103 protein-coding genes and 1 riboswitch (2 of these 104 cut by a window edge) are annotated in these 112,220 nt (G+C 71.6%); of the genes, 45 read left to right on the top strand and 58 right to left on the bottom strand.

The window, feature by feature from the left end; all coding sequences use genetic code 11:
* Positions 1–1,041 carry the final stretch of a MupA/Atu3671 family FMN-dependent luciferase-like monooxygenase gene (locus NOO62_RS12235; RefSeq protein ID WP_268770917.1) on the top strand. Its footprint begins 6,387 nt before the window's first position, so only the last 1,041 of its 7,428 coding nucleotides appear in the window; the start codon falls outside the window, past its left edge; its stop codon occupies positions 1,039–1,041.
* 203 nt (positions 1,042–1,244) lie between these two features.
* On the top strand, positions 1,245–1,742 hold the full coding sequence (locus NOO62_RS12230) for a hypothetical protein (RefSeq protein ID WP_268770916.1): 498 nt from the start codon (positions 1,245–1,247) through the stop codon (positions 1,740–1,742).
* A 77-nt stretch (positions 1,743–1,819) separates the two neighbouring features.
* Here NOO62_RS12230 and NOO62_RS12225 read toward each other — a convergent pair whose 3' ends face one another.
* The 4 genes from NOO62_RS12225 to NOO62_RS12210 are packed head-to-tail and all read right to left on the bottom strand — an operon-like array spanning position 1,820 to position 4,191.
* Positions 1,820–2,362, bottom strand: coding sequence for an MOSC domain-containing protein (locus NOO62_RS12225; RefSeq protein WP_268770915.1), 543 nt, complete (start codon positions 2,360–2,362; stop codon positions 1,820–1,822).
* 19 nt (positions 2,363–2,381) lie between these two features.
* Entirely contained in the window at positions 2,382–3,188 is an 807-nt protein-coding gene (locus NOO62_RS12220; RefSeq protein WP_268770914.1) for a class I SAM-dependent methyltransferase, read from the bottom strand.
* The gene (locus tag NOO62_RS12215; RefSeq protein WP_268770913.1) at positions 3,178–3,627 is read right to left on the bottom strand and encodes a MazG-like family protein; all 450 of its coding nucleotides are present in this window, start codon (positions 3,625–3,627) and stop codon (positions 3,178–3,180) included. The genes NOO62_RS12220 and NOO62_RS12215 overlap by 11 nt, the downstream gene beginning before the upstream one ends.
* 21 nt (positions 3,628–3,648) lie before the next feature.
* Positions 3,649–4,191, bottom strand: coding sequence for a DoxX family protein (locus tag NOO62_RS12210; protein ID WP_268770912.1), 543 nt, complete (start codon positions 4,189–4,191; stop codon positions 3,649–3,651).
* 159 nt (positions 4,192–4,350) lie between these two features.
* On the opposite strand from NOO62_RS12210, the gene NOO62_RS12205 reads away from it, so the two are divergent.
* A complete protein-coding gene (locus tag NOO62_RS12205; RefSeq protein WP_268770911.1) occupies positions 4,351–4,674 on the top strand; it encodes a nuclear transport factor 2 family protein in 324 nt (107 codons plus the stop codon).
* Positions 4,675–4,795: 121 nt separating this feature from the next.
* Here NOO62_RS12205 and NOO62_RS12200 read toward each other — a convergent pair whose 3' ends face one another.
* Positions 4,796–5,266, bottom strand: a complete 471-nt coding sequence (locus tag NOO62_RS12200) for a lamin tail domain-containing protein (protein ID WP_268770910.1) — start codon at positions 5,264–5,266, stop codon at positions 4,796–4,798.
* Positions 5,267–5,413: 147 nt separating this feature from the next.
* Positions 5,414–6,235: an SDR family oxidoreductase gene (locus tag NOO62_RS12195; RefSeq protein ID WP_268770909.1), complete on the bottom strand. Its 822-nt coding sequence runs from the start codon at positions 6,233–6,235 to the stop codon at positions 5,414–5,416.
* Between the two features lie 133 nt (positions 6,236–6,368).
* On the opposite strand from NOO62_RS12195, the gene NOO62_RS12190 reads away from it, so the two are divergent.
* The 4 genes from NOO62_RS12190 to NOO62_RS12175 all read left to right on the top strand — a co-directional run bounded on the left by NOO62_RS12190 (position 6,369) and on the right by NOO62_RS12175 (position 11,817).
* Positions 6,369–8,003 (top strand): alkaline phosphatase D family protein, encoded by a 1,635-nt coding sequence (locus NOO62_RS12190; protein ID WP_268770908.1) that lies wholly within the window; start codon positions 6,369–6,371, stop codon positions 8,001–8,003.
* Positions 8,004–8,097: 94 nt separating this feature from the next.
* Positions 8,098–9,396: a multidrug effflux MFS transporter gene (locus NOO62_RS12185; RefSeq protein WP_268770907.1), complete on the top strand. Its 1,299-nt coding sequence runs from the start codon at positions 8,098–8,100 to the stop codon at positions 9,394–9,396.
* Complete coding sequence (locus tag NOO62_RS12180; protein WP_414930808.1) at positions 9,327–10,526, top strand: serine hydrolase domain-containing protein; 1,200 nt, start codon at positions 9,327–9,329, stop codon at positions 10,524–10,526. Before NOO62_RS12185 ends, NOO62_RS12180 begins: the two co-directional genes overlap by 70 nt.
* A 274-nt stretch (positions 10,527–10,800) precedes the next feature.
* Complete coding sequence (locus tag NOO62_RS12175) at positions 10,801–11,817, top strand: small ribosomal subunit Rsm22 family protein (RefSeq protein WP_268770906.1); 1,017 nt, start codon at positions 10,801–10,803, stop codon at positions 11,815–11,817.
* 1 nt (position 11,818) lies between these two features.
* Here the strand turns inward: NOO62_RS12175 and NOO62_RS12170 are convergent, their stop codons facing one another.
* The gene (locus NOO62_RS12170) at positions 11,819–12,304 is read right to left on the bottom strand and encodes a hypothetical protein (RefSeq protein ID WP_268770905.1); all 486 of its coding nucleotides are present in this window, start codon (positions 12,302–12,304) and stop codon (positions 11,819–11,821) included.
* Between the two features lie 181 nt (positions 12,305–12,485).
* Here NOO62_RS12170 and NOO62_RS12165 point away from each other — a divergent pair, with 181 nt between their 5' ends.
* Complete coding sequence (locus tag NOO62_RS12165; RefSeq protein ID WP_268770904.1) at positions 12,486–14,498, top strand: glycoside hydrolase; 2,013 nt, start codon at positions 12,486–12,488, stop codon at positions 14,496–14,498.
* On the opposite strand, the gene ddaH is transcribed toward NOO62_RS12165, so the two are convergent.
* Positions 14,495–15,328 carry a dimethylargininase gene (gene ddaH, locus NOO62_RS12160; protein ID WP_414930807.1) on the bottom strand — a complete coding sequence of 278 codons (834 nt, stop codon included), beginning with the start codon at positions 15,326–15,328 and terminating at the stop codon, positions 14,495–14,497. The two genes, NOO62_RS12165 and ddaH, sit on opposite strands and share 4 nt — an antisense overlap.
* Positions 15,329–15,569: 241 nt before the next feature.
* On the opposite strand from ddaH, the gene NOO62_RS12155 reads away from it, so the two are divergent.
* Positions 15,570–16,214, top strand: a complete 645-nt coding sequence (locus tag NOO62_RS12155; protein WP_268770903.1) for a TetR/AcrR family transcriptional regulator — start codon at positions 15,570–15,572, stop codon at positions 16,212–16,214.
* A gap of 6 nt (positions 16,215–16,220) precedes the next feature.
* On the opposite strand, the gene NOO62_RS12150 is transcribed toward NOO62_RS12155, so the two are convergent.
* Entirely contained in the window at positions 16,221–17,084 is an 864-nt protein-coding gene (locus tag NOO62_RS12150; protein ID WP_268770902.1) for a glycerophosphodiester phosphodiesterase, read from the bottom strand.
* Between the two features lie 170 nt (positions 17,085–17,254).
* On the opposite strand from NOO62_RS12150, the gene NOO62_RS12145 reads away from it, so the two are divergent.
* Complete coding sequence (locus NOO62_RS12145) at positions 17,255–17,992, top strand: bifunctional DNA primase/polymerase (RefSeq protein WP_268770901.1); 738 nt, start codon at positions 17,255–17,257, stop codon at positions 17,990–17,992.
* Between the two features lie 58 nt (positions 17,993–18,050).
* On the opposite strand, the gene NOO62_RS12140 is transcribed toward NOO62_RS12145, so the two are convergent.
* The 8 genes from NOO62_RS12140 to NOO62_RS12105 form a co-directional block, all read right to left on the bottom strand.
* Positions 18,051–19,049, bottom strand: a complete 999-nt coding sequence (locus tag NOO62_RS12140) for a hypothetical protein (protein ID WP_268770900.1) — start codon at positions 19,047–19,049, stop codon at positions 18,051–18,053.
* A 70-nt stretch (positions 19,050–19,119) separates the two neighbouring features.
* Positions 19,120–19,458: a hypothetical protein gene (locus NOO62_RS12135; protein WP_268770899.1), complete on the bottom strand. Its 339-nt coding sequence runs from the start codon at positions 19,456–19,458 to the stop codon at positions 19,120–19,122.
* A gap of 77 nt (positions 19,459–19,535) precedes the next feature.
* Positions 19,536–20,396: an iron uptake transporter permease EfeU gene (efeU, locus tag NOO62_RS12130; protein ID WP_268770898.1), complete on the bottom strand. Its 861-nt coding sequence runs from the start codon at positions 20,394–20,396 to the stop codon at positions 19,536–19,538.
* 4 nt (positions 20,397–20,400) lie between these two features.
* Positions 20,401–21,639, bottom strand: a complete 1,239-nt coding sequence (gene efeB / locus NOO62_RS12125) for an iron uptake transporter deferrochelatase/peroxidase subunit (RefSeq protein WP_268770897.1) — start codon at positions 21,637–21,639, stop codon at positions 20,401–20,403.
* A 15-nt stretch (positions 21,640–21,654) separates the two neighbouring features.
* Positions 21,655–22,827 carry an iron uptake system protein EfeO gene (gene efeO / locus NOO62_RS12120; protein ID WP_268775586.1) on the bottom strand — a complete coding sequence of 391 codons (1,173 nt, stop codon included), beginning with the start codon at positions 22,825–22,827 and terminating at the stop codon, positions 21,655–21,657.
* A 195-nt stretch (positions 22,828–23,022) separates the two neighbouring features.
* A complete protein-coding gene (locus NOO62_RS12115; RefSeq protein ID WP_268770896.1) occupies positions 23,023–23,892 on the bottom strand; it encodes a heme ABC transporter ATP-binding protein in 870 nt (289 codons plus the stop codon).
* Positions 23,889–24,986, bottom strand: a complete 1,098-nt coding sequence (locus NOO62_RS12110; protein ID WP_268770895.1) for a FecCD family ABC transporter permease — start codon at positions 24,984–24,986, stop codon at positions 23,889–23,891. Before NOO62_RS12110 ends, NOO62_RS12115 begins: the two co-directional genes overlap by 4 nt.
* Positions 24,983–26,011, bottom strand: a complete 1,029-nt coding sequence (locus NOO62_RS12105; RefSeq protein WP_414930806.1) for a heme/hemin ABC transporter substrate-binding protein — start codon at positions 26,009–26,011, stop codon at positions 24,983–24,985. Before NOO62_RS12105 ends, NOO62_RS12110 begins: the two co-directional genes overlap by 4 nt.
* Positions 26,012–26,161: 150 nt before the next feature.
* Here NOO62_RS12105 and NOO62_RS12100 point away from each other — a divergent pair, with 150 nt between their 5' ends.
* Together NOO62_RS12100 and NOO62_RS12095 are read left to right on the top strand one after the other, a co-directional pair.
* The gene (locus tag NOO62_RS12100) at positions 26,162–27,628 is read left to right on the top strand and encodes an HtaA domain-containing protein (RefSeq protein WP_268770893.1); all 1,467 of its coding nucleotides are present in this window, start codon (positions 26,162–26,164) and stop codon (positions 27,626–27,628) included.
* Positions 27,629–27,683: 55 nt separating this feature from the next.
* The gene (locus NOO62_RS12095) at positions 27,684–29,216 is read left to right on the top strand and encodes an HtaA domain-containing protein (protein WP_268770892.1); all 1,533 of its coding nucleotides are present in this window, start codon (positions 27,684–27,686) and stop codon (positions 29,214–29,216) included.
* Positions 29,217–29,274: 58 nt separating this feature from the next.
* Here the strand turns inward: NOO62_RS12095 and NOO62_RS12090 are convergent, their stop codons facing one another.
* Both NOO62_RS12090 and map read right to left on the bottom strand, forming a co-directional pair.
* Positions 29,275–29,952, bottom strand: coding sequence for a heme oxygenase (biliverdin-producing) (locus NOO62_RS12090; protein WP_268770891.1), 678 nt, complete (start codon positions 29,950–29,952; stop codon positions 29,275–29,277).
* Positions 29,953–30,136: 184 nt separating this feature from the next.
* Entirely contained in the window at positions 30,137–30,994 is an 858-nt protein-coding gene (gene map, locus NOO62_RS12085) for a type I methionyl aminopeptidase (RefSeq protein ID WP_268770890.1), read from the bottom strand.
* Positions 30,995–31,073: 79 nt separating this feature from the next.
* On the opposite strand from map, the gene NOO62_RS12080 reads away from it, so the two are divergent.
* Positions 31,074–31,301 carry a hypothetical protein gene (locus NOO62_RS12080; protein ID WP_268770889.1) on the top strand — a complete coding sequence of 76 codons (228 nt, stop codon included), beginning with the start codon at positions 31,074–31,076 and terminating at the stop codon, positions 31,299–31,301.
* 137 nt (positions 31,302–31,438) lie between these two features.
* Here NOO62_RS12080 and NOO62_RS12075 read toward each other — a convergent pair whose 3' ends face one another.
* Both NOO62_RS12075 and NOO62_RS12070 read right to left on the bottom strand, forming a co-directional pair.
* Positions 31,439–32,740: an MFS transporter gene (locus tag NOO62_RS12075; protein WP_268770888.1), complete on the bottom strand. Its 1,302-nt coding sequence runs from the start codon at positions 32,738–32,740 to the stop codon at positions 31,439–31,441.
* Positions 32,741–32,808: 68 nt separating this feature from the next.
* A complete protein-coding gene (locus NOO62_RS12070; protein ID WP_268770887.1) occupies positions 32,809–33,411 on the bottom strand; it encodes a hypothetical protein in 603 nt (200 codons plus the stop codon).
* Between the two features lie 79 nt (positions 33,412–33,490).
* Here NOO62_RS12070 and NOO62_RS12065 point away from each other — a divergent pair, with 79 nt between their 5' ends.
* The 3 genes from NOO62_RS12065 (at position 33,491) to NOO62_RS12055 (ending at position 35,586) form a co-directional block, all read left to right on the top strand.
* A complete protein-coding gene (locus NOO62_RS12065; protein ID WP_268770886.1) occupies positions 33,491–34,567 on the top strand; it encodes a sialidase family protein in 1,077 nt (358 codons plus the stop codon).
* A gap of 24 nt (positions 34,568–34,591) precedes the next feature.
* Entirely contained in the window at positions 34,592–35,296 is a 705-nt protein-coding gene (npdG, locus tag NOO62_RS12060; protein WP_268770885.1) for an NADPH-dependent F420 reductase, read from the top strand.
* A gap of 101 nt (positions 35,297–35,397) precedes the next feature.
* Complete coding sequence (locus NOO62_RS12055) at positions 35,398–35,586, top strand: hypothetical protein (protein WP_268770884.1); 189 nt, start codon at positions 35,398–35,400, stop codon at positions 35,584–35,586.
* A gap of 19 nt (positions 35,587–35,605) precedes the next feature.
* Here NOO62_RS12055 and NOO62_RS12050 read toward each other — a convergent pair whose 3' ends face one another.
* Positions 35,606–36,400 carry a site-2 protease family protein gene (locus NOO62_RS12050; protein ID WP_268770883.1) on the bottom strand — a complete coding sequence of 265 codons (795 nt, stop codon included), beginning with the start codon at positions 36,398–36,400 and terminating at the stop codon, positions 35,606–35,608.
* A gap of 97 nt (positions 36,401–36,497) precedes the next feature.
* On the opposite strand from NOO62_RS12050, the gene NOO62_RS12045 reads away from it, so the two are divergent.
* The gene (locus NOO62_RS12045; RefSeq protein WP_268770882.1) at positions 36,498–36,983 is read left to right on the top strand and encodes a DUF6578 domain-containing protein; all 486 of its coding nucleotides are present in this window, start codon (positions 36,498–36,500) and stop codon (positions 36,981–36,983) included.
* 163 nt (positions 36,984–37,146) lie between these two features.
* Positions 37,147–40,461, top strand: a complete 3,315-nt coding sequence (locus NOO62_RS12040) for an AfsR/SARP family transcriptional regulator (RefSeq protein WP_268770881.1) — start codon at positions 37,147–37,149, stop codon at positions 40,459–40,461.
* Positions 40,462–40,487: 26 nt separating this feature from the next.
* Here the strand turns inward: NOO62_RS12040 and NOO62_RS12035 are convergent, their stop codons facing one another.
* The 3 genes from NOO62_RS12035 to panB form a co-directional block, all read right to left on the bottom strand.
* Positions 40,488–41,318: an ABC transporter permease gene (locus NOO62_RS12035; protein ID WP_268770880.1), complete on the bottom strand. Its 831-nt coding sequence runs from the start codon at positions 41,316–41,318 to the stop codon at positions 40,488–40,490.
* The gene (locus NOO62_RS12030; protein WP_268770878.1) at positions 41,315–42,337 is read right to left on the bottom strand and encodes an ATP-binding cassette domain-containing protein; all 1,023 of its coding nucleotides are present in this window, start codon (positions 42,335–42,337) and stop codon (positions 41,315–41,317) included. Before NOO62_RS12030 ends, NOO62_RS12035 begins: the two co-directional genes overlap by 4 nt.
* 145 nt (positions 42,338–42,482) lie before the next feature.
* On the bottom strand, positions 42,483–43,364 hold the full coding sequence (panB, locus tag NOO62_RS12025; RefSeq protein ID WP_268770877.1) for a 3-methyl-2-oxobutanoate hydroxymethyltransferase: 882 nt from the start codon (positions 43,362–43,364) through the stop codon (positions 42,483–42,485).
* 376 nt (positions 43,365–43,740) lie between these two features.
* Here panB and NOO62_RS12020 point away from each other — a divergent pair, with 376 nt between their 5' ends.
* The 4 genes from NOO62_RS12020 to NOO62_RS12005 all read left to right on the top strand — a co-directional run bounded on the left by NOO62_RS12020 (position 43,741) and on the right by NOO62_RS12005 (position 48,640).
* Positions 43,741–45,339, top strand: a complete 1,599-nt coding sequence (locus tag NOO62_RS12020) for an MFS transporter (RefSeq protein WP_268770876.1) — start codon at positions 43,741–43,743, stop codon at positions 45,337–45,339.
* A 123-nt stretch (positions 45,340–45,462) separates the two neighbouring features.
* Complete coding sequence (locus tag NOO62_RS12015) at positions 45,463–46,077, top strand: TetR/AcrR family transcriptional regulator (RefSeq protein WP_268775584.1); 615 nt, start codon at positions 45,463–45,465, stop codon at positions 46,075–46,077.
* Between the two features lie 185 nt (positions 46,078–46,262).
* Complete coding sequence (locus NOO62_RS12010) at positions 46,263–47,291, top strand: endonuclease/exonuclease/phosphatase family protein (protein ID WP_268770875.1); 1,029 nt, start codon at positions 46,263–46,265, stop codon at positions 47,289–47,291.
* 131 nt (positions 47,292–47,422) lie between these two features.
* Positions 47,423–48,640: an MFS transporter gene (locus tag NOO62_RS12005; RefSeq protein WP_268770874.1), complete on the top strand. Its 1,218-nt coding sequence runs from the start codon at positions 47,423–47,425 to the stop codon at positions 48,638–48,640.
* 62 nt (positions 48,641–48,702) lie between these two features.
* Here NOO62_RS12005 and NOO62_RS12000 read toward each other — a convergent pair whose 3' ends face one another.
* Positions 48,703–50,463, bottom strand: coding sequence for an NAD+ synthase (locus tag NOO62_RS12000; protein ID WP_268770873.1), 1,761 nt, complete (start codon positions 50,461–50,463; stop codon positions 48,703–48,705).
* 56 nt (positions 50,464–50,519) lie between these two features.
* The gene (locus NOO62_RS11995; protein WP_268770872.1) at positions 50,520–51,320 is read right to left on the bottom strand and encodes a DUF4190 domain-containing protein; all 801 of its coding nucleotides are present in this window, start codon (positions 51,318–51,320) and stop codon (positions 50,520–50,522) included.
* A 244-nt stretch (positions 51,321–51,564) separates the two neighbouring features.
* Between NOO62_RS11995 and NOO62_RS11990 the strand changes: the two genes are divergently transcribed.
* The 3 genes from NOO62_RS11990 to NOO62_RS11980 all read left to right on the top strand — a co-directional run bounded on the left by NOO62_RS11990 (position 51,565) and on the right by NOO62_RS11980 (position 54,667).
* A complete protein-coding gene (locus NOO62_RS11990; protein WP_268770871.1) occupies positions 51,565–53,031 on the top strand; it encodes an APC family permease in 1,467 nt (488 codons plus the stop codon).
* Between the two features lie 145 nt (positions 53,032–53,176).
* Positions 53,177–53,821, top strand: a complete 645-nt coding sequence (locus tag NOO62_RS11985) for a DUF998 domain-containing protein (RefSeq protein WP_268775583.1) — start codon at positions 53,177–53,179, stop codon at positions 53,819–53,821.
* 9 nt (positions 53,822–53,830) lie between these two features.
* Complete coding sequence (locus tag NOO62_RS11980) at positions 53,831–54,667, top strand: alpha/beta fold hydrolase (protein ID WP_268775582.1); 837 nt, start codon at positions 53,831–53,833, stop codon at positions 54,665–54,667.
* Here the strand turns inward: NOO62_RS11980 and NOO62_RS11975 are convergent.
* The 4 genes from NOO62_RS11975 to NOO62_RS11960 are packed head-to-tail and all read right to left on the bottom strand — an operon-like array spanning position 54,624 to position 59,193.
* On the bottom strand, positions 54,624–55,691 hold the full coding sequence (locus tag NOO62_RS11975) for a LacI family DNA-binding transcriptional regulator (RefSeq protein ID WP_268770870.1): 1,068 nt from the start codon (positions 55,689–55,691) through the stop codon (positions 54,624–54,626). The two genes, NOO62_RS11980 and NOO62_RS11975, sit on opposite strands and share 44 nt — an antisense overlap.
* Before the next feature lie 55 nt (positions 55,692–55,746).
* Positions 55,747–57,399, bottom strand: coding sequence for an extracellular solute-binding protein (locus NOO62_RS11970; protein ID WP_321170568.1), 1,653 nt, complete (start codon positions 57,397–57,399; stop codon positions 55,747–55,749).
* A 34-nt stretch (positions 57,400–57,433) separates the two neighbouring features.
* On the bottom strand, positions 57,434–58,297 hold the full coding sequence (locus NOO62_RS11965; RefSeq protein ID WP_268775580.1) for a carbohydrate ABC transporter permease: 864 nt from the start codon (positions 58,295–58,297) through the stop codon (positions 57,434–57,436).
* Between the two features lie 41 nt (positions 58,298–58,338).
* Positions 58,339–59,193 (bottom strand): ABC transporter permease, encoded by an 855-nt coding sequence (locus tag NOO62_RS11960; protein WP_268775579.1) that lies wholly within the window; start codon positions 59,191–59,193, stop codon positions 58,339–58,341.
* 371 nt (positions 59,194–59,564) lie between these two features.
* On the opposite strand from NOO62_RS11960, the gene NOO62_RS11955 reads away from it, so the two are divergent.
* A complete protein-coding gene (locus tag NOO62_RS11955) occupies positions 59,565–60,536 on the top strand; it encodes a hydroxyacid dehydrogenase (protein ID WP_268775578.1) in 972 nt (323 codons plus the stop codon).
* A gap of 550 nt (positions 60,537–61,086) precedes the next feature.
* Here NOO62_RS11955 and NOO62_RS11950 read toward each other — a convergent pair.
* Positions 61,087–61,701: a DUF305 domain-containing protein gene (locus tag NOO62_RS11950; protein ID WP_268770869.1), complete on the bottom strand. Its 615-nt coding sequence runs from the start codon at positions 61,699–61,701 to the stop codon at positions 61,087–61,089.
* A gap of 40 nt (positions 61,702–61,741) precedes the next feature.
* Positions 61,742–62,407, bottom strand: a complete 666-nt coding sequence (locus NOO62_RS11945) for a DUF3105 domain-containing protein (RefSeq protein WP_268770868.1) — start codon at positions 62,405–62,407, stop codon at positions 61,742–61,744.
* 211 nt (positions 62,408–62,618) lie between these two features.
* Between NOO62_RS11945 and NOO62_RS11940 the strand changes: the two genes are divergently transcribed.
* Complete coding sequence (locus tag NOO62_RS11940) at positions 62,619–63,065, top strand: RrF2 family transcriptional regulator (RefSeq protein WP_268770867.1); 447 nt, start codon at positions 62,619–62,621, stop codon at positions 63,063–63,065.
* Positions 63,066–63,085: 20 nt separating this feature from the next.
* On the opposite strand, the gene NOO62_RS11935 is transcribed toward NOO62_RS11940, so the two are convergent.
* Positions 63,086–64,354, bottom strand: a complete 1,269-nt coding sequence (locus NOO62_RS11935) for a globin domain-containing protein (RefSeq protein WP_268770866.1) — start codon at positions 64,352–64,354, stop codon at positions 63,086–63,088.
* 348 nt (positions 64,355–64,702) lie between these two features.
* On the opposite strand from NOO62_RS11935, the gene NOO62_RS11930 reads away from it, so the two are divergent.
* Positions 64,703–66,064 (top strand): glutamine synthetase family protein, encoded by a 1,362-nt coding sequence (locus NOO62_RS11930; RefSeq protein WP_055564891.1) that lies wholly within the window; start codon positions 64,703–64,705, stop codon positions 66,062–66,064.
* Between the two features lie 2,154 nt (positions 66,065–68,218).
* Here the strand turns inward: NOO62_RS11930 and NOO62_RS11925 are convergent.
* A complete protein-coding gene (locus NOO62_RS11925) occupies positions 68,219–69,316 on the bottom strand; it encodes a DUF1152 domain-containing protein (protein ID WP_268770865.1) in 1,098 nt (365 codons plus the stop codon).
* An 82-nt stretch (positions 69,317–69,398) separates the two neighbouring features.
* Between NOO62_RS11925 and NOO62_RS11920 the strand changes: the two genes are divergently transcribed.
* Both NOO62_RS11920 and NOO62_RS11915 read left to right on the top strand, forming a co-directional pair.
* Positions 69,399–70,139 carry a GntR family transcriptional regulator gene (locus tag NOO62_RS11920; RefSeq protein ID WP_268770864.1) on the top strand — a complete coding sequence of 247 codons (741 nt, stop codon included), beginning with the start codon at positions 69,399–69,401 and terminating at the stop codon, positions 70,137–70,139.
* Between the two features lie 97 nt (positions 70,140–70,236).
* Positions 70,237–70,671, top strand: a complete 435-nt coding sequence (locus NOO62_RS11915; RefSeq protein ID WP_268770863.1) for an ATP-binding protein — start codon at positions 70,237–70,239, stop codon at positions 70,669–70,671.
* Positions 70,672–70,702: 31 nt separating this feature from the next.
* On the opposite strand, the gene NOO62_RS11910 is transcribed toward NOO62_RS11915, so the two are convergent.
* Entirely contained in the window at positions 70,703–70,840 is a 138-nt protein-coding gene (locus NOO62_RS11910; RefSeq protein ID WP_268770862.1) for a hypothetical protein, read from the bottom strand.
* A 229-nt stretch (positions 70,841–71,069) separates the two neighbouring features.
* Between NOO62_RS11910 and NOO62_RS11905 the strand changes: the two genes are divergently transcribed.
* Positions 71,070–71,918, top strand: a complete 849-nt coding sequence (locus NOO62_RS11905) for a helix-turn-helix domain-containing protein (RefSeq protein WP_268770861.1) — start codon at positions 71,070–71,072, stop codon at positions 71,916–71,918.
* A gap of 73 nt (positions 71,919–71,991) precedes the next feature.
* Here NOO62_RS11905 and NOO62_RS11900 read toward each other — a convergent pair whose 3' ends face one another.
* Positions 71,992–72,426, bottom strand: coding sequence for a VOC family protein (locus NOO62_RS11900; protein WP_268770860.1), 435 nt, complete (start codon positions 72,424–72,426; stop codon positions 71,992–71,994).
* 128 nt (positions 72,427–72,554) lie between these two features.
* Here NOO62_RS11900 and NOO62_RS11895 point away from each other — a divergent pair, with 128 nt between their 5' ends.
* Together NOO62_RS11895 and NOO62_RS11890 are read left to right on the top strand one after the other, a co-directional pair.
* Complete coding sequence (locus NOO62_RS11895) at positions 72,555–75,548, top strand: bifunctional [glutamine synthetase] adenylyltransferase/[glutamine synthetase]-adenylyl-L-tyrosine phosphorylase (RefSeq protein ID WP_268770859.1); 2,994 nt, start codon at positions 72,555–72,557, stop codon at positions 75,546–75,548.
* 134 nt (positions 75,549–75,682) lie between these two features.
* Positions 75,683–76,885 (top strand): DUF4157 domain-containing protein, encoded by a 1,203-nt coding sequence (locus NOO62_RS11890; RefSeq protein WP_268770858.1) that lies wholly within the window; start codon positions 75,683–75,685, stop codon positions 76,883–76,885.
* Here the strand turns inward: NOO62_RS11890 and NOO62_RS11885 are convergent.
* The 3 genes from NOO62_RS11885 to NOO62_RS11875 all read right to left on the bottom strand — a co-directional run bounded on the left by NOO62_RS11885 (position 76,878) and on the right by NOO62_RS11875 (position 80,548).
* Positions 76,878–77,741, bottom strand: coding sequence for a phosphatase PAP2 family protein (locus tag NOO62_RS11885; protein ID WP_268770857.1), 864 nt, complete (start codon positions 77,739–77,741; stop codon positions 76,878–76,880). The two genes, NOO62_RS11890 and NOO62_RS11885, sit on opposite strands and share 8 nt — an antisense overlap.
* 106 nt (positions 77,742–77,847) lie before the next feature.
* Positions 77,848–78,873, bottom strand: coding sequence for a LacI family DNA-binding transcriptional regulator (locus NOO62_RS11880; protein ID WP_268770856.1), 1,026 nt, complete (start codon positions 78,871–78,873; stop codon positions 77,848–77,850).
* A 25-nt stretch (positions 78,874–78,898) separates the two neighbouring features.
* Complete coding sequence (locus NOO62_RS11875; protein ID WP_268775577.1) at positions 78,899–80,548, bottom strand: glycoside hydrolase family 13 protein; 1,650 nt, start codon at positions 80,546–80,548, stop codon at positions 78,899–78,901.
* Positions 80,549–80,808: 260 nt separating this feature from the next.
* On the opposite strand from NOO62_RS11875, the gene NOO62_RS11870 reads away from it, so the two are divergent.
* Positions 80,809–82,434 carry a SpoIIE family protein phosphatase gene (locus NOO62_RS11870; protein ID WP_414930805.1) on the top strand — a complete coding sequence of 542 codons (1,626 nt, stop codon included), beginning with the start codon at positions 80,809–80,811 and terminating at the stop codon, positions 82,432–82,434.
* Positions 82,435–82,442: 8 nt separating this feature from the next.
* Here NOO62_RS11870 and NOO62_RS11865 read toward each other — a convergent pair whose 3' ends face one another.
* The 7 genes from NOO62_RS11865 to NOO62_RS11835 form a co-directional block, all read right to left on the bottom strand.
* Positions 82,443–82,958 (bottom strand): GNAT family N-acetyltransferase, encoded by a 516-nt coding sequence (locus NOO62_RS11865; protein ID WP_268770855.1) that lies wholly within the window; start codon positions 82,956–82,958, stop codon positions 82,443–82,445.
* Positions 82,955–83,644, bottom strand: a complete 690-nt coding sequence (locus NOO62_RS11860) for a TetR/AcrR family transcriptional regulator (protein ID WP_268770854.1) — start codon at positions 83,642–83,644, stop codon at positions 82,955–82,957. Before NOO62_RS11860 ends, NOO62_RS11865 begins: the two co-directional genes overlap by 4 nt.
* Before the next feature lie 67 nt (positions 83,645–83,711).
* Complete coding sequence (locus tag NOO62_RS11855; RefSeq protein ID WP_268770853.1) at positions 83,712–84,782, bottom strand: PDR/VanB family oxidoreductase; 1,071 nt, start codon at positions 84,780–84,782, stop codon at positions 83,712–83,714.
* A 1-nt stretch (position 84,783) separates the two neighbouring features.
* Entirely contained in the window at positions 84,784–85,698 is a 915-nt protein-coding gene (locus NOO62_RS11850; RefSeq protein ID WP_268770852.1) for a metal-dependent hydrolase, read from the bottom strand.
* Between the two features lie 58 nt (positions 85,699–85,756).
* Positions 85,757–87,706: a hypothetical protein gene (locus tag NOO62_RS11845; protein ID WP_268770851.1), complete on the bottom strand. Its 1,950-nt coding sequence runs from the start codon at positions 87,704–87,706 to the stop codon at positions 85,757–85,759.
* A gap of 35 nt (positions 87,707–87,741) precedes the next feature.
* Positions 87,742–88,245 (bottom strand): tetratricopeptide repeat protein, encoded by a 504-nt coding sequence (locus NOO62_RS11840; protein WP_268770850.1) that lies wholly within the window; start codon positions 88,243–88,245, stop codon positions 87,742–87,744.
* A 60-nt stretch (positions 88,246–88,305) separates the two neighbouring features.
* Positions 88,306–91,437: an alpha-N-acetylglucosaminidase gene (locus tag NOO62_RS11835; RefSeq protein ID WP_268770849.1), complete on the bottom strand. Its 3,132-nt coding sequence runs from the start codon at positions 91,435–91,437 to the stop codon at positions 88,306–88,308.
* Positions 91,438–91,590: 153 nt separating this feature from the next.
* Here NOO62_RS11835 and NOO62_RS11830 point away from each other — a divergent pair, with 153 nt between their 5' ends.
* On the top strand, positions 91,591–91,992 hold the full coding sequence (locus tag NOO62_RS11830) for a hypothetical protein (protein WP_268770848.1): 402 nt from the start codon (positions 91,591–91,593) through the stop codon (positions 91,990–91,992).
* A gap of 180 nt (positions 91,993–92,172) precedes the next feature.
* On the opposite strand, the gene NOO62_RS11825 is transcribed toward NOO62_RS11830, so the two are convergent.
* The 3 genes from NOO62_RS11825 to NOO62_RS11815 are packed head-to-tail and all read right to left on the bottom strand — an operon-like array spanning position 92,173 to position 95,518.
* Positions 92,173–93,570, bottom strand: coding sequence for a DUF1996 domain-containing protein (locus NOO62_RS11825; protein ID WP_268770847.1), 1,398 nt, complete (start codon positions 93,568–93,570; stop codon positions 92,173–92,175).
* A 32-nt stretch (positions 93,571–93,602) separates the two neighbouring features.
* Positions 93,603–94,256, bottom strand: coding sequence for a LuxR C-terminal-related transcriptional regulator (locus NOO62_RS11820; RefSeq protein ID WP_268770846.1), 654 nt, complete (start codon positions 94,254–94,256; stop codon positions 93,603–93,605).
* Positions 94,241–95,518 carry a sensor histidine kinase gene (locus NOO62_RS11815; protein WP_268770845.1) on the bottom strand — a complete coding sequence of 426 codons (1,278 nt, stop codon included), beginning with the start codon at positions 95,516–95,518 and terminating at the stop codon, positions 94,241–94,243. The genes NOO62_RS11820 and NOO62_RS11815 overlap by 16 nt, the downstream gene beginning before the upstream one ends.
* 231 nt (positions 95,519–95,749) lie before the next feature.
* Between NOO62_RS11815 and NOO62_RS11810 the strand changes: the two genes are divergently transcribed.
* Positions 95,750–97,963: an MMPL family transporter gene (locus NOO62_RS11810; RefSeq protein ID WP_268770844.1), complete on the top strand. Its 2,214-nt coding sequence runs from the start codon at positions 95,750–95,752 to the stop codon at positions 97,961–97,963.
* Positions 97,964–98,044: 81 nt separating this feature from the next.
* Here the strand turns inward: NOO62_RS11810 and NOO62_RS11805 are convergent, their stop codons facing one another.
* The 5 genes from NOO62_RS11805 to NOO62_RS11785 all read right to left on the bottom strand — a co-directional run bounded on the left by NOO62_RS11805 (position 98,045) and on the right by NOO62_RS11785 (position 102,110).
* Complete coding sequence (locus NOO62_RS11805) at positions 98,045–99,031, bottom strand: NAD-dependent epimerase/dehydratase family protein (protein WP_268770843.1); 987 nt, start codon at positions 99,029–99,031, stop codon at positions 98,045–98,047.
* Between the two features lie 73 nt (positions 99,032–99,104).
* A complete protein-coding gene (locus tag NOO62_RS11800; RefSeq protein ID WP_268770842.1) occupies positions 99,105–99,698 on the bottom strand; it encodes a winged helix-turn-helix domain-containing protein in 594 nt (197 codons plus the stop codon).
* Between the two features lie 279 nt (positions 99,699–99,977).
* Positions 99,978–101,006 (bottom strand): glutamine synthetase, encoded by a 1,029-nt coding sequence (gene glnII / locus NOO62_RS11795; RefSeq protein WP_268770841.1) that lies wholly within the window; start codon positions 101,004–101,006, stop codon positions 99,978–99,980.
* Positions 101,007–101,166: 160 nt separating this feature from the next.
* Positions 101,167–101,637, bottom strand: a complete 471-nt coding sequence (locus NOO62_RS11790) for a hypothetical protein (RefSeq protein WP_268770840.1) — start codon at positions 101,635–101,637, stop codon at positions 101,167–101,169.
* Positions 101,638–101,741: 104 nt separating this feature from the next.
* Complete coding sequence (locus tag NOO62_RS11785; protein WP_268770838.1) at positions 101,742–102,110, bottom strand: arsenate reductase family protein; 369 nt, start codon at positions 102,108–102,110, stop codon at positions 101,742–101,744.
* A gap of 166 nt (positions 102,111–102,276) precedes the next feature.
* Between NOO62_RS11785 and NOO62_RS11780 the strand changes: the two genes are divergently transcribed.
* Both NOO62_RS11780 and NOO62_RS11775 read left to right on the top strand, forming a co-directional pair.
* Positions 102,277–102,585, top strand: coding sequence for a hypothetical protein (locus NOO62_RS11780; protein ID WP_268770837.1), 309 nt, complete (start codon positions 102,277–102,279; stop codon positions 102,583–102,585).
* A gap of 97 nt (positions 102,586–102,682) precedes the next feature.
* On the top strand, positions 102,683–103,684 hold the full coding sequence (locus NOO62_RS11775; RefSeq protein ID WP_268770836.1) for an alpha/beta fold hydrolase: 1,002 nt from the start codon (positions 102,683–102,685) through the stop codon (positions 103,682–103,684).
* A gap of 26 nt (positions 103,685–103,710) precedes the next feature.
* Here NOO62_RS11775 and NOO62_RS11770 read toward each other — a convergent pair whose 3' ends face one another.
* Entirely contained in the window at positions 103,711–104,466 is a 756-nt protein-coding gene (locus NOO62_RS11770) for an alpha/beta hydrolase (RefSeq protein ID WP_268770835.1), read from the bottom strand.
* 47 nt (positions 104,467–104,513) lie between these two features.
* On the opposite strand from NOO62_RS11770, the gene NOO62_RS11765 reads away from it, so the two are divergent.
* Positions 104,514–105,491 (top strand): asparaginase, encoded by a 978-nt coding sequence (locus NOO62_RS11765; protein ID WP_268770834.1) that lies wholly within the window; start codon positions 104,514–104,516, stop codon positions 105,489–105,491.
* Positions 105,492–105,528: 37 nt separating this feature from the next.
* On the opposite strand, the gene NOO62_RS11760 is transcribed toward NOO62_RS11765, so the two are convergent.
* Complete coding sequence (locus tag NOO62_RS11760) at positions 105,529–106,659, bottom strand: HAD family hydrolase (RefSeq protein WP_268770833.1); 1,131 nt, start codon at positions 106,657–106,659, stop codon at positions 105,529–105,531.
* Positions 106,660–106,824: 165 nt separating this feature from the next.
* On the opposite strand from NOO62_RS11760, the gene NOO62_RS11755 reads away from it, so the two are divergent.
* From NOO62_RS11755 to NOO62_RS11730, 6 genes are all read left to right on the top strand, one after another.
* Complete coding sequence (locus NOO62_RS11755; protein WP_268770832.1) at positions 106,825–107,685, top strand: helix-turn-helix domain-containing protein; 861 nt, start codon at positions 106,825–106,827, stop codon at positions 107,683–107,685.
* 4 nt (positions 107,686–107,689) lie between these two features.
* Entirely contained in the window at positions 107,690–108,148 is a 459-nt protein-coding gene (locus NOO62_RS11750) for a VOC family protein (RefSeq protein WP_268770830.1), read from the top strand.
* Positions 108,149–108,176: 28 nt separating this feature from the next.
* A riboswitch (cobalamin riboswitch) is annotated at positions 108,177–108,363 on the top strand.
* A 65-nt stretch (positions 108,364–108,428) separates the two neighbouring features.
* Positions 108,429–109,490, top strand: coding sequence for an ABC transporter substrate-binding protein (locus NOO62_RS11745; protein ID WP_268770829.1), 1,062 nt, complete (start codon positions 108,429–108,431; stop codon positions 109,488–109,490).
* Positions 109,487–110,512: a FecCD family ABC transporter permease gene (locus NOO62_RS11740; RefSeq protein ID WP_321170567.1), complete on the top strand. Its 1,026-nt coding sequence runs from the start codon at positions 109,487–109,489 to the stop codon at positions 110,510–110,512. The genes NOO62_RS11745 and NOO62_RS11740 overlap by 4 nt, the downstream gene beginning before the upstream one ends.
* Positions 110,509–111,321: an ABC transporter ATP-binding protein gene (locus tag NOO62_RS11735; RefSeq protein WP_268770828.1), complete on the top strand. Its 813-nt coding sequence runs from the start codon at positions 110,509–110,511 to the stop codon at positions 111,319–111,321. Before NOO62_RS11740 ends, NOO62_RS11735 begins: the two co-directional genes overlap by 4 nt.
* 76 nt (positions 111,322–111,397) lie before the next feature.
* Positions 111,398–112,165, top strand: coding sequence for a metallophosphoesterase (locus NOO62_RS11730; RefSeq protein WP_268770827.1), 768 nt, complete (start codon positions 111,398–111,400; stop codon positions 112,163–112,165).
* Between the two features lie 16 nt (positions 112,166–112,181).
* Here the strand turns inward: NOO62_RS11730 and NOO62_RS11725 are convergent, their stop codons facing one another.
* Positions 112,182–112,220: the 3' portion of a hypothetical protein gene (locus tag NOO62_RS11725; protein WP_268770826.1), read on the bottom strand. Its footprint extends 1,038 nt past the window's final position; the window shows 39 of its 1,077 coding nt (coding positions 1,039–1,077); its start codon lies off the right edge, out of view; it ends in the stop codon at positions 112,182–112,184.

Below are 112,220 nucleotides of genomic sequence, written 5' to 3'. Positions count from 1 at the left end.
GACGCCGCGGCCGAGGAGGCGGATCGGCTCGCGGGGGAGACGGCGGCCGTCCCGTACGACATCGAGGCCGAACTCGCCCCCGTACTGCGCCTGATGCGCGTGGACCACGACCGCTGGGTGCTGCTCTTCGTCCTGCACCACGCGGCCTGCGACGGCTGGTCGGTCAGTCTGCTGCTGCGCGAACTGGCGGCGCTGTACGGGACCGAGGCCACCGGGGCTCCGCACGGCCTGCCGGCCGCCGACACCCTCCCGCAGCAGGGCGAGTACGCGCGCTGGCAGCGCGAGCACAGCCGTACGCAGGACAAGGACCGCCTCGTCGCCCACTGGGCGCGGGAGCTGGCGGGTGCCCGCTTCGGGATGCCGCTGCCGCTTGACCGGCCCCGCCCCGCGGAGCTGAGCGGCGCGGGTGACGTGGTCCTGTTCACGGTGGGCGAGGGCGCCCGCGCCGACGTGGAGGAGCTGGCCCGACGGCACCGTACGACGCCCTTCGTGGTGACGGCGGCCGCGTTCGCGCGGCTGGTCGCGGAGGTGGGGGAGCAGGGGCCCGACGTCGTGCTCGGCATCTCCCACGCCAACCGCGAGCGGCGCGAGTTCGAGGCGCTGGCCGCTTGCACGGTGTCGTCCTTCACGCTGCGGATACGGGGTGACGCGGCCGCGTCGTTCGGGGCGTTGGTGGACCAGGTGGCGCGCACCTCCGTCGGCGCCATCGACCACGCCGCGCCGCTCCGCGCGGTGGCGGCGGACGTGAGCGCGGTGCTGGGCACGGAGGTGCCGGACCGGCTGCCGCTCGGCTTCCAGTACCAGAGCTCACTGGAGACGGAGGTCGAGCTGCCGGGCCTGGTCACGGCGGTGGAGGACCTCGCGGTCCCGGGCGCGCGCTCCGAGTTCAACTTCGGGCTGATCCCGACGGGCGACGTGCTCTCCGGGTACCTGGAGTACTCGACCGACCTGTGGGACCGCTCCACGGTCGAGGCCTGGACCGAGGCGTACGGCCGACTCCTGGCGAGGGAGGTGGGGGAGGCGCTCCGGGGCGAAGGGTGAGCTCGGGGGCCGCGGCCGGAATTGGTCGTGACATGGCAAGGATCTTGAGGCCTTGCCTTGTCACTCCAAGGTCCCTGTGCCTCAATGGGCGGCGAGCCGGGCTGCTGACTACCCGTCAGAAGTGCCGTCACAGGCAGGCCCGGCGCCGCGCGGGCGTATCCCCCCTCGCTCCCCCCACCCCACCCCACAAAGGCAGGCCCCCCATGCGGAACAGCAGACTCGGCACAGGTCGCGGCATAGGACTGGGCACAGGAATCGGTACGGCTCTCGGTGCAGGCGCGCTCGCCGTCGGCGCACTCGCGATGGCGCCCGCGGCAGGCGCCGTGGAACCGCAGAGCGCCACGCTCTCGTTCGACTGCGGAACGTACGGCTCGGGTACGGCGACACTCACCGCCAGTCAGGACGGCACCAGCGCGACCATCGCGCTGTCGACCTCGGCGATCACCGCGCCGATCGACATCGGGGCGGGCGCCGTGAACTCGACGCTCACGCTGGCGAAGAACGGCACGGGGACGACCGACTTCACCGGCAACTCCAACCCGGCCATCCCGGCCGGTGGCGCCGTCTCCACGGGACCGCTCACCGGGACCGTCGCCGCGGGCGACAGCCTGGAGGGCAAGTCCTTGAAGATCGTCGTCTTCGGCCTCACGGTGACGTGCAACGCGACGTCGGCGCAGTCACCGGGACCGTTCGTCTTCTGACCCGCTCCTGACCCGCTTCTGACCCACTTGCGACCCGCTTCTGAACCTACGGCCCGCCCGCCCCGGCGAGGGCGCCGTCAGACGGTCTTCAAGGGGTGGTGCGGGCCCTCCGGCAGGACGATGTCGATCGCGTCGCCGGGCCGGACCTCGCCGCCCCGGCGCACGACGCTCATCACGCCCGCCTTGTGGAAGACGGCCCCCGACGCGTCACGGCCGACGACCCTCTTCATCAGACCGGCCTGGAAGCCGTCGATCTGGCGACACGGGTTGCGCAGGCCGGTGATCTCCAGGACCGCCTCGTCGCCGAGGTGCAGGAGGGCGCCGGTGGGGAGGCCGAGCAGGTCGATGCCGCGCGTGGTGACGTTCTCGCCGAGCTCGCCCGGCGCCACGGTGAAGCCGTCCTCCGCCAGCTCGTCGAAGAGCTCCTCGTGCATGAGGTGGACCTGGCGGAGGTTCGGCTGGTCGGGGTTCTGCGCGACACGGAAACGGTGCTTCACCTTCGTACCCGCGTGTACGTCGCCCTCGACGCCGAGGCCCGTGAGCAGCGTGACGCTCTCACGGTTCGGCTTGGTGAAGGAGTACGTTCCGTTGCTGCTGACCGCAGTGACCGTGGCGCCCATGCGACGACCCTAACCCGCGTCAGCCCACGGGTGCCAAGGTCAGATAGGTGATGCCGAGCACGCCGCGGTAGCCGCGCAGCCAGGACGCACGCTGGGCGTCCACGCGCGCGCGGGTCCCGGCGGCCTCCGGGTGGTCGGGGTGCGCGGCCAGCCACTCCTCGACATCGGAACGGTAGCCCGACTCGAACTCCTCCCACTCGTCCACGCCCGCGGTCTCCACCCACAGCGGGCGGAACCCGGCCTCGACCGCCGCGTCCACGAGGTCGCCCAGGTACAGGTGATCACCGGCGTCGGCGTCCGGCCACATCCCGGCCAGCTCCCGCGCGGTGGGTTCGCGCTCCCAGAAGCCCTCGCCGAGTACGACACGACCGCCCGGGTTGACCAGGCCGCGCAGCGCGCGGAGCGCCTCGGCGGCGGCCCGGGCGGGCGCGGCCGAGCTGAGGGCCTGGCTCGCGCCGAGACACAGGACGACGTCGGCGGGGCCGCGAGCGGTGTCCTTCGCCGTCTCCTCGACGAACCGGACCCGCCCGTCGAGCCCGCGCTCCTTCGCGGCGGCGCGGCCGCGGTCCAGGTCCTCGCCCTTGATGTCGACGCCGATGCCGGTGGCCCCGGGGGCGGCTTCGAGGATGCGGAGCAGCAACTCGCCCCATCCGCAGCCCAGATCGAGCACGGTACGGGGCCCGGACGCCGTCAGGCGCTCGACGATGCGCTGCGCGCGGGTCTCGGAGAGGGGGCCGTGGAAGGTGAGGCGGGTGAGGCGCGGCGGCTGATCGCCGTCGTTGGAGTTCTCGCTGTCCTCGCTGGTCTCAGCGGTCTCAGTGGTCATGGACCGGCACGCTAGCCTGCCGTTCCCCGGGCGGAACAGCGGTTTTGGCGCCGCCCGTTGCCGTGGAACGCTCGTCGACGCGGCGCAGGTGGTCGGCGAGGACGGCCGCCGCGTCCGGGGTGAGCGTGCGCAGGGCGACCATGGCGGTGACGATGACGTCGCAGAGCTCGGCCCGCACGTCGTCCCAGCTGTGCGTGGTGCCTTTGCGCGGGTTCTGCCCCGTGGCGCCGATGACCGCCTGCGCGACTTCGCCGACCTCTTCCGACAGCTTCAACATGCGGAGCAGCAGCGCTGCTTGGGGCGCCTGCTGATTATGCGCGTCGAGCCAGGTGCAGAGCCGCTCGACGATACCCCAGGGATCGTCGGGGCTGACGGGGCTGACGGGGCTGACGGGGCTTACGGGGCTGTCGGCTGAGGTGCGTGTCCGCTCGTCGTCCATGCCCCGCAGGCTACGGCCCGGTCAGGTGGCGTCGTCGCCCTCCGCCGCCGCGCGGACGTTCTTGTTCCTGGCGCCGATCGTCGCGAGCACCCCGACCGCCGTACCCGCGAGTGCGGCGGGCACCATCCAGGCGCGGTTGAGGGAGTGGCCGAGCGCGTGGTCGGCGGAGTAGCGGCCGGGGCCTGTGACGGCGAGGGCCGCGGAGACCATGCCGAGGAAGGCGGGGTACTCGTAGCCGCCGCCCTGGCTGAAGAAGCCGTTCGGCGCGTGCACGGCGGCCGCGCCGGCCATCGCGCCCGCCGCCGCCGAGCCCGCCGCGGGCGTCGCGAGGCCGAGGGCGAGGAGTGCGCCGCCGCCCGCCTCGCAGACGCCCGCCACGATGGCGTTCAGGCGGCCCGGCGCGTACCCGATGGACTCCATGAAGGCGCCGGTGCCCGCGAGTCCGCCTCCGCCGAACCAGCCGAACAGTTTCTGGGCGCCGTGCGCGGCGAGCACCCCGCCGGTGCCCGCGCGGAGCAGCAGCAGCCCGAGGTCTCGGCGGTCCAGGCACGTGCAGGTGGTCATGGGAACTCCTGGTTCGGCCCCTGGGCGGGGTGGCGGTCGCGTCCGCCTCCACCGTCCACCGGACCGGCTCCGTGCACCCGGCCCCAGGGGCCGTACGGGTGACGCCCGTCCGGCGGGGCACCGGTGGCGACGGGCGCGGCCCGGTGTGACCGTGAACCCATGAGCATCCAGGTGAACCGGCTCGCCGACCCCACGGTCCGCGCCTTCGTGACCGCGGTGAACTCCCACGACAAGGCAGCCTTCGACGCCCTGCTGGCGTCCGGCGCGACCATGGCGGACGACGGCACCGACCGTGACGTCGCCGACTGGGCGGACCGCGAGATCTTCTCGTGCAACGGCCACATGGACGTCGATTCGGAGTCGGACGGGGGCCGCGTGCTGACGGCCTCGTACCGCAATGACACGTGGGGCGAGATGCGGACGAAGTGGTACTTCACCGTCGACGACGGAAAGATCACCCGCTTCGAAACGGGCCAGGCCTGACGGACCGGCTCCGGCTGCATCCGTCGCAGGGCGACCGTTCCGCGGCGCGAGTCGCTCCCGCGGCCCCAACCGCGGGCCCCTCGCCGCGGAGCGGTCGCCCTCCCCCTCCCCCTGATGGTGGTCAGTGGCAGCTGATGGAGCCCGAGCCGGTCCGCGCCCACGAGCAGGAGTCGAGCTGCGAGCCGCTCGGCTTGATCAGGCGGGCCTTGTCGCCGGTGTTGTTCCAGACGTAGTTGGTACGACCCCAGTAGCGCACGCCGGACGCGTTGGAGCCCTTGCCGGTGCGGACCTTGACAGTCTTGCCGGCGCCGATCTTGTAGCTGCCGAAGGTGTACGTGTAGCCGGTGTTGTCCTTCAGCTTGTAGCCCTTGAGCTGGACCGCCGAGCGGCCGCTGTTGTGGATGTTCACCCACTCCGCGTTCAGCGAGGAGTTCGAACGGCTGTCCCGGCCCGGGCTGTCGTACTGGATGGTGCCGAGGTGCAGCCCGCCCTGGTGACGAGCCGTCGCCGCCGAGGCGGGAGACGCGGCGAGCAGCGACACCGACAGGGCGGCAGCGGCGAGGACGGCGGGGGCCGTGGTGCGTATGCGCAAGGAGTGCTCCAAGTGTGAAGTTCTCGTGGAGAGGAACTGAGCATAAGGGGAGCACTGACCTGGATTGATGCGGTACTTCCTATTCCACTTGTGGAGATCTCACGCCGACCCCCGGCCGTGCCGTCGCCTCAGTCCCGCCCCACGGCCTCAGCCCCGCCCCACGTACGGCATGTTCGTCGCGAGCACCGTCGCGAACTGGATGTTCGCCTCCAGTGGCAGTTCCGCCATGTGCCGTACCGTGCGGGCCACGTCCGTCACGTCCATCACCGGCTCGCTCGCCAACTCGCCGTTCGCCTGGAGGATTCCGGACTGCATGCGTTCGGTCATGTCGGTCGCGGCGTTGCCGATGTCGATCTGGCCGACCGCGATCCGGTACGGCCTGCCGTCCAGGGAGAGGGACTTCGTCAGGCCGGTCAGGGCGTGCTTCGTCGCCGTGTAGGCGACCGAGTTCGGACGGGGGGCGTGGGCCGAGATGGAGCCGTTGTTGATGATGCGACCGCCCTGCGGGGTCTGCTCCTTCATCTGGCGGAACGCCGCCTGCGCGCACAGGAACGCGCCGTTGAGGTTGGTGTCGACGACGTGGCGCCACGCGTCGTAGGGGAGCTCCTCGACCGGGACGCCGCCGGGGCCGAACGTGCCCGCGTTGTTGAAGAGGAGGTCCAGGCGGCCGAAGTCGGTGGCGACGCGGGAGAAGAGGGCCGCCACGTCCTCGGGGCGCGACACGTCCGTGCGGACGCAGACGACCGCGTCGTCCCGCGCGCCCGACTCGGCCGCCGCGAGCGCGGCCGTCTCCTCCAGCGTCTCCGTGCGGCGGCCCGCGAGCGCCACGGTCCAGCCCGCGGCGAGCAGTTCGAGGGCGACGGAGCGGCCGATTCCGGACCCGGCTCCGGTCACCACCGCGACCTTGGAAGAGGCTGCGGAAGGGGTGGTCCCCGACCCGTTCGATGGGGCAGTTCGCTCAGCGTTCATGGCCCCGCAGCGTACGGGAGGGGCGTCCACGCGGACATCATCCGCCCGCCATATGGGTGTTGTGTACGCGACAGTCGCGCGTCGTCCCCCACCACTTCCATGCCCCTGACACCAATCGTCAGGGGAGGGCCACATGACCAACGCAGGCCAGCAGCACGCACCCGATATCCGGGCCGCCGCCCAGCACCTGGGCCGCCGTCGTTTCCTCACCGTCACGGGCGCCGCCGCCGCGCTCGCCTTCGCGACCAACCTGCCCACCGCGGGTGTCGCGGGCGCCGCCGAGCTCGACGCCCGCCGCATCGCGGAGAACCCCTTCACCCTCGGTGTCGCATCGGGCGACCCGCAGCCCACCTCGGTCCTGCTCTGGACCCGCCTCGCCCCCGCCCCCTACGAGCCCGGCGGCGGCCTCCCGCGCCAGCGCGTCACCGTCCAGTGGGAGGTCGCCCACGACGCCCGCTTCCGGCGCGTCGCCAGACGGGGCACCGTCACCGCGCACCCCGAGTTCAGCCACACCGTGCACGTGGAGGCGGACCACCTGCACGCGGGCCGCACCTACTACTTCCGCTTCAGGACCGGCAGCTGGATCAGCGAGACGGGCCGCACCCGCACCGCGCCCCTCCTGGTCTCCCGCCCCGGCAGCCTCACCCTCGCCGCCGTCTCCTGCCAGGCGTACCACGACGGGTACTTCACCGCGTACAAGCACCTCGCCAAGGACGATGTCGACGTCGTCTTCCACCTCGGCGACTACCTCTACGAGTACGCGGTCAACGCGGTCGGCGGCGCCCGCGACTACACCGACCGCACGCTGCCCGCGCACTTCAACAAGGAGACGAAGACCCTGGAGGACTACCGCCTGCGGTATGCCCTCTACAAGCACGACCCCGACCTGCGCGCCGCACACGCCGCGCACCCCTTCGTCGTCACCTGGGACGACCACGAGGCCGAGAACAACTACGCCGACGACATCTCCGAGAACGACGACCCGCCCGCCGAGTTCCTGCTCCGCCGCGCCGCCGCCTACCGCGCCTACTGGGAGAACCAGCCGCTGCGCCGCTCGCAGCTGCCGAGCGGGCCCGACGCGCAGCTCTACCGGCGCCTCACCTGGGGCAGGCTCGCCCAGTTCGACATCCTGGACACCCGCCAGTACCGCTCCGACCAGGCCTACGGCGACAAGGCCCACGTCCCGGGGTCCGAGTCGGACGACCCGGCGCGCAGCATCACCGGCGCCACCCAGGAGCGCTGGCTCATCGACGGCTGGCGCCGCTCGAACGCCCTGTGGAACGTCGTACCGCAGCAGGTCACCTTCTCCGAGCGCAGGCTCGACCTCAACGCGCGGGCGAAGCTCTCCATGGACGCCTGGGACGGCTACCGCGCCTCCCGCAAGCGGGTCCTCGCGGGCGCCGAGGCCGCGGGCATCGACAACCTCATGGTCCTCACCGGCGACGTACACGTCGGCTACGCCTTCGACATCAAGGAGGACTTCGACGACCCGTCCTCGAAGAACGTCGGCACGGAAATCGTCACCACGTCCATCGCGAGCGGCAAGGACGGCGCGGACAAGCCGGCCAACTGGGAGACGCTCACGAAGGCCAACCCGCACATGAAGTTCTACAACGGCCGCCGCGGCTACGTGACCGTCACACTCGACCGCGACTCCGCGCTCGCCGACTTCAAGACGGTCCCGATGATCAGCAAGCCGGGCGCCCCCATCAGCACGGCGGCGTCCTTCGTCACGGAGGCGGGAAAGCCGGGCCTGTACCCGGCGTAGCACCCCGGCACAGCGGAAACCGGTCCGTACCACCCACCCACAGCTGCGACGATAGAAGCCGCAGAGGCGAAACGCAGCGACTGGGAGGGGCGCGATGCCTGAGCTCGGGCAGGCCACCGAAGACCATCCGATAACGAAGGCGGCGGAGCCATCGGGCCCCGCCGCCCTCCGCCGTACCGGAGCCCTGGTCACCCTCGTGCTCGGCGGCCTCACCGCCGTCCCCGCGCTCTCCATGGACATGTACCTGCCGGCGCTGCCCGAGGTCACCGACGCCCTGAGCTCCCCGGCCGCGACCGTCCAGCTCACCCTGACCGCCTGCCTCATGGGCATGGCACTCGGCCAGCTCGTCGTCGGCCCCATGAGCGACAAGTGGGGCCGCCGCCGCCCGCTCCTCATCGGCCTGCTCGTCTACGTCATAGCCACCGCGACCTGCGCCTTCGCACCCACCGCCGAACTCCTCATCGGCTTCCGCCTGCTCCAGGGCCTCGCGGGCTCCGCCGGCATCGTCATCGCCCGCGCGATCGTCCGCGACCTGTACGACGGCGTGGCGATGGCCCGCTTCTTCTCCACCCTCATGCTGATCTCCGGCGTCGCCCCCGTCGCCGCGCCCCTCATCGGCGGCCAGGTCCTCCGCTTCACCGACTGGCGCGGCATCTTCGTCGTCCTCACGGTCGTCGGCACCGCCCTGACCCTGCTGGTCTGGCGCCGCCTCCCCGAGACCCTCGCCCCCGAGAAGCGGCACAGCGGCGGCACCGTCGAGGCGCTGCGCACCATGAAGTCGCTCCTCGCCGACCGCGTCTTCGCCGGGTACATGATCGCGGGCGGCTTCGCGTTCGCCGCGCTCTTCGCGTACATCTCCGCCTCGCCCTTCGTCATCCAGGAGATCTACGGCGCCTCCCCGCAGACCTTCAGCCTCCTCTTCGGCGTCAACTCCGTCGGACTGATCGCCGCGGGCCAGATCAACGGCAAGCTCCTCGTCGGCCGCACCAGCCTCAACAAGGTCCTCGCCGTCGGCCTCGCCATGGTCACGGTCGCCGCGGTGGCGCTGCTGCTCATGACCACCGGCGTCTTCGGCGACGTCGGCCTGGTCCCCGTCGCCGCCGGGCTCTTCGTCCTCATGTCGTCGATGGGCCTCACCCTGCCCAACACCCAGTCCCTCGCCCTCATCCGCACCCCGCACGCCGCGGGCTCCGCGTCCGCGCTGCTCGGCACCTCCTCCTTCCTCGTCGGCGCCGTCGCCTCACCGCTCGTCGGCATCGCGGGCGAGGACACGGCCGTCCCGATGGCCGTCGTCCAACTGGCCTGCGCACTGGCAGCCATCGCATGCTTCGTAGGACTGTGCCGCCCCTGGCAGCACGGACCCACGACGCACGCGACGGAGGCGGACCACTGAGCGCACCCAGACTCCTGCGCCCCGGCACCCCGGACCGCGCGGGCCTCGACCCCGACGAGATCGGCCGCCTCGTCGCCGAGGTGGCCGACCTGACGCGCGGGCCGCGGCCCTGGTGCGCGGGCGCCGTCGTCCTCGTCGGCCGCGGGCCCGTCATCGCGGCGGAGGAGGCGGCGGGGTGGGCGGTGCGGTACGCCTCGTACGACCCGGCGACCGACCGCGGCGTCGAGCTGCCCCCCGAGTGGCGGGTGCCGATGCGCACCACCACCCCCTTCGATCTGGCCTCGCTCACCAAGCTCTTCACGACGGTCGCCGCCGTGCAGCAGCTGGAGCGCGGCACGCTCGGCATCGACGCGCTCGTCGGGGCGTACGTTCCCGAGTTCACGGCCGCGGCTCAGCACCGCATCACGGTGCGCCAGCTGCTCACCCACACCTCCGGGCTGCGGCCCGAGCTGCCGCTGTACGACTGCCCGGACGCCGCGGCACGCCTCGCCGCCCTGCGCGCCGAGGCCCCCGCCACCGAACCCGGCGACTACGTCTACTCCGACCTGAACATGCTGCTGCTCCAGCACATCCTGGAGCGCCTCACCCGCCGCCCCCTCGACGACCTCATCCGCGAGGGCATCACCCGCCCGCTCGGCATGACCGCCACCGGGTTCGGGCCGCGCCCCGACGCGGCCGCGACCGAGGACCAGCGCAGGCCCTGGGCCAAGGCCGACCGTGGGATGCTGCGCGGCACCGTCCACGACGAGAACGCGTGGGCGCTCGGAGGCGTCGCAGGGCACGCCGGGCTCTTCTCGACCGCGCGCGACCTGGCGGTGCTCTGCCGCACGCTGCTGTGCGGCGGGTCGTACGGCAGGGCGCGCATCCTCGGCCCCGACTTCGTCGAGCTGATGCTCGCGGGGTCCGGCCTCGGCTTCGGCATCGACCAGCCGTGGTTCATGGGCGAGCTCGCGGGGCGCGGCGCGGCGGGCCACACGGGGTTCACCGGCACGTCGCTGGTCCTCGACCCGTCGACGGACACGTTCCTGGTCCTCCTCGCCAACACGGTCCATCCGCGCCGCCGCCCCGCGGACAACGCGCCCCGGGCCGCGGCGGCCACGCGGCTCGCGCGGGCGGCGCGGGGGCGGTAGCGCTGCGCTTGCTCGGAGGCGGTGCCGCGGGCTCGTCTGCCCGGCTGGGCAGCGTCGGCGGCTGCGGGCCGTAGGTGGCTGGTCGCGCAGTTCCCCGCGCCCCCAAACAGCCCCTGCGGGGCTGTGCGCAGTTCCCCGCGCCCCCAGGCAGCCCCTGCCGGCGGTGCCGGGGGTGTTTTAGGGGCGCGGGGAACTGCGCGAGCGGCCACGACGGGCCCGCACCCGCTGAACGGCCCGAGCCGGGCAGACGCACCGTGCCCCGTAGAATCACCGGGTGAACGCCCCCACCCCCCAGGCCACGGCCGCCTCTCCCGCCGAGACCCTGCGCGCCGCCCTCGCCGGGCTTCTGGACGGTCTTCCGCCGCGGCAGGCGGCTCAGGCCGTCGAGCGGCTGATCGCGAACTATCGGGGGCGGACCCCGACCGACGCGCCGATCCTGCGGGACCGGGCGGATGTCGTCGCGTATGCCGCGTACCGGATGCCCGCGACGTTCGAGGCCGTCCGGGCCGCGCTCGGCGCGCTCGCGGACGCGGCGCCGGAGGGGTGGGCGCCGAAGAGTCACGTGGATGTGGGCGGTGGGACCGGCGCGGCGACGTGGGCCGTCGCGGCGGCCTGGGCGGGGGAGCGGCCCGTGACGGTCCTGGACTGGGCTGAGCCCGCGCTCGCGTTGGGGCGGGAACTGGCCGGCGGCGCGCCTCAGCTGCGCGGCGTCCAGTGGCGGCGCTCTCGTATCGGAGCGGCGCTCGCCATCGAGAGCACTGATCTCGTCACCGTGTCGTATGTGCTGGGAGAGCTCACGGAGGCCGACCGGCGGTCCGTCGTCGACGCTGCCGCCGACGCCGCCGAGCAGGCCGTCGTCGTCATCGAGCCCGGCACCCCCGACGGCTACCTGCGCGTCATCGAGGCACGCGACCGGCTCATCGCCGCGGGCTACCGGATCGCCGCGCCCTGCCCGCACAGCGCGGCCTGCCCCATCGAGCCCGGCACGGACTGGTGCCACTTCTCCGCCCGGGTCAGCAGGTCGTCCCTGCACCGCAAGGTCAAGGGCGGCTCCCTGGCGTACGAGGACGAGAAGTTCAGCTATGTCGCCGCGGTCCGCTTCGACCCCGACCCCGCGCCCTCGCGCGTCGTGCGCCGCCCGCAGATCCGCAAGGGCCAGGTCCTCCTCGACCTGTGCGAGGCCGAGGAGGCGCTGCGCAGGGAGACCGTGACCAAGCGCCACGGCCCCCTCTACCGCGCGGCGCGCGACGCGGACTGGGGCGACGCCTGGCCGCCCCCGTCCGCGGAGTGAACTACCTCGGGCCCCAGGTCCCCTGGTTCACCGAGCAGTTCCAGCCGGACCCGCGCAGGGTGAACTTCACACCGAACGAACGGGTGTTGAGCAGCCGGGTCTGCACCTTGAAGCCGAGCTTCTGCTTGCCCTTGAAGGTCGTGTCGTGGACGGAGACCGTCTTCGTCGTGCGACGGGTGATCTTGCCGCCCGTCGGCGTCGCCTTCTTGAAGCGGACGTTCTTCGTGTTGGTCACCGTGAAGGTGACCTTCTTGATGCTCTTCGTGGTCTTGCTCTTGATGCCGAAGTACAGGCCACCGTTGGTCACGTTCCCGTACCGGTCGTACGAGAAGCGCTTCGGGTAGACGATGTCGATCGGGCAGCCGTTGACGACGCGCGGCGATGCCTTGACGGTCGACTTGGGCGCCGCGGAAGCGGACCCGGCCAGGCCGAGCTGAGCGGCGGTGAGCGCCCCCGCGGTGGCCAGAACAGCGGCGGACGTGCGCATGCGGTTCACTGCGCTGATACCTCTTCTTCCCCCTGGGCCCTGGTGGGCCCAACTTTTTGGTTGTGGTGTTGCGTTCGTATTGTTAGCACGAAGTCGGCCAGATGGCTGAACCACCCCTGTCCGTGGCCGACCCGCCGCTGTTCTTAAAACGTTCTTAGAGGCGGCGACTATCCACTACTCCATGCCGAACAAGAGCAGTTCTCCCGGCCACGCCCGCAGGCGGTCGGAGACCCGTTTCCTCGCCCTGTCCATCACCCTGGCGGTCGCCGCCGCCGGAGCCACCACCTACGCCTTCACCGCCGGGGCGGAGGAGCCGCACGGCCGCGACGTCGAACTCTCCCTCGACGGCGGCACCGCCGTCGTCGACACCGCCACGCTCGCCGTCCGCGCCCGCACCCGCGCGGGACACGACCTCACCCTCTCCGACGCCGCGGCCACCGACCTCGGCAAGCCGGGCCCCGTGACCCGCACCGGCACGGGCCGGGCCCGCTGGAGCTACCCCGAGCGCGGCATCGACGTCACCGCGCGCACCGACCACGGCCGCCTCTCCATCAGCATGAAGGCGCACCGCGACACCAGGCTCAGCTGGCCCGTCACCGGCACCGACGCCACCGCGTCGTCCCTGCAACTGCCCCGCGGTGAAGGCCTGGACATACCCGTCAAGGACGCCTTCTGGACGGCGGGAGGAGGCCAACTCGGCAGCAGCTCAGTCGACATGAGCGAAGGCCTGACCCTGCCCCTGTGGGGCTACTCCCTCGGCAAGCGCACCGGCGTCAGCTATCTCACCCCCACCGACATCGGCACGCATCTCGCCTTCACCACCGACAAGGGGCGGCTGCGCACCACCGCCGAGCACACCTTCGACCGCGGCGAGGGCACCAGCGACTACACCGTCACGCTCGCCCTGACCGACGGCAACGCGGTCGCGCCCGCCGCCGACTACCGCTCCTACCTCGCCGAGCGCGGCCGCCTCGGCAGCCTGAAGCGGAAGATCGCGAAGAACCCGGCCACGGAGAAGCTCCTCGGCGCCTTCCACGCCTACACCTGGGGCACCGCCCGCAAGGCGGAGGGCGTGCGGCAGCTCCGCAAGCTCGGCGTCGACCGGATGTGGCTCGGCTACGACGCGGGCCCCGGCCCCATGGACAAGGCCGCGGTGAGCGCCGCCAAGAAGGCCGGGTACCTCGTCGGCCCCTACGACTCCTTCGCCAACGGCCAGGACCCGAAGAGCGCCGACAGCCCGACCTCCGCCTGGCCCGGCACCGTCTACCCCGACTACTGCGTGCGCGACGCGAAGGGCAAGCCCGAGACCGGGTTCGGCGGCCGCGGCTGCTACCTCAGCTCCCAGGCCTTCGAGCGGTCCGAACCGCGCGAGCACCACCTCGCGGACCGCACCCGCTCCATGGTCGCCAACGGCTCCGACAGCTACTTCCTCGACGTGGACGCCACCGGCGAACTCTTCCGTGACCACGCCGAGGGCCACCGCATGACCAAGGCGAAGGACCGCACGAACCGCCTCGCGCGGATGAAGCGCATCGCGGAGCACGGCAAGGGCGGCCTCGTCCTCGGCTCGGAGACCGCCGGGGCCTGGGCGAACCAGGCGCTCGCCTTCGACCACGGCGCGGGCACCCCGGTCGCCGACGGCCTCTGGAAGCTCCAGAAGGACCGCGAGAAGTGGGGCGGCTACTACCCGGAGGCCGCGCCCGGCATCTTCTTCAAGCCGGTCGACCTGCCCGCCGACCTCGCCACGGCGATGTACGACCCGCGCTACCGCGTACCGCTCTACGAGACCGCGCTGCACGGCTCGCTCGTCAACGCCGAGCGCTGGGAACTCTCGTACGAGAAGCTGCCGCGGCAGAAGAAGGACCGGGCGTTGACCGCGATGCTCTACAACACCCCCCTCAACTATGTCCTCGACGGCCCGTCACTGAAGAAGCACGGCACAGAACTCGCCGCGCTCCAGAAGTACTTCGCACCGCTGCACAAGGCCGCGGGCACCGAGCCCCTCACCTCCTACCGGCGCCTGACCGCCGACCACTCGGTCCAGCGCACGGTGTTCGGCGGGGGCACGCTGACCGTCACGGCCAACTTCGGCACCAAGGCGCACGCCGGGCTGCCGGGCGGCTGCGTCGACGCCCGCCTCAAGGGCGACGACGAGCCGCGCAGGATCTGCCCGGCCGACCTGCGGAAGAACTAGCTCCGCAGCTCCTGCGTGCAGCACTTCACGCTGCCGCCGCCCTTGAGCAGCTCGCTCAGATCCATCGGGACGGGTTCGTAGCCGCGCTCGCGCAGCGGCCCGAAGAGCCCCACCGCGGCCTGCGGGAGCAGCACGTGGAGCCCGTCGGAGACGGCGTTGAGCCCGAGCGCCACGGCGTCGGGCTCCTCGGCGATCAGCGCGTCGGGGAAGAGCCGCCGCAGGACCGCGCGGCTGCCGGGCGAGAAGGCGGGCGGGTAGTACATGACGTCGTCCGCCGCGTCGTCCAGGACGGCGAGCGCGGTGTCCAGGTGGTAGTAGCGGGGGTCGATGAGGTCGAGGCCGATGACCGGGCGGCCGAAGCACTCCTGTGCCTCGCCGTGGGAGAGCGGGCTGGCCCGGAAGCCGCGTCCGGCCAGGACGTAGGAGGCGGTGACGGCGAAGTCGCCCTCGCCCTCGTTGATGTGGACGGGTTCGTGGACCTCGGTGAAGCCGTGGGCGCGGAACCACTCCAGGTGGGCCACGGCCTCCTGCTCGCGCTCCGCGTAGGCGAAGCGGGCGCCGAGCACGCGGCCACCGACGACGGTCGCGCCGTTCGCCGCGAAGACCATGTCCGGCAGGCCGGGCCGGGGGGTGAGCTCCTCGACGGTGTGGCCGAGCGAGCGGTAACGGTCGCGCAGGTCCTCCCACTGGGCGATGGCGAGCGGGACGTCGACCGGTTTGGCGGGGTCCATCCAGGGGTTGATGGAGTAGGTGACCTTGAAGTGTGCCGGTGGGCACATCAGATAGCGCCGGGGTGTGGCGCGCCGAGGAGAGCGAGGATTGCGGGACAAAGAAGGCTCCTCACGTACCGCAGGGTCATGTGCTGCCCATGGTGGGGCAGTTGATGCCCATAGTGCGGTGTGAGGAGGCTCCGCGCTGTGAACCGAACGGGTGGTTACGGGGATGGTCACCGCACCACTCGTGCCATGGAGCACGTCCTGCGCGCGTCTCGCGACACCGATGGCCCGTGACGAGACGCTGCGTCCTGTCAAGACGGGACGTCTCGGTTCGGTCGCTGCTACATTCGACGGCATGGCCCAGAAGACCGTCCCCGACTCCACGCGCCGCAGCGAACGCTCGCGCCGCGCGATCTACGACGCCGCCCTCGCCCTCGTCACCGAGGTCGGCTACGGCAAGCTCACGATCGAGGCCATCGCCGCCCGCGCCGGTGTCGGCAAGCAGACGATCTACCGCTGGTGGACGTCCAAGGGCGCCGTCCTGCTCGACGCCTTCCTCGACCTCGGCGAACAGGCCGCCCGCGCCGCGAGCGAGAACGCGGGCCGGACGGAGCTCCAGACCGAGATCCCGAACTCGGGCGACCTGGAGGCCGATCTCAAGTACGTGATGCGGGCCACCGTCGACGAGTTCAATGACGCCAAGTACGACGCCCCCTACCGCGCGCTCGCCGCCGAGGGGCTGCTCAACCCCGAGCTGGGCGCCGAATTCGTCGAGAAGCTCCTGGAGCCGCAGCTCCAGCTCTACGTGAAGCGCGTGGAGCAGGCCCGCGACGCGGGCCAGGTCGCCCCCGGCGTCGACCCCCGCATCGCCCTGGAACTGTGGGCCAGCCCGCTCGCCCAGCGCTGGATGATGCGCTCGGGCCCGCTCACCCACGCCTACGCCGACACACTCGTCGAGTACGCCCTCTACGGCATCACCCCGCGCCCTCGGACCTCCTGACCCGGCTCAGCGCCTGACGGGCCCGCCCGCCCGCACCGGCTTGTACTTCTTGACCGGTGTGCGCGAGAGCAGGCCCGGGGCGTCCGTGATCACGCCGTTGCAGCCCAGCCACAGCACCCGGTCGCGCTGCTTCGGAGTGGTCACGGTGTGCGCCCACACTCGCGGGATGCCCGAGTTGACCGCCCGCAGCAGGTCGCCGTCGCGCGCCTTGTAGTCCACGTCAAGGACGTCCACGAACGCCGCCCACCCCTCCGGGCGGTCGCTGAGCATCTGCCGCTTGGAGCGCCACAGCTGGGCGAGCAGCCCCAGCCGATGGGCGCGGCGGGCGACCGCGGGGTCGTTCGTGTTCACGAACACCGAGCGGGTCAGCTTGCGCGAGCGGATCAGCCGGGCGAGTGGTTCCAGGCTCCTGGGGTCCTTGGCCTCCAGCATCAGCATGATCTTCCCGCCGAACCGGTCGAGGACCTCCGCGACCGTCGGCGGCCGCTCCGGCTGCCAGTCGCCCGGCAGCGCGGCCCCCGGCCGCAGCAGGACGGTCAGCCAGTCCCACCGGTCCATGGTGCGGACCGAGCCGGACGCGTACGTGGTGCGGTCCACGGTCTCGTCGTGCATGACCACCAGCGTGCCGTCACGCAGTATCCGCGTATCGAAGTCGATGACCTGGGCCGTGCCGCGTTCGTAGGCCGTCCGGAGGCCCGACATGCTGTTCTCCGGCACCTCCAGGGCTCCGCCGCGGTGCGCCGTGTAGACGACGCGGGGGAGCGCGTCCACGGTCAGGGGCCCGCCGCCCCACTCGATCGGGCCGAGGAAGCCGTTCGGTGCCGTGAGGGTGAGCGCCGTGAGGCCCGTCAGCACAGTCCTAATGACCATGGCGCCCACGGTAGGCCGGTACATCACTCCTTGCACTGAAATAGACGGCTATGTCACCCACAGGCTGGCATCACCCCCGTGGACCCCGGATGTGGGCTCCGGCCCCCCGAGGCGCAGGATGGTGGGACCATGGGTCATGCTTTCGGCACAACGGCGAGGTGAGGGGCTAGATGGGCGCGGAGTTCGGCAGCCGGTCCGGCGGGCGGAGCAGGATTTCCCAGTGGCTCCGACGGGGTCCCAAGGACACATCGGCGGATGACCGGGCCCGCGAGGACCTGCTCCTCGCGGCCGCGGGGGCCGGGCTGCCTCTCGCGCCCGCCGCGTATCCGTCGGGGTACCGATGTTCGTGCGACCGCATCGGCTGCCCCACACCGGCCCGGCACCCCGTCTCCTTCGCCTGGCAGACGCAGTCGACGACCGACCGCGGCCAGATCGAGCGGTGGGCACGCCACCAGCCCCAGGCCAACTTCATCACCGCGACCGGCATGGTCCACGACGTCCTCGACGTACCGCTGGACGCGGGCCTCGAAGCGCTGGAGCGGCTCCTCGCGGCCGGTATCGACGTCGGCCCCGTCGCCGAGTCGGGCGGCAGCAACGGACACGGCAGGCTCCTCTTCTTCACCGCGACCCGCGGCACCCCCGAGGACGAGGACGAGTGGTGGCCCTGCGAGCTGGACTGCCACCCCGAGACGATGGACGAGCATCCGGGCCTGCGCTGGCACTGCCGGGGTTCCTACGTCCTGGTGCCGCCCGCCCGGCTCCCCGGTGACCTGGAGGTGCGCTGGCTGCGCGGCCCCGAGCACCCGCTGCCCGACCCGCTGACGCTCCTCGCGACGCTCACCGACGAGTGCGCCCGGGTCGCGGGCGAGCCCCAACAGGACATCGCCGCCTGGCCGTTGCGGGGCTGAGGAGCGGGACCGAGGAGCGGGATCGAGGAGCGGGACCGAGGGGCAGGGCGGCGGGCTTCTACTCGCCCTTCGCGCCCGTCAGGCCCTGGATGCGGCCCAGGAACGCCACCTCGCCGCCGTCCGTGTCCTCCGCGCCCTTCTTCGGGTCGACGACCACCTGGTTGGAGACCCGCTCCAGCAGCAGGGTCTGCCGCACCTCGCCCTTGAGCAGGGCCTTCGCGTCCGCGTCGACCTTCGGGCTCAGGCCCTTGAACGCGGTCTGCCTCTCGTAGTGGTGCGTGGAGAAGAACATGAGCGCGCCGCCGTCCTCGGTGCGCAGGCCGAGGGGTGCGAACGCGCCGTCGTTGCGCGGCTCGTCGACGTACTGCACGGCGAGACCGGCCCGCTTGCTGTTCCGCTCGCGGAACGCCTTCCAGCGCGTCGTGTGATCGCCCGGCGCGAAGCCTTCGCCGCCCGACTTCAGGTACGTCGTGTACTTCTCGCCGAGGTCCGTGGGGGCCATCGCGAGGTTCTTCGCGGTCGGCGCCACCGGCACGGCCCAGCCGTCCTCGTCCTTCTTCAGCTTCGGCATCTTCTGCGGCGACACCAGGTTCAGATAGGTGGCCCGCCACAGCTGGTCGGGGCCGCTCTTCGTGAACACCCACAGCCAGCGCAGGTCGGAGCGGCGGTTGGCCTTCGTGTCGGCCATGAACCAGCGCGGCCAGCCGGCCTTCTTGGGGATCGAGTACGTCACGTCGGTGAGTTCGAGCGGTACGTGCCCCGCGTTGCCGTCCGGGTGCTGCACGTGCCGCGACTTCAGACCGCCCTGGTTGATGGCGCCGAGAGGTCCGGTGATGCGGGCCGCGTCCAGCGCCGGGTCGTACGCCTTGTCCGCCGCGTTGTACGCCTTGAGGAAGTCTCTGAGGGCGCGCTCCGCCTCCGACTTGGTGGCCGTGGGAACGATCTCCCGCTCACCGTGGACGGTCACGCATCCGCTCGCCGCGAGCGCGAGTGCCGTCACCGCCGCCGACGCCATGACGGGCCCGCGGAGACGTCGGGCCCTGCGAACGTTGCTCATCGGAATTCCCTCACCTACCCCTTCCCGGGCCCGAACCTTATCGGGCCCGGGAAGGGGTGCGTGGTGCGGGTCAGATCTCCTGGAGGAGCATCGCGTTGACCCAGCCGCGCTTGCTCGTGCGGGGCAGGTCGCCGTAGTACCACTGGGTGCCACGCTTCACCGTGTAGCAGCGGACGTAGACGTTGTCGAACCACTCGAGGCGCTTGCGCTTGCTGTAGCTCGTGCCGGGGCCCGAGTACGCGGTGGCGCCCACGTTGATGACCATCATGTTGTGGTTCTTGACGTTCTTGGTGCAGGCGCTGCCGCCGACCGCGGAGGCGGTGGGAGCGGTGATGAGCGAGGCGCCGAGTGCCACCGCGGTCACCGCGGTCAGCGTGGCAAGGCTCTTCCCGAACCGGGAGTTACGCATGGAGCTTCCCCGTAGGTTGATCGGTTGATGAACGCGCCGATCATAGGCACAACCGTTTGCAACTTGACGAGTCGCGATCAACCCTGTTCCGGAACTGTTGCCCTCTCGGGCGTCGCCTTCCGCGGAGTGGAAGCGCGGGGCCGCGTCGGGGCGAAGAAGAACGCCAGCGTCGGGACGAGGTACAGCAGCCACACCACGACCTGCAGCACCGTCGGGTCGGGCTGGAAGTTGAAGACGCCCTTCAGGAGCGTGCCGTACCAGCTGTCCGGCGGGACCGTCGCGCTGACGTCGAACGCCTTGTCGCTCAACCCGCCGACGAACCGCGCCTCCTGGAGGTCGTGCACGCCGTACGCGAGGACGCCCGCGGCCACGACGACCAGCATCGCGCCGGTCCAGGTGAAGAACTTCGCGAGGTTGATGCGGACCGCGCCCCGGTAGAACAGCCAGCCGAGCGCGACCGCGGTGAGCAGCCCGAGGAGCACGCCGATCAGCGGGGTGTGCGAGCCGTCACTGGACGCCCGTACCGACGCCCACACGAACAGCGCCGTCTCCAGGCCCTCACGGCCCACCGCGAGGAACGCCGTCGCGACCAGCGCGGCGGTGCCCATCCGGAGCGCGGCGTCGAGCTTGCCGTGCAGCTCGGCCTTCAAGTGCCGTGCCGTGCGCCGCATCCAGAAGACCATCCACGTCACCAGGCCCACCGCGACGATCGACAGGGAGCCGCCGAGTGCCTCCTGCGCCTCGAACGTCAGCTCCTGCGAGCCGAAGGTGAGCGCGCAGCCGAAGCCCAGCGCGAGCGCCACCGCGACGCCGATGCCGGCCCAGACGGCGACGAGCGCGTCCCGCCGTTCGGTCTTCACCAGGTACGCGATGAGGATGCAGACGACCAGACTGGCCTCCAGGCCCTCGCGCAGGCCGATCAGATAGTTGCCGAACATCGGCTCACGCCTCCCGGGTGAACAGGCCCCTGCCCCACCAGTCGTCCTTGCCGCGGACGCCCGGCGGGACCGCGAAGACCGCGGAGCCCACGTGCTGGATGTACTCGTTGAGCGCGTCGGAGCGCGACAGGCTGCGCTGCACCGGGATGAAGCCCTTGCGGACGTCCCGCTGGTACGCGAGGAAGAAGAGGCCCGCGTCCAGGCGGCCCAGGCCGTCGGTGCCGTCCGTGAAGGAGTAGCCGCGGCGCAGGATCGTCGCCCCGTCGTTGGTGTCGGGGTGGGCGAGGCGGACGTGCGCGTCCGGCTTCATCGCCTTGAGGAACGGCTCGTCGCGTTCCTTGGCCTTGCCGACCGGCGCGCCCTCGCCCTTGTCGCGGCCGAAGACGTCCTCCTGCTCCTGCAGCGAGGTCCGGTCCCACGTCTCGATGTTCATGCGGATCCGGCGGGCCACCAGGTAGGAGCCGCCCGTCAGCCAGCCGGGCCCGTCCTTCTCGCCGACCCACACGTGCCGGTCGAGCGCGGCGGCGTCGGTGCCCGCGATGTTCCGCGTGCCGTCCTTGAAGCCCATCATGTTGCGCGGCGTCTGGGCGTCCGGCGTCGTCGACGACGTCTTGCCGAAGCCCAGCTGGGACCAGCGCACGGCGACCTTGCCGAAGCCGATGCGGGCGAGGTTGCGGATCGCGTGCACCGCGACCTGCGGGTCGTCCGCGCAGGCCTGCACGCACAGGTCGCCGCCGCTGCGGGCCTTGTCGAGGTTGTCGCCGGGGAACTTGGGAAGGTCGACGAGCGCCTCGGGGCGCCGGTCGCCGAGCCCGAACTTCCCGAACAGGGACGGGCCGAAGCCGATCGTCAGGGTGAGCCGGGACGGCCTGAGGCCGAGCGCCTCGCCGGTGTCGTCCGGCGGTGCCTCGGCGAGCCCGCCGTACGCGCCCTCGCCGACCGCGTGGCCCGCGGTCATCCGCGCCGCCGCCTCCGTCCAGTCCTTGAGGAGCTGCACGAACTCGTCCCGGTCGGCCGTCTTCACGTCGAACGCCGCGAAGTGCAGCCGGTCCTGGACGGCGGTGGCGATACCGGCCTGGTGCGCGCCGTGGAAGGCGACGGCGGCCCCCGGCTCGGCGGCGGGCGCCACGGCGTCGCCGGAGCGGGCCATCGCCACGGCGCCACCGGCCGCGGCCGCGCCGAGCGCGAGCCCGGCACCGCCCCAGCCGAGCACGGCACGCCTTGAGGTGGTCGACTCAGCCATCGTTCCCCCCAGTCACTACTTGGTCTTGGCGACGGCGACGGCGGCGGCGAGCTTCGACAGCGGCTCGGCCAGCGCGTTGACGCCGTCGTGCAGCTCCTTGCGGTCCGCCTTGCCGACCTTGTCGTACGACGTGAACGTGTAGGAGCCCGCGCCGCCCTCGCGGTGCTTCTCCAGGAGCTTGTTCAGCGCCGCGAACTGCTTGTCGAGCTCCTTGGTGAGCTTCGGGTCGTTCTCGGCGGCGACCGGCTTCAGGAGCTCGTACGACTTCTGGGCGCCCTCGACGTTGGCCTTGAAGTCGACGAGGTCGGTGTGCGAGTAGCGCTCCTCCTCGCCGGTGACCTTGCCGGTGGCGACTTCGTCGAGGAGCTCCTTGGCGCCGTTGGCCATGGAGGTCGGTGTGATGACCGCCTTGCCGACGCGCTTCTGCCAGTCGAGGAGGTCCTTGTCGAGCTGCGTGGCGAGCGCCTTCTCGCGCTTGCCGGTCTTCTCGTCCTTCCACAGCGCGCGCTCCAGACGGTGCCAGCCCGTCCAGTCCTTCTCCAGGTCCTGGCCCTCTTCGAGGCCGTCCTCGCGCACGTCGACCTTCGGGTCGATGTCGCCGAAGGACTCCGCGACCGGCTCGGTGCGCTCCCAGCCGATGCGTGAGGGGGCGTACGCCTTCTTCGCCGCGTCCAGGTCGCCCTCGCGCACGGCGTCGGTGAAGGTCTTCGTGGCGGGCAGCGTCTCGTCGGCCTGCGCCTGCGCGTAGGCCCGGTACTCGGCGACGGCCTTGTCCAGCCGCGGGTCGCGCTTGACCGACTTCCCGCCGCCCGTGACGGTGACCTTCTGGCGGATGCCGTCGCCCTTCATGCCGGGCTTGCAGGCGATGTCGTACGAGCCCGCCTTCACCTCGGCGGTCAGCTTCTGCTTCGTGCCGGGGCCGATGTTCTCGCGCTCGCTGACGATGCGGTCGTCGGGGAAGAGGAGGTAGACCTCGGTGACCTTGGAGCCCTTGTTCTCGATGGCCAGCTCGACGTGTCCGGCGGTGAGCTCCTTCTTGGAGACCTCGCACTTGTCGTCGGTGGCGGTCACGCTGACACTGTTCGCCCCGCCGCCCTTGGCGTCGCTCTTCTCCGTGCAGCCGGTGACGGCGGTCAGGGCCGCCGCGGCGACGACGGCGGTGACGACGGGGACACGGGCGGGTCGCACGGGTCGCATAGGTGGCTCCAAGACGGTTCACGGCAGGCGCCGGCCACGCCACAGGCGGGCGAGGCGGACCTAACTTAACTGAGCCTTACCTCGGTAATACCCGCCCGTTCCGTGATTCAGCTCTCACGGTCCACCACCGCTCACGGCCCGATCACAGCTGCCTGATGGAGGGCCCATGACCAGGCAAAGCAACGGTCAAGCAGGGGTGCGCGGGTCCCGTAGCGGAGCGACCACGGGGGCGCCGGTGCGCGGGTGCGGGAAGACCTCGACGGGCTGCCGGTACACCTCGGAGAGCAGCGCTTCCCCGAATACGTCGCCGGGGGTGCCCTCCGCCGCGATCGTCCCGCCGCGCAGCACCGCGACCCGGTCCGCGTACGCCGCCGCGAGCCCCAGATCGTGCAGGACCACCACGACCGCGTCACCGGCCGCCGCCCGGTCCCGGCAGATCCGCAGGACCAGCTCCTGGTGGCGCAGGTCCAGGGCGGCGGTCGGCTCGTCGAGCAGCAGCAGCGGGGCGCGCTGGGCGAGGACGCGGGCCAGCGCGACCCGGGCCCGCTCGCCGCCGCTGAGCGCGGCGAAGGGGCGCGCGGCGAACTCCGTCACCTCGGTGGCCGCCATCGCCTCGCGCACGATCCGGTCGTCGTCGTCCGCCCGCCGTGTCCCGTCCCAGGGCGCGCGGCCCATGCGGACGACGTCCTCGACGGGGAAGGGGAAGGACAGCGCGGCGGACTGCGGCAGCACGGCCCTGCGCAGGGCGAGGTCGGGGGCGGGCCAGTCGGCGGCGGGCCTGCCGCAGACGCGTACGATCCCGTCGGCGGACGGCAGGTCACCGGCCAGTGCGGCCAACAGGGACGACTTCCCGGCCCCGTTGGGCCCGACAAGGGCGAGCACCTCACCAGCGCGCGCGACGAGCGACACCCCGCCCAGCACCCCGCCGAGCACCTCCCGCCCCCCGAGCCGCACCCGCAGCCCCTCGGTCTCGGCGAGGACGTCACCCGGGGCGACCGGCGCGGGCAGCGCCCGTTCACGGCCCGCGAAGAGCCTCCTGCCCAACTCCCCGATCATGCCCAACCCCCTTGCCTGCGACGGGTCCTGCGCAGCAGCCAGAAGAAGAACGGGCTGCCGAAGAGCGCGGTCAGCACACCGAGCGGCAGCTCGGCGGGCGCGGCCACCGTACGCGCGGCCAGATCGGCCGCGACGAGGACCAGCGCTCCGCCGAGCGCGCTCCCGGGCACGAGGAAGCGGTGCCCGGGGCCTGCGGCCATCCTCAGCAGATGGGGGACGAGGAGGCCGACGAAGGTGATGATCCCGGCGACGGACACGGCCGCCGCGGTGAGCAGCGCCACCACGAGGACGAGTACGAACCGCAGCCGCTCCACGTCCACGCCCAGGTGCCGCGCGGGCCGTTCGCCGAGCGCGAGGAGGTCCAGCTTCCGGGAGTACAGCGGCGCGACGGCGAGACCGAGCAGCGCGCACGGCAGCACGGCGAGGACCTTCGGCCACGTCGCCTGCGCGAGCGAGCCGAGCTGCCAGAACGTGATCTGGCTGATCTGCGCGTTGTCCGCGAAGAAGATGCAGAGGCCGATGAGGGCGCCCGCGAAGGCGTTCACGGCGATGCCGGTGAGGATCAGCGTGACGACTTCCGTACGGCCGCCTTCGCGCGACATGGCGTACACGAGCAGGACCGTCGCGAGCCCGGCGACGAACGCGCAGACGGTGACGGTCCAGTTCCCGAAGAAGGAGAAGCCGAGCGCGAGGGAGGCGACGGCGCCGACGGCGGCGCCCGACGAGATCCCGATGACGCCGGGTTCGGCGAGCGGATTGCCGAACACGCCCTGCATCAGCGCACCCGCGCAGCCGAGCGAGGCGCCGACGAGGAGGGCGAGCACGACGCGCGGCAGCCGCACGTTCCACAGCACGCTCTCGCCGACCCGGTCGAGCGCGGACCCGCCGAGACCCATGCGGTGCCGCACGGAGGAGACGACGTCGCCGAGCGGGATGTCGTACGCGCCGACACCGGCGGAGACCAGGCACAGGACGACGAGGGCGGCGACGAGGCCGACGGTGAGGGGGACGGCGGCGGCGCGGCGGGTCCGGGGGGATTCCCGCGTGGTCACGGGAGAGGTCCTCCGGGTCCCGGGTCCGGTCAGCAGGCTCATGACGCGGAGCCGCCCGCGTACAACTGCTTCACCAGGGACTTGAGGACCTGGTCGGTCCGTGGCCCGTAGTTGAGGAGCACGCCGTCGTCGACGGAGACGACGCGGCGGTCCAGGCCCGCGGGCGTCTCGGCGACGCCCGGCACCTTCAGGAGTCCGTCGATGCCGCCCACCGAGTCCAGGCCCTTCGTCATCACGAGGATCGCGTCCGGTGCGGCCTCGGCGAGCGCCTCGCTGGTGATCGCGGTGAAGTCCTTCCGCAGCCCGGACTCCTTGCCCGCGTCGACCGCGCCCGCCGCCTCCAGGAGCGAACTCGCCCCGGACTCGCGGCCGCCGAGCAGATACACGGAGGCGGTGCCGCGCAGGTAGAGGAAGGCGACCCGGGGCTTCTTCTCGCGGGTCCCCGCGGGGATGTCCGCGCGGACCGCGTCGAGCCGTCGCTCGGTGCGCGCGGTCAGCTCGGTGCCCGCCTTCTCGACGCCCAGGGCCTTCGCGACCGCCTCGATGCGCGGGCTCACGTCGTCGAGGCCCTTCGCGGGGTCGAACACGATGAGAGGGATGCCCGCGTCGCGGATCTGGTCGACGGCCTCGGCGGGTCCTGTGGTCGAGTCCGCGAGGACGACGGTCGGTTCGAGCGACAGCACGCTCTCCGCCGAGACGTCGTGCGCGCGCGTCACCACCGGCAGCTTCTCCGCCTGCTCGAAGGTGGCGGTGATGTCGCGCGCGACGACGTTGTCGCCGAGTCCCAGGGTGAAGACGATCTCGTTCAGGCTGCCGGTGAGCGGCACGATGCGGCTGGTGTCCTTCACCGTCACCCGGTGGCCGTCGGCGGAGGTGACGGTGGCGGGGAGTTCGGCCTTCGGCCGGGCCGCGAGGGGCTCGATCCGGTCGGGTGCGGCGGCCGCCGCCTCGGCGTCCGCCTTGCCTGCCCGTCCTCCGCCGTCGTCCGATGTCCCGCACCCGGCCAGGCCGAGCGCGAGCACGGCGGCCCATGCGCCGGCGATACGGAGTGAGCGCGCCCTACGCACCGAAGTCCACCGTCCTGTCGCGTAGTTGAGGTCTGTGTCCGTGACCGGGTCCGGCCGGATTCCGGTTGTGGTCTTCCAGTCCGGAGTGATCGTAGTTTAGGTTAGCCTTACCTAATTAGCTAGGCCCTGTCAGACCTGGAGGAGCCCTTCATGCCGTCGTCCGGACAGGCGCGCGCCATCGGCCGCGCAGGAACCGTGGCCGCGCTCACCGCACTGGCCGGAGCCCTGCTCCCGGCGGCCGTCGCGCACGCCGACGACCGCACGGTCCGGGGCGGCAGGCTCGACTGGGGCATCAAGTCCTCCTTCCAGAGCTACGTCACCGGGCCCATCGCCCACGGCGGTTCGACGCTCCAAGGGGGCGCCGCCACGGTCGGCGGCAGCCAGTTCCGCTTCCACTCGGCGAAGGGTTCGTACGACCCGGACAGCGGGGCGTTCAGTGCCGGGTTCTCGGGCGGGGTGCGCTTCACCGGCCACAAGAAGGGCGGCTCGTACGAGCTCGACCTCACGATCAGCCGCCCCACCGTGAAGGTGTCCGGCGGCTCCGGCACGCTCTACGCCGACATGGTCAGCAAGGAGAAGGGCACCGGCAAGGTCACCTCGACCCCGCAGGTGCCGCTCGCCTCGCTCAACGTCTCCGGCATCGACATGAAGGGCGGCGCGGGCCCGGTCGCCCTCAACGACCTGCCCGCGACGCTCACGTCACAGGGTGCCGAGGCGTTCGCGGGGTACTACGCGGCGGGCACCGCGCTCGATCCGGTGAGCCTGTCGACGGACCTCGTCGCGAAGTCCGAGCCCAAGTCGGAGCCCAAGCCCAAGTCCGAACCCAAGTCCAAGGCCAAGCCCGAATCCGGCGAGGGGAAAAGGGAGTCGGCAGCGGGGCGCATCGAGAACGCCGCCGTCGACTGGGGCGTGCGCCGCACCTTCCGCGAGTACGTCACCGGGCCCATCGCCAAGGGCGAGTGGAAACTGTCCGCCGGCGCCCAGGACGGCGGCGCGCTCTTCCGCTTCCCGCGGGGCGAGGGCACGTACGACGAGAAAAAGCACACCCTCGCCGCGGACTTCGCCGGGTCCGTGCGCTTCACCGGCGCGCACGGCCTCGACCTGACGCTCGCCGGAATCGCCGTCGAGGTGAAGGGCGGCAAGGGCACGCTCTCGGCGGACGTCGAGAGCAAGGGCGACCGCGGCACCACCCTGAAGGACGCCCCACTGATCACCTTCCCTGCGGCGGCAAAGGAGTTGAGGCCACAGGACGGCCTCGTCTCCCTCGCCGAGGTGCCGTCGAAGCTCACCGCCGAGGGAGCCAAGGCGTTCGGCGGCATGTACAAGGCGGGCTCCGCGATGGACCCCCTGTCGCTCGCCGTCGCCCTCGACGGCGGGGCGAAGCTGCCCGCGCTGCCCGACCTCGGCTCGTCCGCGGCACCGGAGCCCGCACCGGAGAAGCACGCGCGGCCGAAGACCGAGAACGCCGCGAAATCCGCCGACTCCTCGTCGAACGCCGTGCCCATCGGCGTCGGCGCGGGCGTCGCGGTCCTGCTCGCCGCGGCGGTCGCATTCGGGGTCGTACGCAAGAGGCGGGCGGCGGCCGACACGTCGACGTCCACCGCCGACGACTCCTGACCCCCTGCACCGTCCCCCCTGGCACCCCCCTCTCTCACCAAGGAGAAGCCTGATCATGGCCGCCACCCGTCGTCCCATGACCCTCGCGGCAGCCGCCGCGACCGCAGTCGCGCTCGGCGCGAGCGTCCTGACGCTGCCCGCGCTCGCCGCCGATGGAGGCGGTGGCGGTGTCGAACGGCCCGCGTCGCCGAAGCTGGAGCTCAAGGACGGCACGCTCCAGTGGGGTGTGAAGGAGTCCTTCCGCAAGTACGTCACGGGCATGGCCCGCGGCAGGATCGAGGCCGCGGGCGGCGCCACGCAGGCCGCGGAGAACGGGGTGTTCACGTTCTCCGACGGCAAGGGGACGTACGACCCCGGCACGCACGCCACCGACACCGCCTTCAAGGGCAGCGTCCGCTTCACGTCCACGCTCCACAAGTTCGACATCAGCATCGCCGACGTCAAGGTCCGCACCAAGGGGAAGACCGGCGCCATCCGGGCCGACGTGACGCTCAACGGCGCCGTGCAGAACGACATCGACTTCGCTCAGCTCGACCTGAGCGCGGCCGGCTCCGGACAGGGCGGGGGCGAAGGCGGCGCGATGGTCTTCAAGGACATACCGGCGACGCTCACCGAGAAGGGGGCCAAGGCGTTCGACGGCATGTACGAGAAGGGCGAGAAGCTGGACCCGGCCACGCTCACGGTCACGCCGGGCGAGCCCGTGCCCGAGGAGCCGACCGTACCCGCGGAGCCCCCCAAGCACCCCAGTCCCCCCAAGCAGCCCAGCCACCCCAAGCACCCCAACCACTCCGAGCCTCCCAAGCGCCCCGAGGCCACCGCACCGGCCGGTGTCGTCGACGGCTCCCTGTCCTGGGGGCTGAAGGAGTCCTTCCGCAAGTACATCTCCAGGGGCGGCGAGGCGACCGTCGCGGGCGGCGCGAAGAAGATCTCCACCGGCTTCCGGTTCCCGTACGCCAAGGCGGACCTGGACTCCGACGCGAAGAAGGTCGACGCCTCCTTCGGCGGCAGCGTCCGCTTCACGTACAAGGCGCACGGCATCGACATGAAGTTCAGCGACCTCAAGGTGCGGGCGACCGGCGCCAAGGGCACGCTGCTCGCGGACGTCACCACACCCAAGGGCACCGACAACGACGTGAAGTTCGCCGCGCTGGACCTCTCCGGGGTCTCCTACAAGCCCAAGAACGACGTCGTGCACCTCGCCAAGGTGCCCGCGACGCTCACGGCGGCGGGCGCGGAGCAGTTCGCCAACGACACGAACGGTTCCCCGTACGAGCCCGGCGAGAAGCTCGACCCGGTGACGGTCGCCCTCTCCTCCAAAGCGGGCGCCACCCTTCCGGAGGCAGGCGGCGAGACCGGCGACGGGCAGCCGGGCGGCACGGGCATGACCGGCTTCGGCACGACCGGTTCCGGCACGACCGGTTCCGGCTCGGTGGGCGGCGGGAACACGGTCGGCGGCACGGCCGCACTCGCGGCCACCGGCTCCTCCGTCCCCTCGACGGCACTGCTCGGCGTGGCGGGCGTGGCCCTGGCGGCGGGCGCGGGCGCGGTGGTCGCGGCACGACGGCGCCGGGGCTCCGAAGCGGTGTGACGGTGTGACGCTTCGATGCCCGGGCCCGGGGGTGCCGCCCCCCGGGCCCGGCGCGGCGTCAGGCGGTCAGCGGGAACTCGTCCCCGAGCTCACGGAAGACCGCCGTGTTCAGGGCGAAGGCGCGCTTGCACTCGTCGACGATGCGCTTCTTCTCCAGGTCGTCCGTGACCACCGCGTCGATTCCGTCGAGCAGTTCGCGGTAACTCCGCTTGAACGCGGCGGGGTTGGAGATGCCCTCGAAGACGTAGAACCGCACGCCGTCTCCCTTGCGGGCGAAGCCCCAGGTCTGTTCGGCCTTGCCGCGGATGATCTGGCCGCCGGAGAGGTCGCCCAGGTAGCGCGTGTAGTGGTGGGCCACGTAACCGCCGGGCCAGGTGCGGGCGCACTCCTCGACCCGGGCCGCGTACGCCTCCGTGGCGGGCAGCGGGGTGAGGCCCGCGCGCCAGTCCGCGCCCCGCAGATGGGCGAGGTCGCGCTCCAGCTCGCCGACGCGGGCCAGCTCGGGCCGTATGAACGGTCCCGCGACGGGGTCCTCGCGCAGGGTGCGCGCACCGTCCTCCAGGGCGCGGTACACGAACCACAGCTGCTCCGTGTACCGCGTGTACGCGTCGACGCCGAGCCTGCCGCCGAGGAGGTCGCTCATGAAGGACGAGGCCTCCGCCTCGGTGTGCTGCTCGTGGGACGCGGTGCGGATGACCGTCGAGAACGGAGTGAGCGGCGAGTGCGGCGTGACCATGCGGTGCCTCCGGGGGCCGAGAGCTGACGGAACGGCGGGAACCAGTGCGCCCTCTGCAGATCATGCAAGTTAGGCTTACCTAAGTCAACCGGTTCCCGACACCCTGTCGGTAAAAACGCTACCCGCTCACAGCCCTCGGAACCTCCCGGAAAGAATCTTCCTCAGGGCAGCGTCCCAGCGGGGCTCAGGGCAGCGTGAGAATCTCCGCCCCCGTGTCCGTCACCACCAGCGTGTGCTCGAACTGAGCGGTCCGCTTCCTGTCCTTGGTGACGACGGTCCAGCCGTCCTCCCACATGTCGTACTCGTGCGTGCCGAGCGTCAGCATCGGCTCGATCGTGAACGTCATGCCGGGCTGGATGACGGTCGTGGCGTGCGGGCTGTCGTAGTGCGGGACGATCAGGCCGGAGTGGAAGGACGTGTTGATGCCGTGGCCGGTGAAGTCGCGCACCACGCCGTAGCCGAACCGCTTGGCGTACGACTCGATGACCCGGCCGATGATGTTGATCTGGCGGCCGGGCTTGACCGCCTTGATGGCGCGGTTCAGGGACTCCCGCGTCCGCTCGACGAGCAGCTTCGACTCGTCGTCGACGTCGCCCACGAGGTACGTCGCGTTGTTGTCGCCGTGCACGCCGCCGATGTACGCCGTCACGTCGAGGTTGATGATGTCGCCGTCGTTCAGGACGGTCGAGTCCGGGATGCCGTGGCAGATGACCTCGTTGACCGAGCTGCACAGCGACTTCGGGAAGCCGCGGTAGCCGAGCGTGGAGGGGTAGGCCCCGTGGTCGCACATGTACTCGTGCGCGACGCGGTCCAGCTCATCGGTGGTGACGCCCGGCGCGATGTGCTTCGCGGCCTCTTCCATGGCGCGGGCGGCGATGCGGCCCGCGGTCCGCATCAGCTCGATGGTCTCGGGGGTCTGCACCTCGGGTCCCGAGTACGGGGTCGGCGCGGGTTTCCCCACGTACTCCGGGCGCCGGATGGAGCCGGGGACGGAACGGTGGGGAGAGAGCTCCCCCGGGACGAGCAGTGACTGGCCAGACATGCCAGCGAGTCTAGCCAGCCGTCGTGGGGCAGCATGGTCTCGGAGAGCGGTACCCGATCGGGGACGGAAGGAGCGGGGCATGGCGCTGTTCAAGAAGCGGACGGTCGGCAAGCCGGGCGAGTGGTTCTACTGCCTGGAGCACGGAAAGGTCGAGGAGGGCCCCGACTGCCCCGGCAAGGACCGCATGGGCCCCTACGGCTCGCGCGAGGAGGCGCAGCGCGCGATGCGGACCGCCGAGGAACGCAACCTGGAGTGGGAGACCGACCCCAAGTGGCATGACAAGGGGGCACAGGGCGAGGGCGAGTAGGACCGGGCGGCAGGGGGAGGTGCTGGACGGGGGAGGCGTCGAAGCGAGGTCCTGGACGGGGGTGGCACACGGCGAGGTCCTGGACGGGGGTGGCATCCGGGCGAGGTCCCGGACGGGGGTGGCATCCGGGCGGGGTCTTAGACGGGGGCGGCGTCAGGGTCCTTGCGCCCCGCCGCCCTCTCCCCGTCCCGCTCCCTGCGCCGCCGCGCGTCCGGGTCCGTCGTCGCGTCGTACGAGACGAGCTTCGGCAGCACCGCCGCCAGGACGCCGACCGAGGCCAGACAGGCCAGGCCGCCCGACCAGATCGCGGGCCGCGTACCCGTCCAGCCCGCCGCCGTGCCCGCGCGGACCTGGCCGAGCTGCGGGCCGACGCTGTACGACAGGACCTCGATCCCGGCGAGCCGCCCCCGCAGCCCGTCCGGGATGGTCTGGTTCCAGATCGTGGAGCGCCCGAGCCCGCTCGCCATGTCCCCCGCGCCCGCGAACGCGAGGCAGCCGAGCACCACCCAGACGTTCGAGAACCAGCCCGCCGCGGTGATCGCGAGACCCCAGCCCGCCGCGCCGAACACGACGAGCAGCCCGTGCCGCCGCACCCGTGACGTCCAGCCGCTGGTGAGGCTGAACACGAGGGAGCCGACCGCGCCCGCCGCGTACATCAGGCCGAGCGCCCACTCCGCGTCCAGGTCGTCCGCGAGGAACGGGAAGATCGTGTTCGGGAAGGCGAAGAACATCGCCGCCATGTCGATCGCGTACGTGCCGAGCAGCACCGGCCGCGACCACGCGTACCGCGCGCCCTCCGCGAGCCCCTTCAGCGACGGCTTCTCCGCGTCGTGCGCGGCGGGCGCGGGGGAGAGGCGGGTGCACAGCGCGACGGAGAGCACGAAGCAGACCGCCGTGACCCCGTACGCCGACGCGTGGCCCGCGTAGGCGACGACGATGCCCGCGAGGGAGGGCGCAGCGATGGCGCCCACGTTCCAGCGCAGCGAGTTCAGCGCGGCGGCCGCGGTCAGCTGGTCGTGCGGCACGATCCGCGCCATCAGGGAGTCGAGGGCGGGCCGCTGGAGCCCGGCGAGCGCGGAGACACCGGCCGCCACGACGTACAGCGGCCACAGCAGCGGCTCGGGCAGCAGCGCGTTCACCAGGAGGACGACGGCGAGGAGCCCGAGCCCGGCCTCGGTCAGGAGGATCACCTTGCGCCGGTCCACGGCGTCGGCGAGCGCCCCGCCGTACAGCCCGAAGACGATCAACGGCACCAGCTCGACCGCACCCATCGCGCCGACCGCGACCGGGGAGTCCGTCAGATCCTTGATCTGGAGCGGCAGGGCGACCAGGGCCATGAAACTGCCGAACGTGGTGACGACCCCCTGCACCCACAGCAACCGGAAGTCACGGGTGGATCGCCAGGGGGAGAGGTCGGGCAGTATTGCGGAGAGAGGCACGAGAAGCCATGCTCAGCGCAGACCGGTGCCGCGAGCAACCGATTTACGCCGCCACCGCGTCCCCCCCGTCACCACCGCGTCGGCGGCGGCGACGTCAGCTGGTCGGCGAGCCGGGAGAGGCGGTCGCGCAGGCGTCTGCGGCCCCGCGCCCCGGGCAGCGCGTTCTCCCCTGCCGCCGCGCTCACCAGGTGCTGGACCGTGTCGAGGTCGAGCTCCGGCGTCTCGGGCACGGCGAGGGCCTCGTGCGAGAGCGCGGCCAGGTCCCGGTCGCCGGAGTCGAGCGCGAGCACCGTCGCGCCCGCCCGCCGCGCGTCGTGCACCCGCGTCAGGAGCTCCGCGTCCGGCGCGTCCGGCGCCACGACGAGCAGCGTCTCGCCGCGCCGGGCCGCCTCGATGCGGCCGAGGCCCGTCGACAGGTGGGCCGGGTCGGTGGCGAGGACCCGGTGCCGCACGAGCGTCGGGGTCAGCTCCGGCGTGCCCGACCAGGCCGCCTCGTCCACGAGGTGCGCGGCCAGGTGCCACGGCTCGTACGCCTCCGTGCCCACGAGCAGCAGCCCGCCGCCGTGCGGCACGACGGAGGTCCGCAGCGTCCCGGCGAAGCGGCGGGTGGCGCCCAGCCACTCGGTCCCTGCGAGCACTTCGCGCAGCAGCGCGACCCGTACGGCGTCCATGGCGTCGCATCCTCCGGCAACAGGCCACTCGTCACCGGGCGTTCACGCGGAATTCCCCCGCGCAGGGGAAGGGCGGGGGATGACTGTTGAGACATCTGTTCCCTTCCGAGCGGGCCGCGAGGGCTACGCGAGCTTCCGCATCCCCGCCGTCGTCACCAGTGCCGCCGGTACCGTCCTCGCCTTCTGCGAGGGCCGCGTCGGCTCCCAGGACGACTTCGGCAACATCGACATCGTCCTCAAGCGCTCCGCCGACGGCGGCCGCACCTGGGGCCCGCTCCAGATCGTCGGCAAGAACGGCCCCGACCTCGCGGGCAACCCCGCCCCCGTCGTCCTCGACACCGGACGCGTCCTCCTCGTCCAGGTCAGGAACGCCGCCGCGGCCACCGAGGACGCCATCCGCCGCGGCCAGGTCTCCGCGGCCGCCGGGCGCCGCGTCTGGGTGCAGCACAGCGACGACGACGGCCTCACCTGGAGCACGCCGCGCGAGATCACCGGACAGGTGAAGAGGGCGAACTGGCGGTGGTACGCGACGACGCCCGGGCACGCCGTGCAGCTCACCACGGGCCGCGTGCTGGTCCCCGCCAACCACTCCCTGCCGCCCTCCGGAGCGGACAACGGCACCGAGGGGAAGTACAACGGCGGACACTGCCTGCTCAGCGACGACGCGGGCGCGACCTGGCGCATCGGCTACGTCGACGACAACACCAACGGCTACATCAACGTGAACGAGACCACCGCGGCCGAACTCCCCGACGGCCGCGTCTACCTCAACACCCGCAACGACTCCCCGGCCCCCGGCACCCGCGGCGACGCCCACTCCCACGACGGCGGCCGCACCCTCGCCAAGCCCTTCCGCCCCCAGGCCGGACTCACGGGCCCCGTCGTCGAGGGCAGCGTCCTCCAGCTGCGCGACCCCGACGTGCTCCTCTTCTCCGGCCCCGCCGACCCGGGCTTCCGCGCGCTGATGACCGTGCGCCGCTCCACCGACGGCGGCACGACCTGGCAGGCCGCCCACACGGTCGACGGGCTCCCGGCGGCCTACTCCGACCTCACCCGCCTCGACGCCGCGACCGTCGGACTGCTCTACGAGACCGGTGGCTTCAGCGCGTACGAGACGATCACGTTCCGCCGGATACCGGTCGCGGAACTGACGTGACGTACGGCTGAGTAAGGTCGCCGTATGACCTCTACCGACAGTGTGCAGAAGGCCCCCGCCAAGGACCCCTGGGAGCTCCCCGACGTGTCCGGGCTCGTCGTCGGCGTCCTCGGCGGCACCGGCGACCAGGGGCGGGGGCTCGCCTACCGCCTCGCCCGCGCGGGCCAGAAGGTGATCATCGGCTCCCGCGCCGCCGACCGCGCGCGGGCCGCCGCCGACGAGCTCGGCCACGGCGTCGAGGGCGCGGACAACGCGGAGTGCGCGCGGCGCAGCGACATCGTGATCGTCGCCGTGCCGTGGGACGGCCACGCCAAGACCCTCGAAGGGCTCCGCGAGGAGCTGAACGGCAAGCTCGTCGTCGACTGCGTGAACCCGCTCGGCTTCGACAAGAAGGGCGCCTACGCCCTCAAGCCCGAGGAGGGCAGCGCCGCCGAGCAGGCCGCCGCGCTGCTCCCCGACTCCCGCGTCACCGCCGCCTTCCACCACCTGTCGGCCGTACTGCTCCAGGACCCGGAGATCGAGGAGATCGACACGGACGTGATGGTGCTCGGCGAGAGCCGCGCCGACACCGACACGATCCAGGCCCTCGCCGCCCGCATCCCCGGCATGCGCGGCGTCTTCGCGGGCCGCCTCCGCAACGCCCACCAGGTCGAGTCGCTGGTCGCCAACCTGATCTCCGTGAACCGGCGCTACAAGGCGCACGCGGGGCTGCGCGTCACGGACGTATAGGAACCGCCGGGGCTTCCGGAGACGGGTGCGGGGCCGGGGCGGGGCATGGGGGACACTGGACGCGTACGTCAGCACGCTTCCCCCGACAGGAGCCGACCCCCATGCCCCGCCTCGCCGTGTACGCCCTCGTCGTCTGCGCCCTCGCCGTCGCCGCGGCCGTGATCTCGTTCGTGCAGGGCAGCTGGCTCGGCATCGTGTGGGTGCTGCTCGCCGGGCTCTCGTCGAACATGGCCTGGTTCTACCTGCGGCGGGCGAAGGTGGAGCGGGACGCGCAGCGGGCGCAGGCGTAGCGCCCGGCCGACACAGGCCCTAGGTCCCGGGGATCTCCTGGGAACCCTCCCAGAAGCGGTACAGCTCGTGGCCCCAGTAGGTGTCCCCCTCGGCGACGCCCAGGGCGCGCAGGACCGCGTCGATCGCGTCGAAGAAGGCGTGGTTGACCTCCGGGATCCAGAGGATGACGAAGACCGCGATCAGTCCGAACGGCGCGAACGGCTCCACCTGGCGGCGGATGCCGTGCGAGAGCCACGGTTCGATGACGCCGTACCCGTCCAGGCCCGGGATGGGCAGGAAGTTCAGGATCGCGGCGGTCACCTGGAGCAGGGCGAGGAACGCGAGCGCGTAGCGGAACGTGCGCGGGACGCCGTCCAGGGCGTCAAGCCAGAACGGCGCCGTACAGACGACGGCGAACAGCACGTTGGTCAGCGGGCCCGCCGCCGAGATCAGGCTGTGCCGCCAGCGGCCCCGGATGCGGCCGCGCTCGATGAAGACGGCGCCGCCGGGCAGGCCGATGCCGCCCATGATCACGAACAGAACGGGCAGCACGATGCTGAGCAGCGCGTGCGTGTACGCGAGCGGATTGAGGGTCAGATAGCCCTTCGCGCCGATGGAGATGTCGCCGCTGTGCAGGGCGGTGCGCGCGTGCGCGTACTCGTGCAGGCAGAGCGAGACGATCCAGGCGGCCGTCACGAAGAGGAAGACGGCGAGTCCGGGGTTGTCGGCGAAACCGGTCCAGGCGGCCCAGCCGGAGACCGCCGTGACGGCGGCGATCCCCAGGAAGACGGGGCTGATCCGCCGGTCGGTGCGGCGGATGGGGGCGGTGGTCATGGGGCGGTGCTCCAGGGGTCTGGCGGCGGCGGCCGGGCGTGCCGACCGTACCTAAAACGTTTCGCACGACGCGCCGGGTTCCGGGGAGGCTGGGGGCATGACCGTATGGAATGTGATGTACGAGGACTGGCAGCTGGAGTGCTGCGGGGACCGTTTCGCGGTGGGCGACGAGGTGACGTGGCAGCTCCTTGTCGACGCGACGGCGTCCAAGCGTGAGTGGGCGGCCGAACTCGCCGTGATCGAGGGTCCGGTGGAGTCGGCGGGCGGCGGCCCTGTGGTGTCCTCGGGCGGGGTGACGGTGCCGTGGACGGGAACGGGGGCGTGGCCTCCGCGGCTGCACCTGAAGGGCCTGCTGAAGGTGGAGCGGCACGGCGGCAAGTGGCCGCGGACGACGGGGGTGGTGCGCGGCATCCAGGTGGTCAGCCAGGGCTACCGGGAGGAGAACCTGGTCCCGGGGGAGCGGCGGCTCCGCCCGGTGGACAGGTGCCCGAAGCGGTTCGCGCACGTGGGCAGGGCGGCCGCGGGGGAGAAGCTCCGGCGGGAGGAGACGGGGGTGCTGGTGGCGCTGGAGGTCGTCGAGTAGGCCGAGCAGGGGCGTCGCCTCGGCACGGCTTCGCGCCGCGAGGGTATCCCGGGCCCCTGCTCCCGCTGAACGTCGCGGGGGGAACGGGTTGGCGGGTGGGAGTGATCCGCCGCGCAGCGGCGGGCTCGAAATCCCCCGGACCCCGGTCAGGGAGAATGGCCCGGTGCGATACAGCGTGCTGGGGACGACCAAAGCCACCCGCCCCGACGGAACGACCGTTCCCGTCGGCGGCGCCCGCCTGCGCGCCCTCCTCGCCGCACTCGCCCTGCGCCCCGGCACCCTTGTCCCCGCACAGGCCCTCGTCGACGACGTATGGACCGGCGAACCCCCCGCGGACGCGAACGGCGCGCTGCAAGCGCTGGTGGCCCGGCTCCGCAGGGCGCTCGGCGCGGACGCCGTCGCCTCGGCGGACGGCGGCTACCGGCTCCGCGCCCGCCCCGACGACGTGGACGTGTTCCGCTTCGACCGCCTCGTCGGCGACGGCACCCGCGCCCTCGCGGACGGCGACGCGGCGAAGGCCGCCGCGGCCCTGGACGACGCCCTCGACCTGTGGACCGGCGAACCCCTCGCCGACCTCCCCGAACGCACCGCGGACGCCGCCCGCTGGCAGGCCCGCCACATCGACGCCCGCCGCGCGAGGATGGCCGCGGCCCTCGCCCTGGGCGACGGCGAACGCGTCCTGCCCGAGCTCGCCGAGCTCTGCGCCACATACCCCCTGGACGAACCGCTGCAAGCCCTGCGGCTGCGCGCCCTGCGCGACACGGGCCGCGCGGCGGAGGCGCTCTCCGCGTACGAAGGGGTACGGCGCGGCATCGCGGACCGCATCGGAGCCGACCCCGGACCAGAACTCCGCTCTCTGCACCAGGAGTTGCTGCGGGAACCGCCCGCCGCCCCCGCTTCCGCCCGCGACCGCACCCCCGGCAACCTCCGCGCCCGCCTCACCTCCTTCGTCGGACGCGAGGCCGACATCGACGCGCTCCGGCAGGACCTGGCGGACTCGCGGCTCGTGACGCTCCTCGGACCCGGCGGCGCCGGCAAGACGCGGCTCTCCCAGGAGGCCGCCGAAGCCGTCGCGGCAGGCCTCCCGGACGGCGTGTGGCTGGCCGAACTCGCCCCGGTCGAGGACCCCGCCGACGTCCCCGCCGCCGTCCTCACCGCACTCGGCGCCCGCGAGACCGTGCTGCGCGGCGCCGGCGCCGAGGAGATGCGGGCCATGTCGGAGCGGCACGGCAAGGACCCCGTCGCCCGGCTCGTCGAGCACTGCGGCGCGCGCCACATGCTGATCGTCCTCGACAACTGCGAGCATGTCGTCGAGGCCGCCGCCCGCCTCGCCGACGAACTCCTCGCCCGCTGCCCCGGCGTCACGGTCCTCGCCACGAGCCGCGAACCCCTCGGCGTACCCGGCGAGTTGCTGCGGCCCGTGGAACCCCTGCCCGAGCCCGTCGCGCTGCGGCTGTTCGCCGAGCGCGGCGCCGCGGCCCGGCCGGACTTCACCGTCGGGGCGGACCCCGCGGCCGCCGCCGAGATCTGCCGTCGCCTCGACGGCCTGCCGCTCGCCATCGAACTCGCCGCCGCCCGCCTGCGGATGCTCACCCCGCGCCAGATCGCCGACCGCCTCGACGACCGCTTCCGGCTGCTCACCAGCGGCGCCCGCACGGTCCTGCCCCGCCAGCAGACCCTGCGGGCCGTCGTCGACTGGTCCTGGGACCTCCTCGACGAGGCCGAACGGACGGTCCTGCGGCGCCTCTCGGTCTTCGCGGGCGGCTGCGACCTCACCGCGGCGGAAGAGGTGTGCGCGGTCCCCGGCCGTCCCCACGACGTCGCCGACCTGCTCGGCTCCCTCGTCGACAAGTCCCTCGTCGTCGCCGCCCCTTCGCCGCTCTCCGACGGCGGCATGCGCTACCGGCTCCTCGAAACCGTCGCGGAGTACGCGGGCGAGCGGCTCGACGAGACGGGGGGCCGGGCCGCCGCCGCGCGGGCCCACCTGCTGCACTACCGCGAGGTCGCGCGGACCACCGACCCCGAACTGCGCGGCCGCGGGCAGCGCGCCGCCGTGGAGCGTCTCGAGGCCGAGTACGAGAACCTGCGCACCGCCCTGCGTCACGCGGTCGCCGCACGGGACGAGCAGGAGGCCCTCTGCCTCGTCCTGTCCCTCTGCTGGTACTGGCAGATCCGCGGCCTGCGCCTCGAGACCCGCAACTGGTCCCGCGACGTCGCCGCCCTCGGCCCCGACCCGTTCGCCCCGCCCGTCGCCCCCGCGCCCGCGCTCTACGAGTCGTGCACGGACGCGCCCCCGCCGATGCGCCCCGAGGTCCTCGCGGAGGCCCGCCGCGGGGTGCACCTGCTTCTGCTCTCCTGCATGGAGATGGACATGCAGGACTGGCAGTCGCCGGAGGCGGCGACGAAGCTGGAGGGCATCAGGCGCGCGTACCGCCCCGGCCTCCCGCAGACCTGCCGGACACCCGGCAACCTCTGGTTCTTCGCCGTGCTGCTCGGCGGCGGCATGGAAGCGCTCCGGGTCACCCTCGCCGAGACGGTCGCCGCCTGCCGCGCCCTCGGGTACGAGTGGGAGCTGGCCGCCGCCCTCCAGACCCGGGCCAACATCCTCGCCAACCGCACCGACTGGGCCGGCGACGCCATCCGCGACGCGGACGAGGCGCTGCACGGGTTCCGGCGGCTCGGTGACGTCTGGGGCATCGCCGAGGCACTCGCCGCACGGGGCGAATCGCACGAGCGGCGCGGCGAGTACGTGGCGGCCATGGAGGACTACGAGGCCGCGGTCCCGTACGCCGAACAGCTCGGCGCCCAGAGTCAGGTGGCCCTGCTCAAGGCCAGGCTCGGCTCGATCCTGACGGACTCGCTCGAGCGGCGGGACCGCTTCGAGAGGGGGGAGGCGCTGCTGCGGGAAGTCCTCGACAGCCCCGGAGGGCACGGTTCGGGCGATGCGATGCCCGCCGCCCGGCTCTTCCTCGCCCTGGCGCTGGGCCGCAGCGGCCGCCTGGACGAGGCGCGCGAGCAACTGCACCTGTTGCGCCGGGAGTTCAGCGGCGTCGGATACGCGGTCTTCGACAGCTCCGTGCTCGGCATCACGGCCTGGCTCGACGCGCTGGACGGGCGGCACGCCGAGAGCCTCGCGGGAGCGTGCGAGGCCTTCGAGAAGGCCCTCGACCCGCTGTCGCGGATCGTCGCCCCGCAGATGGCCTCCGTCCATCTGTCCGTCGTCGCCATGGCGGCGGCCGCGTACGGCGACGGCGTTCACGCGCACGACGCCGCGCGGCTCCTCGCGCTCGCGGACCGGGAGCTGCCGCCGCGGCACTTCGTGAACACGATGGAGCGGGAGATCCGCGAGGGCGCGGAGCAGCGGTGCCGCGCCGCGCTCGGGGACGGCCCGTACGAAGCGGCGTACGCGAAGGGCGGCGACCTCTCCCTGGAGGAGGCCGCCGCCCTGTGCGCCGTGTGGGCCGAAGCGGCCCTGTGATCCGTGTGGGCCGCGGCGGCCCGTGATCAGTTCTTCGTGCGGAACTTGTGGATCGCGATCGGCGCCATGACCACCGTGAGCGCCACCGACCAGCCCACCGTCACCCACACGTCGTGGGCGACGGGGCCGCCGACCATCAGGCCGCGCGCGGAGTCCGCGAGCGCGGACAGCGGGTTGTAGTCGGTGAAGCCCTGGAGCCAGCCCGGCATCGACTGGGTCGGCGCGAAGATCGACGAGCCGAACTGCAGCGGCATCAGGACCAGGAAGCCCATCGCCTGCACGGACTGGGCGCTCTTCATCGAGACGCCGAGGACCAGGAAGATCCACATGATGGACGTGCCGAACAGGGCGGAGAGCCCGACCGCGGCGAACAGGCCGCCCCAGTTCGTGATGTCGAAGCCCACCAGGACACCGACGATCATCATGATCGTCGTCGCGATGAGCAGCCGCATCAGCTCCACCACGATCTTGGCGAAGAGCACCGAGCCCTGGCCGATCGGCAGGGTACGGAAGCGGTCCATGATGCCGTTCTGGAAGTCCTGGTTGAAGCCGGTCCCGACGGCCATCGCGATGTTCATGCTCATCATCGCCATCATGCCGGGCACCACGTACTGCACGTACTGGTCCTGACCGCCGCCGAGCGCCTGCCCGATGGAGCCGCCGAAGACGTACACGAACAGGAGCGTGAAGACGATCGGCATCAGGACCGCGTCGAACATCGACTCCGGGTCCTGCCGGATCCACAGCAGGTTGCGGCGGACCAGCGCGCCGGTGTGCCGGACGTGGCCGCGCAGGCCGATGTGGGCGTCCGCCTCGCCCTTCTTGAGGGGGGCGGCCGTGAGTGTGGTGGCGCTCATACGGCGACCTCCTCGAGTTCCGTGGGGCGTGCGTCCTGCGGGGCACTGGCCTTCTGGCCGGTGATGGACAGGAACACCTCGTCCAGGCTGGGCAGTTCGGTGGCTATCGAGCCGATGGTGATGCCGCGCGCGGTGACCGCGCCGACGACGGCGGTCAGCTGCTCGTCGCTGAGGATCGGGACGAGGACCGTGCCGGACTCGGCGTCCACCGTCGTGGTGGCGAGGCCGGTCAGGCCCAGGTCGTCGAGGGCGCTCGCGAGCGGGCCGAGCTCCAGCGGGTCGGCCGGGCGGATGCGCAGGGTGCGGCCGCCGACCTTCGCCTTCAGCTCGTCGATGCCGCCGTTGGCGATGACCTTGCCGCGGTCGATGACCGTCAGCTCGGAGGCCAGCTGCTCGGCCTCCTCCATGTACTGCGTGGTGAGCAGCACGGTCACGCCGTCGCCGACCATGCGCTTGACCTCGGCCCACACCTCGTTGCGGGTACGGGGGTCGAGGCCGGTCGTCGGCTCGTCCAGGTAGAGGACGGACGGGCTGCCGATCATCGACGCGGCGAGGTCGAGGCGGCGGCGCATACCGCCGGAGTACGTGCTCGCGGGGCGCTTGGCCGCCTCGGTCAGCGAGAACCGCTCGAGGAGACCGTCGGCACGGGACCTCGCCTCCTTGCGGGACAGGTCGAGCAGCCGCCCGATCATGTACAGGTTCTCGCGGCCGGACAGCTTCTCGTCCACCGCCGCGTACTGCCCGGTGAGGCCGATGACGCGGCGGAGCTGGCGGGGCTGACGCACCACGTCGTACCCGGCGACGAGGGCGGAGCCCGCGTCCGGGGTGATGAGGGTGGACAGGCAGCGCACGAGGGTCGTCTTGCCCGCGCCGTTGGGCCCGAGGACGCCGAGGACGGTGCCCTCGCGCACGTCGAGGTCCACGCCGTCCAGTGCTTTGGTCTCGCCGTAGTGCTTGACCAGTCCCCTTACGGTGACCGCGCTCCCTGCGCCGCCGGGGTTCATGTCGATTCGCTTCATGGCTACAAGATGTCAGAGCCCACCGACAAACCACCGACAGCCGACCGACAGACGCCTGACGCCCCCCCGGCACACGAAAGCGGCAGCCCGCCGACGGGGGAAGTTCGGCGGGCTGCCGTGGTGCCGCGGTGGACTCAGGCGGTCATCAGTGGACCGCGTGCTCGGGTGCCGGGAACGCGCCGCCGACGACGTCCTCGGCGAACGCCTTCGCGGCGCCTGCCATGACGTTGCGCAGCTCCGCGTACTGCTTCACGAAGCGCGGCATCTTCCCGCCGGTCAGGCCCATCATGTCCGTCCAGACCAGGACTTGGGCGTCGCAGTCGGAGCCCGCCCCGATGCCGACGGTCGGGATGTGCAGGGAGCGGGTGACCTCGGCCGCCAGCTCCGCGGGGACGAGCTCCAGGACGACGGCGAACGCGCCCGCGTCCTGCGCCGCCTTGGCGTCGTTGAGGAGCCGGTGGGCGGCCTCGTCGCCGCGGCCCTGCACGCGGTAGCCCATGGTGTTCACGGACTGCGGGGTCAGGCCGAGGTGGGACATGACGGGGATGCCGGACTGCGCCAGCAACTCGGTCTGGGCCAGGGAGCGTTCGCCGCCCTCCAGCTTCACCGCACCGACGCCCGCCTCCTTCACCAGGCGGGTCGCCGACCGGAGCGCCTGGACAGGGCCCTCCTGGTACGAGCCGAACGGCAGGTCGCCGACGATCAGGGCGCGGCTCGTGCCCCGTACGACCGCCGCGGACAGCATGGTCATCTCGTCGAGGGTGACGGGCACGGTCGTCTCGTACCCGAGGTGGCAGTTGCCCGCCGAGTCGCCGACGAGCATGACGGGGATGCCCGCCTCGTCGAAGACGGACGCGGTCATCGCGTCGTAGGCGGTCAGCATGGGCCACTTCTCGCCGCGCTCCTTGGCGGCGGTGATGTCGCGCACAGTGATGCGCCGGGTGCCCTTGCCGCCGTACAGCGCTTTGCTGCTGTCGGGGCTCTGCGGGGCGTCGGCGCTCTTCTGGGCAGCCGAAAGCTGCGTCATCGCAACGGCTCCTTCTGTCATCTCGAGGCGCCCTGACGGCGTCCCCGGATCCCCTCCATGGTGGCACCACGTGCCGCTCCGCGGCTAGGGCCTGTGTCGGAAGTCCCGCCTGCCCCGCGACGTCCGGCACGCGCCCTCGCGGCGTTGTCGGGACACCCCGATACAACCAGTATCGGGGCGACCCTCCGCCTTGCGATCGCACGCACCGGACGCCGCGGGGCCCGCCCTCCGGGCGGACGACGGGACCTCCGACACAGGCCCTAGTGCGGTGCCCTGTGACGCCGATCGGGTAAAGCGCGGCTCTACCGTTCGGCAAGGATGTCCCATACTTTCGATACGAGACGGTCCCGTATCGAAATTGTTCTACGCTGGTCGCATGTCCTCCCCTGCCATGCCCACCCCGCCCCGCATACCGGAAGCCGTCCACCGGCGCCGGTGGGTGATCCTCGGGGTGCTGATGCTCAGCCTGCTCATCGTCGTACTCGACAACTCGATCCTGAACGTCGCCATCAAGACGATCTCCACCCCCGAACCGACCGGCCTCGGCGCCACCCAGAGCGAGCTCGAATGGGCGATCAACGCCTACACGCTCGTCTTCGCGGGCCTCCTCTTCACCGCGGGCCTGCTCGGCGACCGGCTCGGCCGCAAGAAGGTCCTCCTCGGCGGCCTCGTCGTCTTCGGCATCGGCTCGGCGCTCGCCGCCATGTCCGGCTCACCGCTCCAGCTCATCGCCTTCCGGGCCGTCATGGGCCTCGGCGCCGCCTTCGTGATGCCCGCCACCCTCGCCGTCCTCATGAACGTCTTCGAACGCGACGAACAGCCCAAGGCCATCGGCATCTGGGCCGGCGGCGTCGGCCTCGCCATCGCCATCGGACCCATCACCGGCGGCGTACTGCTCGACCACTTCTGGTGGGGCTCGGTCTTCCTCATCAACGTACCGATCGTGATCGTCGCCCTGGCACTGATGGTCTGGCTCGTGCCCGACTCCCGCGACCCCGCGCCCGGCCGCATCGACCTCTTCGGCGTCGCGCTCTCCGTCGTCGGCCTGGTGCTCCTCGTCTACGGCATCATCAAGGGCGGCCAGCTCGCCGACTTCACCGACCCGGCCGTCCTCGGCACGGTCCTCGCGGGCGTCGCCGTACTGATCGCGTTCGTGCTGTACGAGAAGCGCAGCGACCACCCCTCCGTCGACATCACGTACTTCAAGAACCGGGTGTTCTCCGCGGCGATCTGCGCCATAGCGCTCGTCTTCTTCGCGCTGATGGGCGTCACCTTCTTCTCGGTCTTCTACACGCAGAGCGTGCGGGGCTACTCGCCGCTCCAGACCGGACTGCTGATGCTGCCGCTCGCCGTGGCGCAGCTGATCTTCGCGCCGCGCGCCCGCCTCGTCGTCGACCGCTTCGGCGTACGGGCCGTGTGCACGGGCGGACTGCTCCTCCTGACGGCGACCCTGGCGGCCTTCACCCTCCTCGACGCCGACACGCCGATCTGGCTCCTGGAAGTCGTCTTCTTCCTGATGGGGACCGGCATGGCGCACGTCATGACGCCCACCAGCGTCGTCATCATGCAGGCCCTGCCGCGCGAGAAGGCCGGCTCCGCGTCCGCGCTCAGCAACACGTTCCGGCAGGTCGGCGGCGCCCTCGGCATCGCGGTCCTCGGCTCGGTGCTGTCCACGGCCTACCGCAACGGAGTCGAGGACGAGCTGACCGTGCTGCCCGAAGGGGTGCGGCACACCGCGGGCGAGTCCATCGAGGCGACCCTCGGCGTCGCCGCGAAGCTCGGCCCCAAGGGCGAGCCGCTGGTCTCCGCGGCCAACGACTCCTTCCTGCACGCCATGCACGTCACGGCGGTGTGCGGCGCGGGCGTCGCCGTGCTCGGCGCGCTGGTCGTCTTCCTCTTCCTGCCGGGACGTACGCCGCCTGAGGCGGGCCCGGTGGAGGAGACGGGTGAGCCGGTGGGGGCGGACAGGCTCTGAGGGAGAATCGGCCTGGCGGTCGTCGGGCAGCGAAGGAGGGACGACGTGGTCCACAAGGGCGCGAGTGTCACGGACGGCGGTGACGTCATCGACGGCGGTGACGTCGCGGACGACGGTGGCCCCATAGGTGCGGGCGGGCCGCCCCTGCCCAGGAGCGGCCGTGGACGGCCCAGGAGCGAGGCCGTCGAGCAGGCGATCATCGAGGGCGTCGTACGGCTCCTGGAGGACGGCGTCTCCCTCACCGAGCTCTCCATCGAGCGGATCGCCCGCACGGCCGGCGTCGGCAAGGCCACCATCTACCGGCGCTGGGACGGCAAGGAAGCCCTCTTCGTCGACGTCCTGCGCGCCTTCGAGGAGCCCGACCTGGAACGGCCGGGCACCTCGATGCGCGACGACCTCGTCTGCGTCCTGGAGAGCCTGCGCCGCCGCGGCCTGACCATGCGCTCCTCGGCCCTGCTGCACAACGTCTTCGCCCAGATGAAGACCCTGCCCAAGCTCGCCGAGGCGTACCAGGAGACGGTCGTCGCGCCCCGCCGCCGCATCATCATCGACGTGCTGCGCCGGGGCGTCGCCGACGGCGAACTGCGTGCGGACATCGACCTGGAGATGGCCAACGACCTCTTCGTGGGACCCATGCTGCTGCGCACGATCCTGCGGCCCGGCGCGCCGCTCGACGACCGGCTCGCCGAGCGGATCGTCGACACGGTGATCGAGGGGCTGCGGCCCCCGCCACGCTGACTCGTGGTTATGCGCATTTCGTCACAGAGGCAGCTCTCCGCCGCTGATCAGGAACCCCTCGCGGCGCACTGTTCGTCCTGGAGCCTGTACGGCCGTCGTGGACGGCAGGGACGACACCGGATCATCGCCTAGGGTTTCCTGGGCGGGACAGACGGTGTGCACGGCAGCAGTGAGGCGACGAGAGCATGGCGCAGGCGTACAAGACGGAGACGGGCAGCGGCGGCTCGGGCCCCGAGCGTCCGGGGTCCCGGTTCCGACGCCTGCTCGACGGCTGGCGGGGCGATCCGGACATCTGGCGGCGCGGCCTCGTGACGGCGGGCATCGCCGTCTTCCTCGCGCTGGTGATGCTGTTCCACGCGCAGATCCCCAACAACGTGGGCAACCTCGGCTCCCTGACGGAGACCTTCCTGCCCTGGCTCGGCCTCTTCGTCCCGGTGCTGCTGGTCATCGCGGTGGTCCGCAAGTCCGCCACTGCGCTGATCGCGCTGCTGCTCCCGGTGATCATCTGGGTCGACTCGTTCGGCGGCCTGATCACCGGCAAGTCGGGCACGGGCGGTGACCTGACCGTCGCCACGCACAACGTGAACGCGGACAACCCCGACCCGACCGGCACCGCCAAGGACGTCGCCGCGTCCGGCGCGGACGTGGTCGCCCTGGAGGAGCTCACCCCGTCCGCCGTGCCCGTGTACGAGAAGGCGCTGGCAGGCACGTACAAGTACCACGCGGTCAAGGGCACGGTCGGCCTCTGGAGCAAGTACCCGCTGTCCGACACCCGGCCCGTCGACATCAAGCTGGGCTGGGTCCGCGCGATGCGTACGACGGTGACGACGCCGAAGGGCGAGGTCGCCGTCCATGTCGCGCACCTGCCGTCGGTGCGCGTGAAGCTCGACGCGGGCTTCACCGCCAACCAGCGCGACAACAGCGCCGACGCCCTCGGCGAGGCCATCGCCGACGAGAAGATCGGCAAGGTCATCCTGCTCGGCGACCTCAACGGCACGATGAACGACCGCGCGCTGAACGCGGTCACCTCGCAGCTGCGGTCCACGCAGGGCGCGGCGGGCGACGGCTTCGGCTTCAGCTGGCCCGCGTCGTTCCCGATGGCACGCATCGACCAGATCATGGTCAAGGGCGTCGAGCCGGTCTCCTCCTGGACGCTGCCGGAGACGGGCAGCGACCACCTGCCGATCGCGGCACGGGTCGACCTCTCGTCGTGACGCGGTAGGGCACGGGGCGGAATACGTGGCGGGCGCGGCTTTGTTCCGCAAGTAAACTTACGGGTTCTCCGTAAGCCCCCCACTCCCCACATTCCCCCCACTGCCCCCGCATCCGTGGAAGGTACTTCTTCATGCCCCTGGCCCTGCTCGCCCTCGCCGTGGGCGCCTTCGGCATCGGCACGACCGAGTTCGTGATGATGGGCCTGCTGCCCAACGTCGCCGACGACCTGGACATATCCATCCCTGTCGCCGGACACCTCGTCTCCGCGTACGCGCTCGGCGTCGTCATCGGCGCCCCGCTGCTCGCCGCCTTCACCGCCAAGCTCCCGCGCCGCCGCGTCCTGATCGGCCTCATGGTGCTGTTCGTGGTCGGCAACGCCCTGTCGGCGGCCGCCCCCGACTACCACCTGCTCATGGCCGCCCGCTTCCTCAGCGGACTGCCGCACGGCGCGTTCTTCGGCGTCGGCGCGGTCGTCGCCACCGGGCTCGTCGCCCCCGAGCGCAAGGCCCGCTCGGTCTCCCTGATGTTCCTCGGCCTGACCGTCGCCAACATCGTGGGCGTGCCGGTCGCCACGGCCATGGGCCAGCAGCTCGGCTGGCGCGCCACGTTCCTCGCGGTCAGCGCCATCGGGCTCGCGGCCATCGCCGCGCTTGCCCTCCTGGTCCCCGCCGACCACGGCCATGGTGACGCGGCAGGACTGCGCGGCGAGCTCCGCGCGCTGCGCAGCGTCCCGGTCTGGCTGGCGCTCGGCACGACCGTCGCGGGCTTCGGTGCGCTGTTCTCCGCGTACAGCTACATCACGCCGATGCTGACCGACACGGCCGGCTACGCCGAGTCCAGCGTCACCCTCCTCCTCGCCCTGTTCGGCGTGGGCGCGACGGCGGGCAACCTCCTGGGCGGCCGCCTCGCCGACCACTCCCTGCGCGGCACGCTCCTCGGCGGGCTCGTCTCGCTCGCCGTGGTCCTGGCCTTCTTCCCGCTGCTCATGACCGCGGCGTGGAGTGCGGCGGTCGGCGTCGCACTGCTCGGCATGGCGGCCTTCACGACGGGCTCGCCGCTGCAGCTCATGGTCATGGAGAAGGCGGCGGCCGCACCGTCCCTGGCCTCCTCCGCCAACCAGGGCGCGTTCAATCTCGCCAACGCGGGCGGCGCCTGGATCGGCGGTCTCGCCCTCGCGGCGGGCTTCGGTACGACGTCCCCGGCGGTGACCGGCGCGGTCCTCGCGGTGCTCGGCCTCGCGGTGGCGGGCCTGGCGTACGTGGTGGACCTGCGGCGCGGTCCCGTGCCGGGTACGGAGCGGGTGGTGGCGTCCTCGTCGCCCGAACAGCGCGAGACGGTCCACCACTGACCTGTCACCCATGACCTGTCGCCCACCCGCGGTCCTGAAAGCGGGTGGGCGGGTGGTCGGCCTCAGCCGGCGGCGGACTCCCGCCAGCGGTTGGTGATGGGCAGTCGGCGGTCCTTGCCGAAGCCCTTCGCGGAGATCTTCGTCCCCGGCGGGTACTGCCGCCGCTTGTACTCCGCGGTGTCCACCATCCGCAGCGTCTTCGTGACCAGCTCACGGTCGTAGCCCGCGGCCACGATCGTGTCGGCGCCCTGGTCCCGGTCGACGTAGAGCTCCAGGATCGCGTCGAGGACCGGGTAGTCGGGGAGCGAGTCCGTGTCGACCTGGTCCGGGCGCAGCTCCGCGCTCGGCGGCTTGCTGATGGAGTTCTCCGGGATCGGCGGCGTCTGCCCGCGTTCCTCGGCCGCGCGGTTGCGCCACTCGGCGAGCCGGAAGATCGCCGTCTTGTAGACGTCCTTGATGGGGCCGTACGCGCCGACGGAGTCGCCGTAGAGCGTCGAGTAGCCGACCGCGAGCTCGGACTTGTTGCCCGGCGCGAGCACGATGTGCCCCTCCTGGTTGGAGAGCGCCATCAGCATCGTGCCGCGCAGCCGCGACTGGAGGTTCTCCTCGGCGAGACCGGTGAGCCCGAGCGAACCCATGTACGCGTCGAACATCGGCGCGATCGGCACGGTACGGAAGTTCAGGCCGGTGCGCCGCGCCAGCTCCTCCGCGTCGCCGATGGAGTGGTCCGAGGAGTAGCGGGACGGCATGGCGACGCCGTACACGTTCTGCGCGCCGAGCGCGTCGCAGGCGATGGCGGCGGTGAGCGCGGAGTCGATGCCGCCCGACAGCCCGATCAGAACGCTGCTGAAACCGTTCTTCGCGGCGTACGCGCGCAGGCCGACGACCAGCGCCGAGTACACCTCCTCGTCGTCGTCGAGCCGCTCGGCGTACCCGCCGGTGAGCTCGCCCTCGTACGTGGGAAGCGGCTCCTCCGACAGCGTCACGTGCTCGATGCGCAGCCCGTCGTCGACGACGCCGGACGGCGGCACGGGCGCGGCGGCCGGGAGCTCCAGATCGAGCACGATGCAGCCCTCGGCGAACTGCGGGGCCCGCGCGATGACTTCGCCGTCCTTGTCGACGACGATCGAGTCACCGTCGAAGACCAGCTCGTCCTGCCCGCCGATCATCGCGAGGTAGGCGGTGGTGCAGCCGGCTTCCTGCGCCCGCTTGCGCACGAGTTCGAGCCGCTCGTCGTCCTTGTTCTGCTCGTACGGCGACGCGTTGATGGAGAGCAGCAGCCCCGCCCCCGCGCTCCGGGTCGCCGGTACGCGGCCGCCGTCCTGCCAGAGGTCCTCGCAGATGGCGAGCGCGACGTCGACGCCGTGCACGCGCACGACCGGCAGCGTCTCGCCGGGCACGAAGTAGCGGAACTCGTCGAAGACGCCGTAGTTGGGCAGGTGGTGCTTGGAGTAGGTCAGGACGGCCTCGCCGCGGTACAGCACGGCGCCCGCGTTGCGCGGGGCCCCCGCGGGCTGGCCGAACTTCGGCTTGGCCTCCTCGGTGCGGTCGAGATAGCCGACGACGACCGGCAGCTCCCCGAACCCCTCGTCCCGCAGCCGCACGGCGAGCGCGCGCAGCGCGTCCCGGGAGGCCTGGACGAAGGACGAACGCAGAGCGAGGTCCTCGACGGGATATCCGGTCAGTACCATCTCGGGGAACGCGACGAGATGCGCCCCCTGCTCGGCGGAGTGCCGGGTCCAGTGGACGACCGCCTCGGCGTTCCCGGCGAGATCGCCGACGGTCGAGTCGATCTGATTCAGAGCGAGGCGTAGTTGAGGCACGGATTCAGTGTAATCGTCAGACCGACGCGATGGCTTGTCGGGCGGGTCCCGTGCCGTCAAGGCGTGGTCCCGGACCAGGTGGCGCTCTTGTAGTGGAGGAAGCCGGGCTCGACCTGCACGTCCAGGGTGCGCGAGGCGTCGCCGGGAAGGCTGACGGCGTACGTGGCGACGGCCTGCTTGCCGGACTCCAGATGCCCGGCGAGCTCCCTCGGCAGGTCACCGTCGTAGACCTGATCCGCCTCGGCGCCGTCGGCGTCCTTGAAGGTGACGGTGGTCAGATCCAGGTCGACGGACTCGTCCGAGCCGTTGACGACGGTGATCTTGACGGTCAGCGCCTTGTTGCCCTCCGCATGACCCAGCGCGTAGGTGCCCGGCTGGTAGGAGGCGGGGCGGGACACGGTCACCTTCACGCCGTCGTCGTACGTGAACGCCTCCCCGAACCGCAGCGCGTCGGAGCGGGACACCTTCCCCGCCGACGACTCCTGCTTGCCGCCCGTGCCGTGCAGCTCGTCCACGGTGTCGTTGACGACCGTGACCGTGATGACGAGCCCGACCACCGCGAGGATCGCGGCGACCCCGCCGAGCGAGGTGCCCCAGATCGCCACGCCCTTGTTGTCGGCCTGGCCCCTGCGGGCGCGCCCGATGCCGACGCAGCCGAAGACCAGCGCCAGGACGGCGAGGATCCCCGAGGCCCAGAACAACAGCGGGACCAGCCCGCACAGCACGCCGATGATGCCGAGTACCAGGGACGCGACACCGAGGCCGTTGCGGAGCGGCTGCGCCGGTGGTGGTGGTGAGGGCGGGGGTGGCCCTTGCCCCCATCCGGGTGGTGGGGGAGGGGTGTCGGGGCTGGTCATGGGAGGGCCCCTTCGGGAAGGGGCAGGTCAGGTGACGGCCTGCGGGTGTTTACGTCGCGTTTATGTCGCTATTGTCCCTCTTCCCGCCGGGAGTGCCCACTTTTACGGGGAGCGCGGGCGGCGCCTCCGGGCGGGTGTCCACGAGGCGATGCCCGGGGTGTCACATCGACGTCGGGTCGGCGAACGGCCCCCGCCGGGTGTGCGGCGACTCGCGGCCCCGCGTCACTCCGACGATCATGTGCGCATGACGAACACGGACGAACCGGTGCAAACCCGGGCTGGAAGCCTGCCCGAGCCGGACCCCGCCATTCCGCGGCAGTTCATCTCCTGGGTGACGCTCGCCCTGATGACCACCGCGTCCGTCGCCAGCCTGCGTCCGTCCCCGGCGATGGCCATCTACGGGCTCGCCGCCGTCTTCCTCTACCTCCTGCCCGCCGTGGTCTTCCTGCTCCCCACCGCCCTCGTCGGCGCCGAGCTCGCCTCCGGGTGGTCCGGCGGCATCTACCGGTGGGTGAGCGAGGCGCTGGGCAAGCCGTTGGGGTTCGTCGCCGTGTGGTGCCAGTTCGCCATGACCATCGCGTACTACCCGAGCCTGCTCGCCTACGTGGCCTCGACGTTCGCGTACGTCATCCATCCCAGCCTCGCCGAAAACGGCCCCTACGTAGCGCTCGTCATCGTCGTCATCTACTGGACGGGCGTCTGGGTCACCTGCCGGGGCACCAAGACGGTCGCCGGGCTCTCCTCCCTGGGGCTGATCATCGGCACCCTCATCCCCGGCGTCGTCCTTGTCGTCCTCGGCATCATCTTCCTGGGGGAGGGCAACGCGTCCGCCGCGCCCATGAGCCCCGACCACTGGCTGCCCCCATGGACGGGCCTCGCCAGCCTGGTCCTCATCGTCAATAACTTCCTCTCCTACGCGGGCATGGAGATGAACGGCGTCCACGTCTCGTCGCTGCGTCATCCCCGCGCCGAGTACCCGCGCTCGATCTTCCTCGCCACCGGCCTCGTCCTGCTGATCTTCATCCTTCCGGCCCTGGCCATCAGCTGGGTCATGCCGTCGGAGGAGCTCAGCCTCACGGCCGGTCTCATGCAGGCCTTCCAGGCGTTCTTCGACCACTTCCACGTCGGCTGGCTGACGAAGGTCGTCGGGATCATGCTCGTCATGGCGGCGCTCGGCGGCATGCTCACGTGGCTCGCCGGGCCCGCGAAGGGGCTGGTCGCGCTCTCCCGGCAGGAGGGCTACCTGCCGCCGGTCCTGCAGAAGTTCAACAAGGCGGGCGTCCCGCGCAACATCATGGTCGCGCAGGGCGTCGTCACCACGCTGATCGGCGTCCTCTACGCCTTCAGTGACGACGTCTCCAGCGCGTACTGGATGTTCTCCGTCATCACCGTGCAGATCTACCTCATCGCGTACCTGCTGATGTTCGTGGCCGTCGTACGGCTGCGCGCGTCGCAGCCCGAGGTGCCGCGCGGCTTCGTGGTCCCCGCGGTGAAGGTCGTCGCGGCCGTCGGATTCGTCGCGTCGCTCGCCGCGCTCGCCATCGGCTTCGTACCGCCCGACCAGTTCGGCAAGGGCCCGCTGTGGCGCTATCTGCTGATCGTCGGCGGCGGTCTGCTCGTACTCGGCGTCCTGGCGCCCGCAGCCTTCCTCAAGTACCGCAAACCCGGCTGGATCCACCCCGACCACAGGGCGACACATGAGCCGAGATAGCGCCTGTACGCCGATGCCGTCTCCCGCGACGGCAACCACCCCCATGGCGAAACACCTGCCGCGCGCCGGACAGCGGCCGCGGGCCGGGCAGCGGCCCACCCTGACCTCGCGCTCCACCGCCACACGCGTCCTCGCGGGCCTCCTGATGGCAGGCGCCCTCGCCTACAGCACCTGGTCGGTCGAGGTGTTCCTGCCGACCGGGCTCTCGCCCCGCACGGCGTACGTCAGTGAACTCGCAGCCGAGGACCAGCCGTACGGGACGTTCTTCCGCACGGTCGACCTCCTCGCGGGGCTCCTCGTCCTCGCGGGCGCGGTGTGGGCGCCGGTGGCCCGCGGCACGCGGGGAGCGGGGCTTTCCGCGGTCGGCTGGGCGGGGCTCGCGCTGTTCGGCGCGGCCACCGTCGCCGACTCACGGCTGCCGCTGAGCTGCGCGGCGACCGCCGACCCCGACTGCCTCGCGCGGGAGCAGGCGGGCGGCGTGCCCTGGACGCACTCCGCCCACGCGGTCAGCAGCGGCCTCGCCGTCACCGGGGCGCTGGTCGGGATGGTGCTGCTCACCGCGGTCGCGCGACGCCGTGCCGGGGCGTGGCCCGCCCTCGCACGCACAGGACCTGTCCTCGTCGTCCTCGAACTGGCCGCCACCTGCTGGGTCCTGGCGTCCATCGCCGCGTTCGAGGCGGGGCGGGGGACGTGGGGCCTCGGGATCGGGCAGCGGCTGCAGGTGCTGGTGATCGCGGTGTGGCTCGTCGTCCTCGCGTGGTCGGCGGCCACGGAGGCGCGGCGGGAGTGAGTAGTGGGGATGCTCGTACGGGTCGGGGGAGTGCCGCACCACGTCGCGGTGACGGGCAGCGGGCCGGTGTGCGTGCTCGGCGCCGGGCTCGGGCTCGGCTGGTTCGACTGGGACCCGGTGGTGCCGCTGCTGGCCCCGCATCGGACCGTGGTCCGCTTCGACCGGCCCGGCCTCGGACTCAGCGGCCACGCGCGCGTGGCGCCCACCCTGCGGGGCGAGGCGGAGCGGATACGTCGAGTCCTGGACGCGGTGGGGCTCGGCGGGGAGCGTGTGACGGTGGTCGGGCACTCGCTCGCCGGATTCCACGCGGAGGCGTTCGCGCGGCTGTACCCGGAGCGCACGGAAGGGCTCGTCCTCGTCGACTCCAGCGTCGAGGAACGGCCGCGCACGCTCCTGCCGCGCGGGGTGCGGGTGGCGGCCACACGCGCGTGCGGCGCGCTGCTGTGCGCGACGGGGCTGCCGCGGGCGGTGGGGCCGACCCTGCGGCGGCTGGCGGCGCCGACGCCGTGGGCGTGGCTCTACGGAGGCAGCAGGGTGTGGCGGGCGGCGCTCATGGAGTACGTGACGTACGGCGACGCGGCCCGCGAACTCGCCGCGCTCCGGCGCCGTCTGCCGCTCCCGCGGGGAGTCCCGGTGACAGTGCTCGCCGCATGCGAGGGCGGCTCGCGCCGCCGCTGGCTCGACCACCAGCGGAAACTGGCCCACGCCCTTGACGCGTCCTTCCACGTGACGACACCGTCGGGCCACCTGGTGATGCGCGACCGCCCCGCGGACGTGGCGCGAGCGGTGCTCACCGCAGGACCTACGCCCCAGCCCCCCGAACCCGCCGCACACTGTCCCGGATGACGATGTGCGTGCCCAGGACATGGCGCTCCTGGCCCGCCCGCGGGGAGCCGGAGAGCGCCCGGCGTACGGCCGTGCGGCCCATCTCCTCGGCGGGGATGTGGACCGTCGTCAGGCCGGGCGTGATGTCACCGGCCACCGGGTCGTCGTTGTAGCCGACCACCGACATGTCCTCCGGGACCCGCAGCCCGTACTCCCGCAGCGCGATGATCGCCGCCGCGGCCGCCCGGTCGTCACCCGCGAAGACCGCCGTGAAGTCCGGCTTGCCGTCCGGCCCGCCGTCAGCCTTCTGGAGGAGGTCGCGCATCGCCCGGTAGCCGTGGTTCTGCCCGAAGCCCGTCCCATGGAGGACCGCGTCGCGGCGCGGCACCCCGTGGTCGTCCAGCGCACGGAGGTACCCGGCGAGGCGGTCCTCGCCGGTCGTGTTGCCCGGCTCGTAGCCGAGCAGGGCGATCCGCCGGTGCCCGGCGCCCAGCAGGTGGCTGGTCACCGCGTGGGCGCCCGCCTCGTTGTCGTACTCCACGACCAGCGCGGGCACGTCGGGCGTCGGCGCCGGGCGTCCGCACAGCACGAGGCGGGAGCCCGCCGCCGCGAGCGCCTCGGCGTAGCGCGCCATCCGCTGCCGGTACTCGTCGTCCTGCACGACACCGCCCACCAGCATCACCGCCTCCGCGGCCTGCTCGCGCATCATCTGGACCAGGGCCAGCTCACGGGCCGGATCGCTGCCCGTGGACGCGACCAGGGTGAGCCGGCCGTGCTGGGCGGCCTCCATCTCGACGCCCTGCGCGACCTGCGCGTAGAACGCGCCCACCACGTCGAACATGAGGACCGCGATCGTCTTGCGGCCGACGCCCGCCAACGCCCGCGCGTGCGCGTTGGCGACGTAGTCCAGGTCCTTGACCGCCCGCAGCACCTTGGCGCGCGACGCCGTGGACGTCGGGTAGTTGCCCGCGAGGACCCGCGAGACGGTCGCTACCGAGACGCCCGCGCGCGCGGCCACCTCGCGGATGGTGACCCGCTCACCCACTGTGTCTCCCTCTCCTGCCCATCGGCCGACCGTATCCCGTCCCCGTACCCCTGGGTCAGTGCGCGGCCTCGTACTCCTGGAGGAACTCCTCCGCGGCCCGCTTGCCGCCCTGGGACTGCCACTTCCGGTGGATGCCGTCCCAGTCGGAGAGCTTCTTGCGGCCGGAGACGATGGCCGTCACGCCGTCCTCGATGATCTGCTGCATCGTGGCGCCCTGCCGGTTGAACGTCTCCGACATGAGCCCCCAGTGGTCGTCCGGCACGAGGAGCGGGACGACCTTCTCCTCCCAGGCGTGCAGCCGCTTCGTGAGGTCGGGGAAGCCGGGGAAGTACAGCGGCTGCGGGGCGTCCATCAGGTAGGGGAAGGGCAGGTTGGTCTTGGAGTCGATAAGGCCGGTCTCCGTGGCGACCGGATCGCCGTCCTTGTCGTACGTGAAGTGGGCGCCCTCCACTCCGTAGTGCATCAGCTCGTACTCCTTCGTACCGAACGGCGAGGCGAGCCAGTTCAGTACACGGAGCATCAGCTCGACACGCTCCTTGGACGCCTTCTTGACGACGGTGTAGCCGAAACAGCCGCGGTTCTGCTGGTAGACGGGCGTCACGCCGTCGACCTTGTACGGCTCCGCCACGTCGAGGGTGAACTCGTCCTTGATGCCCTGGGCGTTGGCGATGACCGCGCCCCAGCCGTCCGTCATCGAGCGGACGGTCCCGTTGTAGAACTGGGTCTTCAGGTCGACCTGGGAGATCGACGTGGCGTCCGGGTTGTACGCACCGGCCTCGCGCAGCTTCGCCATGTGCTCCAGCGCCGCCTTGAACGCGTCCGTCCCGTACATGTCGGTGGCCTTGCCGCCCTTGATCTGCCACTGGTTCGGCGCGCCGTGCCACATCGCGTGGTACTGGTACCCGAAGAAGCTCACCGTGGAGGCGCCGAGGGCGGACTTCTTGCCCTGGGAGGCCTCCGCGGCCATCGCGCGGAAGTCGGGCGCGGACATGCCCGGCCGGTACCCGGCCGCGTCGAACGCCTCCCGGTTGACGAACATCGCGCCCTGCACCTTGGCCCGCTCGATCGGCAGCCCGTAGATGCGCCCCGCGATACGTCCCATGCCTTCCCAGGCGTACGTGGGGATGTTGGCGAGGTTGGGGTAGTCCTTGACGGCGTCGCCGGACAGGTGGTCGCTGAGGTCCGCGCACCGGGACTTCACGAACTGCGACTCGCGCGGCAGTACGTACCCACCACCGAAGTTGATCATGTCGGGCAGGTCGTCGCCCGACATGAGCGTGGACATCTTGGCGCGGAAGTCCGCGTCGGGCACGACGGTGAACTCGACCTCGACACCCAGCGCCTCGTTGACGGCCTGCCAGTACTCGTTCCTGCCGACCGGCTTCGGCGGGGTGCCGTACGTGATCGTCATGACCCTGATCCTCTGCTTGCCGGTGCCCGGCTTCTCGGCCGTCGCACGGACCAGCTTCTCCGGGTACTTCGTGTACCCGGGCTGCACGCCCTCCGCGGTCGGCGCGAGGTCGGGGGTGGGGCCCTTCGCCGGGGTGTACGTCGGCCAGGGCGCCGCCTTCTTGCCGGCGTTGGAGACGTTGCCGCCGCCGCTCGACCCGGTGGAGCAGGCGGTGAGGACGGTGGGGGCGGCCAGGGCGGCGCCGCCGACGGCTATGGAACGGAGCAGCGTGCGGCGCGACATCGAGGAACCGGACACGTGAAGGAGCCCTTCTGTACGACGAGGTGAGGTATCAGCTCTTGATGGCGCCGGTGAGCACGCCCTTGGTGAAGTACTTCTGCAGGAAGGGGTAGACGACCAGGATCGGCACGGTGGCGATCACCAGGACGGCCATCTGCGTCGTCTGCGGGGCGGAGACCATACCGGCCTCGCTCAGGCCGGTGTCGGCGATCTGCGAGCCGCCGATGACGTACGTGCGCAGCACCTGCGACAGCGGCCAGTGGCCGGACTCCATGTAGATCGAGGCGTGGAACCAGGCGTTCCAGTAGCTCACGGCGTAGAACAGGGAGACCACGGCGAGCGCCGCCTTGGAGAGCGGGAGCACGATCCGCCACAGGATCTGCCAGTCACCGGCGCCGTCGAGCCTGGCCGCCTCGTACAACTCCTCGGGTATCCCCTGGAAGAAGCCGCGCAGCACGATCAGATTGAAGACGTTGATGAGCACGGGCGCGACGAGAGCGGCGTATGTATCCATCATCCCCATGCCCTTGACCAGCAGGAACGCGGGGATCATGCCGGGCGGGAAGAGGAACGTGAAGAGGATGAGCAGCAGCACGGGCTTACCCCAGAAGACGCCGGGGCGGGCCAGGGCGTACGCGAGGAACGTGGTGCACGCGAGCGAGAAGAGCGTGCCGAGGACGGTGAGGCCGACGCTGACGCCGAGCGCCTTGGTGACGATGCCGCCGTCGAGGATCGTCCGGTAGGCGCGCAGGGTCGGATCGCTCGGCCACAGCACCCAGCCGCCGTTGTCCACGACCTCGCGGTTGGAGGCGAGGGACGTCGAGACGATGACGAGGAACGGGATCAGCACGAGCGCGAGAACGACGGCCACCGCGACGGCCTTGGCGGCCTTGGTGGCGACCCGCGGCTTCTCCATCCAGGCGGGACGGGTGACGTGCTTGCTGCCGCCGATGACACTCACTTGTAGACCCCCTGCTCGCCGAGTCGGTGGGCGATCCGGTTGGCAGTGAAGACGAGCGCCGCGCCGACGACGCCCTTGAACAGACCCGCGGCCGCGGCGTATCCCGTGTCGCCGCCGACGATGCCCTGCCAGAAGACGAAGGTGTCCAGCACCTCACCGACCTCGGGACCCACGGACTGCCGCTGCAGCAGCATCTGCTCGAAGCCGACGGAGAGGATGTCGCCGAGCCGCATGATCAGCAGCAGGATGACGATGGGCCGGATGCTGGGCAGGGTGACGTGCCAGAAGCGGCGCCAGGGGCCGGCCCCGTCGATCGCCGAGGCCTCGTACAACTGCTCGTCGACCTGCATCAGCGCGGCGAGGAAGATGATCGTCCCCCACCCGGCGTCCTTCCAGATCACCTCGAAGACGACGAGCGGCTTGTACGCGTCCGGGTTGCCGATGATGTCGACGGTGTGCAGCCCCGAGTCACTCAGGAACGTGTTCAACACACCCGTGTCGCTCAGCACTTGCTGGAAGAGCGCCACGACGACGACCCACGACAGGAAGTGCGGCAGGTAGATCACGGACTGCGTGAAACGACGCAGCAGATCCGAGGTCAGGCTGTGCAGGAGCAGCGCGAGGGCGAGCGGTGCCGGGAAGAAGAAGACGAGCTGCAGCACGGCGATGAACAGGGTGTTCCACGTCGCGTGCCAGAAGTCCGGATCGCCGAACATCCGCGAGAAGTTCTCGGTCCCCACCCACGGGCTGGCCCACAGTCCGTCGAAGGGGACGTACTCCTTGAAGGCCACCGCGTTGGCGACGAAGGCGCCGTAGTGGAAGACCAGGAAGTACACGAGGCCCGGCACCATGAGCAGCACGAGGACACGCGTGCGCTGAAACCGTTTCCACAGCTCACCACGCCCCGGTTTGGCATTGGTTGACCCGTTATTACTTCTCCCGGGCGGCTTCACCGCCTCGGTTCCCGCCCGTTCCTTCGTCACCGTCGGCACGGCAACCCCTCCGTCGTCGGAATAAGGTGCCCGGAATCTAAAGCGGTTACTTCGCCCGGTCAACCCCCCTCACCCCGTGTTCTCTTGACCGCTCTCCCGGATTGGTCCTAGCCTCCAGGCGCTGGTTGGTAACCGGTTACTACGAGGGACGGTCACGCGTGGCAGATCAGGCAGAGCGGTCGGATCGGCGGGAGCGGAGCGGGGACGGGCCGCCGTTCGCGGCACTGGCCATGGGCGTCGAGGTCGCGGCCCGCGTCTTCGCCCCGGACCTCCGCGAACGGCTCGCCCGCAGCGTGGAATTGTCCCCGCGCCTGCTGTCCGGGCCGCTGACGACGCCCGAGGCGCGGGCGGTGCTCGCCGAGACGGACATCCTGGTCACGGGGTGGGAGTGCCCGCCCCTGACCCGCGAGATCCTCTCCTCCGCACCCCGCCTGCGCGCGGTCGTCCACGCGGCGGGCTCCGTCAAGCCGATGGTCACCGACGCGGTCTGGGACCGGGGCGTCGTCGTCTCCTCGGCGGCGGACGCGAACGCGGACCCCGTGGTGGCCTTCACCCTCGCGGCGATCACGTTCGCGGCGAAGGGCGCGCTGTCGGCGGCGGCCGGCTACGCCTCCGGGTGGCCGTCCTTCACCGACCGCACCGGCGCGGACGCGCGCACGATCGGCGTCGTCGGCGCGTCGCGGATCGGGCGGCGGGTGATCGCGGCGCTCCGGGCGTCGGACGCGGGCAGCCGGATCCTCCTCACGGACCCGTACGTGGCTCCCGCGGAGGCGGCGTCGCTCGGCGTCGAACTCGTGGAGCTCCCGGAGCTGTGCGGGCGCAGCAGCATCGTGACGATCCACGCGCCGCAACTCCCCGAGACGCGGGGTCTCTTGAGCGCCGACATGCTGAAACTCATCCCCGACGGCGGGGTCGTCATCAACACGGCCCGGGGGTCACTGGTCGATACGGAGGCGCTGGCGCGGGAGTGCGGGGCGGGGCGCCTGGACGCGTATCTCGACGTCACGGATCCGGAGCCGCTCCCTCCGGGGCACGCGCTCCTCCGCCTTCCCAACGTGTTGGTGACCCCGCACATCGCGGGCGCGCAGGGGAGTGAGGTGCGGAGGCTGGGGGAGTACGCGGTGGGGGAGGTCGAGCGGTACGTAACCGGCCGCCCTCTGCGCGGACGACTCCTCCGGTCGGACCTGGCCCGCCTGGCGTGACCTGGCCCCTGGGCCTCGACCGGATCCCGTCCCGCGCGGGCAGGATCCGCAAGCCCGCCCGTTGCCCCGCGACGTCCCGCTCCGTAGGAGCGCCGAGCCCACCGCTTCGCGGCGGATCACTCCCACCCGCCCGCCCGTTCACCCCGCGACGTCCCGTTCCGTAGGGGCATCAAGACCGCCGCTTCGCGGCGGATGTTCCCCACCCGCCCGCCCGTTTGCCCCGCGACGTCCAGCGGGAGTAGGGGCAGGGGCTGCGGTCCCACCGGGCCGCAGTCGCGAGCGCGCCGGAGGGGACGTGGGGGTATGTGCGCACGGAGCACCGAGCACACCCCCACGGCCGGGAATGTCGGGCGCGGCGCAGGGATAGCGAGTACGTACATACCCGCGCGGCCCCGCCCCCACAGACGAACCGAAGGCGCACCCACCCCCACCCGCGGCCCGGACCCAAGGCGCACCCGCCCCCCACCGGCCCGCACCCGCGCCCAAACTCACCCAGAGATCAACCCAAGGCGCCCCGCCCAAGGCGCCCCGCCAGTCACCGCCCCGCCAGTCACGCCCCCCGCGCCTTCAGCATCGAAGACATCAGCGCGATCTCCGACTCCTGCGACTCCACCATCCCCCCTGCCAGCCTCCGCTCCGCGGACACCTCGCAGCGGTCCACGCAGCCCTGCGCCATGTGCACCCCGCCCCGGTGGTGCCGGGTCATCAGTTGCAGGTAGAGGATCTCCGCCTTCTTGCCGCTGAGTTTGCCGAGCCGCTTCAGCTCCGCCCCCGTCGCCATCCCCGGCATCAGCGCGCCGTCCTTGCCCGGCGGCATGTCGCCCATGCCCATCCACTCCATCGGCGCCCCTTCCGGCACCTTCGGCAGCTCCCACAGGTCCAGCCACCCGAGCAGCATCCCGCGCTGGTTGGCCTGCGTCTGGGCGATGTCGTACGCGAGGCGCCGCACGTCCTCGTCCTCGGTCCGGTCCCGCACGATGTACGACATCTCCACGGCCTGCTGGTGGTGGACCGCCATGTCGCGGGCGAACCCCGCGTCGGCGGACGAGGTCGCGGGCGAGCCGCCCGAGTCGGAGTCCGTGGCGGCCACCGCCGCCGTGATCCCGCCCCCGGCGACGACCGCCGCAACGACCCCGCCGACGATCCAGTTCGTACGCCGCCTCACGCCGACCCCCACCTCACCGAACCCGCGCCACTCACCGCACTCACTGCCCGAGCCCGCTTGTGCACGCCGCCCCCGGCTCCGGCGTCTGCTTGCCCTGGACGTACGTGGAGAAGAACTCCTTGACCTTCGGGTCGTCCGCCCCCGTGACCGTCCGCTGGTGCGCCCACGCGGTCAGCATGACAGGGTCCTTCTGGTCCTTCACGGGGCTCATCAGCGAGTACGGCGTCGCCTTGACCTTCGCTTCCAGTTTCTTCAGGTCGGCCGGCTTCGCCTTGTCGTTGTACGTGACCCAGACGGCACCGTGCTCCAGGGAGTGCACGGCGTTCATCTCCGGGAGCTCCTTCTTGTAGACGTCGCCGTTGCAGTTCATCCAGACCTGATCGTGGTCCCCGCCGACGGGCGGCGTCATCGGATAGTCCACCGTCTTCGTGACGTGCGTACGGCCGAGCTTGCCCCAGACCTTCTCGCCGTCCGCCGAGACCTTGTACTTCGGCCAGTCCTTCGCGCTGCTCTTCGAATCGGAGCCGGAGTCGTCGGAGGCCTTGTCGACCAGGAAGTAGCCGCCTACGCCGAGCGCCGCGACGACGACCGCGCTGACCGTGATCGTCAGGGCCCGGCCCCGGCGGTCGCGTGCGCGCTCCGCCCGGCGCATCTCCTCTATCCGGGCCTTGCGGGAAGCGTTGCTCGTGTTCTTGGCGGAACCCATGGTGTGTCCTTCTGCGGAAAGGGACGGACGGGACGACGAACGAGTCCGCTGATCGTAATCGGAGGAAGGGCCGTACTACAGAGGGTCCTTCCGACTCCGTCCTTCAACCGGCGCGACGAAGTTCGACGGAGTTCGAAAGACTTTGACGGATTTCGACAGAGTTCGACGGAACAATTTGAGCCACCGCTGCGCATTCCCTACGCTCGACCGTATGCGGCTCATGCGCTCCACCGACCTGGCACTGCGCACCCTCATGCGCCTGGCCGTGGTGGACGGTGCGGACGACACCCCCACGACGCGTGAGGTCGCCGCCGACATGGCGGTGCCGTACACGCACGAGACGAAGGTCGTCGCCGAGCTCCAGAAGATGGGGCTCCTTGAGGCCCGCCGGGGCAGGGGCGGCGGGCTCGCGCTGACCGAGGCGGGGCGCCGGGCGTCCGTCGGCGCGGTGGTGCGGTCTTTCGAAGGCACCGGCGACGTCGTGGACTGCGAAAGCGGCATGCCGTGTCCGTTGAACTCGGCATGCCGCCTGCGTGACGCGCTGCGCAAGGCGCAGGAGGCGTTCTACGCCTCGCTGGACCCTCTGACGGTGGCGGACATGGTCGCGAGCCCGACGGGCCCGCTCCTCCTGGGCATCACGACCCGCACCGCCACCTGACACATCAGCGACGAATCAGCTCAGCTCCGGGCCAGCCACAGGTCGGGCCCGAACACCTCGTAGTGGATGTCGGCCGCGGCGACCCCGCGTTCGAGGAGCTGGGACCGCACCGCCCGCATGAACGGCAGCGGTCCGCACAGGTAAGCGCGCGTGCCGGCCGGGATCGCGGGCAGGGCCGCGAGATCGGCGTACCCCGTGAGCTCCGCGGGGTGACCCGTCTCCGGCCGCTCGTAGAAGAAGTACGCGCTGCCGTTCGGGAGTTTGGCGGTGTACGCCTCGTGGTCGGCCCGCAGCGCGTGCTCGGCGGGGGAGCGGTCGGCGTGTACGACGGTGACGGGCGCCCGGTGCCCCGACGCGGCCAGCTGCTCCAGCATGGCGATCATCGGCGTGACGCCGATCCCCGCGGAGGCGAGCAGCAGCGGAGCGTCTGCATCCGCATCCGCATCCGCATCCGCATGCGCGCCCGTCCCGCCGAGGACGAGGTCCCCGTACGGCGCCGAGACGCGCAGGACGTCCCCCTCCCGCACGCGCGCGTGCAGGTGATTCGAAACCTCCCCGTCAGGCGTGCCCACCTCTCCCCGCACCCGCTTCACACAAATCTGCCGCACCTCGGACCCACCGGAGCCGGACCCACCGCTACCCGCCCCGGTGAGGCTGTACTGCCGTATCTGCCGCGCCCCGTCCGCGAGTTGCACCTGCACGGACACGTACTGCCCCGGACGGAACCCCGGCGCCGCCGCCCCGTCGGCGGGCCGCAGCCGGAACGTGGCGACGTCCTCCGTCTCCTCGACGCGCCCGACGACCTCCCACTCGCGCCACGTGGCCTCGCCGGAGCCCGCCGTGACGCCCTGACCGGCGTAGAGGCGGGCCTCGATGGCGATGAGGGCGTTGGCCATGAGCCAGTAGACGTCGTCCCAGGCGGCGGCGACGTCGGGCGTGACCGCGTCGCCGAGCACCTCGACGATGGCGGCGAAGAGGTGGTGGTGCACCGTCGCGTACTGGTCGGGGGCCACGCCGAGCGAGGCGTGCTTGTGGGCGATGCGGTTCAGCATCACGTCGGGCCGCTCGTCGGGGTGCTCCACCAGGTGCGTCGCGAAGGCGGCGATGGAGCCTGCCAGGGCCTGCCGCTGAGTGCCCGCCGCCTGGTTGCCGCGGTTGAAGAGGTCCCTGAGCAGCTCGGGGTGGGCGGTGAAGAGCCGGTCGTAGAAGCGCTCGGTGATCTCACCGATCGCCGCTCCGACGACGGGAAGCGTGGCGCGGACGGTCGCGGCTGACTGTTCTGACAGCAACGTGGGCTCCTCAGTGCCTGGTGACGATGAGCATGACTCGGTAAGGGAGGGTTGCGCCCCCCTTGTCCGTTTCGATCCTCAAATTAGCATCTCAGATGCAAGTTATGGCGACGGGGGTCGGGTCGAGAGGCCGACTGGCGCCGGACACGCCCCCGGGGCCCCGCCGCCGTTACGGCCGGCCGGTGCAGCAGGCACTATGGGCACAGAGCGGCAAGAGAAACGGCTCGCACACCGCGGCACGGGGCCCGCAACGCGCACGAAACCAAGGAATGGGATGCTCGTGTGCCCGGTGTGTCCCTGGGCGCGAATGCAGGTGGCCTGACCAGCAAGGATGGGTGGAAGCGGAAGATGAACAAGCAGCAGGAATTCGTGCTCCGTACGTTGGAGGAGCGCGACATCCGGTTCGTGCGCCTGTGGTTCACGGACGTCCTCGGCTTCCTCAAGTCGGTGGCCGTGGCCCCGGCCGAACTGGAGCAGGCCTTCGACGAGGGCATCGGCTTCGACGGCTCGGCCATCGAGGGCTTCGCCCGGGTGTACGAGTCGGACATGATCGCCAAGCCGGACCCGTCCACCTTCCAGGTGCTGCCCTGGCGCGCGGAGGCCCCCGGCACGGCCCGCATGTTCTGCGACATCCTGATGCCGGACGGCTCCCCGTCCTTCGCGGACCCGCGCTACGTGCTCAAGCGCGCCCTCGCCAAGACCTCCGACCTGGGCTTCACCTTCTACACCCACCCCGAGATCGAGTTCTTCCTGCTGAAGGACAAGCCGCTGGACGGCTCGCGGCCCACCCCCGCCGACAACTCCGGCTACTTCGACCACACCCCGCAGAACGTGGGCATGGACTTCCGCCGCCAGGCCATCACGATGCTCGAATCCATGGGCATCTCGGTGGAGTTCAGCCACCACGAGGGCGCCCCCGGCCAGCAGGAGATCGACCTCCGCTACGCCGACGCGCTCTCCACGGCCGACAACATCATGACGTTCCGCCTGGTCATGAAGCAGGTCGCCCTGGAACAGGGGGTGCAGGCCACGTTCATGCCGAAACCGTTCTCCGAGCACCCCGGTTCCGGCATGCACACCCACCTCTCCCTCTTCGAGGGGGACCGCAACGCGTTCTACGAGTCCGGCGCCGAGTACCAGCTCTCCAAGGTCGGCCGCTCCTTCATCGCGGGCCTGCTGCGGCACGCCGCGGAGATCTCCGCGGTCACCAACCAGTGGGTGAACTCGTACAAGCGCATCTGGGGCGGCTCCGAGCGCACCGCGGGCGCGGGCGGCGAGGCCCCCTCGTACATCTGCTGGGGCCACAACAACCGCTCCGCGCTGATCCGCGTCCCGATGTACAAGCCCGGCAAGACGGGCTCCGCGCGCGTCGAGGTCCGCTCGATCGACTCCGGCGCCAACCCCTACCTCACCTACGCGGTACTGCTCGCCGCCGGCCTCAAGGGCATCGAGGAGGGCTACGAGCTCCCGCCGGGCGCCGACGACGACGTATGGGCGCTGCGCGACGCCGAACGCCGCGCACTGGGCATCGAGCCGCTCCCGCAGAACCTGGGCGAGGCGATCGCCCTCATGGAGAAGTCCGAACTGGTCGCCGAGACCCTCGGCGAGCACGTCTACGACTTCTTCCTGCGCAACAAGAAGCAGGAGTGGGAGGAGTACCGCTCCGAGGTCACGGCCTTCGAACTCCGCAAGAACCTGCCGGTGCTGTAGGCGCAGGTCAGAGCGCTTCTCGCTAACTTCCCCGAGAGGGCCCACGGTCGCCGACCGTGGGCCCTCTCGGCTGTCTGCCTGCGGCTCGACCGTCTAGCCGCTTCGAGCTACCAAACCGGACCTGAGCCCAGTGACTCTGAGCGCTGATCCTGGGAAGCTCGGTTCATCCAGGGGGATTTGGGGGCCCTGTCAGCGGGGGCGTTGGCCTGACTGCTCTAGATGGCGACGGTTTGTTGCCCGCCGTGCCCCGTGCTTCCCCGCCCAACCTGGCACGGATGTGGCACGGGCCCCTATCAAGGATCATGCGGTTGCGGCTGCACCTTGTTCTCTTGGTCCTTGTATGCACGCGACTCCACGATGCCAGCTGAAATTCCTTGAACGAGTACCGTGTTTGAGTCCTGGAGGGCTCGCACTCCATGCAAAAACAACACTGCGGAAAGCGTGATCCCAATTAGGGCCCAAGGTGACCAGATGGCCGACAGGGATCCCCATAGGGGCACCGAAAATATCCCGACATTTATTCGGAACTCCGCCTCTGAGGAAAGTCGGTCGTGCTCCAGGTATACGTCTAAGTGGTCTGCGATTAGCCGCATGCGAATTTCAGGCAGCTCGCGTTCCATATTGATCATAAGTTCTTTAGGGAACCCACCACCGTCTTCTCGAATGCGATCCGCCAACTCGTGCATGATGTGGTAAGTCCGGGGCGTTATGGGTACCAAATTGCGGTCCAGGCGGCTCCAGTTTCCGCCCAGCCGTAGGCGAAGGGCTGCCAGACTCGCGACGAACCTAGCCGTTGCTGCAGCCGGTAGCTTCAGAATGTCACCCAGCAGATATAACATGAAGGCGACAGCAGATGTCATGATTGGCCGCCCCGTAAGTTCCGTCAGTGAGTATACTCGCTCCATTAGTCCGTTCGCCTCTTCTTGTGTAGGGATGGCATCCCCAAATAGCATCCATAATTGAAATGCACACAGGACGCCTATTGCGAATGGAGTTCTGACATGACGGAACCCTGGTAGTAGACTCGTAAGCATTACCCGATGATGCACCCTTACGGCGTCTCGCCTCAGGCGAACGGCGTGCGCCATCGTGACATCGATCTTGAAAAGAACCGTCGTGGCGCAAGTCACCGTGGGTCCGTACCCCACACCTCTGCGCAGGTTGAGGGCCCCTGACCAGGAAAGTCGGTCGGGGGCCTTCGCTATGCCGACTGCCCGCGTGTGCCCGCTGTTCTCTGTGGTTTCCCGGTCTATCGGGCACGCGAGAGGCCCGGCTCAGCCCGAAGCCTGCAACTCTGTACTCGCTTCTTCCTGTACCCGTCTTCGCCGTGCAGCCGTAGAACATCTTGCGCCTGAAGGCGGTGCACGACTGCTTGAGCTCCACTCACGGGTGACGTCGGCATCCGGCAAATCGAAGCTCTTGTGCATGTCAGGGAACTTGTAGATGCCGATCTCGATGGCTGCCTCGCGGCTGCTGAGGAGCCCCTTACTTCTGCGGGCTCCAGCTCGAACGAGTACCGCTGAACAGCGGCGGAACCGTACACCCTGCAACGCCAGTGAGTAGATTGGCAAGGGCGTTGGTGTAGTAGCTCGGGCTGCTCTTGTGCTCCGACTCACCATCAGTGATCTGGCGTGTTGCCCAACCTGATCCGACCACACTTCAACTGAACTGGAGATCACTCGACATCTGGTCCCTCCCCTGCTCGTCGGAGGGGACCGTACATACCTCCCCGACCCACCACTCACGTCAGCTCCCATTCCGTCCGTCGTCGACCCGCACGCCGTGGAGCGGGTGTGGCCCAGGGCGTCAAGTTGGAGCGCGCCACTGTACGAGCGACCTTGACGCACTGGGCCGCGTCTGCTCGGCTTTGCCTGGGTTGGTGCTGGGCGGGATGGGAGCTCGCCACGCACGCCCGCTCGCCCAGCACCCGATAGCGGCGCCCCCGCTGTCCCGAGTCGTATCGCCCCCTGCCGGAGGCCTCTCAGTGACCGTGGCTGCGTTCGAGGGTGATCACCACTCATCTATTCGTGGGCGCGCTTCGGCGTAGCGCCCGAAGCGCGAGCCGAAGGCACGAGCGTGCTGGGCGGCGGAGCCGAAAGCGCGCCTGGCGAGCGGAGCGCAGACGGCCTTTGAACCAGTGGACAAAGTTGCAACTCAGGCGCCGCGTGAGATGCGCCAGAGAGGTGCTTCGTACTGGAATGGGCGGCGGGTGATCAGCAACTTTCGGAGATCCTGGCGGTGTTTGCCGTCGAAGCCCAGGGCTTCGGTGATTCTGCGGAAGGTCGTGTGCGTGATGCCGCGTCGGCGGGCGGCTGCCTCGAACTCGTCGAGGCGGTGGAGTGTGCGGGTGGGGTCGATCTCGTGGGGCAATTGGGTTGCGAGCCGTTTCGCCTTGGTGCGCTCGTAATCGATTTCCGAGTAGCCGCAGATCTCTCGGCTGCGCTGCTCCGCCTCAGCGAGGGTTTTCGTGGTGAGGAGAGCGCGGGCCAGCGTATTGCGGTGCAACGCCTGGTTCAGGGCCGCTTCGTGGAGGGTGGCGCTGTGTTCGGTGAGTGGAACCGGGAGGCCGGCGCCTCTGACTTCGCACAGTCCGCGAACTCCTCGGGCTGCGGCGGCCAGCATGCCTGTTGCCTCGGAAGGATGCCATTCCAGTACCGGGCTGATCGGTTCGATGTGTTTGCTCGTGAACGTCAGGAGTGGCGGTCCCATGCGGTCGGCCAAGTCTTCGGCCGGGATCTCGCCGTCCAGACCCGGGCCGGCAATCAAGAGCCGGACTCGGGAGCCGAGTTGGGAGCATGCTGCGAGCGTGAGTGCGTCTGCGAGGGGGCTGCGGAGCGTGGGCTCGTCTCCCCTGGCGAGGATGTCGCCGCCGACGTCCAAGAGGTCGATGGACTCGGGGTTCAAGTGGTGCACTAGTGCGTCCAGTTGGTGCGCGATGCCCTCGGCGCCGTGCTGGGGGTCGAGCAGGGCGAAGGTGTGGGGGAGTTCGTTCGCCAGCCGGGGGAGCGTGGAGCCGGCCGGTGCGATCGGTCTCGCGGTCGGCGGGACCGTCCGCACGCTTGGCGTAAGAGGGGCCAGCCCGGTGAAATCGTCCGGCCCTCGGGGGCCCGGCACCGGGTCGACGAGCAGCCGGTCCCACGCGTACGTGAGGATCACCGCTGGACTTCCGCTGCCCCCATAGAGGGCTGCGTCGACCACTGTGGCGGCGACGGCGTCGCCCCCTCCTCCGGCTGCCACGATCAGGCGTGTCATCCGCGTCAGCGTAGGCGTTCGCGTAGTGGCCACTCACCCTATAGTGGCAACTGGCCATAGCCACTTAGCAAGGGGAGATCCGATGCCGCAGATCGCAGAGGCCCAGCCCAAGTACCTCCAGATCGCGCACCACATCCGCGATCAGATCCTGCGGGGCGACCTGCGGCCCGGTGACGAGGTTCCGTCCGAGCGGCAACTCGCCGCCGCCTGGACGGTATCCCGGCCCACGGCTGCTCGATCGCTGGAGGTGCTGAGCCATCAGGGGCTGGTCGAGAAGCGGCAGGGGTCGGGTACCTACGTCCGCGGTCTCGCCGTCAATCGCCGGGCTCGGGAGCTCTACGGGCGCGCGAGGCAGACCGGCAAGATTTACACGCCAGGTGAATACGCGGTGATCACCTCGGCCGGTTGGCTGGAGGCCCCGGAGTATGTCGTCGAGGCGCTGAGCCTGGCGCCTGGGTCCCGGGTCGTTCATCGTCGCCGCGTGACCAAGGACGCGTCCGGGCCGATCGCGATCTCCAGCTCATGGTTCAGCGGCGATGTAGGTGAAGGCGCGCCCAAGCTCCTCGATCCTGAACGCATTCAGGAGGGCACCCTCATGTACGTCGAGAACATGACGGGCCGCCGGGGGAGTTACGCGCAGGATCGGATGTGCGCTCGATTGGCGACCGAGGGCGAGGTCTCGGACCTCGAACTCGCGGCTGACTCCGCTGTCTTGGTTTGCCGACACGTTGTCTATGACGTGCAGGATCGCCCCCTGGAGTTCGCCGAGGCCACGTACCCGCCAGGCCGTTGGGCGTTCGAGCAGGGTTACCCGATCGGTTAGAGAATCCCGTCCCTCGGCGCCAACCGCTTGTGGCCTCAAGTGGCCAATGCCACTATCCAGTAAGTGGCTAAGGCCACTTCACAAAGGAGTGGTGCTCATGACGGATGTGTGTGGTCGTCCGGAGGAGGCTTGCCCGCTCGGGGGCATGACCCTGTATCCCGTGCCCGAGTCCGTGGCTCGGGCACGGCGATGGTTTCGCAAGTTCACAGCCTCGTACGACCTGACGTGTTCGATCGACGACTGCCTCCTGATGCTCTCGGAGTTGGTGACGAACGCCGTCCTCTATGGCGAGGCCGAGGAGTCCTGGAGAGTGCGCGTCGAATGGTGGCGTGCGGGAGAAGCCCTAGGTGTCGACGTACACAACCCGGGGTTCCCGGCTGACGTCAGGCGACGTGACCCCGACGCGGATGACGCGCATGGGAGAGGTCTGCTCCTGGTCGATGCGCTGTCCGACTCGTGGTGCGCCGGCCCCAGCCGTTTCGGTGGCACTGTCGTCTCCTTCAGGGTCGATGCGGCCTGGAAGCCGAGTTAGAGGAGTCCCGCTCCCCGCGAGGGGCCCGCGCTCACCGGCGCATGATCAGGACGAGCACGGTCACCAGGCTCGCGCCGACGACCAGTGCCGACCCCAGCTCCGCGTTGTGCAGGGCCGCGTACGTCCCGAGTGCTCCCACCAGGAGCAGGACCAGGGCTCGCAAGCTCATTTCCTCGTGCACCGAGAACCTCCGTGTCGATCGCTTCGTTCCGATGACTTCATCAGGAACGGGAGAGTTCATGGGGCTACCTGAACGGCAGCTTCGGAGTTGCGACGATCCTGGGTGAAACGCCTGCTCAGAAGAGGGATTCACTTTAGAGTGGTGAAGCTTTGAACTCTGAAGTGGAGTGCTCTGAAGCGGGGCGCTCCGGAGGGGCGTGGGTGCGGGAGTGCAGGGGATGAAGCGGGGGCAGCTGCCAGACCCGGCCGCGGTGTCGTCCGTGGCGGGACTCGCGGCCGCGGCCAAGGCGCTCGTCGCGGCGCTCGGGCTGAAGCAGAATCAGGTGGCTCAGCGCAGCGAGCTGTCCGAGGGCACGATCTCGGGGCTGTTCAAGGGGCGGTCCTGCCCGCGCGAGGACACCTTCGAGCGGTTCATCACCGAGGGGTGCGGCCAACCGTGGAAGCCGTGGCACGAGGCGTGGGTCCGGGCGTATTCGGAGCGTCGGCGGCCGTCGTCCAACGATCTCGCCGCCGAGGTGGAGGCGCTGCGCGCACGGGTCGAGGAGCTGGAAACGGTCGTCGACGGCCTGAGTACCGTGGCGCGCGCGCAGGCACGGACGCCGGTGCAGGCGGACGGGGTGAACGACTGGGCCCGGCAGTCGCGCCGCCAGCAAGGAGCACAGTTCCTGGCGACGGTCGGACCTGCCGACTTCCCCGTCGTCTCGGGGCTCACCGCCAGGGTGGTGCACGTCCCCGAGGTGGACGAGTTCCTGGGGAAGGTCAAGGAGCTGGCCCTCCAGGACATGGCGGAGCTGTCCGTCTTCGTGCTGACCCACGCCGGATCCTTCACGCCCGTCCTCGCGGATGAGCACTGGGACACCGGTTACGACGAGGCGACCGTCGACGCGTACGTGAGGCGCCTCAGACACGAGGTCGTACGCCACCTCGGAGTCGCCACGCCTGCGGCGGAAGCGCCCCCGCAACGTGCCTGGCTCGCGAAGGACCCGTGGGCGGAGCGCCCTGCGGGCGGGTCGCTCCCGGCCCTGGAGAGCTCCAGCGGGTGGGTCAGCGACGAACCGCCCTTCTAGGGGACACGCCCTTCTGAGGGGCGCGCCCGCGGCCCCTCCCTGACCCTCCCCACCCCGCCCCGCCCGGCGGCCGTCAGTCCTGCGCCGTGATCGCCTCCCGCAGCGGCGTCGTCGCCCGCACCCGGTACTCCTGGATCGCCCAGCCGTTGCCGTCCGGGTCCTTGAAGTACATGAACGTGCCGCCGTCCTGCGGCGCGTGCTGCACCGGCTCCGAGACGTCGAGCCCGCGCGCCACCAGCTCCGCGTGTGCGGCCTTGGCGTCGGCGACGCACAGCTGGAGGCCCTGGTAGGAGCCGGGGGGCGGGGTCGGTCCGTCCATCGTGTCCCACAGCGTGTCGGCAAGCGCGATGGAACAGCCCGACCCCGGCGGGGTCAGCTGGACGATGCGCATGCCCGGCATGACCTCCGTGTCGATGTCGACGTGGAAGCCGAGCTTGTCGCTGTAGAACTGCTTCGCCCGGTCGATGTCACTGACCGGGAGCGGGATCACTTCGAGTGTGTATTCCATGGCCCGCAGTACACCAGGGAGTTGAGTTCCTGTCAGCGGCCTCGTGCAGGGTGTCGCGGGGCGGCCGGGCGCCGGTTCGCCGGGGAGGCCTTAGGCTCGGGCCGAGGAGTGATCGAACGGAGGCTCGCATGACGGTGCCGCAAGGGCGACGGAGCAGTACGTTTACGCGGCTGCTGCGGCACGGCTTCACCGACCCGTCCGCCGCGGAGCGGCTCCTCGACGACCCCGCGCTGAGCGCCCTGCGCGACGACCCGCTGCTCCTGGACGCGCTCGGCGCCACCGCCGACCCCGACCTGGCCCTCCTCGGCCTGGTCCGGCTCGTGGAGGCGCAGGGGGACGACCTCGGGCGGCGCGAGCTGCTCGACACCCTCGTGACCGCCAAGCCCCTGCGCGATCGCCTCCTCGGCGTGCTCGGCGCCTCCGAGGCCCTCGCCGACCACCTGGCCAGGCACCCCCTGGACTGGCGTGTCCTCGTCACCTACGAGTCGGTAGACCTGCACCCCGGCGTGGCGGAGTTCGAACGGGGCCTCGCCGACGCCGCCGACCCGGAGTCGCTGCGCGTCGCCTACCGCCGCTGCCTGCTCTCCATCGCGGCCCGCGACGTGTGCGGTACGACCGACGTCGCCGAGGCGGCGGCCGAACTCGCGGACCTCGCGACGGCGACGCTGCGGGCGGCCCTCGCCCAGGCCCGCGCGGCCGCGCCCGGCGACGCCGCGCAGTGCAGGCTCGCGGTGATCGCGATGGGCAAGTGCGGCGGCCACGAACTGAACTACGTGTCCGACGTCGACGTCATCTTCGTCGGCGAGGCCACCGAGGGCACCGACGAGGACAAGGCGATGCGGGCCGCGACCCGCCTCGCCTCGCACATGATGCGGATCTGCTCCGACACGAACGTCGAGGGCACCATCTGGCCGGTCGACGCGAACCTCCGCCCCGAGGGCAGGAACGGCCCCCTCGTGCGCACGCTCTCCAGTCATGTCGCGTACTACCAGCGCTGGGCGAAGACCTGGGAGTTCCAGGCGCTGCTCAAGGCCCGCCCCGTCGCGGGCGACCTCGCGCTCGGCGAGGAGTACGTCGACGCGCTCGCACCGCTCGTCTGGCAGGCCGCCGAACGCGAGAACTTCGTGCCCGACGTGCAGAAGATGCGGCGCAGGGTCGTCGAGAACATTCCCGCAGGCGAGGTCGACCGGGAGCTGAAGCTCGGCCCCGGCGGACTGCGCGACGTCGAGTTCGCCGTGCAGATGCTCCAGTTGGTGCACGGCCGCAGCGACCGGTCGATCCGCAGCGGCTCGACGCTCGTCGCCCTGCAGGCACTCGGCGCGGGCGGCTACGTGGGACGCGTGGACGCCGCCCAGCTCGACGACGCGTACCGCTTCCTGCGCTCCCTCGAACACCGCATCCAGCTCTACAGACTGCGCCGCACCCACCTCGTGCCGGAGGGTGAGCCGGACCTGCGGCGCATCGGCCGCTCCCTCGGCATGCGCACCGAGCCGATCACCGAGCTGAGCCGCGCCTGGAAACGGCACACCTCCGTGGTGCGCCGCCTCCACGAGAAGCTCTTCTACCGCCCGCTGCTCGACGCCGTCGCCCAACTCGCCCCCGGCGAGGCGCGGCTGAGCACATCGGCGGCCCGCGAACGCCTCGTCGCGCTCGGCTACGCGGACCCCAGCGCGGCGCTCAGGCACCTGGAGGCGCTGGCGTCCGGCGTGAGCCGCAAGGCGGCGATCCAGCGCACCCTGCTGCCGGTCCTCCTCGGCTGGTTCGCGGATTCCGCCGACCCCGACGCGGGTCTCCTCGGCTTCCGCAAGGTGTCCGACGCGCTCGGCAAGACCCCCTGGTACCTGCGGCTGCTGCGGGACGAGGGCGCGGCGGCGGAGAACCTCGCCCGCGTCCTCTCCGCCGGCCGCCTCGCCCCCGACCTGCTGCTGCGCGCCCCCGAGGCCGTCGCCCTCCTCGGCGACCAGGGCGGCCTCGAACCCCGCGGCCGCGCCCACCTGGACCAGGAGGTCCTGGCGGCGGTGCGCCGCGCGGACGGCGCCGAGCAGGCCGTGACGGTGGCGCGCGGCGTGCGGCGCCGCGAGATGTTCCGCACCGCCGCCGGTGACCTCATCGGCTCGTACGGCACGGAGGAGAGCCCCGCCGAGGCCGACCCCGGCACGCTCGTGGACCGGGTGGGCGACGCCGTGTCGGACCTGACGGCCGCCACCATCGCGGGCACGCTGCGCGCCGTCGTCCGCGCGGGCTGGGGCGACACGCTGCCCACCCGCTTCGCCGTCATCGGCATGGGCCGCTTCGGCGGCCACGAGCTGAGCTACGGCTCGGACGCGGACGTCCTGTTCGTGCACGAGCCGCGCGAGGGCGCCGACGAACAGGAAGCGGCGAAGGCGGCCGCGAAGGTCGTCGCCGAGATGCGCCGACTCCTGCAACTCCCCTCCGCCGACCCGCCGTTGCTCATCGACGCTGATCTGCGCCCGGAGGGCAGGAGCGGCCCGCTGGTGCGCACCCTGGGCTCGTACGAGGCGTACTACCGCCGCTGGTCCCTGGTCTGGGAGTCCCAGGCGCTGCTGCGGGCCGAACCCGTCGCGGGCGACGACGAGCTCGGGCGCGCCTTCATCGACCTCGTCGATCCACTGCGCTACCCGGCGGAGGGCCTCGGCGAGGACGCGGTGCGCGAGATCCGCCGTCTCAAGGCCCGGATGGAGGCGGAGCGCATGCCGCGCGGCGCCGACCCGACCCTCAACGCGAAGCTGGGCCGCGGCGGCCTCTCCGACGTCGAGTGGACCGTCCAGCTCCTCCAGCTGGAGCACGGCTGGGCCGAACCGGGACTGCGCACGACCCGTACCCGCGAGGCCCTGGCCGCGGCCTGTGCGGCGGAGCTGATCCCGACGCAGGACGCGGCGACCCTCGACGAGGCGTGGGTCCTGGCGGCCCGCGTCCGCAACGCGGTCATGCTGGTGCGCGGCAGGGCGGGCGACACGTTCCCCTCCGACGGCCGCGAACTGGCGGCGGTCGCCCGTTACTTGGGTTACGACACGGGCCACGTCGGTGACATGCTGGACGACTACCGGCGCATCACGCGCAGGGCGCGGGCGGTCGTGGAGGAGCGGTTCTACGGGGGGTGAAGTGCGGCCCCGAGGTACGCGGGCGCCGTCCCCGCTGCCCCATCAGACGCGGAACACTGCCCCCGCGCACCTGGCCCGGCGGGCACCCCATGGCGTATTCAGGAAGAGTTCGAGTCCGTCTGCCTGGAGGCCCCATGCGTGCCCGTGAAACCGCCCGACCCGCCGAGGGGGAGCGCGCCGGCCGCGTACCGGCCCGTGGCGCCGCGTCGCCGTCGCGCGCGGAGGGCAGCATGACCGCGCAGGAGATCCACGCCCTGCAGCGCAGCGCGGGCAACGCGGCCGTCGTCCGTGCGGTGCAGCGGTCCTCCGTGCACGACGTGCTCCGCGGCGGCGGGCGCCCCCTCGACGCGGGCACGCGTACGGACATGGAGGCCCGCCTCGGCGCGGACTTCTCGGACGTCCGCGTGCACGACGACAGCGCCGCGAAGGCCTCGGCGGCGGAGGTCGGCGCCCGCGCCTACACCTCCGGCAGCCACGTCGTCATCGGCGACGGGGGAGCGGACCGGCACACGCTCGCGCACGAGCTGACGCACGTCATCCAGCAGCGCAACGGACCCGTCGCGGGTACCGACAACGGCTCGGGCCTCAAGGTCTCCGACCCGTCCGACCGGTTCGAGCGCGAGGCCGAGGCCAACGCCCACCGGGTCCTCTCGGGCCCGGCGCCCGAGGCCCACACCGAGGCTGCCGGGCACGGGCACGAGCACGCCGACCACGCCGAGACCGCCGTACAGCGCGTCCCCGGCACCCAGACCCAGACCGCTCCCCGCGTGGACTGGGACCGGCTCCTGAACATCATCGTCGGCCAGGACCGTACGCTCGCCGGCTTCCAGTTCGGGCCCGAGTGCCGGAACAACGGCGGCAACAACCTCATCTCCCGGCCCGTGGAGGTGACCGTCGCCGCGGGCGGCACCACCGCCCGGCTCGCCGTCCACCTCAACGTGATGCTGACCAGCGGCGGCGAGGTCCAGAACCGCAAGACCGGTGCGTCCACGGCGGCGATCAGGGGCTCCCTCTTCCACCTGACGGCGCGCCCGCTGGCCGGCCAGAACCTGATCCATGAAGCGGGCGCGTCCAGCCTCACGGCCATGGAGTCGATCCACGTGGGCCGGAACAACGCCGGAGGCTGGAACAACCGTCCCGAGAACACACAGATCCTCGCCGACGCCGTCGACGTACCGCGTGAGACGCTCCTGGCGGCCCTGGATTCCAGGTACCCGCACGGCGGCATCGAGGACCTGATCGAGCGCTTCAAGAAGGACGTCGGCCGCGCCGTCATCCACGGCCTCGCCCCGGAGGTCGTCACCGTCAACTGGGACGGGGACGACTCGTTCAAGTAGGGAGGCGGTCCCGCGCGGGCACGTCGCGCGGCAGCGCGTACGGCATCGAGCCGTACCAGAGCCGCGCGACCGCGAAGCCGAAGGCCAGGCAGATCATGCCGCCGACCGCGTCGAGCCAGAAGTGGTTGGCGGTGGCCACGATGACGACGAGGGTCGTGACGGGGTAGAGCAGGCCGAGCACCTTGGCCCACGGCACCGACGCGAGGGCGAAGATCGTGAGGCCGCACCACAGCGACCAGCCGATGTGCATCGACGGCATCGCCGCGTACTGGTTCGACATGTTCTTGAGGTCGCCGGAGGCCATCGAGCCCCACGTCTGGTGGACGATCACCGTGTCGATGAAACTGGTGCCGTTCATCAGGCGCGGCGGGGCCAGCGGGTAGAAGTAGTAGCCGACCAGGGCGACCGCTGTCGTGGCGAAGAGGACGAGGCGCGTGGCCGCGTACCGCCCCGGATGCCTGCGGAAGAGCCAGACGAGGACACCGAGCGTGACCACGAAATGCAGGGTCGCGTAGTAGTAGTTCATGCCGACGATGAGCCAGGTCACCGAGTCGACGGCGTGGTTGACGCTCCGCTCGACCGCTATGCCCAGATCGTGCTCGACGCGCCAGATCCAGTCCGCGTTGCGCAGCGCCTTGGACTTCTGTTCCGGCACCGCGTTGCGGATCAGTGAGTACGTCCAGTAACTGACGCCGATGAGGAGGATCTCGAACCAGAGGCGGGGGCGGCGGGGCGTGCGGAGGCGGCGGAAACGACGCAGCGCGGTCCGCCCATTGCGGTCGTTCTTCTCGTCCGCGATGGGTGATGCGCCGGCCCTTTCCTGGCCTTCGAGTGTCGTCACGGTGGTCTCACCCATAGGGACAGAGTCTGCCAGATCCCCACCCTTCGACCGATCATCCCCTGGTCGGGTTCGGACCGCATTCTCTACGCCGCTGGAAGGAGCGCGCGTCCCACGAGTGGCGCTAGGGACGCCTGGGACCTGAGGCGGTTGAACCCCGGACGACCAGTTCGGGCATGAAGACGAACTCGCCGGGCGGCGCGGGCGTGCCGCCGATCTCCTCCAGGAGCGTGCGCACCGCGGCCCGGCCCATGGCGGGCACCGGCTTGCGCACGGTGGTCAGCGGCGGGTCGGTGAACGCGATCAGCGGCGAGTCGTCGAAGCCGACCACGGAGACGTCGTCCGGCACCTCCAGGCCGCGCCTCCGCGCCTCCCGTATCGCACCCAGCGCCATCATGTCACTGGCACATGCCACCGCCGTGCAGCCGCGGTCGAGGAGTGCCGAGGCCGCGGCCTGACCGCCCTCCAGGGAGTACAGGGAGTGCTGGACCAGTTCCGCCTCGACCGTGTCGGGGGAGAGGTCCAGCTGCTCCCGCATCGTGCGGACGAACCCCTCGATCTTGCGCTGCACGGGCACGAACCGCTTCGGGCCGAGCGCGAGCCCGATGCGTGTGTGCCCCAAGGAGACCAGGTGGGTCACCGCGAGGCGCATCGCCGCGCGGTCGTCCGGCGAGATGGACGGCGCCTGCACCTTCGGCGCGTGGCCGTCCACCAGGACGAAGGGGACGCCCTGCGCCCGCAGCTGTTCGTAACGGTGCGTGTCGGCGGACGTGTCCGCGTGCAGCCCCGAGACGAAGATGATCCCCGCGACCCCCCGGTCGACGAGCATCTCCGTGAGCTCGTCCTCCGTGGAACCGCCGGGGCTCTGCGTGGCGAGCACCGGCGTGTACCCCTGCCGGGTCAGGGCCTGCCCGACGACCTGCGCGAGCGCGGGGAATATCGGGTTCTCCAGCTCCGGCGTGATCAGCCCCACCAGACCCTCGCTGCGCCGGCGCAGCCGCACCGGCCGTGCGTAGCCCAGCACGTCGAGCGCGGCCAGCACGGACTGACGGGTGCCCACGGCGACGCCCGGCTTCCCGTTGAGCACGCGGCTCACTGTCGCTTCGCTGACCCCCGCCTGGGCTGCGATGTCGGCTAGCCGTGCGGTCACAGGATTGGACTGTACCGGTCGCCCCTCAGGCTGCCCACCAGACCGCCGAATCCGCCGGAAGCACCGTCCGCCCCGCGCCCGGCGCGATCTCCGCGCTGGCCAGGAGCGGCGTGCCGGGCGTCGGCAGCGCGACCGGTGACTCCGTGAGATTTACCGTGCACACGAACGAACCGGCGGAGGTGGCGCGGCGGAACGCGAGCACGCCCTCCGGCGCCGGCAGCCACGTGATGTCGCGGCCCGCGCCGAGCGCCGGGTGCGCGCGGCGCACGGCCAGCGCCCGCCGGTAGAACTCCAGCGTCGACGCCGGGTCGCCCGACTGCGCGGCCACCGACAGGTCCTTCCAGGCGGCAGGCTGCGGCAGCCAGCTCGGGCCGCCCTCGCGCGGCCCGAAGCCGAACGGGGCGCGCTCCCCGGACCACGGCAGCGGCACCCGGCAGCCGTCCCGCGTGCCGTCCTGCCCCGACCCGCGGAAGAACGCCGGGTCCTGCCGCACCTCGTCCGGCAGCTCCGTCACCTCCGGCAGCCCCAGCTCCTCGCCCTGGTACAGGTAGGCCGAGCCCGGCAGCGCCAGCATCAGGAGCGTGGCCGCCCGCGCCCGGCGCAGCCCCCGTGCCTCGTCGCCGTCCGCGAAGCGCGTCGCGTGGCGTACGACGTCGTGGTTGGAGAGCACCCACGTCGCGGGCGCGTCCACCGCGTTCATCGCGGCCAGCGAGCGGTCGATGACGTCGCGCAGCGCTTCGGCGTCCCAACCCGTCGTCAAATACTCGAAGTTGAAGGCCTGATGCAGCTCGTCGCGGCGGAGATAGCGGGCGCTGCGCTCGACCGTCGGGGTCCACGCCTCGGCGACGGCGACCCGCCGTGTCCCGCCGTCCTCCCCGTACTCGTCGAGGATGTGGCGCCAGTCGCGGTAGATCTCGTGCACACCGTCCTGGTCGAAGTAGGGCACGGCCTGCTTGCCGAGCAGCTTGACCTGCTCCGCGTGGCCGATGTCCGGCAGACCCGCCGCCTTGACCAGGCCGTGCGCCACGTCGATGCGGAACCCGTCGACGCCGAGGTCGAGCCAGAACCGCAGGACGGACCGGAACTCGTCGTGGACGTCCGGGTGCTCCCAGTCGAAGTCGGGCTGCTCGGGCGCGAACAGGTGGAGGTACCACTCCCCGTCCTCGACCCGCGTCCAGGCGGGGCCGCCGAAGACGGACTCCCAGTCGTTCGGCGGGAGTTCGCCGTCCGCACCCCGGCCGGGGCGGAACAGGAAGCGGTCGCGGGCCGCGGAACCGGGGCCCTCGCGCAGCGCCTGCCCGAACCACTCGTGCCGGTCGGAGCAGTGGTTGGGCACGATGTCGACGATGACGCGCAGCCCGAGCGCGTGCGCCTCACCGATGAGGCCGTCGGCGTCGGTGAGGGTGCCGAACATCGGGTCGACCGCGCGGTAGTCCGCCACGTCGTACCCGGCGTCGGCCTGCGGCGACGCGTAGAAAGGGGAGAGCCACACGGCGTCCACGCCCAGGTCGCGCAGGTACGGCAGACGGTCCGTGATGCCGGGCAGGTCGCCCATGCCGTCGCCGTTCCCGTCGGCGAAGCTGCGCGGATAGACCTGGTAGATGACGGCTTCGCGCCACCACTCCCCGGCGGACGAGGACTCGGTGGCGGGCGCGGAGGTGACGTTCTGGGTCATGGAGTCCCTCAGGACGGGTGCGGCGGTCGGCTTCTCCGGTGAGAACGCCCGGCGGAACGTGAAGGTCACGAGGGTGCACCAGGGCCGGGGGGCGGGCCGGAGATTCTATCGCCAAGGTCCTTTCGCGCGAGGAAAGTTCCTGGATCTTCACCGATCCCGGTCGGAGCGGCCTCATCATCTCCCGCCACGCGCTCCGGGGCGCTAACTTGGTCGGGCAGGCCCGCGGGGGGCCTGCCCCACCAGCCCCAAAGGGGCCCCGCGTGAGCGTGAACGCCAAGGCAGGCTGCACGATCCTGGTGGTGGACGACGTCGCCGCCAGCAGATATGCCCTCGGTGCGGTCCTGCGCAGGGACGGCCACCGCGTCGTCCTCGCCGCCAGCGCGGGCGAGGCCCTCATCGAGCTCGACGTGCGCCGACGCGCCGGTGAACTGCCGGACGTGGCGCTCGTCGACGTCGGCCTGCCCGACATGAGCGGCTTCGAGCTCTGCCGCAGGCTGAAGGAGACACCACCGTTCGCCGCCCTGCCCGTCGTGCACTTCTCGGCCGCCCGGGTAGCCCCCGCCGACCGCTGCCTGGGCCTCGACGCGGGCGGCGAGGCCTATCTGACGGTGCCCGCCGAACCGGAGGAGATCCAGGCCGTCGTGCGTGCCGCGGCCCGCGGCGCACGCCACCGCAGCGATGCCGAGGCGCAGGCCGGACACCTGACCCGGCTCGCCGAGACGATCCTCGACGTGCAGTCCGCCCGCTGCCCCCGCGAACTCGCCGAGGCCGCCGCGGCCGGCACGGCCCGCCTCACCGACGGTCCCGCCGCGGCCTTCGTCATCGGCGACGACGGCGAGCTCCACCGCAGCCTGTCCCGGCGCAGGGCCGCCGCCTCCCTGCCCGACGAGGGCGCGCACCACACAGTGGCCCGGCTCATCGAGAGCGGCACGACGGGCCAAGTGGGCGTGCGTGACCTCGTCGTGCCCGCACCCCTGTGGCCCGCCGGTTTCTTCCACGCCGAGCCGTCCGACGGCACGGGCCGCCCCGTCGGAGCCCGTCTCACCCTGGCCCGTGCCCGCGACGGGTCCGCGCCCGTCTGCCTCGCCACGCCCGTGTACGACCGGGGACCCGCACCCGGCACCGGACGGTTCGTGGGGCGCCTGGCCCACGCCACCGCCGTCGCCGCCGAGCGACTGCTGATGTACGAGATGGAACGCCACATCGCCCTCACCCTCCAACGCAGCTTCCTGCCCGCGCACGTCCCGCAGACCCCCGGCACCGAAGTCGTCGTCCGCTACGAACCCGCATCGCGCGACACCGAGATCGGCGGCGACTTCTACGCCTCGCTCGCCACCTCGCAGGGGCTCCTCACCGGCATCGGCGACGTCGTCGGCCACTCCCTGGACGCCGCGACCGTCATGGTCGAGATCCGGCACGCGCTGCGCGCCTACTGCATCGAGGACCCCGACCCGCGCACGCTCGCCGGGCGCCTCGACGGCATGCTGCAGCGCTACCACCCCGAGGTGACCGCCACCCTCTGCCTGGCCCTCGTCGACCCCGCCACCGGACGCACCCGCGTCGCCAACGCCGGACACATCCCGCCCCTCGTCGTCACCGACGACGGCACGGCCACCTACCTCCGGGCGAAGGGCCCCCTGCTCGGCCTCGGCCTGGACAGGCCGCCGCCCACCGAGACGGTCCTGCGCCGCACCGACCGGCTCCTCATGGTCACCGACGGGCTCATCGAGACCCGCGGCACCGACCTCGCCGAATCCATGGAGCACCTGCGCACGGTCGCGGCCGGAGCGCCCCTCGGCGTCACGGCCCTCTGCGACACCCTGCTCGCCTGCCTGGGCCACAACCGCGAGGACGACATCGCACTCCTCGCCCTGCGGCTGCGGTAGAGCGGACCTCAGCCGAGCGGCCTCTCCATGAGCAGTACGCCGTACGGGGTGCCGTCCGCGGCGATCTTGTCCGTGAGTTCGCCGACGACGGCGTAACCGGCTTCTTCGTAGTACGTGCGCAGGCGTGGGCTGGTCACCATGACGTCCAGACGGCTCAGTTCACGGCCCGCCGCCGCGATCCGGCGCTCGGCGTCCCGCAGCAGCGCCCGGCCCGTCCCCGCGGGCGCCCCGGGCCGCGTCATCAGCCGGTGCACGTACCCGGCGACCGGCGGCCGCGCGCCCCACGCCTGCTCGTCGGACCACCACAGCTCGTACGCGCCGAGGGCGCCGGACCCGTCGTACGCGAGCCATGCCTGCGCCGTGGAGGAGCCGATCACCCGCTCGAAGTGCCGCTCGTCCTTGGCGCCGGACTTCCACTGGTCGATGCCGCGTGCCAGCATCCTGCGGACCACGTCTTCATAGAGGCCCGCCAAGATCGCCGCGTCGCCGATGTCCGCGCGGCGGACAGTCAGTTGTGCTGTCATGGGGCCAGTGTGGCAAGCCGTTCCAGGAGCTCCGCGAAGGGGCCGTCGGGCGGTTCGGACGCGAGGACCTCGCGCAGCAGCGTCGCCATGCCCTCGTCGTAGGCGGCGCTCACCGCGGCGAGCGCCGCGAAGTCGTGCACCAGCTGGAGTTCGAGCTCCGCGCGCGGGATGCGCCGGCCGTCCAGCCAGATCAGCGCCGTCGACTCGGCGAGGGAGATCCAGGACCGCACGACGAGTTCGAGCCTCGCGGAGGGCTCGGTGACGTCGAGCTGGAACAGCACCTGCTCGTACGCCGCCTGGCGCACCGAGTCGACCAGCGCGTTCGTCGTCGAGGAGCCGACCGCGGGGCCGCCCCGCATCAGCGCGGAGAAGCCGGGCCCGTGCTCGTCGACGAAGGCGAAGAAGCGGCCCATCACCCGCAGCAGCCTGGCCCCGGGCGGCCCCTCGCGGGGCTCCACGAACCGACCCGCCAGGTCGTCCGCCGCCCGGCGCAACGCCGCCTCGTACAGGCTGAGTTTGCCGGGGAAGTAGTGGTAGACCAGCGGGCGCGAGATGCCCGCGGCCGCCGCTATCTCGTCGATGGACACGTCGTCGGGCGAGCGGTTGCTGAACAGGTCGAGGGCGACCCCGATCAACTGCTGCCGCCGCTCCTCGACACCCATCCTGCGGCGCACCCCGGTTGTCATGCGAACACCTTACCGAGCAGAACCGGCCCCGATACCGGCCGGTCCGTGTCCGTTCCCGGCGTCCGTCTCACATGTCGAGGACGAGCCGCTCGCCACGCGCCCGCGAGACGCAGATGAGCATCGAGCCGGTCCGCTCGTCGTCGGTGAGCAGCTCGTCGCGGTGGTCGATCTCCCCTTCCACGACGCGCTGTTGGCACGTTCCGCAGAAGCCCTGCCGACAGCTGTACGGGGTGTTGGGCAGCTCCGCGCGGACCGCGGCGAGCACCGTGGTGTCCGCGGCGACCGCCACCGTACGTCCGCTGCGCCGCAGTTCCACCTCGAAAGCGGCGTTGCCGTCCGTGGAGGTGCGTGGCGTGAACCTTTCCAAGTGGAGGGAGCAGCCGTCGGGCAGGACGGCGGCGACGGCGTCCATCAGCGCCTCGGGCCCGCACACGTGGACGGCGGTGCCGGGCGGCGTCCCGTCGAGGAAGGCGGCGACGTCCGGCAGCCCGTCCTCGTCCTGTGCGGCCACGGTGACGCGGCCGCGCCCGGCGCCGCCGAGCTTCTCCACCTCTTCGAGGAACGGCATCGACGCCCGCGACCGCCCGCCGTAGAGCAGCCGCCATGGCGCGCCCGCCGCCTCGACGGCCCGCAGCATCGGCAGGATCGGTGTGATCCCGATGCCGCCCGCCACGAAGACGTACGACGCCGCTCCGGCCAGCGGGAAGCGGTTGCGCGGCCCGCGCACCTCGACCACGGCACCCTCGCGGAGCTGCTCGTGCACCTCGCGCGAGCCGCCCCTGCCGCCCTGTTCCGCCGCGATCAGGCGGGTCGCGACGGTGTACGAGGAGGAGTCCTCGGGGTCGCCGCAGAGCGAGTACTGCCGCACGAGCCCCGAAGGCAGCACGAGGTCGAGATGCGCGCCGGGCTCCCAGCCGGGCAACCCCGCGCCTTCCAGGCGGAGTTGGACGACGCCGTCGGCGACCGTCTCGTGCCGGGCGACGCGGAGCCGCAGCGCCCGGGAGCGCGGCTGCCCGGAGACGGGCTCCTCCAGGGCGGGCAGCGGCCACAGCGGGGAGACCGCGATGCGGCGGCGCAGGGCACGCCGGGTGAGCAGGGCGACGCCCGCGGCGAGGGCGACGGTGCGGATGCGGGGCATGTCAGGCGGCCCCCTTCTCGGCGGCGAGCGCGGCGACGGCCGCGGGCGAGGCGGCGAGATAGGCGGCGGCCTGCTCGGTGCTGCCCTCCTGCGAGGGGTGGTAGGCCCGGCTGAGGTAGCGGGGGATGGAGCGGATCATGTCGCCGGTGGAGGGCAGGGTGCCCGCCTTGCCGCTGCGGTGGAAGTCCTTGAAGGACGCCCGGCCGTCGACGAGCGTCGGGTCGTTCTCCATGAAGAACCGCACCCCCCGCTGCCAGAGGAAGACCAGCGCGGTGAACGCGGTCGCCCAGGTCCTTGCCCGGCGCCGGTAGCCGCCGTCGACGTGCATGAACAGCTCGAAGGCGACGGAGCGGTGCTCGACCTCCTCCGCGCCGTGCCAGCGCAGCAGGTCGAGCATGGTGGGGTCGGCGCCCCTGCGGTCCAGCTCCTCGGCGTTGAGGACCCAGTTGCCGAGGAACGCGGTGTAGTGCTCGATGGCGGCGATGATCGCGACGCGCTCCATCAGCCACCACCGGCGCGCCTTGCCGGGCGGCAGCGTCCGGTCGCCGAGCAGCTTCTCGAAGAGCCAGTCGACCTGCGCGGTGTACGGCGTCGGGTCGAGGCCCTGCTCCTTGAGGTGCGGCAGGACCTCGTCGTGGGCCTGGGCGTGCATGGCCTCCTGGCCGATGAACCCGATGACGTCCTGGCGCAGTTTCTCGTCGTGGATCAGCGGCAGGACCTGCTTGTAGACGTGTACGAACCAGCGCTCACCGGCGGGCAGCAGCAGATGCAGCACGTTGATGGTGTGCGTGGTGAACGGGTCGTCCGGGAGCCAGTGGAGCGGGGTGCTCTCCCACGAGAAGGAGACGTTGCGTGCCTTGAGCGCTATGTGCTCGGACGCGACGGGCTCGGGCGCCCGGCTCTGCGTATTAGACATGGCGTCAATGTACTGATGGGTAGTTCGGGGGTACAGGGGTCTGCGCCGGTGAGTTCGGTCAGCGGAGCGTGTTCACCTTCGTTCCGTCGGCCAGCGCGCCGGTGAGCCGCGCCTTCGTGGACCGATCGGTCCGTACGGCGAGGACGTTGCCCGGCGTGCGCTCGCCGCCGGACCCGGTGATGGACGTGACGTTCTTGCTGCCCGCCCCCAGGAGGTACCAGGAGCCCGCCCGTGACTTCCACAGGACGCCCGCGAGGACCTTCGGGTCGCGGCTGCCGCAGGCGGGGACGTCCTCGGCCTTGGCGGCGACGGCGCCCGTGGGCCCGTCGGCGGTCTGGAACTGGGCGAGGATCCGGCTGCCCTCGCCGCGCCAGGTGTCGGCGCGGGTGCACACCCAGTCGGCGGCGCCGTTGGCCTCGGGCAGGGCCTGACGGGCGTACGTCCACGCGTTCACGGAGCGGACGCCGTGCGAGCGGACCGTGGCGAGGGAGCACGCGGACTTCGTCCACTCGGCGGGCGAGGCCTCGCGCGGGGCCTGCGGGCGGCCCGCGGTGAGATGGGCGGGGACGAGCTCGCCGAGGTCGGTCGTCAGACGCGTGGCACCAGTGTGGTCGCGCAGCCGCAGCGCGTTCCACGACGTGCACGCGCCGGTCTGCACGGGGCCCGCGAACGGGGCGGTGACACCGTCGGCCGACCGCCGCAGCGCGACGGCCTTCGCGGCGGGCTTCAGCAGGTCCTGCACGCCCACGGCCTTGATCCACGGAGCGGTCAGATAGCGGATGTTGCCGTCGGCGCGGTCGACGACGACGGCGTTCGCCTCCGTACCGGTCGCGCCGTCCACCCGGGCGAAGTCGAGCGCCGCGCCACCGGTGCCCTCCTTCGGCTCGGCGTACCGCACGATGCGCAGTCCGTCGTAGAGCAGCACCACGCGCGCGGAGTCGACCTCCCCGGCGTAGAGCAGCCGGGCGGGTCCGGGCGGCGCACCGGCCGCGGTGCCCGGCGTCGCGGAGACCTGCACGGACTCGCCGGGCCGTGCCCATACGGCGAGGGCGCGGCGCAGCAAGTCCTTGTCGCCGACGAGGCCGCCGCGCGCGGGCCACATGGAGAAGTCGGTCCGAGCGGAACGTTTCCACGCCCCCGCGGTCGCCGTCGTCAACTGCCCCGGATCGAGCGCGGCTTGTCCGGCGGGGTTCTGCGCGTAGGGCGGCGCGGCGGCTCCGTCGGGCCCCCATCCGTCGCCCGGCAGGCCGAGGAGCGCCCCGCACACCAGGACGGCGGCGGCCGCGACACCCGCGGCCTTCATGTGCTGCCTGCGCCGCATCAGGTCGGTCGGCCGTGCCTGCAAGGAGCAGGGGTCGAACTCGGGGGACGCGAGCAGGTCGTACCGCGCCTCGACCTCGTCGGCCTCGTCCAGGGCGTCCTCGGGGTCCTCGCAGCCCGCGGCGGCGAGCACGGCACAGACACCGCCGTCGTCCAGCGCTTCGAGGCCCCGCAGTACGTAGGCGGCGCGGGCGGCGCCCGACAGGGCGGACAGCCGCTGGTCCAGCGCGAGTTCGTCGGCGCCGCCCGAGCGCGGGAAGAGCCGAAGGCCGCGCACCTGCGGCAGCAACGGCGGCAGCTGGGCCCGCTTCGGCCAGGCGTTCCACCGCAGGGGGACGCCGGCGTCGAGGGCGCCGCACAGCACTTGGAGCCGCATGTACGCGTAGGCGGGGTCGCCGAGGGCCCGCGCCTTGCCGCCCTCACCGGCCCGGCCGCCGCCCCCTCCCCGCTGACCGGGGACGGCTCCCTCGCCCGTTCTGCGGCTGCGCGGCAGGGCGCGCTGGGTGAGGGCGTGGGCGGTCAGGACCCGGCGGTTGCGGCCGAGACTGGGTGGCAGCACCAGATAGGCGAGCCGGACGAGCCGCGGATAGTGCTCGACGAGGGCGGCCTCGGCCTGCTCCACGTCGACCACCGGGGTGGGGCGGCTGGACTTCGGGGACTTCGACGGAGACTGCACATTCGACGACACGTTCAGCAGAACGAGCGAATCGTCGGTTGGTCACCTCATGCCGGGGTGTCCGCCACGAGTGCGCGGGCGTAGTTGGCCATGGAACGCTGGTAGCGGGGGAGGTGCGGGGCGAGGGCTTCGAGCACGAGGGCGAGGCCTTCGCGCTCCCTGCCGAGGCTGGCGTAGCACAGCGCGAGACAGGCGCGCAACGCGTCCTCCAACTCGCCGGGCCCCTTCTCCAGTTCGGCGGTGAGCAGCGCGGCGCCCTCCTCCGCCCGGCCCACGTTCCGCAGCGAACTCGCCAGCTGTACGGCCGTACGCCGCCTGCGGTATCCGTCGAGGCCGCGGTCCAGGGCTTCCTGGTAGAGCGGCACGGCGCGGTCCGAGTGCCCGGTGGAGTCGAAGGCACCGGCCCGCTCGAAGAGCCCCACGGGGTCCCCGTCGGGCAACTCCGCGGCGAGCCCGTCGATCACGGCCCGGAACTCCGCGCCCCCGTCCTCCCCATAGGAGTCCAAAGTCGCCCAGGCCGCCGCGATCCGCTTCTCCCACTCAGCATCCATGGCCACACCCTGGCACCTCCCGCCCCACCCGCAACAGAGGGGTGGGGCGGGAGGACGTGCCTACGCCAGCTTCCACCCGCTGAACTCCACCGTCCCGCGGGCCCCGTCACCCCCGTTCGTCGCGCTCATGAACAGCCCTACGTCCTGCGCCGCCGCGGCCCCTGGCACCGGCACCGTCGCCACCGTCCGCCACGTCGCGCCGTCGTCCGTCGAGCACGCGCCCGTGAACGAGTCCCCGGTACGGGAGAGCCGGAGCAGCACCGGCGCCGTGACGCCCGTGATGCGTTTGTACGTGTCGAGCGTGCCGTCGCCGTTCGTGTCGTAGGAGAGGACCACTCCGTTGGCAGGCGTCACGGCCAGGTCGACGAAGCCCGGGGACAGCGGCGTCGCGAGGGAGTTGCGGGCGATGAGGCCCGCCCTGGCCCACGGGCCCGTGTTCGCCTGCCCGTCGACCCGCACCGTCACGGACACCCCGTCCCGCAGCGCCCCCTTCCGGTACAGCGTCCCGAACTCGGCCGTGCCCTTCCACAGGTCGGCGCCGCCCCCGTCGATCGCGTACCGCTCTCCCAACTGCCCGAACACCGCGGCGTTGTTCGTGTAGGAGCTCCACGCGTCGTCCACCGGGCCCGCCTCGTACAGCACGCCCTCATGGACGGCCCGCACCCGCCGCTCGCCCGCGGGCCCGTACCGCACGGTGATCTCGTAGGGGAGCGGGCGCAGCGGCCGGTCCAGCGGGGTGTCAGGGGCGGCGGCCCGCCACGTCACCTTTCCCGTGCCCGCGGGAGGCACCCGTGGCAGGGAGACGGGTCCCGTCGGCTCCGCGTCGATGCCCGTCAACGCGAAGTCGACGCGGCCCGTGGCGCGGAGGCCGTTGACGTTGCGGAAGGAGGCCGTCAGAAGGGAGCGGCCGCCGGGCGGGACGGCGGGAGGGTCGGCGGTGACCTCCAGGCTGCCCTGGTAGGGCGCCCGCGCCAGGACGTCCCGGACGCGCGAGGCGACACGGTACGAGGAGGCTCCCTGCGGGCGCTGCGGATAGTCCTTGCGCTCCCGCGTCCACTTGTCTTCCATCGCGAACCAGTCCACCGGCTTCGGCGCCCGCCCCGCCGCCAGCGCGTCGGCCAGCTCGTCGAGCCACGTCTGCCAGCGCGGCACGTACAGGTCGGCGACGAGGCCCTGCCATTCGCGGTTCCCGTAGTCGTGCAGGCGACCCGCGTCGGCCGTGGCGCGCTCGCCCCACACGGTGATCAGGACCTTCGCGGTCCGCTCGAACTCGGCGCGTTCCGCCTCGGTCGTCCCCATGCGGCGGGCGGCCGCGGTCCACGGGCCGAGGAGGAACGCCGGGTGCGTGCCCGTCACCTCGTCCGTGAGCCGCATCAGCCGCAGCCACAGCTCCGCGAGCGTGCCGAACGTCTGCCGGTCCTTGCGCTCGTACGCCGTCCGCAGCTGCGGCAGGAGCTGGCGGCTGCGGTGGGCGAGGGCCTGCCGGGCGACGTCGACCACGTCGTGGCGGTAGGCGGCGCTGTCCCGCAGCGGCCCCGCCACGCCGAGGAGGCCGGTGAGGGCGGCGTCGAACCGCCCGGGGTCGTAGGTGAGCGCCCGCGGCGCGTACTCCGCGGCGCGCGCCGCCGCGAGGTCGGGGCGGGCGGCGAAGAGCGAGTCGTGCGGGTCGCTGCGTTCGACGGCGGTGTGCTGGTAGGCGGTCGCGTTCAGGGTGCGCCACGCGGACCGCGCGTCGGCGTCCCGCCCGCCGTACCGGAAGTCGGCGTACGACGAGAACCAGGCGGCCCGGTCCACCGGTGCCTTCGTCCACGCCAGTTCGGAGAAGAGCTCGAAGGCGGCCGGGTCGCGGTCCGTGGCCTCGGGCATGAACGCGGTGCCGGTCAGGGCGCTGCCCGCCTTGTCGCGCCAGGCGAAGAACCGCTCGTTCCACAGGTGGGTGCGGGCGCCGATCGTCGTGCGGCCGCCGAAGTTGGGGATGGTGCCGAAGGCGTACGGGGTGCCGCCCCAGTCCTTCTCCCGGTCCGGCTCCTTCGCGTACCGGTCGGAGACGCCGTCGACGATCAGCATCCGCTTCCTGTCGACGGCGTCGAGCAGCGCGGGCAGCGGGTTGGCCTCCCAGCCGAGGATCACCCACGTGGCGTTCGGCCGTGCCTTGCGCAGGGCCGCCTCCACGCCGCGCGCCGCCGCGGGCACGGGCACGTCACCCGCGGTGCCGCCCTCGTGCAGCAGGTCCATCTTGAAGAGGTCGGCGGGGCCGAAGAGGTCTTCCTGGTGGCGGTAGAAGGCGGCGGCGACCTTCGCGAACGCCGTGGTGCGCGGGTCGAGCCAGTCGGGCCGCTTGAACCCGTGCCAGACGCCCTGCGGGACGACGCGCGCGTCACCGCCGTTGCGCTCGACGAACCCGTCGGGGACATGCCCGTAGTAGCCGGGAAAGACCGGCGCGATCCCGAGGTCGCGAAGCCGCCGCACGATGCGCCGCCCCAACCCGGCCCGGTCCGCGATGAGCCGGTCGGAGAGCGGCCCTCCGTACCCGGAGAGGTTCTGCAGCAGCCACCAGGGCTGGTGCGAGGGCGCGGGCAACCACGCCCTGGCCTCGGCGTCGGAGTAGCCGAACTCGGTGAGCACCTTCCGGTACACCGCTTCGGCGCCCGCGATCACCAGGACCTCGTTGCACCCGTGCAGGGCGAGTACGTCGATCATCCGCTCCCAGTACGCCCAGTCGGCGTACGGCGCGGTGTACCCGTCGTTCGTGTCGTTCAGGGCGAACCGGTGGGGGAGCGAGGTGCTCCGCCTGAGCGTCCTGGCCGGTGCGGGCAGCCTGCGCGGCAGGTTCAGCTGGTTGCCGTTCCAGGTGATGTGGGCCCCGCACACGTACTTCAGGTACCAGTGGACGCCGGTGAGCAGCACGGCGGGTGTCGTGCCGGACACCTCGATCCGGCCGGTCGTGCCCGTGACCTCGAAACGGTCCTCGCGGCCGCGCGCGGGGAGGAGTCTGAGCCGGAACTGTTCCGCGTGATGCGGCAGGAGTCTGTTGAGCGCCGAGCGCGCGGAATCCGTATCGAAGGCGGGGCCCGCGGCGGTACCGGCGGGCCGGTCGGCGGCGTGGGCCGGCAGCGGTAGGCCGCCGACGGCGGCGCCGAGGCCGAGGGCTCCCGCGGTGCCTAGCACGGTACGTCTGGACGGTTCGGACATGTGTACCCCCTGGGGTGAAGGCTGCGGCGCACGGTATCCGGGCGGCCGAACTCCATCAACGGTGCATACGAGACAGGCGGGTTCGGCTCGCCGGAAGAGGCTGGTGGGACGACGATGAGGACGGTCGGTGCGGCGCGGTACGCGCTTTCGGGCATGGCTGTGGGAGCCCTGATGATGGTGTCGGGATGCGGCTCGGGGGGTGACGACACACCACGCACGGCGAGCGGCAGCCTTGAGCAGCTGGCGGCCGAGGCGGGGTGCAGGCCCGACGTCCGGACGGACGCGGCGGAACTGCGCCAGGCCACCTGTCAGAACGGTGCCCGGCGCTACGTGCTCGTAACCTTTACAAACGCCCGTGGCCAGGCCGAATGGCTCGACGAGGCGAACGACTACGGGGGTACGTACCTCGTCGGCGGCAGCAGCTGGGTCGCGGTCGGCGCCGCCGACGACATCGCGGCGCTGCACGACCGCCTCGGCGGGACCGTGGTGGACGCCGCGGGGAGGCACGGCGGGGACCACCACGGCCACCACGAGGGGGGAGAGCCTGTGTCATAACCCCGGCCGGGTGGTCGCCGTCTGGCACGCACGCTCGCCGCGTTGCCGAACCGCCCTAGTAGCTCCGCTACGAGGACGCTCCGGCGCCTTGCGATCGCACGCACCAGACGACGCCCACTGATCCGACCGGGGTTATGACACAGGCTCTGCGCGGCGCCGCGGCCGAACGGGGGACCGCGGTCAGGTGCAGCGCTGACCGGAGTTGACGCACTTGGCGACGCGCCGCATCAGCCGCTCGTCGAAGACGTTGATGAAGTCGCCGTGGTCGGTGACCGGCTTGTGCAGCTGCTCGGGGAACGAGTCGACGGCGAAACCGGGGCCCGGCGGCACGTCGTACACGATGCGCTGCACCAGCTGCGGCACGGCACGGAAGCCGCCCGGGCAGGCGCCGGTCCGCGGGTCGGCGAAGGCGACGTGGGTGCGGTGGTTGGCGCTGTCGGTGTTCTGCCCGTCCCAGCAGCTCTGGAAGTTGAACGTACGGACCACCTTGCTGCCCTCGGGGCAGATCGGATACTTCTCCTTCAGCTGCCGGTTCTCGAAGCCGGTGCAGCTCCACGACGCGTTGGCGTTGGCGTCGCCGTTGGTGAACGCCTTGGCGTCGCCGGTGATGATGCGCAGGAAGCGCGGCATCGCGACGACCTTGCTCACCGGGTTCCCGGCGAACTTCAGCGACACGGAAGCGGGTGTCTGGATCTCGCCGACGTTCTGGTCCTTGCCGCCGCCGTCGGCCTGTGCGTCATCCTCGGCCTCACCGTTCTGCAGGCGCAGGACGGGCCAGTAGTACGTCGACTTGTCGCCCTGGTTGCGGCAGCTCGTCCGCCCGTTCGCGAGGTCGTTGTCGTCGGAGAAGGCGTCCGTGGCCTGGTTCCCCACGTAGTCGTGCATGTGGTGGGCGCCGTTGCTCACGCCGGGCGCGACGATGACGTTGTCCGGGTTGAACTTGCCGTTCTCGTTGCGCCCGCACTGGGTGGTGAAGGTGCCGCGCGAGGCGTCGCGGCCGTTGCGGGGGCGGTTGACGTTGGGCCGGACGGACCGGATCTCGACGAAGTCCCCGGCTTCGGGCCCGTTGGTGGACCGGCCCTGCTCCTGTTCTTGCTCTTGTTCCTGACCCTGCTCTTGTTCCTGACCCTGCTCCTGTTCCTGGTCGTCGGCGCGCACCGTGCAGGGCGCCATGCTGCCGAGGTCCTCGGGCCGGGCGCCGGACCGGTCCAGCGTGTCCGAGATGCCGCCCAGGGTCTCCCTGCGTTTCTCCTCCAGGGGCCCGAGCAGGGACTCCTTGTCCCGGGTCTGCTCGAACTGCCCGTACGCGTCCGTGATCTGGCTGTCCAGATCGGCGAGCTGCCGGTCCACCTCGCCGCGTGCGGCGTCCGGCACCTCCGGCAGCTGATTGCCGACGTCCGGACAGCTGATGGTCGACGCCTGCTGCCCGGCACTCCGCGGCGGAGGCTGATCCGCGCCTTCCTCGGCGTTCGCGTAGACGTTCACGGCGACCAGGCCGCCGCCGCCCATGACTACCGCTGCGGACGCGGCGACCACGCGCCGCGCCAGCCTTGATCGTTTTCGTGAGGTACGTCCCATGGGGCTACATACGCATCAGCGACCCGATGCGTTCAGCGACCCTGGTCCAGATAGGCGAGGACCGCGAGGACCCGGCGGTTGTCGTCGTCGGAGACCGCCAGGTCCAGCTTCCCGAAGATGTTGGACGTGTGCTTCGCGATGGCCCGCTCGGTGACGACGAGCTGCGCCGCGATCGCCGCGTTCGACCGGCCCTGCGCCATGAGTTCGAGGACCTCGCGCTCGCGCGGGGTGAGCGCGCCCAGCGGTTCGTCGGCGGCGGAGCGCCGGGACAGGAGCTGCTGGATGACCTGCGGGTCCATCGCGGTGCCGCCCGCCGCGACCCGGCGCACGGCGTCGATGAACTGTGCCGCGTCGAAGACCCGGTCCTTGAGGAGATAGCCGACGCCGCCGTTCCCGTCGGCGAGGAGCTCGCGCGCGTACAGCTGCTCCACGTGCTGCGAGAGGACGAGGACCGGCAGGCCCGGCTTGGCCCGGCGCGCGGCGAGCGCGCACTGGAGCCCCTCGTCGGTGTGGGACGGCGGAAGCCGGACGTCGACCACGGCGACGTCCGGCTGCAACTCCTCCAACGCCTTCGTCAGTTCGGGCCCGCTCTCCACCGCGGCCGCGATCTCGAAGTCGAACGCCTCCAGCATCCGCACCAGGCCGTCACGGAGCAGGAAGAGGTCTTCGGCTAGGACAACTCGCAAGGGATCTCCATGGTCACCATGGTCGGGCCGCCAACCGGGCTGCTGACGGCCAGTACGCCGTCGAATGTACCGAGTCGGCGTTCGATGCCGCTCAGCCCGGATCCGGTGCCCACGGTGGCGCCGCCCTTGCCGTTGTCGGTGACCGCGATGCGCAGCATGCCGTCGGCGTGGTGCATGTCGACCCAGACGCGCTCGGCACCCGCGTGCTTGATGGCGTTCGTCAGGGTCTCGCTGACCGCGAAGTACGCCGCCGACTCGACCGGCGCCTCGGCCCGGCCGCGCAGCTCCACGTCGACCTCGGTGGTGACGGGGAGCCGCAGCGCGAGGGCCTTGACGGCGTCGCCGAGACCGCGTTCGGCGAGGACCGGCGGGTGGATGCCGCGGACCAGGTCGCGCAGCTCGGTGAGCGCCTCGCCGGAGTTCTGCCGGGCCTTGCCGAGCAGCTCCTTGGCCTTGGCGGGGTCGGTCTCGATCATCGCCTCGATGGTGCCGAGGTCCATGCCCATGGCGACCAGGCGGGCCTGCGCGCCGTCGTGCAGGTCGCGTTCGATGCGGCGCAGCTCTGCGGCCGACGTGTCCACGGCGTCGTGCCGGGTCTCCGTCAAGTGGTCGACGCGCTGGACGAGTTCGCGCTCACGCATGCTCGTGGTGGGGGCGATGAGCGTACGCGCCAGGCCGAAGTGGGCGCGGATGAGGCAGGGGTTCACGAGGAGCCCGACGACCAGCAGACCCGTGCCGAGCGCGGCCGCGTAGTTCGCGTCGGTCTGCGAGGTGACGTGGATGAAGCCGTACCACTCGCCGCCGCCCGCGTTGTAGATGGGCTCCCACACGCCGAAGGCGAGCACCCAGCCGTACAGCGTGTAGAGGAGCAGCGAGGGTGCCAGCAGCGCGACGACGAAGCCCGCGGTCATGTCGACGAGCAGCCACTGCAGATCGCGCCAGGTCGCCGGGTCCTTCAGCATGAGCTGGCAGCGGTCGGCCTGCCCCATGAGTCCCCGGCGCATGTCCGGCGGGAAGGGGCGGTACGGCACCGGGATGCGGATGTCGGCCCACGCACCGGCCTGGGCGCGGCGCAGGTTGGCGTGCTTGCGCAGGCCGGTCAGCACCACCGGGGTGGTGAGTACGCCGATGCCGAGAGGGATGAAGGCGATCGCGAGGACCGCGTTGACGAAGTAGATGATCCCGCCGGCCAGCGAGACGATCGCCAGATACAGGCCGCGCGCACCCGCTATCACGGCCCTGCCCACCCGTGATGTCCCCATGATGTCCCTCTCCTCAGGCCGCCTGTCTGAGTCACAGTCTCCCTGGTCACGGGGGTACGGGTCACTGGGTCCCGCACCCGGGCGGGGGTGTACCTGACGACACCCCGGAGCCTCGCCCTGCGCTCCGGACAGAGGGGGCCTCGGCGGCTGGGGCGCAAGGCCTCCGATTTCTAGCGTGAGTCACGTCTTATCCGACGCATACTCACGCAGACTTGATGGGGGCGAAGCGCCATGAGGCGGAACCTCGCGGCACGACTCGGTGTGTGGAGCGCACACCACCGGAAGGCGGCCATCTTCGGCTGGCTGGTCTTCGTGGTCCTGGCCACGGTCATCGGCGGGGCCACCGGCACGGTCACCGCCTCCGACGAAGAGATGGGGGTCGGCGACTCGGGCCGTGCCGCCGAGATCCTGAAGGACGCGGGCATCGACGAGCCGGCCGGTGAGCTCGTCATGGTCACCGCGCGGACCGCCGACGGGTGGCGGGACGCGGCCGCCGACCTCTCGAAGGCCCTGGACGCGACGGGCGACGTACGCGGCCTCAAGGCGCCGCTGCCCTCCGCCGACGGCAAGGACGCGCTGCTGCGCTTCGAGATCGAGGGTCCGTCGGACGAGGCGGCCGACCGCGTCCAGCCGGTCCTCGACGCCGTGGCGAAAGCGCGGCAGGACGGCGCAGGACGCGGCATCTCCGTCCACCAGTTCGGCGACGCCAGCTCCGAGAAGGAACTGTCCGACCTGCTCGCCGACGACTTGAAGAAGGCCGAGTTCACCGCGGTGCCGCTGGCACTCGGCATCCTCCTGATCGCGTTCGGCGCGGTGGTCGCCGCGCTGCTGCCCGTGGGGCTCGCGCTCACCGCGTGCGTGGCGGCGTTCGGGCTGCTCTCGCTGGCCAGCCACCAGTTGCACCTGTTCGAGACGACGTACTCCGTGATGTTCCTGATGGGCCTCGCGGTCGGCGTCGACTACTGCCTCTTCTACCTGCGTCGGGAGCGGGACGAGCGCGCGGCGGGACGGGACGCGGAGACGGCCCTGCGGATCGCGGCGGCCACCAGCGGACGCGCCGTCCTCGTCTCCGGCCTCACTGTGATGGTCGCCATGGCGGGCATGTTCCTGTCCGGGCTGCTCCTCTTCAAGGGCTTCGCCGTCGCCACGATCCTCGTGGTGTTCGTGGCGATGCTCGGCTCGGTCACCGTCCTGCCCGCACTGCTCGCGGGGATGGGCGACCGGATCGACGCCGGCCGCATCCCGTTCCTGAACCGCCGCGCCGAGAAGGGCGTGTCCAAGAAGGGCGCGCACGCCAGTGGCGGTCTGGCGGGCAAGGTGCTGCGGCCCGTCCTCGCCCGTCCCAAGTTCTTCGCCGTCGGCGCGGCGGTCCTGCTGCTCGCCCTCGCCGCGCCCGCGCTCGGCATGAAGACCGAACAGCTGGGTCTGGAGAAGCAGTTCGGCTCCGACGCGCCGCTGTCCGTCGCGTACCAGAAGATCACCGAGGAGTTCCCCGGCGGGCCCGCCCCGGCCCGCGTGGTCGTCAAGGCCGACAACGCCGGCGACATCGCCGCGCAGCCCGTACGGGACGCGCTCGACTCGCTGACCCGCAAGGCCGGTGACGGCGCCGAACTCACCGTGCACAAGGCGTCGGGCGTCGCCGAGATCGCGGTGCCGCTGCCGGGCGACGGCACGGACGCCGAGGCGAAGAAGGCCCTGTACGAGCTGCGGGACGACACGGTTCCGGCGGCCTTCGACGGGATGGACGTCGAGGCGTACGTGGGCGGGGACCTGGCCTCGTCCGAGGACTTCGGCGACCAGCTCGGCAAGGGCATCGTGCCGGTCTTCGCCTTCATCACGGCGGTGACGTTCCTCCTGATGCTCTTCAGCTTCCGCTCGGTGGTCATCGCGGTGACGTCGATCGCGCTCAACCTGCTGTCGGTGGGCGCCGCCTACGGCGTCATGACCGCCGTCTTCCAGCACGGCTGGGGCGCGGAGCTGATCGGCTCGGAGAAGGTCGGCGCGATCGAGAACTGGATGCCGCTGTTCGTCCTCGTCGTCCTCTTCGGTCTCTCGATGGACTACCACGTGTTCGTGGTCTCCCGGATCCGCGAGTCCCGCGACCGGGGCATGGACAACCGCGCGGCGATCCGCGAGGGCATCATGCGTACGGCGGGTGCCGTCACGGGCGCGGCCGTGATCATGGTGGCGGTCTTCGCGGTGTTCGGCACGCTGTCCATGCAGGACATGCAGCAGATGGGCGTGGGCCTGGGCGTGGCCGTCCTGCTGGACGCGACGGTGGTCCGCATGATCCTGCTGCCGTCCCTGATGACGCTCCTGGGTGAGCGCAACTGGCACACGCCGCGGTACCTGCGGTGGCTGCCGAAGATCTCCCACGAGGACGCGGAGCCGACCGCGCGGCCGCAGGCCGGGCCGTACAACACGCGGGTGCCCAGCGGGCGTTGACATTCGCGGGGCACGGCCTGTGTTCCCGGCGCGGCATCGCCCGCACCGGGAACACAGGCCGTTCACGTCACAGGCCGTGCCTCACAAACCGAGCGCCTTCGCCTCCTTCTCGGGGGCGAGCCCGACTACCGGCCGGTCGGGCCGCTGCGGCGCCGAGCCGCCGATGGACCGCAGCCACTCCCACGTGTCGCGCACCGTCTCTGCGGCGGGCCGGGTCCCCAGCCCCGCGGCGACCGCCTTCTCCGACGACGTCCGGTGCATCGTGTCGTGCAGCTCACCCGGCGCCAGCCACACCGGCAGCTCCGACCACTGCTCGATCCCGGCGTCGAGCACCACCTGCGGCTCCGTCCAGCGGAGCGCCGCCTCCGGGCCCGCCACCTCCACGCACGCGTCGAGGAGCTCGCCCATCGTGATCCGCCCCATGGGGCTCACCAGGTTGTACGCGCCGTGCAGCCCGTCGGCCGCCGCGTCGAGGACCCATTCGGCGAGGTCCCGCACGTCGACGTACTGGATGTCGAGGTCCCGCGGCCCTGGGGCGAGGACCGGCCCGCCGCGCGCCACCCGGTTCAGCCACCACGGCAGCCGCCCGATGTTCTCGTACGGACCGAGGATGAGACCGGCCCGCGCGAGTACCGTCCGCTCCTCCCCGAACGCGGCGACCGCGGCGAGTTCGCCGCCCCGCTTGTCCTCCGCGTAGGCGGTCGCGTCCGCGTCCGGGTCGCCGTCCACCACGGGGAAGCTCTCGTCGGATCCCGCCTCGCCCGGGTAGCGGTACACGGAGGCGCTGGAGACGTACACGTACCGCCCCGCGCGCCCCGCGAGGAGCCGGGCCGCGTCCCGCACCACCCGCGGCGCCGCCGACCAGGTGTCGACCACCACGTCCCACTCGCCGTCGGCCAGCGCGTCGAGGCCGCCCTCGGCGGTGCGGTCGCCGTGCAGGGCGTGGGCCCCCTCGGGCGGAGCGTGGTGACCGCGGTGGAAGACCGTCACGTCCCAGCCCCGGGCGAGGGCCGCCTCGGTGACCGCGCGCCCCACGAACTCGGTACCGCCAAGCATCAGAAGTCTCATGGCGGTGACTCTGCCCCGGCGACCCCGGTCCTGTGAACCGGTTTCTGCTCGGGGCAGAGCGCGGAACCGCAGCTCAGCGGGTGGTCGGGGGTGCGTACTTGTAGCCGACGCGGCGCACCGTCTGGATCGTCCTGCGGTGTTCGGCGCCCAGCTTGCGGCGCAGCCGCGCGACGTGCACGTCGACGGTACGGCCGTCGCCCACGTGTCCGTACCCCCACACCGTCGTCACCAACTGGTCGCGGGTGTGCACCCGGTGGGGGTGCGCGACGAGGTGGGCGAGGAGCTCGAACTCCAGGTACGTGAGGTCGAGGACGCGGCCTTCGACCTCGGCGGCGCGCCGCACGGCGTCGATCCTGATGGGGCCGGGGGTGGGTGCGGGGGCGTGCGGCGCTACGGGCAGTACGGGTTCGGCGGTGGCGGTGGCGGCGGCGGTCACGGGCTCCTGGCCTGCCGGTACGAGGACGAGGTAGCCGACCATCGGGGGCTGGCCCGGCAGGGTCGGCAGGGTGTGCTGCGGCGCGGGCAGCCAGGTGGCGCCCGGCGGCAGGAAGTCGCTGATCTGCACCACCTCGTCGGGCGCGACGGCTCGCAGTCGGCCGCGGCCGGGCACCGGGGGAGGGGTGAGGGTGGAGGGAGCGGAGGCGGTGAAGGAACGGGAGTTCGCCATGGGATGTCAGCTCTTTCGCGCGAAGAGGGAAACGTCGAGAACGAGACGTACGTCGTGCGCGTCAGGCGAAGGCCGGGTGAACGGCTTTAGAGGGCCCGCGCGTTCGTCGCGCGGCAACACACCCGGTCGAAGTCGTGGTGCTGACGGGAGGGCCAGAAGGGCTCGAGGTCATGACGACCCGTCGCGGTGATCTGGTGGCTGCCCATGGCTCCATTGAATCAGATGAAGAGAGGGTCGCCCACCGTAATGGCGGGCGACCCTTCGGTGACGGGTCCGGGATCAGACCTGGCCGGCCTTCTCCAGCGCGGTGCAGCACGTGTCGACGAGGAGCCGCGTCACGACGTACGGGTCGACGTTCGCGTTGGGGCGGCGGTCCTCGATGTAGCCCTTCTGCTCCACCTCGACCTGCCACGGGATGCGGACCGAGGCGCCGCGGTCGGAGACGCCGTACTTGTACTCGTCCCAGGGCGCGGTCTCGTGCAGACCGGTGAGGCGGTCGTCGATGCCCGCGCCGTAGTTCTTGACGTGGTCCAGCGGCTTGGAGCCCTCGCCGAGGGACTCGCAGGCGGTGATGATCGGCGCGTAGCCCTCACGCATCGCCTTGGTGGAGAAGTTGGTGTGCGCGCCCGCGCCGTTCCAGTCGCCCTTGACCGGCTTCGGGTCGAGCGTGGCCGACACCTTGAAGTCCTCGGCGGTGCGGTAGAGCAGCCAGCGGGCGATCCACAGCTGGTCGGAGACCTCCAGCGGGGCGAGCGGGCCGACCTGGAACTCCCACTGGCCGGGCATGACCTCGGCGTTGATGCCGGAGATGCCGAGACCCGCCGCGAGGCAGTGCTCCAGGTGCGCCTCGACGACGTCACGGCCGAAGATCTCGTCCGAGCCGACACCGCAGTAGTAGCCGCCCTGCGCGGCGGGGAAGCCGCCGACGGGGAAGCCGAGCGGGCGGTCGCCCTCGAAGAACGTGTACTCCTGCTCGATGCCGAAGATCGGCTCCTGCGCGGTGAAGCGGGCCTCGACCTCGGCCAGTTCGGCGCGGGTGTTGGACTCGTGCGGCGTCATGTCCGTGTTGAGGACCTCGCACAGGACGAGTACGTCCGCGCCGCCGCGGATCGGGTCCGGGCAGGTGAAGACCGGCTTGAGGACGCGGTCGGAGGCGTGGCCCTTGGCCTGGTTCGTGCTGGATCCGTCGAAGCCCCAGAGCGGCAGCTCGGCGCCCTTCGCGTCGTCCGCAAGGATCTTCGTCTTGGAACGGAGCTTGGCGGTCGGCGCGGTGCCGTCGATCCAGATGTACTCAGCCTTGAAGGTCACGGGGCCTCATCCTCATAACGCTCGGTACGGCGCAGAACGTGCGGGTGCTGCGGTGCCGTGGTGATGACCGGAAGACTGGCAACCGGCGATTTCCCTGCCGTTGCTCTTATGTGAACCCCGTGTTACCTGGGGTGAGTGTGGCTCACGTCACGATCGTGCGTCACTTGATGACCGCGTTGGCGGCCGCTATCGCGAGCCCGATCGTCGCGTCGGCGCCGCCGATCAGCACGGCCGAACGCCGCCGGTAGCCGACCCGCGCGGCGGCCACGGTGCCCCAGGCGAAGAGGAGGGCCGCGTTCAGGAGCAGTCCGCCGTACGTCACGCGGCTCTCGGGCCAGCCGAAGGCGCCGGCGAGGACGAGCAGCAGCACGGTCGGCCAGCACGCGACGATCACCGGCCACTCGTCGACGAGCGCCCAGCCGAGCTGACGCCAGCGGTGCGTACCGCGGCCCGGCCGGTGCGTCGACATGTGGTGCGCGTAGCCGTGGGCGAGGGCGGCCGTGCCTGCGGTCACCATCACCCAGGACGCGTCGTAGTAGGGCGTGTAGGTGTCCCCCTGCGACTGCAGCGCCGCGAGCAGCGCGCTCGCGAGGACCGTTCCGTATACGCCCCCGGACATCCAGTTCCGCACGGCGCGCTCCTCTCGGTGTCTGGAGCACTCCACGCTAGGCGGGGGTATGTAACGGTTTGCCGGAGTTGAGCCATCGGTCGGCGGGCGACTGTGCCTCCGGGTGCTCAGCGCGAGAGCGCGTCCCGCACCGCCTCCTCCGTGCGGCCCACGACCGCCGTGCCGTCGTCCGCCGTGATGATCGGGCGCTGGATCAGCTTCGGGTGGTCGGAGAGGGCCTTGATCCAGCGGTCGCGGCCCGCGGCGTCGCGCGGCCAGGCCTCGGCGTCCTTGAGGTTCAGGTCCTTGGCGGCCTGCTCCTGGGTGCGGGTGATGTCCCAGGGTTCGAGGCCGAGCCGGTCGAGGACGGCACGGATCTCGTCCTCGGTGGGTACGTCGTCGAGGTAGCGCCGCACCGTGTAGTCGGCGCCCTCCGCGTCGAGCAGCGTGAGCGCGCTGCGGCACTTCGAGCAGGCGGGGTTGATCCAGATCTCCATGCCCACACGCTACCTGCGAACCACCCGTCGCAGGCCGCTCGGCAGAGGTTTGTTCGATTACCTCAAAGCCGGTCTGGCCAGCGGCGATTGTCAGTGCCGCGCAGTAGAATCACAGTAGTGTTCGAGGGCGCCCGACGGGGGTCCTGACCGCGACAGGAGGATGCCTGTGCCCGCTGCCGCACTCACAACGAAGCGTGTGTCCAAGTCCGTTTCCCAGCCCGTCCTGATCGACCTGCCGTACGTACCACTGGAGAAGAAGGCGCTGCCCGCCGGGCGCCCGCGCGAGTGGTACGTCAACCACAACCGCCGACTGAAGGCCATGCGGCTGGCCATAGCCCTGCTCGACTCGGGCGTCCATCTGCCGAACCAGGCGAAGAACAGCACGATCCGGCGCATGGCGGAGGATGTCGGGATCCATCCGCCGTCCGACATCACCTGTCACATGGTGCGGGCCCTCATGCGGTACAGCCGCTGAGGCAACTGCGGGCCACCTGGAGGGAATTGGCCTCCAGGTGCCCGTTTCCGCGCGCGATCCCGTGCGTTCACGTGTGCGATGGGACATGCTGAGCCACATGACCCAGCAGGAACCCGTCGGCGAACTGCCGCTCCTGACGACCGCCGAACTCCCCGACGGCACGCGGCTTCCCGTGCGTGCGCTCTGCTCTCCCGAGCCGGAACGCTTCCTGCCGTCCGGCTCGGGCCCCGCGCCGGGCCCGCCCCCGGCCCCCGTGGTGCTGATACTCCCCGCGATGGGCGTCCCCGCCCGCTTCTACCGCCGCTTCGCGCGCCAACTCCATGACGAGGGCCTCACGGTGCTCACCGTCGACCTGCGCGGGCAGGGCGAGGCGACGTCGTCCGCGGCGGGGCGCGGCGCGCCGGGACACGGGTACCGGGCGATCGTCGAGGAGGACCTCCCCGCGGTCGTGGCGGCGATCCGCGACGAACTGGGCACGGAACCGCCCCTGTTCCTGCTCGGCCACAGCCTCGGCGGCCAGCTCGGCCTCGTGTACGCGGCGTCGGCGCGACGCCCCGACGTGGACGGGGTGGCGGTGGTCGCCACGGGCTCGGTCTGGTTCCGTGCGTTCGGCCCGCTGCGCGGTGCGGGACTGCTCCTGGTGCAGCTGCTGATCGGCGGCACGGCGACCGTGCTCGGCCGCTGGCCCGGCACCCGGCTCGGGTTCGGCGGCAACCAGCCCAAGGGCGTCATGCGCGACTGGGCGCGACAGGTGCGGACGGGCCGATACAGCGCCACGGGCTCCGCCCTCGACTACGAAGCGGCGCTCGCCACGCTGACCCTGCCCGTCCTCGCGGTCTCCGTCGACGACGACACCTACGCCCCCGCCTCGTCCCTGGACCACCTGCTCGGCAAGGTCCCGGAGGCGCGCCTGACCCGCCGCCACTACACGGCCCAGGAGGCGGACGCCCCCCTCGACCACTTCGCGTGGGCCCGGGCGGGCGCCCCGCTGGCCAAGTGGGTGGCCGCATGGACGAGCGACAAGCCCCCACGCCCCCTGGCACTGGCCACCCACCACGATCACGGCGACCTCCGGCGTCTGGACGGCCGGGGGAGGTGAGGGCAGGCGGCCCTCGGCCCTCGCCCTCAGTCGAGCAGTGCGTTCACCAACCGTCGCCGGTCCGCCGCGTGGTCCCGCAGCCAGGACCCCAACATGTGGTCGGCGTCGCGCAGTTCGAGCCGTGTGAACCGAGCGCGCGCGGCCAGCGCCTCGGTGACGGCCGCCGTGACCGACGGCGGGATCACCGCGTCCGTGCCCGGCACCACGAGCACCGCCCGCCCGCCGAAACCCCGGTAGACGTCCAGCGCGGACGAGTCCCGCCACCGGTCCGGCGTGCGGATGATCTCGGTGAAGCGGCCGTTCCCGTCACCGAAGGGCAGCGGCCACGCCTCGTTCGCGTACACGGCGGGCGCGCACAGGCCGATGCCCGTGACCCGCGGGCCGAAGTGCGCCACCAGGTCCGCCACGGTCTGCCCGCTCATGCTGAACCCGACGAGGATCAGGTCGTCGGAGGCGGGCACCCGCTCCTCGACCACGGCGACCGCCTGCGCGTACCGTCGCGCGAGACTCAACTCCCTTGTGGAGCCCGTGCTTTCGCCGTGCCCGGAGAAGTCGAGCGCCAGCGCCCGGCAGCCGCGTGCCGCGAAGTCGCCCTGGAGGGCGGCCAGGCGTGCCTTGCTGCCGGTGCCCGCACCGTGCAGCAGGACGACCGTGGTCGCCGGTGCCCGTACGGCGCCGGGCAGTGCCTCGGTGCAGCTGAGCGTCTCCCCGTCGCAGGTCAGGGTGGAAGGGGACGGAGTCGCGGGGAGGGCGTGGGGGGAGGTCGTGAGGTCCTGAGTCATGCCACCCATCCTCCGTCCCGCCGGGGCCGAGGTGGAAGATGGGGCGTATGGCGACGACGACCGTGTCCGTGTTCACCCTCGGCGGCACCATCTCCGCGCAGGGCGGCGGCAGTTCACCCCGGCTGTCCGGCGCCCGGATCCTCGCGTCCCTCGGCGCCGTGCCGCCCGGCGTCGAGGTCGAGGCGCACGACGTGCGCAGGCTGCCCAGCTCCTCCCTGAGCGTCGAGGACGTGGCCGACCTCGCCGGGCGGGTCGACGCGGCGACGGCCGAGGGGCACGGTGTCGTCGTGGTGCAGGGCACGGACACCCTGGAGGAGACCGCCTTCCTGCTGGACCTCGCCTGTGCGCGCCGCGCCCCCGTCGTCGTGACCGGGGCGATGCGGCGGCCCGACCTGCCGGGCGCCGACGGCCCGGCGAACCTCGCAGCCGCCGTGGCCGTCGCGGCCGACCCCGGCTGCGCGGGACTCGGCGTCGTCGCGGTACTCGCCGACGAGATCCACGCCGCACGACATGTGAGGAAGACCCACACCACGTCCGTCGCGACGTTCGCGTCGCCCGGCGCGGGCCCGCTCGGCCGGGTCGTCGAAGGCAGGCCGCGCATCCTGCTCCGCCCCGCCCGGCCGGTGACCGAGCGCCCCTTGAGCCTGCGGGGTACGGCCAGGGTCGCCCTGGTCACGCTCGCCCTCGGAGACCGCGGGGAACTCCTCGAAGCGGTCGACGAACGGTTCGGCGGTCTGGTCGTGGCGGCGTTCGGCGCGGGCCACGTCCCCACGTGGCTCGTCGACCCGCTGGCCGACCTCGCCGCCCGTATGCCGGTCGTCCTCGCCTCCCGCACGGGCGCGGGCCCGCTGCTCAGCGAGACGTACAAGGGCCCTGGCTCGGAGTACGACATGCTCGGGCGCGGCCTGCTCTCCGCCGGGCCGCTGGACGCGCCGAAGGCCCGACTGCTCCTGCACGCCCTGCTCGCGGACGGCGCCGACCACACCCAAGTGGCCGACGCCTTCCGCACGTTGAACGCATATTGAACGCATGCTGAGCACGTGCCGAGCACGTGTTGAGCGGTCAGCCGATCTGGTCCGGCGTGACCGTCAGCCACCGCTTGTCGGCGGTCACCTTGTGGCCCAGCTCGCGCTGCCGCTCCGCGTTCTTCTTCTTCATCCCGTCGAGCTGCTTCATGTATGAGTCCTTGCGGTTGACCCACACCCGCACACCGCCGTGCGCGACATCGGCGGAGTGGAACAGCATCGGCCCGTCGCTGACCGGCGTGTCACCGGCCGCCAGGATCGGCTTCCGCCACTCGTCGATGTACGTGTTGATCGCCGCGGGCTTGCCCTCGTACCAGGTCAGCGGCGCCCACAGGTTCGGCGTCAGCTCACGCTTCGCGAGCTTCGCGCGGTCCTTCTCGCCGAAGCGCCCCTCGGCGATCTCCTTGCGGGAGCTGGTGACCTCGCCGGTCCTGCGGTCCTTCAGCTGCATGGAGACACCGATGACGTTCTGCGGCTTCACGCCGTAGCCGTACTTCGGGTCGGCGAGCACCATGCGCACCAGGTCCTCGCTGGCCGCGCTGACCACGTACACCTCGATGCCGTGCGCCTGCAGCGTCTTGTAGAGCTGCCGCATGCCGCGCGAGAACTCCGGCGGCTTCACCTCGGTCTTCGTGAGCTTCCCGGCCTCGTAGTACTCGGCGGGGATCGGCTTCTTGTACGCCAGGAGCTCGTCGACGTACCCCTTCAGCTCCTTCAGCGTGAAGCCGGAGAAGATCTGCGCGGCCCACGGGTAGCAGACCTGGTCGTCGACCTCGCACAGCCGGTTGTAGTAGCTGTAGAGGCTCTCCTTGTGCCCGGCCTTGTCCTTGAAGGGGATGACCTTCAGCGACGGGTCCATGGTCTCGCGGGTGAGGACGCCCTTCATCTCGAGGAAGGGCAGCAGCGACTCCTCCAGGTCGTTGCGGTACGTCGTGTTGTCCGCGTCGAAGACGGCGTACGCGCCCTTGTGGTCGTTCTTCGCGATGACCTTGCCGAGCTGCTTCGCGACGGGCTTCGGCCAGTGGGACAGCTCCCGGGCGGTGGCCGCCGAGGTGTCGGCGGCGCTCGCCTCCTCCGTCGGCCACAGGGCGCCGCCCGCGAGGACGGCGGCGGCCAGCGCGCCCGTGGTGCCGATGACGGCCAGCTTGCTCTTTGCCCGTACTGCCATGTCTCTACGTCCCTGCCGTTCCCTGCGAGCGATGTGCGCCCCGACCGGAGCGGCGCGCAATGCTATGGGGCGGCACCCACATTTCCCATGATCGAAGTCACCGTGGCGCGGTGGCATGGGGCGGGTGAACAGGGGTAATGGAGGGGTTCCGCGCATACTGGGCCCATGGACTCCCGTGAGTTCGTCCGCGCCGCTCCACGGCTCGACGGCATGGTCGTCTCCGCGGTCGGCTACCGCACCGCGGGGCAGCGGCCAGGGCTGCACCGGGGGCTCCCTTCGCCGTATCTGACGGTGATCTTCTCCCTGGACGGGACCATCGCCACCGGCAGCACCCCGGACCGGGCGACGGGACCGGACGCGACGCGCACCGACATCATCGTGGGCGGCCTGCACCAGAGCCCCGCGTACGTCGTCCAGCCCGAGCACGAGGCGGGCATCCAGCTCGCCGTGCATCCCCTCGCGGCCCGCGCCCTCCTCGGCCTGCCCGCCGCCGGGCTCACCGGGCAGCTCGTCGTCGGCGGCACGGACGTGCTCGGCGACCCGGCCGCGGAGATCCGCGAGCGGCTGTGCGAGCTGGACCGCTGGGAGGACCGCTTCGCCCTCCTGTCGGCCTATCTGAGGCGGCGCGCGGCTACGGACCGCGCCGCCGGATCCGTCCGCCCCGAGGTCGCGGAGGCATGGGCGTGGCTGGCCAGGCACCGGGGCGCGGGCACCCTCGGCGGCCTCTCCCGGCACGTCGCGCTCAGCGAACGCAGGATGACCGCGCTGTTCCGCGCCGAGACGGGACTCACCCCCAAACAGGCCGCCCGCCTGATGCGCTTCCAGCACGCCAAGGCCACCGTGACCCGCGCCGTCGCGGCGGGCGCCCCGCCGGACCTGGCCGGGGTCGCGGCCGACACCGGGTACTACGACCACTCCCACCTCGTACGCGACTTCCGGCAGTACACCGGCGAGACCCCCACCCGCTGGCTGGCCGAAGAGTGCCGGAATATCCAAGCCGGGGCGCACGCCAGGAGCGAAGAGTAGAGGCATGGACACCAACCGGAACACCACGACAGAACAGCAGCTCAGCACGCCCGCCCCGGCGATCTGGCCGGGCCTCCGGGCGCAGGACGCCCCCGCCCTGATCGACTTCCTCGTCGGCACCGTCGGCTTCCTGCGGACCGCCGTCTATGAGGACGAGGGCCGCGTCGCCCACGCCCAGCTCGACTGGCCCGAGGGCGGCGGCGTCATGCTCGGCTCGTACGACCCGGCCGACGAGGCCACCTGCGGCAGGCCCGGCGGTGCGGGCGCCTACGTCGTCACCGACCACGTGGACGACCTGTACCGACGACTCGTGGAGGCCGGCGTGAAGGTCACCGGTGAGATCGAGGACAAGCCCTACGGAAGCCGCGAATTCGGCATCGAGGACCCGGAGGGCAACCGCTGGTCCTTCGGTACGTACCGGGGTGAGCCGCGGCCCGCGCCGACGTCCACGCCCGGCCCGTAAGGCGGCGGGCCGGGCCCATCAAGCCGCGTGATAACTTGCGCAAGCCAGTCAAACCCACACCTGGGCCAGGGAATCCGGTGCGAATCCGGAACTGACGCGCAGCGGTGAGGGGGACGGGCGGGGCCACGGCCACTGGGTGTCGCGAGACGCCCGGGAAGGCGCCCCGCCCGGCCGATCCCCGAGTCCGAAGACCTGCTGGCGCCCTCCGGCCGCCCACCCGGCGGCGGGGGTCCGACGCAGGCCAGGCTCCGCGTATGAGCCGTGACACTCAAGGGATCACGTGTCCTCGACAGCCCGTATATCCGCCCTCCTCTGCGCCTGCCTGTTCGCGCTCACCGCGTGCGGCGGCTCCACGGAGAAGACCGGGGAGTCCACCGACAAGGCTGACAAGGCGGACAAGGCGGACAAGAGCGCCGAAGGCTTCCCGGTCACGGTCACCTCCTGCGGCAAGGACGCGAAGGTCCCGGCACCGCCGCAGCGCGCCGTCTCCCTCGACCAGGGCTCCACGGAGATCCTCCTCTCCCTCGGCCTCGCCGACCGCATGGTGGGCACCGGTACCTGGACCGACCCGGTACCGAAGAACCTGGAGAAGGAGAACGCGAAGGTCGAGCGGCTCGCCGACCGCTACCCGTCGCTGGAGAAGGTCCTCTCCAAGGAGCCGGACTTCGTCAGCGCGTCCTTCCTCTACACGGTCGGCAAGGGAGGCGTCGCCGACCGCGCGAAGTTCGACGAGCTCAACGTCCCGGTCTATGTCTCGCCCAGCGACTGCGCGGGCAAGGACAACGACGGCGGCGGCGACGGCAAGCGCGTCAAGACCCTCACCATGGACACCGTCTACGGCGAGGTGCGCGACCTGGCGAAGGTCTTCCACGTCGAGAAGCGCGGCGAACGGCTGGTCGCCGACCTCAAGAGCCGCGTCACGAAGGCGACCGAGGACATCGACGCCTCCGACGCCACGCTCCTGTACTGGTTCGCCAACTCCGACGCCCCGTACCTGGCGGGCTGCTGCGGCGCCCCCGGCATCATCACCCGCGAACTCGGCGCGAAGAACGTCTTCGACGACACCCACGAGGAATGGCCCCAGATCAACTGGGAGACCGTCGCCGACCGCGACCCCGACGTCCTCGTCATCGGTGACCTCACCCGCAAGTCGCAGTCCGCGGAGAGCGCCGCGGCGAAGATCAAGTTCCTGGAGACCAACCCGGCGACCAAGAACCTGACGGCCGTGAAGAAGAAGCGGTACGTCCTGCTCAGCGGCCAGGCCATGAACCCCACGATCCGCACGGTCGACGGCATCGAGCAAGTAGCGGCGGGTCTGCGGAAGTTCGGGCTGGTCAAGTGACGGAGGTCGCCCGCGTGCGGCAGGCGCTGCTGTGGCTCGCCGGGGTCGCCGCGCTCGTCCTCTCCGTCTCCGTGGCCGTCACCATCGGCCCCGCGGACATCTCCGTGCCCGACGTGTGGTCGACCGTCGCGGCCCACCTCGGCTGGGGCGACAGCCCGCTCACCCCGATCAGGGACGGCATCGTCTGGAACCTGCGGATGCCGCGCACCGTGCTCGCCGCCGTCTGCGGCGCGGGCCTCGCGGTCTGCGGGGCGGTCATGCAGTCCCTGCTCCGCAACCCGCTCGCCGACCCCTTCGTGCTCGGGGTGTCGTCCGGGGCGTCCACGGGAGCGGTCGCGGTCGTCGTCCTCGGCGTCGGCGGGGGAGTGGTGTCCGTCTCCGCGGGCGCCTTCGCGGGCGCGCTCTGCTCCTTCGCACTCGTCCTGCTCCTCAGCCACACCCTCGGCGACACCACGGACCGTGTCGTGCTGTCGGGCGTCGCGGCCATGCAGCTCTTCTCCGCGCTCACGTCGTTCGTCGTCCTCACGGCGGGCGACGCGGAGACGACACGCGGCGTGCTGTTCTGGCTCCTCGGCTCGCTCAGCGGAGTCGGCTGGACCGACGTGTGGCTGTGCGGCGCGGTGCTCGTGGCCGCGCTGGTCGTCTGCCTCGGCCACGCCCGTACGCTCGACGCCTTCGCGTTCGGCCCGGAGGCCGCGGCGGCGCTCGGCGTCCGGGTGGCCCGCACCCGGCTCGTCCTGCTCTGCACGACGGCGCTGCTCACGGCGGCCCTGGTCAGCTCGGCGGGCGCCATCGGCTTCGTCGGCCTTGTCCTGCCGCACGCGGCCCGCGCGGTCGTCGGCTCCGGGCACGCCAGGCTCCTCCCGGTCACGGCGCTCGCGGGAGCGGTCTTCCTGGTCTGGGTGGACACGCTGGCCCGCACGGCGCTCGACCCGCAGGAGGTCCCGGTCGGCGTGGTGACGTCACTCATCGGCGTACCGGCGTTCGTGGCGGTGCTGTACAGGACGAGGAGGACGACGTGACCTCTCCGAGCACCGTCGACACGGGCCTGCGAGCGGACCGGGTCAGCAGGGAGGCGGGCGGCCGTCTCATCGTCGACGGCGTCAGCCTCGCCCCACCCACCGGCGCCACCGTCGGGCTCCTCGGCCCCAACGGATCGGGCAAGTCCACGCTCCTGCGCCTGCTCGCGGGCGTCCTGGCCCCGGCGTCCGGGGTGGTCACCCTGGACGGCCGCACCCTGTCGGACACGGGACGCCGAGCGGTGGCCCGGCGGATCGCCGTGGTGGAGCAGCACGCGGCGACGCAGGTCGAACTGACCGTACGGGACGTCGTACGCCTCGGCCGCATCCCGCACCGCCGCGCCTGGTCGACGCCCACGCCCCACGACGAGCGGGCCGTACGCGAGGCCCTCGCCCGCACCGGACTCACCGAACGCGCCGCCCAGGCCTGGCACACGCTCTCCGGCGGCGAACGCCAGCGCGTCCAGATCGCCCGCGCCCTGGCCCAGGAGCCCCGCGAACTCCTCCTCGACGAGCCGACCAACCACCTGGACATCCAGCACCAGCTGGACCTGCTGTCCCTGGTCGCCGAACTCCCCGTCACCAGCGTGATCGCGCTGCACGACCTCAACCTGGCGTCGATGTTCTGCGACCAGCTGCTGATCCTCAAGGAGGGCACGGCGTACGCGTCGGGCACACCGGCGGAGGTCATCACGGAGAAGCTGATCGCGGAGGTGTACGGGGTGAGGGCGGTGGTGACGCCGGAGGAGAACGCGGGCCTGGGCGGCGTCCCGGAGGGCGGCCGCCCCTCGGTGCGCTTCCTGCGGCCGTAAATGGTTCCGCGAAGTCAGCGCGACAACGGAGACTGACCGCGTACGAGGCACCGACAGACAGAAGAGGGCTCCTGCCATGATCGTGATCGCGCACCTGAGCGACACCCACATCGACACCGGCCCGGCGGACGGCGGACGCAGCGTCGACCGCACCCGGGCGGTCATGGAGTACCTGAACAGCCTCCCGTACGAACTGGACGCCGTCATAGCCACCGGCGACATCGCCGACCACGCGACCCCGTCCGAGTACGAGGCGGCCCGCAAGCTCCTCTCCACCCGGCACCCGCTCCTGACCTGCCCCGGCAACCACGACGCGCGCCCGGCGTACCGCGAACACCTGCTGGGCGAGCCCCCGAGCACGGCCCCGATCAACACGGCCCACGCCACGGACACCTTCACCCTGGCACTCTGCGACACATCGGTGCCGAACGAGGACCACGGACGCCTGGACGACGAAACCCTGAACTGGCTGTCCGCGCTCCTCGCCGACACCCCACCCACCCGACCCGTCCTGATCGGCTTCCACCACCCGCCGGTCCCGCTCAACACGCCCTACGTGGACGGCATCCGCCAGTTCGACGAGGACCGCCTGGCCGACCTGACGTCACGCCACCCGAACGTCACGGCGTTCCTGGCGGGCCACGCGCACACTCCCGCGGCGACAACGTTCGCGAACCGCCCCCTCCTGGTGGCCCCCGGAGTGGTCTCCACCCTCCGCCTCCCCTGGGAACCCCAGTCCCACCCGACCCACCACGTCCACAGCGACCTGCCCCCGGCCGTCGCGTTCCACGTCCTGGACGACACGGGCCGCCTGACGACGCACTACCGCCCCGTCATCCTCTGAGGGACGGGTTGCCGGGTCACCGCGAGAGGGCGGACAGGCTGAGCAGCAGGTGCGC

The organism is Streptomyces sp. Je 1-369 (assembly GCF_026810505.1).
Classification (GTDB): domain Bacteria; phylum Actinomycetota; class Actinomycetes; order Streptomycetales; family Streptomycetaceae; genus Streptomyces.
This window is presented reverse-complemented; position numbering and strand designations above follow the sequence as displayed.

What these genes read in the sequence shown, in the direction of transcription:
- panB (WP_268770877.1), bottom strand. Translation starts at nt 43,364, where the DNA reads ATGACGCAGCTTTCGGCTGCCCAGAAGAGCGCCGACGCCCCGCAGAGC.
- NOO62_RS11830 (WP_268770848.1), top strand. Translation starts at nt 91,591, where the DNA reads ATGGCTGTGGGAGCCCTGATGATGGTGTCGGGATGCGGCTCGGGGGGT.
- NOO62_RS12005 (WP_268770874.1), top strand. Translation starts at nt 47,423, where the DNA reads ATGCCCCTGGCCCTGCTCGCCCTCGCCGTGGGCGCCTTCGGCATCGGC.
- NOO62_RS11815 (WP_268770845.1), bottom strand. Translation starts at nt 95,518, where the DNA reads ATGGGGACATCACGGGTGGGCAGGGCCGTGATAGCGGGTGCGCGCGGC.
- efeB (WP_268770897.1), bottom strand. Translation starts at nt 21,639, where the DNA reads ATGGCTGAGTCGACCACCTCAAGGCGTGCCGTGCTCGGCTGGGGCGGT.
- NOO62_RS12225 (WP_268770915.1), bottom strand. Translation starts at nt 2,362, where the DNA reads ATGGGCGCCACGGTCACTGCGGTCAGCAGCAACGGAACGTACTCCTTC.
- NOO62_RS12230 (WP_268770916.1), top strand. Translation starts at nt 1,245, where the DNA reads ATGCGGAACAGCAGACTCGGCACAGGTCGCGGCATAGGACTGGGCACA.
- NOO62_RS11865 (WP_268770855.1), bottom strand. Translation starts at nt 82,958, where the DNA reads ATGACAGCACAACTGACTGTCCGCCGCGCGGACATCGGCGACGCGGCG.
- NOO62_RS12045 (WP_268770882.1), top strand. Translation starts at nt 36,498, where the DNA reads ATGACCGTATGGAATGTGATGTACGAGGACTGGCAGCTGGAGTGCTGC.
- NOO62_RS12220 (WP_268770914.1), bottom strand. Translation starts at nt 3,188, where the DNA reads ATGACCACTGAGACCGCTGAGACCAGCGAGGACAGCGAGAACTCCAAC.
- NOO62_RS11850 (WP_268770852.1), bottom strand. Translation starts at nt 85,698, where the DNA reads ATGTCTAATACGCAGAGCCGGGCGCCCGAGCCCGTCGCGTCCGAGCAC.
- NOO62_RS12180 (WP_414930808.1), top strand. Translation starts at nt 9,327, where the DNA reads ATGCTTCGTAGGACTGTGCCGCCCCTGGCAGCACGGACCCACGACGCA.
- NOO62_RS11885 (WP_268770857.1), bottom strand. Translation starts at nt 77,741, where the DNA reads ATGGGTGAGACCACCGTGACGACACTCGAAGGCCAGGAAAGGGCCGGC.
- NOO62_RS12010 (WP_268770875.1), top strand. Translation starts at nt 46,263, where the DNA reads ATGGCGCAGGCGTACAAGACGGAGACGGGCAGCGGCGGCTCGGGCCCC.
- NOO62_RS11890 (WP_268770858.1), top strand. Translation starts at nt 75,683, where the DNA reads ATGCGTGCCCGTGAAACCGCCCGACCCGCCGAGGGGGAGCGCGCCGGC.
- NOO62_RS12055 (WP_268770884.1), top strand. Translation starts at nt 35,398, where the DNA reads ATGCCCCGCCTCGCCGTGTACGCCCTCGTCGTCTGCGCCCTCGCCGTC.
- NOO62_RS11965 (WP_268775580.1), bottom strand. Translation starts at nt 58,297, where the DNA reads ATGGAGAAGCCGCGGGTCGCCACCAAGGCCGCCAAGGCCGTCGCGGTG.
- NOO62_RS12090 (WP_268770891.1), bottom strand. Translation starts at nt 29,952, where the DNA reads ATGGTCACGCCGCACTCGCCGCTCACTCCGTTCTCGACGGTCATCCGC.
- NOO62_RS12030 (WP_268770878.1), bottom strand. Translation starts at nt 42,337, where the DNA reads ATGAAGCGAATCGACATGAACCCCGGCGGCGCAGGGAGCGCGGTCACC.
- NOO62_RS12115 (WP_268770896.1), bottom strand. Translation starts at nt 23,892, where the DNA reads ATGATCGGGGAGTTGGGCAGGAGGCTCTTCGCGGGCCGTGAACGGGCG.
- NOO62_RS11855 (WP_268770853.1), bottom strand. Translation starts at nt 84,782, where the DNA reads ATGCCCCGCATCCGCACCGTCGCCCTCGCCGCGGGCGTCGCCCTGCTC.
- NOO62_RS11905 (WP_268770861.1), top strand. Translation starts at nt 71,070, where the DNA reads ATGAAGCGGGGGCAGCTGCCAGACCCGGCCGCGGTGTCGTCCGTGGCG.
- NOO62_RS12155 (WP_268770903.1), top strand. Translation starts at nt 15,570, where the DNA reads ATGGCCCAGAAGACCGTCCCCGACTCCACGCGCCGCAGCGAACGCTCG.
- NOO62_RS11985 (WP_268775583.1), top strand. Translation starts at nt 53,177, where the DNA reads ATGGCAGGCGCCCTCGCCTACAGCACCTGGTCGGTCGAGGTGTTCCTG.
- NOO62_RS11800 (WP_268770842.1), bottom strand. Translation starts at nt 99,698, where the DNA reads ATGGCGAACTCCCGTTCCTTCACCGCCTCCGCTCCCTCCACCCTCACC.
- NOO62_RS12095 (WP_268770892.1), top strand. Translation starts at nt 27,684, where the DNA reads ATGGCCGCCACCCGTCGTCCCATGACCCTCGCGGCAGCCGCCGCGACC.
- NOO62_RS11825 (WP_268770847.1), bottom strand. Translation starts at nt 93,570, where the DNA reads ATGGGACGTACCTCACGAAAACGATCAAGGCTGGCGCGGCGCGTGGTC.
- NOO62_RS11945 (WP_268770868.1), bottom strand. Translation starts at nt 62,407, where the DNA reads ATGGGTTCCGCCAAGAACACGAGCAACGCTTCCCGCAAGGCCCGGATA.
- NOO62_RS12020 (WP_268770876.1), top strand. Translation starts at nt 43,741, where the DNA reads ATGTCCTCCCCTGCCATGCCCACCCCGCCCCGCATACCGGAAGCCGTC.
- NOO62_RS11860 (WP_268770854.1), bottom strand. Translation starts at nt 83,644, where the DNA reads ATGACAACCGGGGTGCGCCGCAGGATGGGTGTCGAGGAGCGGCGGCAG.
- NOO62_RS11765 (WP_268770834.1), top strand. Translation starts at nt 104,514, where the DNA reads ATGGCGACGACGACCGTGTCCGTGTTCACCCTCGGCGGCACCATCTCC.
- NOO62_RS12190 (WP_268770908.1), top strand. Translation starts at nt 6,369, where the DNA reads ATGACCAACGCAGGCCAGCAGCACGCACCCGATATCCGGGCCGCCGCC.
- NOO62_RS11995 (WP_268770872.1), bottom strand. Translation starts at nt 51,320, where the DNA reads ATGACCAGCCCCGACACCCCTCCCCCACCACCCGGATGGGGGCAAGGG.
- NOO62_RS11925 (WP_268770865.1), bottom strand. Translation starts at nt 69,316, where the DNA reads ATGACACGCCTGATCGTGGCAGCCGGAGGAGGGGGCGACGCCGTCGCC.
- NOO62_RS12145 (WP_268770901.1), top strand. Translation starts at nt 17,255, where the DNA reads ATGGGCGCGGAGTTCGGCAGCCGGTCCGGCGGGCGGAGCAGGATTTCC.
- NOO62_RS12195 (WP_268770909.1), bottom strand. Translation starts at nt 6,235, where the DNA reads ATGAACGCTGAGCGAACTGCCCCATCGAACGGGTCGGGGACCACCCCT.
- NOO62_RS12215 (WP_268770913.1), bottom strand. Translation starts at nt 3,627, where the DNA reads ATGGACGACGAGCGGACACGCACCTCAGCCGACAGCCCCGTAAGCCCC.
- NOO62_RS11990 (WP_268770871.1), top strand. Translation starts at nt 51,565, where the DNA reads ATGACGAACACGGACGAACCGGTGCAAACCCGGGCTGGAAGCCTGCCC.
- map (WP_268770890.1), bottom strand. Translation starts at nt 30,994, where the DNA reads ATGTCTGGCCAGTCACTGCTCGTCCCGGGGGAGCTCTCTCCCCACCGT.
- NOO62_RS12065 (WP_268770886.1), top strand. Translation starts at nt 33,491, where the DNA reads ATGACTGTTGAGACATCTGTTCCCTTCCGAGCGGGCCGCGAGGGCTAC.
- NOO62_RS11840 (WP_268770850.1), bottom strand. Translation starts at nt 88,245, where the DNA reads ATGGATGCTGAGTGGGAGAAGCGGATCGCGGCGGCCTGGGCGACTTTG.
- NOO62_RS11960 (WP_268775579.1), bottom strand. Translation starts at nt 59,193, where the DNA reads ATGGTGCCGGGCCTCGTGTACTTCCTGGTCTTCCACTACGGCGCCTTC.
- NOO62_RS11895 (WP_268770859.1), top strand. Translation starts at nt 72,555, where the DNA reads ATGACGGTGCCGCAAGGGCGACGGAGCAGTACGTTTACGCGGCTGCTG.
- NOO62_RS11805 (WP_268770843.1), bottom strand. Translation starts at nt 99,031, where the DNA reads ATGAGACTTCTGATGCTTGGCGGTACCGAGTTCGTGGGGCGCGCGGTC.
- NOO62_RS11760 (WP_268770833.1), bottom strand. Translation starts at nt 106,659, where the DNA reads ATGGCAGTACGGGCAAAGAGCAAGCTGGCCGTCATCGGCACCACGGGC.
- NOO62_RS11955 (WP_268775578.1), top strand. Translation starts at nt 59,565, where the DNA reads ATGGGCGTCGAGGTCGCGGCCCGCGTCTTCGCCCCGGACCTCCGCGAA.
- NOO62_RS11900 (WP_268770860.1), bottom strand. Translation starts at nt 72,426, where the DNA reads ATGGAATACACACTCGAAGTGATCCCGCTCCCGGTCAGTGACATCGAC.
- NOO62_RS12150 (WP_268770902.1), bottom strand. Translation starts at nt 17,084, where the DNA reads ATGGTCATTAGGACTGTGCTGACGGGCCTCACGGCGCTCACCCTCACG.
- NOO62_RS11930 (WP_055564891.1), top strand. Translation starts at nt 64,703, where the DNA reads ATGAACAAGCAGCAGGAATTCGTGCTCCGTACGTTGGAGGAGCGCGAC.
- NOO62_RS11770 (WP_268770835.1), bottom strand. Translation starts at nt 104,466, where the DNA reads ATGACTCAGGACCTCACGACCTCCCCCCACGCCCTCCCCGCGACTCCG.
- NOO62_RS11875 (WP_268775577.1), bottom strand. Translation starts at nt 80,548, where the DNA reads ATGACCCAGAACGTCACCTCCGCGCCCGCCACCGAGTCCTCGTCCGCC.
- NOO62_RS11785 (WP_268770838.1), bottom strand. Translation starts at nt 102,110, where the DNA reads ATGGAGATCTGGATCAACCCCGCCTGCTCGAAGTGCCGCAGCGCGCTC.
- NOO62_RS11920 (WP_268770864.1), top strand. Translation starts at nt 69,399, where the DNA reads ATGCCGCAGATCGCAGAGGCCCAGCCCAAGTACCTCCAGATCGCGCAC.
- NOO62_RS11915 (WP_268770863.1), top strand. Translation starts at nt 70,237, where the DNA reads ATGACGGATGTGTGTGGTCGTCCGGAGGAGGCTTGCCCGCTCGGGGGC.
- NOO62_RS11775 (WP_268770836.1), top strand. Translation starts at nt 102,683, where the DNA reads ATGACCCAGCAGGAACCCGTCGGCGAACTGCCGCTCCTGACGACCGCC.
- NOO62_RS12110 (WP_268770895.1), bottom strand. Translation starts at nt 24,986, where the DNA reads ATGAGCCTGCTGACCGGACCCGGGACCCGGAGGACCTCTCCCGTGACC.
- NOO62_RS11810 (WP_268770844.1), top strand. Translation starts at nt 95,750, where the DNA reads ATGAGGCGGAACCTCGCGGCACGACTCGGTGTGTGGAGCGCACACCAC.
- NOO62_RS12135 (WP_268770899.1), bottom strand. Translation starts at nt 19,458, where the DNA reads ATGCGTAACTCCCGGTTCGGGAAGAGCCTTGCCACGCTGACCGCGGTG.
- npdG (WP_268770885.1), top strand. Translation starts at nt 34,592, where the DNA reads ATGACCTCTACCGACAGTGTGCAGAAGGCCCCCGCCAAGGACCCCTGG.
- NOO62_RS11835 (WP_268770849.1), bottom strand. Translation starts at nt 91,437, where the DNA reads ATGTCCGAACCGTCCAGACGTACCGTGCTAGGCACCGCGGGAGCCCTC.
- NOO62_RS12205 (WP_268770911.1), top strand. Translation starts at nt 4,351, where the DNA reads ATGAGCATCCAGGTGAACCGGCTCGCCGACCCCACGGTCCGCGCCTTC.
- NOO62_RS12100 (WP_268770893.1), top strand. Translation starts at nt 26,162, where the DNA reads ATGCCGTCGTCCGGACAGGCGCGCGCCATCGGCCGCGCAGGAACCGTG.
- NOO62_RS12185 (WP_268770907.1), top strand. Translation starts at nt 8,098, where the DNA reads ATGCCTGAGCTCGGGCAGGCCACCGAAGACCATCCGATAACGAAGGCG.
- NOO62_RS11940 (WP_268770867.1), top strand. Translation starts at nt 62,619, where the DNA reads ATGCGGCTCATGCGCTCCACCGACCTGGCACTGCGCACCCTCATGCGC.
- NOO62_RS12080 (WP_268770889.1), top strand. Translation starts at nt 31,074, where the DNA reads ATGGCGCTGTTCAAGAAGCGGACGGTCGGCAAGCCGGGCGAGTGGTTC.
- NOO62_RS12170 (WP_268770905.1), bottom strand. Translation starts at nt 12,304, where the DNA reads ATGCGCACGTCCGCCGCTGTTCTGGCCACCGCGGGGGCGCTCACCGCC.
- NOO62_RS12165 (WP_268770904.1), top strand. Translation starts at nt 12,486, where the DNA reads ATGCCGAACAAGAGCAGTTCTCCCGGCCACGCCCGCAGGCGGTCGGAG.
- efeU (WP_268770898.1), bottom strand. Translation starts at nt 20,396, where the DNA reads ATGTTCGGCAACTATCTGATCGGCCTGCGCGAGGGCCTGGAGGCCAGT.
- NOO62_RS11755 (WP_268770832.1), top strand. Translation starts at nt 106,825, where the DNA reads ATGGACTCCCGTGAGTTCGTCCGCGCCGCTCCACGGCTCGACGGCATG.
- NOO62_RS12210 (WP_268770912.1), bottom strand. Translation starts at nt 4,191, where the DNA reads ATGACCACCTGCACGTGCCTGGACCGCCGAGACCTCGGGCTGCTGCTG.
- NOO62_RS12035 (WP_268770880.1), bottom strand. Translation starts at nt 41,318, where the DNA reads ATGAGCGCCACCACACTCACGGCCGCCCCCCTCAAGAAGGGCGAGGCG.
- NOO62_RS11730 (WP_268770827.1), top strand. Translation starts at nt 111,398, where the DNA reads ATGATCGTGATCGCGCACCTGAGCGACACCCACATCGACACCGGCCCG.
- NOO62_RS11980 (WP_268775582.1), top strand. Translation starts at nt 53,831, where the DNA reads ATGCTCGTACGGGTCGGGGGAGTGCCGCACCACGTCGCGGTGACGGGC.
- NOO62_RS12070 (WP_268770887.1), bottom strand. Translation starts at nt 33,411, where the DNA reads ATGGACGCCGTACGGGTCGCGCTGCTGCGCGAAGTGCTCGCAGGGACC.
- NOO62_RS12050 (WP_268770883.1), bottom strand. Translation starts at nt 36,400, where the DNA reads ATGACCACCGCCCCCATCCGCCGCACCGACCGGCGGATCAGCCCCGTC.
- NOO62_RS11910 (WP_268770862.1), bottom strand. Translation starts at nt 70,840, where the DNA reads ATGAGCTTGCGAGCCCTGGTCCTGCTCCTGGTGGGAGCACTCGGGACG.
- NOO62_RS11750 (WP_268770830.1), top strand. Translation starts at nt 107,690, where the DNA reads ATGGACACCAACCGGAACACCACGACAGAACAGCAGCTCAGCACGCCC.
- NOO62_RS12140 (WP_268770900.1), bottom strand. Translation starts at nt 19,049, where the DNA reads ATGAGCAACGTTCGCAGGGCCCGACGTCTCCGCGGGCCCGTCATGGCG.